The sequence below is a fragment of the Streptomyces sp. BK340 genome, from assembly GCF_007827595.1.
GTDB lineage: Bacteria > Actinomycetota > Actinomycetes > Streptomycetales > Streptomycetaceae > Streptomyces.
Genome location: NZ_VISR01000024.1, coordinates 1 through 115,343, shown reverse-complemented (window position 1 = coordinate 115,343; position 115,343 = coordinate 1). Strand labels below are relative to the sequence as shown.

Here is a 115,343-nt window from a genome sequence, read left to right as displayed (position 1 = left end):
GCTGGAGCGGGTGTACGCCCACCTGGACAACCGGCGCAGCCGGGTGGACCGGCTGGGCGGCGGGGCCGTCCTCAACTGAGTTCCGCCCCAGACCGGTTGAAGGGCCGGCCCCCACGAGGGGCCGGCCCTTCAGGCATGGTCACCGGTCACTGCCGGGAGCCGATGACGTCGGCGGGACGTCCGGTCAGCGCCAGCCGGCCCGGCACCACGGTGGCCAGCAGGGCCAGCAGTCCGCCGAAGCCGAGGACGGCGAGATAGGTCCCAGGTGCCACCGAGGGCGCCGCCGAGCCGGTCATGCCGATGCTGAACGCGGTGAGCACGGCGTAGGCGATGCCGGTGCCGAGCGCGGCCGCGACGAGGACGACGATGCCGGCCTCGATGCGCAGCATGCCCATCACCTGGCGGCGGGTGGTGCCGACCAGGCGCAGCAGCGCGAACTCGCGGAGCCGGTCGGAGACCGACATGGCGAGCGTGTTGACGACGGCGATCGCCGTGAACGCGATGATCAGGCCCATGGCGACGTAGTTGACCTCGGCGTTGTTCTGCTGCACCTCGGCCTGCAGGTCCTCGACCTGGGCGCGGTCGAGCACCCCGATGCCGGGGAACTGCCCGACGGCCTTCTGCAGCTGCTCGCGTCCCGCCTTGCCGTCACCGCTGGTGCGGACCAGGACGGAGGAGGCGAGCGGGTTGTCGACGTGCCGGGAGACCAGCGCGTGGCTCATGGTGAGGTCACCGAAGCCGAGGCCGCGGGAGTAGACGGCGGCGACCTTCAGGTTGACGACGGTGCCGTCGCCGAGGGTCGCCTTCAGGGTGTCGCCGGGCTTCTTGCCGAGGTGGTCCGCGGCGACCTCGCTCATCGCGACACTGCCGTCGCCGAAGCCGTTCAGCGTGCCCTTCCGCACGTCCGGGTCCCAGGTCTCACGCAGCCCCTGGGTGGACAGGCCCTGCGCCGGGTACTTGTCCAGGCCGATCCGCACGGAGCTGCGTACGACCTCGGTGACGGCCGTGACGCCGGGGGTCTGCCGCAGCGCCTCGGTCGCCTGCTCCGGTACGCCGGGGCCGGCGGAGGCCACCACCCAGTCCGCCTTGTTGCCCTCGCGGGCCTGGGCGGTGGCGGCGTCGCCCATCGTGGTCTGCACGAAGAACACCGTGCAGGCCATGCCGATCAGCAGCGCCAGCGGGGTGATCGCGGAGGCCATCCGCTTGGTGTTGGCGCGGACGTTGGCGGTGGCGAGGTGGCCGGCCACGCGCGAGGCGCGCAGCGGGATGCCGAGCAGGGCGACGGCGAGCCGGGCGATGAGCGGGCCGAGCAGCGACACCGCGACCGCGAGGACCACGACCGACAGGAACGTCACCGGCGTGGACGCGGGCTCGGTGTCCAGCACGCTGAGCACCACGAGCAGCACGATCCCGCCGGCCAGCGTGAGGACCCCGGCCAGCGTCCGGCCCCAGGCGAACCCGGGCCGCTCGACCGCGGACTCGGCGAGCGCCTCGGCGGGGCGGATCCGGGCGGTGCGGCGGGCGGAGATCCGGGCCGCGGCCCAGGCGCCCAGCAGGGCGGCGCCGACGGCGGCGAAGAACGGGAAGACGCTGAAGGTCACCTGCAGGGTGTCCGGGATCGCCTTGAAGTCGACGAACTTCCGGTGCAGCCAGTAGGCGATGGGCAGGCCCAGCAGCGAGCCGGTGAGACCCGCGAGCAGGCCGACGATCAGCGCCTCCCGGCCGATCAGCTGCCGCACCTGCTTGGGCGTGGCGGCGATGGCGCGCAGCAGCGCGAGTTCCCGGTAGCGCTGCTGGATCGACAGGGCGAAGGTGCCCACGACCACCAGGATCGCCACGAGCAGCGAGGTGCCGCCGATGGCGCCGCCCATGGAGACCAGCTTCACCCGGGCCTTGGCCGCGTCCAGGAACTCGACCGGGCCGCGGTCGCCGCCGGTGGCCACCTGGGCGGTGGTACCGGAGAGCGCCTTGCGGACCTGGTCGGCGAGTTCGCCGGTGGACACGCCCTGCTTGGGCAGCACGCCGATCGCGGCCACCTGTCCGTCCCGGCCGGACAGCCGCTGCGCCTCGTCGGCGGAGAAGAACAGCGAGGTCTGCTGCTTGAGGTCGCCGTCGGCCGGGGCCGCGATGCCGCTCACGGTGTAGCTGCGCGGGGCGTCGGTGGCCTGCACGGTGAGCTTCGCGCCGGGCTTGAGTCCGGTGCGGGAGGCGAGTTCGCGGTCCACGACGACATCACCGGCGGCGCTGGGGGCGCGGCCGGCGACGAGCTTGAACGGGGTGAGGGCGGCGGAGGTCCAGGCGTGCCCGTAGGAGGGCTTGCCGTCGACGCCGGGGACGACCTGTCCCTTGGGGCTCACCGCGTAGGCGGGGAAGGTGACTTCGGGCACCACGGACCGGGCTCCGGGCACGGACCGCAGCTTGTCGACCGTGCCGGCGGACAGCCACACGCGCTCGCCGAGCGGCTTGGCCTTGTGCTTGACCTTGGTCTTGCCCTTCTTGTGCTTGACGGTGGTCTGGTGGACGTTCTGGTCGCCGCCGACGATGACCGGCGCGGCGGCGTACCGCTCGGTGCCGATGGTGCCGCGCAGGCCGGTCTCCAGGAGGATGCCGCACGCGGTGACCAGGGCGGCGGCGCACATCAGCGCGAGGAACGCGCCGATGAAGCCGCCCTTGCGGGCCTTGAGGGTCTGGAAGGCGTAACGCAGCATCAGGCCCACGCTCCCAGGTGCGTCATACGGTCGGCGACGCGCTCGGCGGTCGGGGCGTGCATGCGGTCGGCGATGCGGCCGTCGGCCAGGAACAGGACGGTGTCCGCGTAGGAGGCGGCGACCGGGTCGTGGGTGACCATGACGACGGTCTGGCCGGTCTCGTCCACGCAGTTGCGCAGCAGCGAGAGGATCTCCTTGGCGGTGACGGTGTCGAGGGCGCCGGTGGGCTCGTCGCCGAAGATGACGTCGGGGCGGGTGATCAGGGCGCGGGCGATCGCCACGCGCTGCTGCTGGCCGCCGGAGAGTTCGGACGGGCGGTGGGCCGCGCGGCCGCCGAGGCCGACGCGCAGCAGGATGTCCTCCAGCCACTGGCCGTCCAGCCGGGAGCCGGCCAGGCGGAGCGGGAGCTCCACGTTCTGCCGGACGGACAGGGCGGGTACGAGGTTGAACGCCTGGAAGACGAAGCCGATGCGTTCGCGGCGGAGCTTGGTGAGCTGGGTCTCGTTCATGCCGCCCAGCTCGGTGTCGCCGATGAAGGCCCGGCCGGAGGTCGGCTTGTCCAGACCGGCCGCGCAGTGCAGGAAGGTCGACTTGCCGGAGCCGGAGGGCCCCATGACGGCGGTGAAGGAGCCACGGGCGATGTCCACGGAGACACCGTCGAGGGCCCGGACACCCCGGCCGCCGCGGCCGTAGACCTTGGTGACCTCCTCCAGACGCAGGGCGTGGCTCCGGGCTCCCGTGCCGCTGCGCGGCTGTGTGTTGGTCCTCTCGGTCCTCATGCGTGACCAGTCCTCTCCATCCATCGTCGTGGGGGTCGGGACGAACGTGGCCGGACGATCTATATCGGGGCTATGGCCGCGCAGGGGAAGGCGAGTCGAGGGGTGATTTTCGGCCGGACCCGTTCGGGGCTCGCTAGCGGCGGCGCAGGGCGCGATGGACGAGCACCGCCGCCGTGGCCGTCAGGCAGACGGCGTACGAGGTCACGACCCAGGCCGCGGGGGTGCGGCCCGCGGTGAGGCCGTGGATCACCGCGGTCAGCCAGCCGGCGTAGGACGCGCCGTGGAGGATGCGGAAGGGGCGGATCCAGCGGCGGGTGGCGAAGACGCCGCGCCAGACACCCGTGGCCACGGCGAGGAGGAACAGGTAACAGGCCAGGGTGCCGAGGCCGACCAGCGCGTCGCCGCTGCCCCAGCCCAGCGCCGCGGCCGTGGCGGCGACCCGGCCACCGGCCACCTTCACGCCGATGTGCAGCAGCAGGAACCCGACGCCGAGCACACCGAAGGCCCGGTGCAGGTGCTGGACCACGGTCCGTGGACGGGGCGGCAGCACACCGCGCAGCGCGGTCGCCAGCCCCAGCATCACCGCCAGCGACAGCGCGACCAGCGCCACGACCCCGGCCATCCGGTCGAGGAACCCCCGTAGCGCCCCGCCCGCAAGACCGCCGCCCACGAGCACACCCCCGGCCAGGGCGAGCCCGGCGATCACGACGACGGGCCGGGGCGGCGGGGTGTGCGGCGGCCCGGTCCGCACTGCCGGCGCGACGGGCGCGGTCCGACCGGTGACTGCCTCACCGGTGACGTGGGCGGGGGCTTCGGATTCGGGGGTCGCCACGGCTGCGTATGTGGGTCGGCTCATGTGTGCTCCCTGGCTGTGGAGGGCTGTGGAGGGCTGTGCGGGCCGGAAACGGGGCGGTTCCCGGCCTCCGCCGGGGAGGGCCGGGGGCCGGGAACCGCGTCTCTCGGTCGCCGAGGGGGGATCGGCTCCGAGGTCTGGAGAGGGCCGTCAGACGGCCGGGGCGTGGAGGTGGACCGGGCCCAGCGGGGTGGCCGACGCCGAGGGACGGGCCAGGGACGCCGACCACGGGCCGTTCAGGTCCAGGTCCTCCACGTGCCAGGTGGTCGTACGGCCGTCGTGGATGTGGGTCACCGTCAGCGGGCCGTCCTGCCCCGGAGCCACGTCCAGGGTGTTCAGGGGCATGCCCAGCAGACCGAGGCCCACCGCCTTCACCACCGCCTCCTTACGGGTCCAGGCGCGGTGGAACAGGGACGTACGGCCGGGGCCCTCGGGGAGCGAGAGGATCCGGTCGGTCTCGTCCGGGGTCAGGACGAGCTGGGCCAGGGCCTCCGACTCCATCGGGCGGTAGGCCTCCACGTCCACGCCCACCCAGTCGCCCGCCCGGACCGCCAGCACCCCGCACCCGTCGGTGCGGGAGAGGCTGACGGCCAGCGGGACCGGGGGCCGGACCACGGCGGGCGGGCCGTGGTCCGCGTCGCCGCAGCCCGGGCAGATGCGCCGGCCGAAGCGCACGGTGTGGGCCGGTACGCCCAGCAGCCCGGCCACCGCGCGCCGCGCCCCCGCGCGGGTCGTCGTGAACGCCGCCGCGTCCCGTGGCGCGTGGAAGCGCCGCATGCGGGCCCGTTCCTGCTCGTCCAGCAGCACGAAGTCCGCCGGATCGGTCGCCTCGCCCAGCGGCCACCACCACACGTGGGCCGCTCCGCTCTCCCTCAGCCGCGCCACCACGGCGCGTGCCGTCTCGGGTACGTACACCTCGCCGACGTCCGCCGCGTGGTCGATGTGCGCGGCGGCCGTGGCCGGTCGCGTGGTCATCCGTCCTCCTCTCTCTCGTCACGGCCGGTCTCAGGCCAGTCCGTTGAGGCGCAGGAGCAGCTCCTTGACCTCGGTGGCGTGGTAGCGGTCCCGTTCCTGGGCCGGGTCCGAGCACAGCAGCAGCGGCCCGTCCCGGTCCTCCGACGGCAGCCGTCCATGGCTGCCCCTGACCAGGCCGGGGTCGAGCGGCACCACGGTCAGCGGTGCGCGCATCCCGGCCTTCTTGCGCAGCACGGTCCACGCCGCCTTGGCCTTCACCGCCGGGATCGACGGGTCGAAGAACAGCTCGGCGGGGTCGTAGCCCGGCTTGCGGTGGATCTCGACGCCGCGCGCGAAGTCGGGTGCGCGGTCGTCGTCGAGCCAGTAGTAGTACGTGAACCAGGCGTCCGGTTCCGACACGAGGACCAGTTCGCCGGCGTCGGGATGGTCGATGCCGTACGCCGCCTGCTCGGTGCGGTCCCAGATCTCGTCGACGCCGTCCACCGCCTTCAGGACGTCGCGCACCCGCGGGATGTCGACGGGGTCGGCGACGTACACGTGCGCGGCCTGGTGGTCGGCGACGGCGAACGCCCGGGAGGTGTACGGGTCGAGGTACTCCATGCCGCGCTGGGTGTACACCTCCAGCAGTCCCGCGCGGCGCAGTGCGCGGTTGACGTCGACGGGCCGGCTCACCGGTGTGATGCCGTACTCGCTGAGCGCCACCACCGTCGTGCCCCGGTCGCGCAGGTCCGCGAGCAGCGGCGCAAGCGCGGCGTCGGTCTCCCGGGCCGCGCGGACCGCCTGCGGGCTGTCGGGGCCGTAGCGCTGCAGGTCGTAGTCGAGGTGCGGCACGTAGACGAAGGTCAGGTCGGGGCGGCGGCGGTCGACGACGTAGCGGGCGGCGCCGGCGATCCACCGGGTGGAGGCGATCGACGCCGTCGGACCCCAGTACTGGAACAGCGGGAACTCGCCCTGTGCGGCGGTGAGTTCGTCGCGGAGTCCGGCGGGCACGGTGTAGCAGTCGGGGGACTTGCGGCCGTCGTGGTGGTAGACCGGGCGCGGCGTGAGGATCGTGTCCACGTCGGCGCCCATCGCCCACCACCAGCACAGGTAGGCGGTCGAGTGGTCGGGGTCGCGGCGGCGGGCCGCCTGCCACACCTTCTCGCCCCGCACCAGGGCGTTGTGCTGGCGCCACATCATGACCTCGCCGTGGTCGCGGTGGTACCAGCCGTTGGCCACCGCCCCGTGCTCGCGCGGCAGCAGCCCGGTGGTCAGGGTGGCCTGCACGGTGGCCGTGACGGCCGGGAACACCGTGTCCAGGCGGGCGGTGAAGCCCTGCTCGCCGACCGCCTTCACGTGCGGCATGTGCTCCAGCAGCCGCGGGGTGAGGCCGACCGTGCACAGCACGACCGTCTGCGCCGTCGTACGACCGCCGCTCATGACGTCTCCTGCCGCAGCCCGATGGCCGCCAACTCGTCTCGCAGCCAGGTCAGTTCGGCGGCCAGACCGTGGGCGAGGCTCTCGTCGCCGCGGTCGGGGAGCACGGACCAGGTGTACGTCTCGATCTCGATGTGGTCGGTGACCGCCCGCTCCCCCGCCAGCAGCGCCCGCAGGGTCTCGCGCAGCACGGGCCGGGTGCTGGCCAGCGGCGGACGCGGGTCCTCGTGCAGGGGCACGTGGTAGTGGATGCGCCAGGGCCGGCTGCCGGGCAGCGCACCGGAGAGCGCGGGGCCGAGGTCGTCCGTGCCCAGCAGCCGGCCGCCGCCGGACGGCTCCCGGGTCTGGTGCAGGAAACGGGGTTCGGCGAAGTCGGTGAGCAGCTCCCGTACGGCCGGGTCGGCGGGGTCGGCGACCTCCAGCGCGGTGGCCGCCTGGAGCTTGACGACCGGGATGCCGGCCTCGCGCAGCAGGGCCAGCGACGCGGCCGGGTCCTCGTGGGCGACCGCCAGGTGGCAGGCGTCCAGGCACACGCCGATCCACTCGGAGTCGGTGCCGGCCAGCGCGTCGACGGCCTGTTCGGTGCGTTCCACGACGCAGCCGGGCTCCGGCTCGATACCGACCCGGACCGTGCGGCCGGTGTCTGCGGCGATCTGCTTCAGCCCCTCGGCGAGCGCGTCCAGCTGGCGGGCGGCCATGGCGCGCTGGGCGGACGTCCACACGGTGCGCCAGGCCAGCGGCAGGGTGGAGATGGACCCGCGGGCCCCCTCCGGCAGCAGCCCGGCCAGCACCCGCGCGAGGTCCAGCGTGTACTCCAGGCGGGCCGGTTCCGACCAGTCCGGGTAGTACACGGCCCGCTTCACGACCCGGGCGTGGAAGCCGCGGTAGGGGAAGCCGTTGAGGGTGACCGTCTCCAGGCCGCGCGCGGTCAGCTCGCGCCGCAGCCGGGCCACCGCCGCCGGGTCGGCGGCGAGCCGGCCCGCGGTCTCGGCGGGCAGCCACAGGCCGACGCCGATCCGCTCGGCTCCGGCCGCGACCCGCACCGGTTCGGCGTAGGCGGCGAGCTGGCCGATGATGCCGTCGAGGGTCTCGGCGGGGTGCACGTTGGTGCAGTACGCCAGATGGACGGTGCTGCCGTCGGGGTGTCGCACACGCATGACTGCTCCTCAGCTCCCGCCGCGGGCGATGGAGTTGCCCGCGAACAGGCCCGCGGCCTGGGTGTCGTTGTAGCCGTCGAGGTCGAGCCGGCCGGACTGGCCGTAGAACGCGACCGGGTTGCGCCACAGCACGCGGTCCACGTCGTCCTCGTCGAACCCGGCGGCGAGCATGGCCTCGGCGGTGGCCCGGGTCAGCAGCGGGTCGCTGTGGCCCCAGTCGGCCGCCGAGTTGACCAGCATGCGCTCGGTGCCGTGGCGCTGAAGGACGGCGACCATGCGCTCGGGGGTCATCTTGGTGTCGGGGTAGATGGAGAAGCCCATCCAGCAGCCGGTGCCGGCCACCTCGTCGACGGTGACCTCGTTGAGGTGGTCCAGGACCACGTACGCCGGGTCGATGCCGGACTCGCGGATCACGTCCAGGGAGCGGAGGGTGCCGCCTGCCTTGTCGCGGTGCGGGGTGTGGACCAGGGCGGGCAGCCCGAACTGCACGGCGAGGGCGAGCTGCGCGGCGAAGGCGTGGTCCTCGGCCTCGGTGACGGTGTCGTAGCCGATCTCGCCGACCGCCACGACACCGTCCTTGGCGAGGTAGCGGGGCAGCTCGTCGAGGACGGCGGTGCAGCGCGGGTCGTTCGCCTCCTTGGGGTTGAGGCCGATGGTGCAGTGGTGGCGGATGCCGAACTGGGCGGCGCGGTAGGGCTCCCAGCCGAGCAGGGAGTCGAAGTAGTCGGTGAAGCTGGCCGGGGAGGTGCGTGGCTGGCCGAGCCAGAACGCGGGCTCGACCAGGGCGCGGACGCCCGCGGCGTGCATCGCCTTGTAGTCGTCCGTCGTGCGGGACGTCATGTGGATGTGTGGATCGAAGATGCGCATGGCCGGGGCTTTCCGCTCGGGAGTGGATTCCGGGTTGGGGGCTGGGTCAGTTGTCGGGGGTGGCGATGAGCCAGAGGTCGGCGGGCACGGTGCGGGACGCCGCGCGGCGCTCGGCGGCGAAGCCCAGGGCCATGCGGGCGAGTTCGGCGTCCCGGCGGTCGCGCAGGCCGGCGACCGTGCGCAGGGGGATGCCGGTGAACAGGCACTTCAGGACGGCCTGGCGCCAGCGGTACTGGTCGAGGTGGGTACGGGCGTAGGGGCCGAGGGCGGCGGCGATGAGGCGGGTGTCGTTGGTGCGCAGGGCGTCGTCGGTGAGGGGCAGGCCCGCGGCGCCGATCGGGAGGAACGGGAGGGCACGGAGCACTCCGCGCCGTTCGGCCGCGTCGCCGCCCCGGTAGCGGGCCGCGGCTTCCTGTGCCAGCTCCTCCCCGCGGAGCGGGAGATTGATGAGGAAGAGGGCGCGGATGCCGTCCTCCACGTGCCAGTCGGCCCAGCCCGGGAGAGGGCCCCGGCCGTAGTGGCGGCCGGCCGCGGGGAAGCGGGGGTTCAGGGCTGTGGGGCCCTGTTCCCCGACCGCCGCGGTGTCCTCGGTGAGGCGTTGGCGCTGCGGCTCCGTCAGGACGGAGAGGAGGGACTCCTTCAGGGTGCGGGCGGTCAGGGCGTCGTGGACGGGCGCGGGGGCTTGGGCGAGGGTGGGGGCGGTCATGCGGCTACCTCCTTCGGGGTGCGTGCGGGTGCGGGTTTGCGGGTGGGCATCCGTCCTTCGTCCGGACTTGTGCCCCCACCCGCACCACCCGTGCGGCTTTCGTGGTCGGGTGCGGGTGGCCCCTGTGGGGCCGAAGCGCCGTCGGCGGGTGCGGCGATCGTTGTAGCCGTCTGGTGCAGGAACTCGATGCTCCGGCGGGCCGTCGCCGCCGCTGCGTGGCTGTGGCGGGGCAGTTCCACCGAGACCAGGCCCGTGTAGTGGGCGGCGCGCAGGGCCTGGAGGATCGGCGGGAAGTCCATCTCGCCCTCGCCGAAGGGCAGGTGCTCGTGCACCCCGCGGCGCATGTCCTCGATCTGCACGTGGGCCAGCCGGTCCGCGGCCAGCTCCACGCAGCGCGCCTCGGGCCAGGGCTCCAGGCAGCGGCAGTGCCCGATGTCCAGGGTGAGCCGGAACCGCTCGTGGCCACCGAGGGCGCGCAGCAGGCGGCGGTAGCCGGCGAGGTCCTCGACGAGCATGCCGGGCTCCGGCTCGAAGGCCAGGTCGACACCGGCCCGCTCGGCCTCGGCGAGGGCCTGCGCACAGCCCTCCTCCAGCCGCTGCCAGGCCTGCTCCCGGGTGGTGCCGGGGTCGGGCGTGCCGCTCCAGAAGTGCACGGCCTCCGACCCGAGTTCGGCCCCGACGCGGATGGCCCGGCGCAGCAGCTCCAGGCGCGCGGCACGTCCTTCGGGTTCGGCGCTGACCAGGGTGGGGCGGTGCTTGCGCAGCGGGTCGAGCAGGTAGCGCGCGCCCGTTTCCACGACGACGGCGAGTCCGGCGCGGCGCAGGTCCCGGCCGACGCGGCGGACCCGGGTTGCGAGACCGGGGGCGTAGGGGTCGAGGTGCTGGTGGTCGAGGGTCAGGGCCACACCGTCGTAGCCGAGCCCGGCCAGGACGGAGAGGGCGTCGGAGAGCCGGTGGTCGGCGAAGCCGTTGGTGCCGTAACCGAAGCGGAGGCCTCCGGCGGTCATGTCGGGGACACCTTCCTGGCGAGTCGGGCCGCCTGCGGGAGGCCGGCGGCGAGGACCACGGCGAGCCGGGGAGCCCCGGCGCGCGCGACCAGCGCCGCCTGCAGGGGCAGCAGCGCATGGATCCCGGCGCCGACCGCGGCCCTGACGCGTGCGGGGTCCTGCGGGGTGCGCAGAGCGGCCCACTGGGAGCGGGCGCAGGTCGTGGCGTAGGCGGCGGAGGCGAGGAGGGGCACGGAGGTCCTGGGGGCCGACAGGGCGCGCAGCGAGGGGAGCCGGGTGAGGAGGGTGGCCGCGGTGACGGCGTCCGCGACCGGCGGGGAACCCCGCCGGAGCGTCGCCGGGGCTGCCGGGCCGTCCGGCGGCACCCGAAGCGCCGCCGGCCGTCCGAGGACCGCACCGGCCGCACCGCGTGAGCCGAGCACCGCTGCGGCCGCACCGCTCGCGCCCAGCACCGTCGCCGTCGTGACCGCCAGTGACACCAGCGGCTCGTGGCCCGCCTCGCCGTCCACCTCGTGGCGGCTGAGACGTGTCACCGCCCAGGTGTGCAGGCCCACCGTGGCCGCGGCGCGCAGGGCCGGGGCGGCCGGGGCGGGGCCCGTGCCGTGCAGTACGTCGAGGAAGCGTGCCGCCGCCATGGCCAGGGGACCGAACGAGGTCCGCTTCAGGCCGAGGTCGTACGCCCAGACACTGGCCGCGAGCGGCAGGGTGCGGCGCAGCAGGACCCGCCGCCCGCCGGCCAGCGCGCCCAGGCCGAGGCCCGTCGCGGTGAGTCCCGCGGCGATGCCGAGCGCGGTCCCGGCGCCGATCCGGCCGGACGGCACGGGGCGGTCCGGGCGCTCCGTCGCGTCCTCCTCCCGGTCCGCCCAGTCGTTGAGTGCCATGCCGGCCCAGTACAGGCTGACGGAGGACGCGGCCAGCAGCAGCGTCCGCCCGCCCGCGGGACGCCCCACGGCCAGCGCTCCGGCGAGCACGTCACCGGGCACGGTCAGCGCGGCGGGCGCCCGCACCAACTCGGCCACGTCGCGGGCGTGTTGCCGCAGGGCGACCGAGCGGGGGCGGTATCCGGTGTCGTACGGCCGGCTCCGGCGCGGAGCGGCCGCTCCGGCGGAGGCATCGGCGCCGGCCCGGTCAGGGGCGGCGGCAGAGGCACCGGCGTCGATGACACCGGACTGCGCCGCCGCTTCCCCCCGGGCCGCGCGGAACGCGCTTCCCGCCGCCCGCGCCGCCTCCCTGGCCGCCCGGGCCAGGTCGGTGAGCGGACCGCGGGGCCCGGGCGCCCGGGGCGAGGAGGCCTCCCGGGCCGTGGGCCTGGACGGTGCGGCCCCGGAGCCGGACGGGCGCGCCGGGCGGGCCGCCGTCACCGTGCTCACCACGGCCCGGCCCAGGGCGGCCACGGTCACCGCGGTGACCGCAGCCCGCCCCAGTCCGGACAACCGGGTCGTGCTCACCGTGCCCCCTCGGGCAAGCGGGTCCGCTCGGCGGAACCGGCCCAGGTGACGAGGTCGCCGTACTGGAGGGTCAGGTTGTGCTCCGTCGAGGCCACCGGGTCCTTGAAGAAGAAGCCGAGGGCGGGCAGGGCGCCGCTCTCGCCGCGGCGGTGGGCCAGGGCCGCGAGGCGGACGAGGTCCAGGACCAGGGGCGCGGCGAGGGCCGAGTCACAGCCCTGCCAGGTGAACTGCAGCGACATCCGGACGCCGAGGAAGCCCTCGAAGGAGATGTGGTCCCAGGCGGTCTTCCACTCGCCCATCTCGGGCACGTTGTCGATGTGCACCTGGCCCTCGACCGCGTGCCCCACGGTCTCCTCCAGGGCCCGCTGCTTGGACTCGGTCTTGCTGCGCGCCGCCGCCGGGTCGGCGAGGGTCGCGCCGTCGCCGCCGCCGAGCAGGTTGGTGCCGGACCAGGAGCGCACGCGCAGCGCGCGCTGCGCGAACATCGGGGCGAGGGCGCTCTTGACCAGCGTCTCGCCGGTCTTGCCGTCCCGCCCCGCGTGCGGCACCCCGCGCAGCCGGGCCAGCTCCTCAAGGGCGGGCAGCACGGCACCGGCGGACGGGGTGAAGTTGACGTAGGCGCAGCCGGCGTGGAAGGCGGCGTACGCGTACAGGGAGCTGGGCGGCAGCAGGGTGGTGCTGGTGGCCAGCGCCTTGTCGAGGTCGGCCAGGTCGAGGAAGGCGGGGTCGGGGTCGGGCAGCGGCTCGGTGGACGAGACGTTCACGACCACCACCTGCGCAAGTCCGTGGCGGGTGCGGAAGTCAGCGATGTCCGCGGCGAGCCTGCGGGCGGTCGTGTACTGGGGTTCGCCCGGGCGCGGGGAGCCGTCCCGGATCTCCCGGTCGGCCGCTTCCAGGGCGGGCCGTACGGCGGCGACGACGCGGGCGGGCAGTACTCCCGCGTCGGCCAGGAGGCCGGCCCTCGCCGACAGCGGCACGTCGACGATGTCGTGGCCGCCGAACACGAGGTCGGCGAGGGCCGGCAGGGATGCGCCACGGAAGACGGGGGACTCGGTGACGCATCCGGTCGCGGAGGCCAGATCAGCGGCGATCGCGGCTGTGCCGGCGACCACGGTGGTCGCGACCGAGCCACGGGCGCCGACCAGCCAGACGCCGACGCGGGGGGAGGTTCCGGGGGAGCGGTCAGTGTCCTGCATGGTGAGCTTGCCTCCTGCTGGTGGTGCCGTACGGAACGAGGGCTACTTGCCGAGGTCGGCCGGGAACGGGGAGATGTCGAAGGCCGCGTCCAGCTCGTCGCGGTCCCGGCGCAGCCACTTGGCCGTGATGTGGCGCACGGTGTGCTTCGGCAGGTGCGGGTTGTCGGTGTGGTCGGTGATCGGCTGGGCCAGCGACTGCAGCTCCCAGGCGGCGCCCGCGAGCCGGTTGACGTGGGTCCACCAGCGGCGCTCGATGCCGAGCAGCGCGAAGCCGGCGAGGAAGGGGTGCCAGCGGTGGTAGGCGTGCGTGGGCTCCGGGGGCGTGTAGTTCATCATGTGGACCTTCTGGCCGACCGGGCGGCGCGGGTCGAACAGCGTGCCCTGGCCGAACTCCTGGAAGGCGAAGACGAGTCCGCGCGGGTCACGGCCGTAGAACTGGTCGTAGACAGCGAGCTGGTTGCGCGACAGGACCTCGAAGGCGTCCTTGTTGGGCTGGATCAGCTCGAGGAAGCTGCGCGGGTAGCGGCCGCTCTTGCGGGTGGCGAGCCAGGCGTCGTACGTCTTGGTGAAGCCGCCGAACGGGGTGGTGATGGCGGTGACGGCGTCCTTCATCTCCTGCGAGGGGGTGTAGTAGGACATTTCGTCGTACTGGTACCAGAACTCGTTGGCCCAGCGGTCGCCGACCATGCCCGGCACGTCCGGCAGGGACGGGTGGCAGCGCTTGGGAGCGGCCGAGGCCGGCGCCGCACCGATCAGCGTCGCGGCGGCGGCGCCCGCCACGCCGAGGGCGGCCCGCAGCGCGCCCCTCCGGTCCAGGGTGTTGAGCGACATGGGTTCTCCTTACGAGGGGCGAAGCGTTTCGTCGGCGAGGGCCGAAGGTTTCCTTGGTACGACTTTCCAGGTCCGCCCTATCGGCGGCCTATACCGGGAATCCGCAGGTCAGGAGGGACTGTCGGACTCGGGGTAGGGGGCCTTGCGCAGGCCCGGGGAGAGCAGGGCGCAGACGGCCGTGAGAGCCATGACCGCGCTGAGCGCCAGCACCGAGCGGACGGGGCCGGTGGCCTCCAGCAGGAAGCCGGCGGCAACCGGTCCTGCCGCCATGGCGCCCGAACCGACCAGGTTGGCCAGGGAGTTGGCGCGCCCGCGCATCCGGTCGGGGGCGGCCCGCACCAGCAGGACGCCGCCCGCCACGTTGAAGACCCCGCCGACGTAGCCGCTGGCCGCGAACAGCGCGCCGAGCAGCACGGGCGTGTGCAGTGCCGCGGCGACCGGGGCCATGAGCGCGGTCCAGGCGAGCAGTCCGCCGAGGACGAGGGTGCGCAGCCGCAGCCGGTGCTGCCACCAGCCGCCGGTGAGGGCGCCGACCAGTCCCCCGGCGCCGCTCAGCGAGAGCACCAGGCCCACCTCGAACTGGGTGCCGTGGTGGTCCTGGATGCCGGTCATCACGGCCAGGTTGAGGCCCTGGAACAGGACGTTGGTGACGGCGACCGCGGTCATCACAGCTCGCAGGAAGGGCTGCCGCCACATCCACACCAGGCCCTCGCGGATCTCGGTGCCGATCTTTGCCGGCGGTGCGGCCCGCTCCTGCTGAAGCCGCCCACGGATGCCGAACAGGCACAGCACCGAGGCGAGTTGGGCGACGGCGGCGGCCGCGTACGGCAGGGACGCACCCAGTCCGACCAGTCCGCTGCCCAGCGGCTGCCCGGCGATCGCGGCCCCGCGCGTGCGGGCCTCGTTGCCGGTCAGCGCGGCCGGCAGCTGTTCGGCGGGGACCACGCTCGGTACGGCGGCCCGCTCGGCGAGCTGGTGCAGCACCCCGAGCGTCCCCTCGGCGAACGCGGCGACGAGCAGCGCCCACAGCCAGGTGCGCCCGCTGAGCAGCAGCGCCATGACCAGCCCCGTGACCAGGGCCTGCCCGAGTCCGGCGGCCACCATGACCCGCCGCCGGTCCCAGCGGTCCACGAGCGCGCCGCCCGGCAGCTGCATCACCAGCTGCGGCAGCAGCAGGGCGGTGCCGACGAGCCCGGCGTCGCCCGGCGAGCCAGTCGCCCACAGCACGGTCAGCGGATAGGCCACGGCGGTGGCCCGCCCGGCCAGCAGCGAGAGCCCGGCGCCGCCCCACAGCAGCCGGAAGTCCCGGTTCTGCCGCAGGGGCCGGGGGGCGGGTCCGGCCGAGATCTGGTCGGCCACCGTCATGGTGCTCTCCGCTCTCCCCGCCTCCCCCTCCTCCCTCTCCTGCCTCTCCTCCTCCATCAGCCACGGCACCTCCGCCGGATCGACGGCTGTCCGTCGCGCCGTCCCGCTCATCGGACGGCCAGCGGGACCTGCGCCGGGGCGTGGACGTGTTCCAGGACCGCCATGGCGCTGTGCATCTTGTTGGTGGCCTGGGCGAAGGCGATGCTCATCGGGCCGTCCAGGACATCGGCGGTGACCTCCTCGCCGCGGTGCGCGGGCAGGTCGTGCATGAACACGGCGCGCGGGCTGGTCCGCCACAGGTCCTGGGTGACCTGGAACGGGGCGAAGATCTCCCGCCAGTTCGCGTCCGGCTTGCTGGTGCCGGTGGTCTGCCACCGGGTGGTGTAGACGACGTCGTACGCCCCCTCGAGCGCCGCCATGTCGTGCCGCTCGGTGATCCGCGCGCCGGTGCGGGCCGCGTTCGCCCGCGCCCGCTCCAGGATGGAGGGGGTGAGTCCGTAGCCGCGCGGGGTGCGCACCTCGAAGTCGACGGCCGGGTACCGGGTGAGCGCGAGGGCGAGGGCGGCCGCGGTGTTGTTGCCCTCGCCGACGTACAGGACGCGCAGGCCCTCGATGCGGCCGAAGTGCCGCAGCAGCGTGGTCAGGTCGGTGAGTGCCTGGGTGGGGTGCTCCTCGGCGCTCATGGCGTTGACCACCGCCATCCGGTGCTGGCTCGCCCAGCCGCGCAGCTCGGCCTCCGGTCCCGCGGTGCGGGCGACCAGTACGTCGAGCATGCCGGAGAGCACGCGGCCGGTGTCCTCGGTGGTCTCACCGGTGTTGAGCTGCAGGTCGCCGGGTCCGTAGGCGATGAGGGAGGCGCCGAGCCGCAGCGCGCCCGAGGAGAAGGCGGTCCGGGTGCGGGTGGAGGTCTTGGCGAAGTAGACGCCGGCCACCAGCCCGGCCAGCGGCCGGACCGGGCCCGCGAGCCCGGCGGAGAACTCGGCGCCGCGCTCCACGACGTGGTGCAGCTCCGGGTCGGTGAGGTCGTCTATCGAGACGAGATGGCGCACGCGGCGCCCGTCCGTGCGGACGTCCATGAGGATCAGCCTTCCCTGTTCGAGTCGTTGGCGCGCTCGTCCAGCGCGGCGGCCAACCGGGCGATGGTGTGGTGGCGCAGTGCCATGGGCAGATCCAGCGCGAGTCCCGCCCGCCGCGCCGCCACCAGCAGCGGCGGCACGAGCAGCGAGTCCCCGCCCAGGTCGCGGAAGTCGTCCTGGACGCCGACCTGTTCGAGACCGAGCACCTCGGCCCACACCGCGGCGAGCCGCTGCTCGGTCGGGGTGCGCGGCGGGGCGTAGGGGTGGACGGCGGCCGCGGTGGCCGCGCGTTCGGCCAGGGCGCCGCGGTCGCGCTTGCCGTGCGTGGTGAGCGGGAGGGTGTCGACGACCGTGACGGTGGCCGGGACCAGCGCCGCGGGCAGGACCGTGCGCAGCCGGTCGCGGAGCGCCGCCACCTCCACCGGGTGCCCGTCCGCCGGCACCACCCAGGCGGCGAGGCGCCGGCCGCCGTCGGCCGCCGGTACCGCGCTGACGAGTGCGTCCCGGACGGCGGGGTCGGCGGTCAGGGCTGCCTCGGCCTCACCGGGCTCGACCCGGTGGCCGCGGATCTTGACCTGCTGGTCGGCGCGTCCGGCGAACTCCAGGGTGCCGTCGGCGAGCCGGCGGGCCAGGTCGCCGGTGCGGTACAGGCGGGTGCCGGGCAGGCCGTAGGGGTCGGGCACGAAGGCCAGGGCGGTGAGGCCGGGGCGGCCGGTGTAGCCGCGGGCGAGCCCGTCGCCGCCGAGCCAGACCTCGCCGGTGACGCCGTCGGGCACGGGCCTGAGGCCGGCGTCGAGGACGCGGACCAGGACGCCGGGCAGCGCCGAGCCGAGCGGCACGAGCGTGCGCCCGGACCGGGCCCGTACCCGGCCGAAGGTCGCCGCGACGGTGGCCTCGGTGGGCCCGTACTCGACGGCCAGCTCCATGCCGTGTCCTTCGTCCGGCCCGGCGGCGGTGCGGATCCGCGCGGCCACCCGGTCGGCCTGGGCCGTCGGGTACGCGTCGCCCGCGCACACCGCGAGCGCGGCCAGGCCGGCCAGCTCGCGGTCGGCCAACTGGTGCTCCAGCAGGGCCAGATGGCCGGGGGTCAGGCCGACGAAGGAGTACGGTGCCCGGCTCAGCAGCAGCGGCCCGAAGTCGGCCGTCTCGTACAGCTGCGGCAGCACGTGCACCGGCTGCCCGGTCATCAGCGGCGCGTACAGCGCGGGCATCCCGAGGTCGAAGCCGACGGGGGTGAACCAGGGTGCTCCCCCGCTCCCGGCGGCCGCGTACTCGCGCACGGCCCAGTCGAGGTAGTGGGCGAGCGCCCGGTGGGACACCTCGACGCCCTTGGGGGTGCCGGTGGAGCCGGAGGTGTGCAGGACGTAGGCGAGCCGGTCCGGGTCGTGCCGCAGGCCGAGCGGCGAGCCGACGCCGTCGTACGCCGCCTCCTCGGCGAGCACCAGGTCGCAGGCGGGCAGCCGGTCCGCGTACGACGCCTGGGTGACGGCGAGTTCGATGCGGGCCGTGGCGATGCGCGCGTCGGGGGTGCACGGGTCGACCGGCACCTGGACGGCGCCCGCCTTCCACACCCCGAGCAGCGCGGCGACCAGGTCGGGGCCGCGGTCCAGGAGCACCGCGACGCGGGTCTCCGCGCGGGCGCCGAGGGCGCGCAGGCGGCGGGCGACACGGTTGGCGCGGGCGTCGAGGTCGCCGTAGGAGACCGTGAACCCGGTGCCGTGCAGGGCGGTCGCCCAGGGGGTGCGGGCGGCCTGCGCCTCGAAAGCGGCCAGGGTGTCCGCCGGGGTGTCGGGGTGGGGCAGGGCGGGCGCCTTGAGGCGGGCGCGCTCGTGGGCGTCCGGGAAGGCGCCGGTGCTGTCGCCGTCGGCGCCCGCCCGGGCCATCTCGGTGAGCACGGCCTGGTACAGCCGGAGCAGCCGGTCGGCGGCGGCGCGGGAGAGGGTGCGGGTGCGGGAGGCGAGGGAGAGGTGGCCGCGCACCGGGGTGCCGACGACGACGGGGAACTCGTTGGGGCTGTCGTCGCGGCTGGCCATGATGTCGATCAGCTCGGTGTCGACCTGGTGGAAGTCCAGGTAGTGGAAGAGCACGTCGATCAGGTGCCGTTCACCGCCGGGCACCCGCATCGCGGGCATCGGGAACCGCCGGTGCGGCCACAGTGCCACCTCGTGCGCGAACACCTGCCGGGCCAGTTCGCCCCAGCTGCGGGCGCCCCGCTCGTACGGGAAGGGCACCGAGTTGAGGTACATGCCGGAGACCGTCTCGGCGCCTGCCTGTTCGGGCCGGGCGTCGGCGACCATGCCGCCGCGGAACGCCCGGGCGGGCGTGAGCAGCGACAGCACCTTGCTGTGCGCGGCGTGCAGCACGCTCTTGTACGGCACCTCGGCCGCGGTCGCCAGCGCCCGCAGTCCCGGCTCCAGTTCGTCGAGCGGCAGGTCGAGGCGGTAGCGCTCGTCGGGGCCCCCGGGGTCGCCGGCCCAGCCCGCGGGCACGGTGAACTTCTCGTACCCCTCGACGATCCCGCGCCAGTACTCCTGGTCGGCGGGGTCGGAGAGGGAGTGCAGCTCGGCGGCGATGAAGTCGGCGTAGCGGACGGCCGGCCGCGGCGGCGCCGGGGCGGGTTCGCGGCCCTGGCGCAGTTCGTTGTAGGCGCGCAGGAGTTCCATCAGCTGGGAGTGGTAGCTCCAGCCCTCGATGACGGGGTGGCACTCGGTGATGGACAGCCACCAGCTCTCGTCGTCGAGCAGGTGCACCGCCATCCGCATCAGCGGCGCCCGGGTCAGGTCGAACAGCTCGGCCCGGTCGCGGTCGGCGAACTCCCAGAGCGCGGTCTGGCGTTGCTGTTCGGGCAGGTGCCGCAGGTCCTCGTGGACGACCGGCATGGTCGCGGCGGCGTGCACCAGCTGGAGGGGCTCGGAGTAGCCGGACAGGGCGAAGGAGGTGCGCATCACCTCGTGCCGCTCGGTGATCAGGTCGGTGGCGCGGCGGAAGGCGTCCGGGTCGAAGGGCAGGTCGTCGCGGATCCGGAAGGAGGTGATGTTGTGGTAGCGGTTCTCGCCGCTGCCACCGTGCATCTCGATCAGCATGCCGGCCTGGATGCGGGAGATCGGATAGGCGTCGGTGACGTCGGCGGGCAGCGCGGCCCGGTCGGCGGCGCCGGTCATCGCGAACGGCTCGACGGGCACGAAGCCGCCGTGGCCGGCGGAGCCGTCGCGGGGCACCGCGGCACGCAGCCGGGCGACGGTGCGGTGCTCGAAGACGTCCCGCACGCTGGTCTCCCAGCCGGCCGCCCGGAGCGCCCCGACCAGGGCGACCGCGCGCAGCGAGTCCCCGCCGAGGTCGAAGAAGTTGTCGTGCACCCCGACCGTGTCGAGGCCGAGCACCTCGGCCCAGACGGCGGCCATCGCCCGCTCGTCGGCGTCGCGGGCCTCGACGTGTTCGCCGACGGCGGTCGCGGCCCGGCCCGGGGCGGGCAGGGCGCGCCGGTCGAGCTTGCCGTTGCCGGTCAGCGGCAGGGCGTCCAGCCGCAGGTAGGCGGTGGGCACCATGTAGGGCGGCAGGGTCTCGCCGAGCCGGTCGCGCAGCGCTGCCGGGGCGAGCGCCTCCTCGTCGGCGTCCTCGGCGGGCACCAGGTAGGCGACGAGCTGCTGGTCGCCCGGGGTGTCCTCGCGGACCAGGGCGACGGCCTCGGCGACGGCGGGGTGCGCGGTGAGGGCGGTCTCGATCTCGCCGAGTTCGATGCGGTAGCCGCGCAGCTTGACCTGGTGGTCGACGCGGGCCAGGAAGTCGAGGTTGCCGTCGGGCAGCACCCGGGCGACGTCGCCGGTGCGGTAGAGGCGGGCGCCGGGCGGCCCGTAGGGGTCCGGCAGGAAGCGCTCGGCGGTGAGGCCGGGGCGGCCCGCGTAGCCGCGGGCGAGCCCGACGCCGCCGATCCACACCTCGCCGGGCACGCCGACGGGCAGCGGGCGCAGCCGCTCGTCGAGGACGTACATGGTGGTGTGCGGGATGGCGCGCCCGATGGAGACCAGTTCGGTGGCCACGGGTCCGTCGAGGAAGTACGCCGAGTTGCCGACGGTGATCTCGGTGGGCCCGTACTCGGCGGCGAGCCGGGTGCCGTGCGGTCCGGCGGCCTGCGCCCACCGCTCGGCGAGCCGTGCGGTGAAGGAGTCGCCAGCCGCGATGACGAGACCGGCCAGCGCCTCGATCTGCTCGTCGCTCAACTGCTGGGTGAGCAGGTGCAGATGGCCCGGGGTGAGCTTGATGAACGCGTACGGGCCGCCCGCCGCGAGCGCGGCACCGAGGTCGGCGGTGTCGAGGTCCTGCGGCAGCAGGTGGACGGACTGCCCGGTCATCAGCGGCGCGTACAGGTCGGGCACGCCGAGGTCGAAGGCGACCGAGGAGAACAGCGGTGCTCCCCCGGTGCCGGCGCTCGCGTAGGCCTGCACGGTCCAGCCCAGGTAGTTGGCGAGCCCGCGGTGGGTGATCTGCACGCCCTTGGGCCTGCCGGTGGAGCCGGAGGTGTAGATGACGTAGGCGAGCCGGTCGAGGTCGAGGGAGGCGGGGAGTTCGGCGTCGGCGGTCTCGATCGCGGCCCGCTCGGCGGGGTCGTCGACGACGATCCGGCGCACGCCCTGGAAGCGTTCGGAGTACCGGGACTCGGTGACCACGAGCGTGGTGGCGGTCTGGTCGAGCATGTAGGCGACACGGTGGTCCGGGTACGCCGGGTCGATCGGCACATAGGCCGCTCCGGCCCGCCAGATGCCGAGGAGCACGGCGACCAGGTCGGGGCCGCGGTCGAGCAGGACGCCGACGGTGGCCTCGGGACCGGCGCCGAGCTTGGCCAGCCGGCGGGCGAACCGGTCGGCGCGGGCGTCGAGTTCGGCGTAGCCGACGGAGGTGTCCGCGTACCGGATCGCCACCGCGTCCGGGGTGGCCGCCATCTGGTCGCCGATGGTCTCGATCACGGAGCGCAGGCCGGTGAGGTCGAGGGGCCGGCCGGTGCCGACGGGCTCGGCCGGCCCGTCGAGGAGCAGGGCGCGCTCGGCGGCGGAGAGGAAGTCCAGGTCGGCCACCGGGGTGTCGGGGGCCTCGGCGATCGCGGCGAGCAACGCGCGGTAGTGGGCGGTGATGCGCTCGGCGGTGGCGGTGTCGAAGAGGGCGGTGGCGTACTCCAGGCTGCCGTGCAGCGAGCCGTCGGCGCGCTCGGCCAGGTGCAGGGTGAGGTCGAAGCGGGCGATCCGGCCGGATGCCGGGACCGGGGCCGTGACCACGCCGGGCAGTTCGGGACCGTCGGCGCCCTCCCCGTCGACCAGGTCGAACATCACCTGGAAGACGGGGGTGGTGGACAGGTCCCGGTCGGGCTCCAGCGCGTCGGCGATCCGGTCGAACGGGGTGTCCTGGTGGTCGAAGGCGTCCAGGACGGCACCGCGGCCGGCGGTGAGGAAGTCCCGGAACGGCACCTCGGGACGCCAGCTCGCCCGCAGGGCCAGGGTGTTGTAGGCGTATCCGGCCATCCGCCGCAGCTCCGGCCGGGTGCGGGCGCTGGCCGCGCTGCCGACGCACACGTCGGTCTTCCCGGCGTACCGGCCGAGGAGCAGCTGCCAGGCGCCGAGCAGGGCCATGAAGGGGGTCGCGCCGGTCTCCCGGGCCAGGGCCCGCACCCGGTCGGCGACGGCGGCGTCGACGTCGAAGCCGACGGCGGCGCCGTCCCCGTCCCGTACGGCGGGCCGGGGCCGGTCGGTGGGCAGCCCGAGCGGGCCGGTGCCGGCCAGCCGCTCCCGCCACCAGTCCAGGCCGCGCTCGGCGGCGGCCCCGGAGTGCCGTCCGGCCAGCCAGGCCGCGTAGTCGGCGTACTGCACGGGCGGCGCGGGCAGCTCGGCGCCGGGGTCGCGCCCGGCCACGGCGGCCGTGTACAGGGCCGACAGGTCCGCCAGCAGCAGCGGACGGGTCATCGCGTCGCAGGCGATGTGGTGGACGACCGCGACCAGCACATGGTCGTCCGCGGCGAGCCGCAGCAGCCGTACCCGCAGGGGGTGTTCGGTGGCGAGGTCGATGGGCCGCGCCGCCTCGGCCTCGGTGAAGGCGACGGCCGCCGCGTCGGGGTCGGCGCCGCCCGCCCCGGTCACGGCGAAGTCCGCCGGACCCGCCGGGTCGATCACCTGGCGGGGCTCCGTGCCGTCGAGGGCGTAGCGGGTGCGGAGGATCTCGTGGCGGGCGGCGAGGGCGTCGACGGCGCGGCGCAGGGCGTCCACGTCGAGGGTGCCGCGCAGCCGGTACGCCATGGGGAGCAGGTACTCCGGGCTGTCCGGGTCGAGCTGGTGCAGGAACCACAGCTGGCGCTGGCCGGCGGACAGGGCGAGCGGGCGGGTGCGGTCGGCGCGCGGGATCGCGGCCTGCTGCGGCCGGGCGGTGCCCCTGCGGGCGGCGAGCCGGCGGCGCAGCAGTTCGGCCCGCAGCTCTTCCTGGGTGGGCGCGGTGGGTGCGGTCACGGCTGGAACTCCCGGTGGGCGTGGGCCAGTTCGGCCTCGGTGAGGGATTCGATCTCGGCGCGTACGGCCTCTTCGACGGCGGTGGCGAGGCCTTGTACGGTGGGCCGCTCGAACACGGCCCGCAGGGGCAGCTCCACGTCGAACTCCTCCTGGATGCGGGCGATGACCCGGGCCGCCCTCACGGAGTTGCCGCCGATCCGGAAGAAGCCCTGGCGGGCGCCGACCCGGCGGGTGGAGCCGGGCCCGTACAGCTCCTCGGCCCAGATCTCGGCGAGCGCCTCCTCCACCGGGCCCTCGGGCGGGCTGTAGGGCTCGTCGGCGAGGGCCGCGGCCAGGTCCGGCACGGGCAGCGCGGCGGTGTCGACCTTGTTGTGGCGGGTGAGCGGCAGCCGCTCCATGCGGACCAGCAGCGCGGGCAGCATGTAGTCGGGCAGCCGCAGCGCGCAGTGGTCGAGCAGCTCGCTCTCGGCGGGCGCCCCGGTGCCGGGCGCGGGCGTGAAGTAGCCGACCAGCGCCGCCTCGGAGCCACCGGTGTGGACGGTGACGAAGGCCTGGGCGACGGCCGGGTGCTCGGCGAGCACCGCCTGCACCTCTCCGGTCTCCACCCGTCGGCCGCGGATCTTGACCTGGCCGTCGGCGCGGCCGGCGAACTCCAGGGTGCCGTCGGGCCGCATCCGCGCCCGGTCGCCGGTGCGGTAGAGGCGCGCGCCGGGTGCGCCGTACGGGTCGGGCACGAACGCGGCCGCGGTCAGTGCGGGCCGGGCGTGGTAGCCGAGGGCCAGTCCGGTGCCGCCGACGCACAGTTCGCCGGTGGCGCCGTACGGCACGGGCCGCAGGTCCGCGTCCAGGACGTGGGCGGTGACATGCGGGTAGGGGTGACCGACGGGGACCGCGGTGGCGGTGTCGTCGGCGTCCCAGCGGGTCGCTGCGATGGTGGTCTCGGTGAGCCCGTACTCGTTGATGAACCGCATCAGGCGGCGGGACAGCTCGCGGGCGAGCACGGGCGGGCAGGGCTCGCCGCCGGTCTGGCCCACGACCGGGCGGTGGCCGAGGCCCGCGTCGATCAGCATCTGCCAGTGCGGCGGGGCCACCTGGAGGTGACTGACCTCGTGCCGGTCCATGAGCCGCAGCTGGGCCGCGTGGTCCTGCTGCTCCCGCTCCCGGGCCAGGACGACCCGGCCGCCGGCGACCAGCGGCATGAACAGCTCGGTGCAGGAGATGTCGAAGGTCACCTGGGCGAGCGCCAGCCAGGCGTCGTCCGGCCCCTGCCCGAAGTCGAGGTGCGCCTGGGAGGCGCGCAGCATGGCGAGCAGCGAGCGGTGGGCGACGGCGACGCCCTTGGGGCGGCCGGTGGAGCCCGAGGTGTACATGACGTAGGCGAGGCGGTCGGGGTCGTCGTACGTCTCGGGTACGGCGGCCACGGCGGCGTCGGCGAAGCCCGCGTCCACGGCGAGTACGGCCACCTCGTGGCGTCCCGCCAGCCGCTCCGCGCCCGCGGCGTCGGTGACGAGCACCTGTGCGCCGGAGTCGGCGAGGACGTGGAGGGTGCGCTCGTCGGGGGCGGCCGGGTCCAGCGGGACGTAGGCGGCGCCCGCCTTCCAGGTGCCCAGGAACGCGGCCACCAGGTCCGGGCTGCGGCCCAGCATGACGGCGACGACCGTGTCGGGTCCGCCGCCAAGACCCCGCAGCCGGGCGGCGAACTCCCCTGCGCGGCGCTCCAGTCGCGCGTACGTCCAGCTCTCGCCACCGCACACCAGCGCGGTGTCCTGGGGCGCCCGGCGGGCCGAGGCGGCGATCGCCGCGTGCACGGTGGTGCCGGCGACGGTGTCCGCGCCCGGTTCCGGCCTGCCGCGGCCGCTCGCGAGCAGTTCGGCGCGCAGCGGCGCCGGCAGGATGTCGGCCTCGCGCAGGCGGCGCGCCGGGTCGTCCGTGACGGACTCCAGCAGCCGGACCCAGCAGTCGGTGAAGCGCTCGACCGTGGCCGCGTCGAACAGCGCGGTGGCGTACTCGGCGAGGCCGAGCAGCGAACCGTCGGCCTGGCGCTGGAGCACCAGGGTGAGGTCGGTGCGCGCGGTGCTCCAGGCGCCGCGGAAGGCGTCGGCGTCGGCGGCGCCGACGGCGGTGCCGGTGCGGCCCTCCTCGTGCAGGTCGAACATCACCTGGTAGAGCGGGGTGCGGGCCGGGTCGCGGGTGTCGTCGAGTTCCTCCACGAGCCGGTCGAAGGGCAGCTCCGAGTGGGCGAAGGCCTCCCGGGCGGTGTCGCGCACCCCCACCAGCGCGTCCCGGAACGGTGTGTCGGCGCCCGCGTCGCAGCGCAGCACCAGCGTGTTGAGGAAGTAGCCGGCCACGTCGGCGACCTCGGGGCCGCTCCGGCCGGCGACGGGCACTCCGACCGGGATGTCCCAGCTGCCGGTGTACCGGGCGACCAGCGCGGCGAAGGCGGTGAGCAGCGTCTGCTGCAGGGTGGCCCCGCAGCTGCGGCCGAGGGCGGCGGCCCGCTCGGCGAGGGGGGCGGGCACGGTGAACACATGGGCTCGGCCGGCCGCGTCCCGGGTGGCCGGGCGGGGCCGGTCGGTGGGCAGCTCGACCGGCAGGATGCCGTCCAGCCGGTTCTTCCAGTACTCCAGTTCGGTGGCGACGAAGTCCTCGGTGAGGCGGCGGCGCCGGTGCACGGCGTGGTCGGCGTACTGCACGGGCAGCTCGGGCAGCCGGGCGTCGGTGCCGGTGTGGGCGGCCTCGGCGAGCGCTCTGAGGTCGCGTTCCAGGACGACGGAGGACCAGCCGTCGCAGGCGATGTGGTGGATGCTCAGGACGACGGCGAGGGTGCCGCGCCCGCGCACCGCTAGGGCCCGGCGCACCGGTCCGCGGGCGAGGTCGAAGGGGAGCGTGAACTCCTCGGCGACCAGGGCGTTCAGTTCCTCGGGGGTGTCGGCGCGGGCGGTGCGCAGCTCCCACTCGGCGGGCAGGTCGGCGATCTGCACCGGCTCGGCGCCGCGCAGGGCGTACCGCGTGCGCAGGATCTCGTGCCGCTCGGCGAGGGCGGTCAGCGCCCGGGCCAGGGTGATGTCGTCGTAGACGGCGGGCAGGGTGAGGAAGACGGGCGCGTTCCACTCGGCGCTGCCCGGGCGGAGCCGGTCCAGCAGCCACATGCCCTGCTGGCCCGGGGAGAGCGGCAGCCCCTGCGGGTCGCGCGGCACGGGTCCCACGGGCTCGTCGGCGGCCGGTGCCGCACCCTCGGAACGGGCCGTGAGCAGGACGGCCTGCTGCTCCACGGTGGTCGCGGTGAGCAGGGCCGTCGCCGGGATGGTGCGGCCCGCGGCCTGGGAGAGTCCGGCGGCGAGCTTGTTGAGCATCAGCGAGGAGCCGCCGAGCTGGAAGAAGTCGTGCAGCGCGCCGATCTCGTCGGCCGGGGTGCCGATCAGTCGCGCCCACTCCTCGGCCACCGCCCGCTCGGCGGGGTTGCGCACCGGCACGTGCGCGGTGTCGGCGGGTGTGTCGGCGGGGTCGGGCAGCGCGGACCGGTCGATCTTGCCGTTGGGGGTGAGCGGGAACTCGGTGACCGGGACGTAGGCGGTCGGCACCAACGGGTCGGGCAGCGAGCCGCGCAGGAAGGCGCGCAGCTCCTGCGGACGCAGTGCCTCGCCGCGGGACTGCACCCAGGCGACGAGCCGGTAGCCGCCGGTGCCGTCCGGCACGGCGGCGGCGACGGCGGCCCGCACCCAGGGGTGGGCGGCGAGCGCGGCCTCGACCTCGCCGGGCTCGATGCGCACGCCGTTGACCTTGACCTGGTGGTCGAGGCGCCCGAGGTACTCCAGCGTGCCGTCGGCCCGCCAGCGCACCCGGTCGCCGGTGCGGTAGAGGCGCTCGCCGGGGCGGTGCGGGTCGGGCACGAAGCGCTCGGCGCTCTGGCCGGGGCGGCCGAGGTAGCCGAGGGCGAGGCCGACGCCACCGGCGTGCAGTTCGCCGGGGACGCCGACCGGGACGGGACGGCCCGCCGGGTCGAGCACGACCACCCGCATGTTGCCGATGGGCCGCCCGATCGGCACCGCGCCGGTGTCCTGGGCCGGGTCCCAGCGGTGCTCGGTGATGTCCACGGACGCCTCGGTGGGTCCGTAGGTGTTCCAGATCTCGGCGCCGGGGGCCCGCTCGGCGATCGCCCGGCACAGCTCGGCGTGCAACGGCTCACCCGCGCTGAACAGCAGGCGCAGGCTGCCGGCCCGCTCCCAGCCCGGCTCCTCGACGAGCCGCCGGTAGAGGGACGGCACCCCCTGCAGGATCGTTACACCCCTGTCGGCCACCGTCCGCAGCAGCGCCGCCGGGTCGCGCTCGGCGCCCTCGGGGGCGAGCACGACCGCACCGCCGGAGACCAGCGGGGCGTACAGCTCGAGTCCGGCCGCGTCGAAGCCGATCGTGGTCTTCAGCAGCATCCGGTCGCCGGCACCCAGCTTGTGCCGGTGGGCCAGCCAGCGCACCCGGTTGGCGATGCCGCCGTGCGGCACCAGGACGCCCTTGGGGCGGCCGGTGGAACCGGAGGTGTGCAGCACATAGGCGGGCCGGTCACCGTCGGCGGCGAACTCCACACTTTCGTAGGGCGCTTCGCGGTCCACGGACTCCACGGCGATCCGGTGCCGGGCGGAGGCGGGCAGCCGGTCCGCGGTGGCGCGCTCGGTGAGCACGACCGGGTGGGCGGTGTCCTCCAGGACGGCCTCCAGCCGGGCCGCCGGGTGCTGCGGGTCCAGCGGCACGTACGCACCGCCCGCCTGCCACACCCCGAGCAGCGCGGCGAGCAGCTCCGGGCCGCGCCGCAGGCACACGCCGACGAAGTCGCCGGGCCGCACCCCGGCCGTCCGCAGCCGGGCGGCGACACGCCCGGCCAGCTCGGCCAGTTCGGCGTAACGGACGGCGCTTCCATCGGCGCGCAGAACGGCGGGCGCATCCGGCGTGCGCGCGGCCTGGGCCGCGAACAGTGCGGGGAGCAGCAGACGGCCGGGGACGCGTCCCGACTTCGCAGGCTCGTTCACGATCTCTCCTCCATCGGGATCTTCGGGGTCGGCATCGGAAGGGGCTCGGCGTGGAGTGCGGCGGCTCAGGCCGCCGTCGACCCGGCCTCGGCCATACGGCGGCGCAGGCCCAGGGGGCGCATGTCGGTCCACACGGTGTCGATGCGCGCCAGGCACTCCTCGCGGGTGCCCTCGGTGCCCTCGGCGTGCCAGCCGGCCGGCAGCGGACGGTCGGCCCACCAGATCGAGTACTGCTCCTCGTCGTTGAGCACCACGCGGTACACGGCGTCGTCGGTCGTCTGTTCGGCCATGGGACGTCCCTTCTGTGCGGTCAGATGGGGCCCATGGTTGAACTCGGCGCTATCAGGGGCGTATTGAGCGTCTATATGCGACCCGGCACGTCCCCTTCCGGGGGTGAGCAGCCACTGGTGCCTGTCCTCGAGAGCCGTAGGCTTCCCGCTGATTGAGACCATCGTGTTCGACACCGGCGAGACGCTCACCAGGGACGACCGCTACTGGGCGTCCTGGGCGGACCGGATCGGCGTCCCCCGCCGCACCCTCTCCGCGCTCGTCGGCGCTGTCGTCGCCGAGGCCTCGACAACGCGGAAGCCCTACGGTTCATTCGGCCGGGCGTCGACGTCGCAGCCGAATACCGCGCCCGTGAAGCGGTCGGCCGTGGAGCACACCTGACGGAACCGACCCGCACCCCGGTCCATGCCGCGCTGCCTGCGCCGTCGGCCGCGATCGCCACCTACGATCTCCCCGACGAGGGACCAGTCCGCCCCCTCGGCGAGCTGCGGGGAGACAGACCCGTGACCCGTGCGTTCGGCACACCCGTGGATCAAGCACCTGCTGGGGCTGAAGCGCCAGGCGGTGAGGAATCGGACATTCCCGAGCAGGAAAAGAGCCAGAAGGGAACGCTCCGCCCGGACTTGATCTCCTTCCATGCAGGCTGACGACGACCAGTCAGCTCATGATCAGGAGGTCTGATGCGCCCTGCGCAGCGCAGACTCGCCTTCGCCGCGGCCGGCACGGCGGCGATACTCGCACTCGTCGACATACCCGCGAGCGCCGTCCCGAATGACGCCCCTGCCTCTTCGGACGCCACGGCATCGTCACTGTCACAGCTTGCCGAGGGCTACCTTCAGCAGCGCGCCGACATGCTCACGACCAGCCCGCCCACTCTCCGGGGTGTTGCAGCCCGCATCAAGGCGACGCCCGCCATGTCGGCCCAGACGCAGGACGATCTGTCCGCGCTGGCCGCCAAGAGGGAGCGGTACGAGAAAATCGGCACCACCTACACCAAGGCCCAGGTCGACGTCAGTGTCGACGACTCCACGGTCGAAGGCCAGCAGGCCACGCTTCGACTCACCGAAGACACCCGCCTGTACTTCCCGTTCACGCAGAAGGAGATCGAGGACGGCGCTCCCGAATACGAGGAGTCGTCCCTCCCCCATACGGTCAAGTTCACGAAGGCCGACGACGGCACTTGGCTTCTGGCCTCAGACAAGGCGGACGCCGGGAGCGGACCTACGCCGACCACACAGGTCTCCGACGTCGATGTGGAGCCGGAGACAACGGACGAGGGTGGAACCGCAGACGAAGACGAGGGCACCAAGGGTGAGGGTTCCAGCACCACGCCGCCTGCCGAAACCGGCACGGACACCGACACCGGGCCCGGGGCAGTGAAACCCGCCGCGACAGCCGCGTACAGCTACAGCAAGATGATCGCCTACGCGGACAAGTACTGGAAACACCACAACTCCGCCTTCCGTACCTACGGCGGCAATGACTGCACGAATTTCCTGTCGCAGATCATGCTCGCCGGCGGCTGGAAGCCGGCGGGCGGCTCCATCATCCAGCGCACGAGCAACAAGTACTGGTTCTACGGACCCACCAGTCTCTGGACTTCGTACACCTGGGGCGGAGCCGAGAACTGGTACTGGTTCGCGATCAAGCACTCGAAGCGGACGAAGGCGCTTCGCAACGTGTATGACCTGCTGGCTTCGGATGTTCTCCAGGCCGACTGGAACCGCAACAACGTCATCGACCACTCGATGTTCGTCACCAAGAAGTACAGGGGCATCCCCTACCTCACATACCACACCCACGACACGCACAACAAGCCCGTGAACACGCTCGTCTCCGACCACCCGAACACCTGGTGGTACGCCCATCGCACGTGACAGGCTGCCGACCCCTCACAGGAGAAGAAGGAACCCTGCCATGAACCGTCGCCGCATCGCCGTCGCCGCGCTCGCGTTACTGGCCCTGGCCGGCTGCTCGTCAAACAAGGACGAAGCCAAACCCGCTGCCTCACCGACCGACGGCGCACGCCAGGCCGTCACCGACTACATCTCCGCTCTCAACGCACGCAGTACGACCGGTCTCATCCGGATCGGCGGCGTGAAGGACGAGCCCTGGTCGCGACGAGAAGCCTCAAAGATCCTCGCCGCCAAGGGCGGACGAGGGTGGAAGATCAGCAACCTCGAGATCGACCATGACATGGGCCCCAACACCGGTAGCGCCCATCTCACCGCCACCGACAAGGCGGGCAAACCCATGACCGACACCTTCACGGTGACCCGCGACAAGGGCACGTGGCACCTCGTCGTCTTCACTGGGCAGCCCACCGCGCCTGGCAAGACGCCGGCCTCGACCGCCACACCAACAGCCTCCTGAAGGGCGACCACGCGCGAATCGGCCACCACTGCGCTGTGCGGGCCGATGCCCTTACCCGCCTCTGGGGCATGTAGCGCATCAGACGAATTCCGCGGCGACCCCGGCGTCCTCCCCGGCCGACGACCTCCACGTCGATCAGCCGCACGGCAGCCCTGTTACCGGCCCCAGTCCGCCGGGCCCGCCGTGGACACTTCCAAGAGCTTCACAGTCTTGGCCTGGTCAAGCTCAACTCGCTTTCCGCCAAAGGCACTTTCCTGTCCCAGGACGGCACGACCAACGACGGCTTCCAGCTGTACTCACGCCTGCCCACAGCCGTAGCGGTGGTGGCGGCGCGCGTTCACCTTGTGCTTTCTCGTGCACAACCCTTCGTTCATCAAGCGAGTCGTACGTCGCTGAAGCCTCGGTTCACTGACGGGAGCATGACCTTGCGCATACGTACCTTCGCCGTTGTGGTGGCTGCCGCCCTGGCCTGTGGGGGGCTGGGCGCTCCCGGTGCCGTTGCGGCGCCCTCCGGGCTGTGGGACGACTTCAACGGTGACGGGTATCGCGATCTGGCCATCGGCACGCCCAAGGCGAGCGGTGGCACGGTCACCGTCCTCTTCGGCTCGTCTTCCGGCGTCAGCCCCGCCCGCTCGGTGAACATCACCCAGAACACCCCGGGCGTTCCCGGGACCTCGGAGTCCGACGACCAGTTCGGCAAGAGCGTCACCAGCGGTGACGTCAACGGCGACGGCTACGCCGACCTGATCGTCGGCGCACCCTACGAGCGGATCACGGGTAAGGCGAACGGCTCGGTGACCATCGTCTGGGGCGGAGCGAAACCGTTCACGTCCGGCGGCACCATGCTCACCGCCCCGAACGCCGAGGCCGGCGGGTTCGGGACGGGCGCCGCGTTCGCCGACCTCGACGGCGACGGCACCGGCAACCTGGTCGTCGTCGGTGGCAACACCTTCTGGTGGTATGCCGACGGGAAGCCCACCCAGGACGGCGCGCTGGCACCGGAGGTGGGGTTCCTGCCCGAGGGCGTACGCCTGGACGGGATCGTCGCCGGGCACTTCTCCGCCACTGACGGAAGCGACTTCGTCGTGCACGGCGGCCGCGCCGACAGCACCGGCGCCACCCACGGTTACGTGGGCCTCCTGCGCGGCGGTCCCGGCGACATCGGCTCCGGCTACATGGTGCTGGCCGACGGCACCGGAGCGGGCGGCACCGCCTGGGATCAGGCCGTCGCGGCGGGCGACATCAACGGCGACGGATACGACGACCTGGTCACCGGCGACTCGGAGATCGGTAAGGGCGGTTCGTTCACGGTGCGGTACGGCAAGGCCGCCGGACTGCCCGCCACGGGCACCCGATACACCCAGGACAGCGCCGGTGTGCCGGGCATCGGCGAGGACTACGACGGCTTCGGCGCCGCCGTCGCGGTGGGCGACGCGACCGGCGACGGCTACGCGGACATCGCGGTCGGCGCCTCGTACGAGGACGTGGACGGCCACCGAAACGTCGGCAACATCGATCTGCTCAAGGGAAGTTCGGCCGGACTGACCACGAGCGGGGCCCAGTCCTTCCACCAGGCGACACCGGGCGTACCGGGCGCCGCCGAGGCCGGCGACCACTTCGGCTCCTCGCTGCGGCTGGGCGACATCAACGGCAACGGCAGGGCGGACCTGGCGATCGGCGCGTTCGGCGAGGACGTGGTGCCCGGGGGATACGACGACGGGGCGGCGTGGGTGCTGCGCGGCACGACCTCGGGCCTGACGGCCTCGTACGCAACCGCCTTCAACGCGAGCGACTTCGGCTATCCGGTGGTCGAGGGCCGCAAGTTCGCGGATGTCTTCGCCCACTGACCACACCGGTTCACACCGATTGCCTTGAGTACCAACAGGAGAAACGACAACGATGCGTAACAAGATCCTCTCCGCGACGGTGATCTGCGCGACGACCCTGCTGGGCGTTACCGCGCCCACCGCCGCGCAGGCCACCGACGCCGCCGCGCCGCAGGGAGACTTCAACGGCGACGGCTACCCGGACCTGGCGGTGGGCGTGCCCTCCGGGCAGGTCGGCGACAAGGCCAAGGCCGGCTACGTGAACGTCGTGTGGGGTGGCCCGGACGGACCGGGCAAGTACGGCTCCGTACGGATCAGCCAGGCCACGAGCGGAGTGCCGGGCACCCCCGAGGCGGGTGATCTCTTCGGCTCCGCGGTCACCGCCGCGGACGTCGACGGCGACCGCTACGCCGACCTGGTCGTGGGCGCCTCCAGCGAGTCGCTCTCCGCCGACAAGTCCGCCGAACACGGCACCGTCACCGTGCTGCGCGGCTCTGCCTCCGGCTTCACCAGCGGTGGCTACACGGTCGCGCAAGGTGCGAGCGAGTTCTCCCGGATCGGCGCGGTGATCGCCGCCGGGGACGTGACCGGCGACGGCCGCACCGACCTGGTTCTCAGCCGCAGCGGCGAGGAGCACGGCGGCGCTGTGCTGCGTCCCGGCCCGCTCACCGCCGACTCCCCGGACACCCTGAGCGGGGAGATCGCCGGAGCGGACCTCGGCGGCGTGACGGCCCTGACCACCGGCGACTTCGACGGCGACGGCGACGACGACCTCGCGGTCTCGATCAAGGCGACGGAGAGCAGATTCGTCCGGATCTACCGCTGGCAGGACGGCGCCCCGGTACAGCTGTGGAGCACCACGGCCTCCGCCGTCTCCCTCGCAGCCGCCGACTTCGACGCGGACGGCACGGACGACTTGGCCCTCGGCTACTGCTACCCGAACTACGAGGAGGACGCTCCGGACTGCGCGGACTACTCCACGGGTCGTGCCGAGGTGTTCAAGGGCGGTCTGGTGAAGGTGGCGTACGGCTCGAAGTCCGACGGCTTCGGCGCCCGCACCCAGGAGATCCAGCAGGACACTCCGGGCATCGCCGGCGCCGCCGAGTCCGAGGACCGCCTCGGCGCAGCGGTCGCCGCGGGCGACATCGACGGCGACGGCTACGCCGACCTCGCCATCGGCGACGAGTACGAGGCGGTGGGCTCTCAGCAGAACGCGGGCACGGTGGTCCTCGTCCACGGCACCGCCACCGGCCTGCTGTCCTCCGGCGGTACGGCGACGAGCGTCGGCTTCACCCAGAACAGCAGCGGCGTCCCGGGCACCGCGGAGACGAGCGACCGGTTCGGCGCATCGGTCCGCCTTCAGGACTACGACGCCGACGGCTACGCGGACCTCGCGGCAGGCGCTCCCGGCGAGAACTCCGCCCAGGGCGGCGTCTGGCTCCTCCCGGGCACCGCGCAGGGCACGACGGCGACGGGTTCCAGGACCCTGACGCCGAAGAGCCTGGGGCTCCCGTCCTCGACAAGCGCCCTGGAGTACGGGCTGGTGATCGGGCGCGGCTAGCGAGTCCCCACGCTGCCGTCCGACAGATCTCCACCCGCCACGCCCCGGCGCCGGGCCGAACGGCGCGGCCTCCTCCTCTGGCCCGTTGGCCCCCGGCGCCGGTGACGGCATCGGGGGCCCTGGGGTGTCGGTCAGGCGGCGTTCTCCCCGGACACCTCCTCGCACAGGCTCCGCTCGACGTCGTGCGCGAGGATCCAGGACACGTCGGCGGCCTGGTCCCGCACGCCCTTGCCGGGGCCGCGTCCGCCGCCGTCCCGCGAGCCCAGTTGCACGCGGGTGGTGTGCGGACGGCGCACGGCCTCGTAGCGGGCCAGCGCGGCGGCGATCCCGTCGCCGCCGGGCTCCGCCCCGGCGAGGCAGACGGCGAGCGCGACGCCGTCCTCCACGGCCTGGTTGGCGCCCTGCCCGTGGTGCGGCAGCATCGGGTGGGCCGCGTCGCCGAGCAGCGTGGTGCGGGCGGTGCTCCAGCGCCGCAGCGGCTCCCGGTCGTACAGCGCCCAGCGCCGCACGTCCCGTGCCGCCCCCACGAGTCCGCGCACCTGCGGCGCCCATCCGGCGAGCGCGGCGTCGAGGTCGGCGCGCTCCGCCGCGCTGGTCCAGGACTCGGCGTGGCCCTCCGGTGCCGGCGCGACCACGACGTAGGTGAACTGCCGCCCGCCGCTGACCGGGTAGACCAGTACGCGTGCCGTCGGCCCCGCGAACATGTACATCTGCGTGGGGTCGAGTCCGGGCACGTCGGCCGCGTCCACCAGACCGCGCAGCGCGCTGTTGCCCGAGTAGAGGGGCTGTTCGTCCCCGGCGAGCGAGCGCCGCACCACCGAGTGCACCCCGTCCGCGCCCACCAGGGCGGAGGCCCGGGTCGCGGTGCCGTCGGCGAAGCGCAGGGTGACGCCCTTGCGGCCCTCCTCGTACGCCACCAGCTCGCGCCCGGTGTGCACCCGCGAGGCCGGCAGCAGGGAGGCCAGCATCCGGTGCAGGTCGCCGCGGTGCACGGTGAGATAGGGCGCGCCGAACGCCCGCTCCCAGGCCGCGCCCATCTCCTGCCGGGCCACGACGGAGCCGTCGTGGAAGGCCCGCACCTGAAGTGCCTCGGGCCGTACCGCGGCCCGCTCCAGTTCGCCGGCCAGTCCGAGCCGGTGCAGCAGCCGGGTGCCGTTGGGTCCCAGGTGCATGCCGACGCCCTGCTCGCGCAGGGTGTCGCCGCGCTCGTAGACGTGCACGTCGATGCCCCGCTGGTGCAGGGCCGCGGCGGCGGCGAGTCCGCCGATCCCGGCGCCGGTCACCGCGATCGTGGTGGTCGTCATCATCGGTGGTCCCAGGCGTTCTCGAAGGAGTCGAAGGAGTCGTACGACTCGTCGAAGGCGAAGTCGTCGTAGGCGCCGGAGTCGCCCAGCGCGAGGAGGGCGTCCAGGTCGGCGGCGGCGGCCAGTTCCACGTCCGCGATCCGTGCGTCCGGGTCCCGCACGGCGGCCGCGAGCAGCCGCTCGTAGCCGTCCGCGAGCCGCTCCACGCTCGTCCGGTCCAGCACGTCGGTGTCGTAGGAGAAGACGGCGGTGACGCCGTCGGGGGTCTGCTCGATGCGCAGCAGCAGGTCGAGCTGGCCCTCCTGCTGCGGTACGTCGATGAGGGCGATGTCGAGGCCGGCGCAGGAGATGGCCGGGCCGACGGCCTCGCCCGGCGGGACGTTGGGCACGGGCGGCTGCATGCGGTCCATCTGGACCAGGAACAGCGCGGCCCGGAACAGCACGGTGTCCGGGAAGGCGAGCCCGCAGGGGTAGCGCACCCCGAGCATGCCCCGCATGATCCGCTCCCCCGCCTGCCCGGCCGCGGACCGGAACGTGGTGTCGGGGCCGAACTCGGCACGCACCGGCATGGTGTTGAGGAAGCAGCCGATCAGGTCCCGCTGACCGCGTCCGGAGCGCGCCGAGGCGGGCACGCCGAGCAGGAAGTCGTCCTGGCCGCTCCAGCGGTGGGTGAGGGCCTGGAACACGGCGAGCAGATACGCGAACGGGGTCACGCCCGCCGCGCCCGCGGCCGGGCCGAGCCCGTCGGCCGACTCCGGCGCGAGGCGTCGTACGACCGTGTCGCCGCGCAGGGACCGCACCCGCGGCCGGGGCCGGTCCAGGGGCAGTTCGGCGGGGGCCGAACCGCTCACCGCGGCCCGCCACTCCTCGGCGGCCGCGAGGCCCGCGTCGGATGCGGTGAAGCGCAGTTCCTCGGCCGCGTACTCGCTGTAGGAGGAGGTCAGCGGACGCCAGGCGGGTGCGGTGCCGGTGGCGTGCGCCGCGTAGGCGTCCAGCACGTCACGGACCAGCAGCCAGCGCGAGGTGAAGTCGCTGACGATGTGGTGGGCGGAGGTGACCAGCGCCCAGTCGTCGTCGGTGCGGCGCAGCAGGACGACCCGGAAGGTGCCCGCCTCCAGCCGGAAGGGGCGGGCTCCGGCCTCCTCGGCGGCCTGGAACAGCCGGCTCTCGTCGGCGCCCTCCAGATCACGGAACTCCAGCCGGATCATGGGCTGTTCGGCGACGACCCGGACCGGGCGGCCGTCCTGCTCGGCGAAGACGGAGCGCAGCAGCTCCTGCCGCTCGCCGACCGAGGCGACGGCCGCGTCCATGGCGGCGGGGTCGACCCGGCCGCGCAGCCTGAGCGGCATCACGATGTTGTAGGCGGCGCTGTCCGGGGCGATGCGGTACGCCGTCCACATCGACTCCTGGACCGTGGTGAGCGGCAGCGCCCGTACGGCGGTGCTCATCCGCAGCCTCCCGCGTGGCTCAGGTCGGAGGCGCGGCCCGCGACGACGGACAGGTCGGCGGCGTCCGGGTCGGTCTCCTCGCCCGGCTGGCCGAAGGAGGCGACGAAGTCGGCCACCCGGTCCAGACCCCAGTAGGGCTCCGAGCCGTTGATGAAGTACGGCACCCCGAACACGCCGTCGCGTACGACGTCCAGCAGCGCCCTGGCGCCCTGGGCGCGCAGCTCGGTGTCGTCGGTGTCGGCGGCCTCGAAGCCGAGTTCGGCGGCGAGTTCGGCGACCGTGGCCGGGTCGCACAGGTCGCGGCCCTCCAGCCAGCGGGCCCGGCCGGCCCGCTCGACCCAGGCCTGGCCGAGGCCGTGCCGCTCGGCTGCGAACCAGGTCAGGTGCGCGGGCTCCCACCACGGCTCGGCGTCCACCGGCCAGGTCAGCTCCAGTCCGCGCGCGGTGGCCAGGCGGCGCACGTCACGCAGGATGTAGAACTGCTTGGCCCGGGACATGGGCGTGTACGGGAACTCGGCCCCGGCCTCGGCGAGCAGCTTCTGGCTGGTCTCGTCGGGCTCCCAGAAGGGCCGCCACTCCAGCCGGTCGAGCAGGTCGGGGCGGTGGGCGCGCAGCGCGCGCAGGGCGAAGAAGTTGTAGGGGCTGCGCAGGTTGAAGTAGAACCGCGGCGGCCGGGCGGCGCGTGGCATGGCTGATTCCTTCCGTGGTGCCGTGGTCAGACGACCAGGCCGCCGTCGATGGCGAAGACCTGTCCGGTGATGTACGAGGCGCGCTCGCCCGCCAGGAACGACACCAGTTCGGCGACCTCCTGCGGCTCGCCGAAGCGGCCCAGCGGGATGCGGCGGGTCATCTCCTTGACGTGCTTCTCGGAGAGCCCGCCGGTCATGTCGGTGCCGATGAAGCCGGGGGCGACCACGTTGGCGCGGATGCCGGACCGGCCGGCCTCCTTGGCGAAGGCCTTGGTGAGGCCGATGATCCCGGCCTTGGACGCGGAGTAGTTGGCCTGGGTGGCGTGGCCCTCCGCCGCGACCGAGGAGAGCGTGATCACCGTGCCGCGGCGGCGCTTCATCATGGGGAAGGCGAGCGCCTTGACGAAGTGGTACGTGCCGTCGAGGTTGGTGCGCAGGACGGCGTCCCAGTCCTCGTCGGCCATCATCGCCAGATGGCCGTCCCGGACGATGCCGGCCGCGGTGACCAGGACGTCGACCGGGCCGAGCCGGTCCTCGGTCTGCTGCACGAAGTCCGCCACGGCGGCCCGGTCGGTCACGTCGACCCGGCGCGCCAGGGTCCGCGCGCCGTGCGCTTCGGCCGCCTTCGCGGCCAGCTCGCCCGCCTGTTCGTTGGACTGGAAACACAGCGCCACGTCGTAGCCGTCCCGGGCCAGCGTCTCCACGACGGCCCGCCCGATACCGCGCGATCCACCGGTGACGAGCGCCACCGGCCTCGGTGTGTCGGACATGGACTTGCCTCTCTCCTAGGAAGTTCGGACCGTTGGTTTCGGAAGTGCCGGGGGTTACGGCCGTCAGGCCAGGCGCAGCAGCACCGCGCCCGCGGTGCCGTCGCGGTCGACGGCGGTGACCAGGGTCAGCCGGTCCACCAGACGCGGGTCGGCCTCCGCCTCGGCGAGGACGGCGGCGAGCTGGAAGGCGGCGGAGGCGGCGCCGGCGTCACCGACCAGGGAGCGGACGGGCAGCCGGTTGCCGGTGAGGCCGTCGAGCGCGGACTCCTCCTGCTTGCCGAGCAGTCCGGGCGGGGTGCCGGGCGCGATCAGCTCCACGTCGTCCGGGGCGGCGCCCGCGGCGGCCAGCACGTCGGCGACACAGCGCTCCAGTGCCGTACCGGCCCGCGCGGTGTCCTGGAAGGCGCGGAAGCGGGAGCCGAGGACGGCGGCCAGGACCGGACGGCCGGACTCCCGGGCGTCCGCCGCGTCCTCCAGCAGGAACAGCGCGGCGCCCTCGCCGAGCGGCTGCGGTGCGGCGCCCCCGTGGTCGGCGACCCGCTCCAGGCGGGCGCGCTGCACGGAGAACTCCTCGGCCGCGCCCGCCAGCAGCGCCCGGCCGTGCCCGCCGCGCAGCAGCCGGGAGGCGTACTGCAGCGAGAGCAGCGCGGTCGCCGCGCCGCCGGAGACGGTGACGTTGGGGCCCTTGAGGGTGTGCCGGATGGCGCTCTGCCCGGTGGGGCAGTTCATGACGGTGTTGGGGAAGCGTGCCGGGTCGACGAGGTAGGGCTTGTCACCGGTGAGCGCGTCCCGCGTGAAGTCCATGATCGACTGCACGCTGCCGGAGGTGCCGAGGACCAGCCCGGTCGACTCCGGGTCGGCGGCGAGCCCGGTCCCGTACTCCGCGAGGAGCATCCCGACCGTGGCGGCCGCGATGCCGGTGACCCGGTCCATGGAACGGGTGCCCTTGCGGCCCAGTACCGCCTTGATGTCGAAGCCGGGGATCAGCCCGGCCTCCTCGTACGGCACCGGCCAGTCGGCGCCGTCCAGCGGGGCGATCGCACGCCGTCCGGACGCGAGGCCCCCGGCGAAGGCGGTCCTGCCCAGTCCGTACGGCGAGGACACGGCCCAGCCCGATATCACCAGCTCCGCCGGCGGCGCGCCCGTTTCGGCTGCCATGGCGTCCCACTCCCCTCTGTCGTCGTGTGTCGGTGTGCTGTGTCGGTCTCAGGCGGTCTGTCTCAGGAGGTCTGTTTCAGGCCGTCCGTCTCAGGCCGCGGCCGGCGCGGGTGTGTCCCACCGGCCGAGCACCAGCACCGCGTTGTTGCCGCCGAAGGCGAGGCCGTTGTTCTGCACGACCCTCAGGTCCGCCTCGACTGCCTCGTTGGGCACGCAGTCGACCGCGCACTCGGGGTCGGTGGTGCGGTGGTTGACGGTGGGCGGGATGAAGCCGTCGCGCAGGGCGAGCGCACAGGCCGCCGAGGCGAGGGCGCTGGCGGCGCCCATGGTGTGCCCGATCATCGACTTGATGGAGACGGTGCGCGGCAGTTCCGCGCCGAACACCTGCCGGATCGCGCCGACCTCGGTGACGTCGTTGGCCTTGGTGCCGGTGCCGTGCGCCGAGATGAAGTCGACGTCGGCCGCCTCGATTCCGGCGTTGCGGTGCGCGGCCGTGATGCAGCGGGCGATCGAGTCGCGGTCCGGGGCGACGGGGTGGCTGGCGTCGCAGGACAGCCCGTAGCCGAGCACCTCGGCGTAGATGCGGGCGCCGCGGGCCAGCGCGGACTCCAGCGACTCCATGAGCAGGATGCCGGCGCCCTCGCCGGTCAGGATGCCCTGCCGGTCGGCGTCGAACGGACGGCACACGTCGGGTGCGATGGTGCCGAGCCGGTAGAAGCCGGTGAAGGTCTTGCGGCACAGCGCGTCCGCGCCCCCGCACAGCGCCATCTCGACGTCGCCCGAGCTGATCGCGTCGTAGCCGTATCCGACGGCGTAGTTTCCGGCGGCGCAGGCGGTGGGGACGGTGACCGTCTCCACGTCCTCCAGGCCGAGTTCGCGCACGATCCCGGCGGACAGCCGGCCCGGCCACACCCGGCGGGCCACCACGGCGTCGAGCACGTCGTCACCGCCGTTGACCTGCAGCCCGGTGAGGTGGTCCAGGTCGCGGGACTCACCGTCGGTGGTGCCGACGGAGACCAGCGACCGGACCTCGCGCACCTGCTCCTCGGTGAGGCCGGCGTCGGCCACCGCCATCCGGCTCGCGGCGACCGCGAACTGGGCGGCGCGGCCGAGGTCGTCCGGCGACTGCTCGGTGATCCAGGCCTCGGGGTCGAAGTCGGTGATCTCGCAGGCGTTGGAGTAGGCGAAGCCGGTGGTGTCGAAGGCGGTGATGGGCTTCGCGCCGCTGCGCCCGGCCCGCAGGCCCGCGGCGAACGCGTCCACTCCGGTGCCGATGCTGGTCACCACCCCGAGGCCGGTGACGACCACCCGGTGCCGGGCGCCGGTCACTGGGCCTTGGCCTCGGCGACCACGGCGTAGACGCCGGCGAGGTTGACCATGCGGCTCAGCTCGGACTGCTTCAGGGTGATGCCGAAGGTGCGCTCCAGGGAGGCCAGGATCTCGATGGTGCGCAGCGAGTCGGCGTCGTGCTCCTCCTTGAACAGGCTGGTGTCGGTGACCTCGTCGAGCTCCAGCTCGAGGATGTCGCAGACGATGTCCTTGATCTGGCTCTGCTCGGTCTCGCCCAGGGCGGGGATCTGCGTGGTCATGGGATGCCTCCGTAAAGGGGATGAAAGGGGGTTCCGTGGTCGATGCCGACCATGCTGGGCGGGCCGGCTATCGATGCCCTATATCGGCCAACTCGCTCGCGTTCCCGGCGGGTTGGGGGAACATGGTGCCGTCGTCCCAGAGGTGGGAGACCGCGCCGAAGTGACGCCGTACCCAGGCGTCGTCGTAGATCGTGTCCAGGTAGCGGTCGCCGCCGTCGGGCAGGATCAGCACGACGTTCGCGCCCGGTTCGACGTGGGGCAGGACGCTCTCCAGCGCGGACACGACCGCACCGGAGGAGCCGCCGGCGAGGATCGCCTCGCGCCGCACCAGCCGCCGGCAGCCCACCACACAGTCCAGGTCGGTGACGTGGATGACGTGGTCGGCGTCCGCGGTGCGCAGCAGCTTGGGCCGTACCGAGGCACCGTGCCCGGGCACCAGCCGCTTGCAGCTCGCGGTCGGCCCGAACAGCACACTGCCGACGGCGTCGACGGCGTGCACGGTGGTGGCGAGTCCCGCCTGCCGGATGTACTCGGCGCAGCCGCCCAGGGTGCCGCCGGTGCCGGCGGCCAGGACCAGGTGGTCCACCTGTCCGTCGAGCGCCTCGGCGATCTCCCGCATGGTGGTCAGGTGCGCCTGCCGGTTGAGGGGGTTGGCGTACTGGTCGGGCCAGTACGAGTCGTGGGTTTCGGCCAGCAGTTCGGCCACCCGGCGCAGCCGCGCGGGCAGCAGTTCACCGGTGACCGGGTCCGGATCGCGGACCACTTCGACCTCGGCGCCGTAGGCGCGCAGGATCGCGATGTTCTGCTGGGTGGTGCGGGCGTCGACCACGCAGACGAGGCGCAGTCCGAAGTACCCGCAGATCTGGGCGAGTCCGATCGCGAGGTTGCCGGAGCTGGACTCGATCACCGTGGAACGGCCGGGCACGAGCTCCCCGGAGCGGATCCGGCCCAGCACCATGCCGAGCGCGGAGCGGTCCTTGACACTGCCGCCGGGGTTGAACCGTTCGGCTTTGGCCAACAGCCTGCCGGGGAATCCCGGGACGAGCCGTTCCAGCTCGATCAGCGGGGTTCCCCCCACCGCGGAAAGGATTCCCTTGAGTCCGGCCGGCGGAGTACCGGGGAGTCCGCCCGGCCCCGGGGCAACGGCATTCCCGTCTTCGTACGGCATCTGATGCAGCCATCCTCTGCTGGGAGTTGCGGGGCGGTTTTCTATGCCACCCGACAATCGCCGGGCCGCCTATACCTCACCCATACAAGGCTGCTCAAGCAGAGATTCCAGCCATCTATAGAAGCGGCATAGCCGGCCCTCCGAATCTGGCGTGGAATCGCTCGACAGCGTCGGGACGAATGTGCTCCCGACCCACCCGACCAGGAGAGAGAGCCCCGCATATGACCGATACCGACTCGCGTATCCGTAAGGTCGTCATTCTCGGCGGCGGCACGGCCGGCTGGATGACCGCTGCCTATCTGGGCAAGGCGCTGCAGGGCACCGTGGACATCCAGGTGCTGGAGGCTCCCGCCATTCCCCGGATCGGCGTGGGCGAGGCCACCGTTCCCAATCTGCACCGCGTGCTCTTCGACTATCTCGGGATACCCGAGGAGGAGTGGATGCGGGAGTGCAACGCCAGTTTCAAGATGGCGGTGCGCTTCGTCAACTGGCGCACGCCGGGCCGCGGTGAGCCCGGGGCCCGCACGCTGGACGACGGCCGGCCGGACCACTTCTACCACCCGTTCGGCATCCTGCCGGACCACGACAACACGCCGTTGTCGCACTACTGGTTCAAGAACAGGCACGAGGGCCGCACGGACGAGCCGTTCGACTACTCGTGCTTCCGCGAGCCCCCGGTGATGGACGCCAATCTCTCCCCGAAGTGGCTCGACGGCACCCCCTCCACCCGCTACGCCTGGCACTTCGACGCGGCGCTGGTCGCCGACTTCCTGCGCCGGTTCGCCACCGACAAGCAGGGCGTCGAGCACGTCCAGGACGAGATGGTGCGGGTCGAGCAGGACCAGCGCGGGTACGTCACCGCGCTGCACTGCAAGTCCGGGCGGGTGCTGGACGCGGACCTGTTCGTGGACTGCTCGGGCTTCCGCGGGCTGCTGATCAACAAGGCCCTGGGCGAGCCGTTCCTGGACATGAGCGACCACCTCATGTGCGACAGCGCGGTCGCCACCGCCGTCCCGCACGACGACGAGGCGAACGGTGTGGAGCCGTACACCTCCGCCATCGCGATGTCCTCCGGCTGGGCCTGGAAGATCCCGATGCTGGGCCGCTTCGGCTCCGGCTACGTCTACTCCAGCAAGTTCACCTCGCAGGACGAGGCGACCCGGGAATTCTGCGAAATGTGGAATCTGGACCCGGCCGAGACCAAGTTCAACCACGTCCGTTTCCGGGTCGGCCGCAACCGTCGCGCCTGGGTCAACAACGTGGTGAGCATCGGCCTCGCCTCCTGCTTCCTCGAGCCGCTGGAGTCGACCGGCATCTACTTCATCACAGCCGCCATCTACCAGCTCGCGAAGCATTTCCCGGACCGCACCTTCAACCCGGCGCTGGTCGACAGTTTCAACAACGAGATCGAGGTGATGTTCGACGACACCCGCGACTTCATCCAGGCCCACTTCTACTACGCCCCGCGCAACGACAGCCCGTTCTGGCGGGCCCAGAAGGAGCTGACGCTGCCGGAGAACATCCAGAAGAAGATCGAGGCCTACAAAGCCGGCCTGCCGATCAATTCGCCGATCGCCGACGAGTCCACGTACTACGGCAATTTCGAGGCGGAGTTCCGGAACTTCTGGACCAACGGCAGCTACTACTGCATCTTCGCCGGCCTCGGCCTGGAACCCGACACCCCGCTGCCGGCCCTCGCCCACAAGCCGGAGTCCGTGGCGGGCGCCGAGCCGCTGTTCGAGCAGGTACGGCAGCAGCAGGAGCACCTGCTGCAGACCCTCCCCAGCACCTACGACTACCTGCGCCAGCTGCACGGCAAGTAGGCCCAGGTCCAGCACCGCACGGCGGTGCCCGTCGCTCCCGGCGGCGCGGCACCGCCGGCCTCTCACGGACAGGAGTCCTCCTGCATGAGCACATCCCTGAGCACGTCGTCCGGCAACACCGACATACGCCCGCTGATGTCCTGCTTCCCGTCCGGGGTCTCCGTCGTCACGGCGCTCGACGCCGACTCCGTTCCGCGCGGGATGACCTGCAGCTCACTGGCGAGCGTGGCCCTCGACCCGGCGACCCTGGTGGTCTGCCTGCGCACCGCGGGGCCGACCCTGCAGGCCGCCCTGGAGAGCGGCCGGTTCGCCGTCAACCTCCTGGACGAGCGGGCCCGCGACGTCTCCGACCTGTTCGCCTCCGGCAACGCCGACCGCTTCGAGCGCGCCGAGTGGCGGCTGCCCCTGGGCGCCGGCGGCCCCCATCTGACCGGTGCGGCGCTGGCTGTCGCGGACTGCGAGATCGCGCAGGCGGTCGAGGTCGGCGACCACACGGCCGTCTTCGGCCGGGTCACCGGAGTCACGCTGGCGGACGCCGGCGAGCCCCTGCTGTACGGCCGCCGCCGGTACGCCCGCTGGTCGGTGGCGGCGAGTCCGCTCGCCGAGATGCCGGTCCCTCTCGAAGGAGACGCCCGTGTCGGCACCCGCCTTTGACCCGTTGCCGGACCTGCTGATCGCGGTGCCGGTGGTCATCGCCGCCTGCCGGGCCGGCGCGGTCCTGTTCCGGCGGCTGGGCCAGCCCCCGGTGATCGGCGAGATCACGCTGGGCATCCTGCTCGGACCATCCCTGCTCGGCTGGCTCTCACCGTCGTTCCAGCACTGGCTCTTCCCGCCGGAAGTACTGCCGTACGTCGGCGCGCTGGGCAATCTGGGGCTGCTGGCCTTCATGTTCCTGGTCGGCCTGGAGCTGGACCTCTCGGCGCTGCGCGGTCACGGCCGCTCCGCGGTGGCCGTCTCTCAGGCCAGCATCTCGCTGCCACTGGCGCTGGGTTCGCTCCTCGCGCTCGGCATGTACGGCACGTTCGCTCCCGAGGGCGTGGGCCGGCTGCCGTTCGTCCTGTTCATCGCGGTGTCGATGAGCATCACCGCGTTCCCGGTGCTGGCCCGCATCCTCACCGACCGCGGCATGTACAACACCCGCCTGGGCTCGCTGGCCATGGCCTGCGCGGCCGTCGACGACGTGACCGCCTGGTGTCTGCTGGCCGTGGTGGCGGCGGTCGGCGCGAGCGGCTCCCTCCAGGACGCGGCGCTGACGGCACTGTGGTCGGTGGTGTTCCTCACGGTGATGCTGCTGGTCGTGCGACCGTTGCTGGCGAGGGCCGCCGAACGGGCGTCGCGGGCCGTGGAGTCCACCGTCCTGGTGGTGCTGTTCAGCGGCCTGTGCCTGTCGGCCTTCGTCACCGACCGGATCGGCATCCACGCCCTGTTCGGCGCGTTCTTGTTCGGCGTGGTCACCCCGCGTGGCTCGCGCACCGTCGAGATCTCCGCGGCCCGCTTGCGGGCGTTCACCGTACCGGTGCTGCTCCCGCTGTTCTTCGTCAGCACGGGCCTGAAGACCGACGTCGCCCTGCTCACCGGCAACTCCGCCCAGTGGCTGTGGGCGGCGGCGGTGCTGGCGGTGGCCGCCCTCGGCAAGTGGGGCGGCAGCACGGCCGCGGCCCGGCTGGCCGGCGAGACCTGGCGGGACGCGATGTCCATCGGCGCACTGATGAACTGCCGTGGCCTGACCGAGCTGGTGGCCCTCAACCTCGGCCTTCAGCTGGGCGTGATCGGCCCTGCCCTCTTCACGATCCTGGTCCTGATGGCGCTCCTCACCACGGCGATCACTTCTCCTGCGCTCACCTGGTTCCGTCGCCCGCCCGTGCCGGACGACCCGCAGGACGCGTCGGCAGCCTCGCAGAACCTTCCGGCGGCCTCCCAGCCCCGGCCGGCGGCATCCAGCCCGTCCGGCGTTTGAGGACGAGGCCCGTTCGGGGCTGACACGGAGATCCAGGGGCAAAGCCCCCGGGGGCGGTCACACCGGCCCCGGGGGCCCACTCATGCGGCCGGTGCCAGCGCCCTCTCCCTCGTCGCAGAAACCCACCGCTCCAGCGTCGCCCGAGCCGCCCCCGAGTCGACGGCCTCGGCCGCCGACCCCAGTGCAGCCCCGATCCGTTCGGTCACCGTACGACCGCCGCCCTCCGCGGAAGCGGCAAGCGCAGCCGCCGCCGACAGCAGCACCGCGTCCCGCACCGGACCGCGTTCACCGTCCAGCACCCGCAGTGCGACCTCCGCGTTGTGCACGGCGTCGCCACCCCGCAGCGCCTCGACCGGCGCCGGCGTGACACCGACGTCCCGCGGATCGAAGGTCTCCTGCCGCAGCTGGCCCCCGGCCACCGAGAACACGGTGGACGTGGTCGTCACCGTCAGCTCGTCCAGCCCGTCGTCGCCCCGGAACACCAGCGCGGTGGCCCCCCGCCGCGCCAGCACCCCGGCGACCAGCGGCAGCAGCCGCGGGTCGGAGACCCCCACCGCGTGTGCCGCGGGAGCCGCCGGATTGGTCAGCGGACCCAGGGCGTTGAACACGGTCGGAATGCCCAGCGCCCGCCGTGCCCCGGCCGCGTGCCGCATCGCCGGGTGGAAGTCGGGGGCGAAGCAGAAGGTGATCCCGGCCTCCTCCGCCACCGCGGCGACCTGCCCCGGCGGAATCCTGAGACTCACACCGAGCCGCTCCAGTACGTCCGCCGACCCCGAGGCCGAACTCGCGGCCCGGTTGCCGTGCTTGACGACCCGTACGCCGGCGCCCGCCGCCACGATCGCGGCCATGGTGGAGATGTTGACGGTGTTCGCCCCGTCTCCCCCGGTACCGACCACATCGACGGTCCTCCCCGGCACGTCGATGCGCACGGCGTGCGCCATCATCCCTCGTACGAGCCCCTCCAGTTCGCCGACCGTCTCCCCCTTGGCGCGCAGGGCGACCAGGAAGCCGGCGATCAGGGCGTCCGGGGCCTTGCCCCGCATCACCTGGTCCATGACCCACGCGGTGTCCGCGCCGGACAGGTCACGGCCGTTCAGAACGGACCCGAGCAGTGCGGGCCAGGAGCGTTCCGTCCGCTCCGTCTCGGTGCCTGTGCTCACAGGTACTCTCCTTCGGTCCGTGGTTCGGCCCGTCGCCCCGGCCTAGCTCCAGGGGTCCACGCCGTCGGTGCCCAGCGTCACGGTGACCCCGTCACCGGAGACCACGACGCCGGCCTGAACCCCGTCCGCGGTGGTGACCGCGGCCGGCCGCTCCTGCGCCTCGGCGTGGTCGGCGCCCGCCACCGCGGTGAAAACTGCGCCCGCGGTCAGCGCCGCGAGGACGAGAGCCTGGAGCTTGTTCTTCCGAGCGGACTTGACGAGCTGCATTTTCGTCTCCCGTTGGGTTTTCGTTGCTGCGGTTCGTTCCGACAGCAAGAAATCTATGGGGGTGCCGCTTCGCTTTATTATCGACCGAGCTTCGCCCCCGCACGCCCGGCGATAACGACGATATACATGCAGGCCAGAGGAGGTCCCCGAGAATACGGACCATTAAATTCCGATATCCCGGAAGCGGAATCGGCACCGGTACGGGTAATTCCGCACACGGTGCCGTTAATTCCGCTCGTCAAGCGACCCGCTCCACCGTCGACGCGCTCCTCAGAAAGTTCTCCAGCAGCCGCAGCCCGCCGAGGGTGGTCACCGACTCGGGATGGAACTGGACGCCCTCGACGGGCAGTTGCCGGTGTCTGAGCCCCATGACATATCCGTCGTCCACGGCGCGCGCGGTCACCGTCAGCTCCTCGGGCAGCGGCTCGGCGACGATCAGCGAGTGGTACCGGGTCGCGGTCACCTCGGTGCCGAGCCCGGTGAACACCCCGGCCCCGTCATGGGTGACCGGGCTGGTCTTGCCGTGCTTGAGCCGCTCGGCGACGGCCACCTCGGCCCCGTAGGCGAGCCCGATGGCCTGGTGGCCCAGGCAGATGCCGAGCAGCGGCACACGCCCGGCGAAGGCGTGCACGAGTTCCACGTGACCCGAGTCGGCCGGATGCCCGGGACCCGGTCCGAGGACCACCGCGTCCGGCGCCCCGGCCAGCAGCTGCTCCGGTGTGCGGGTGCCGGAGCGCACCACCTCGGTGCGTGCGCCGAGGGTGCGCAGATACTGGTCGATGATGTGGGTGAAACTGTCGTAGGCGTCCACGAGCAGCACGTTCACGGCAGCAGCTCCTCACCGGTCAGCGCCCAGTAGGCGGCGCCCATCTTGTGCAGCGTCTCGCGCCACTCCGCGTGCGGGTCGGAGTCGGCGACGATGCCCGCGCAGGCCTGCGTGGAGTACGTCGTCCCGTCGTGGGCGACGGTACGGATGCACAGCGCGAGCCGGGACCAGCCGCGCACGTCGACCAGGCCGACGGCACCGGCGTACATGCGCCGCGGCTCGCTCTCCAGCTCCTCGATGATCTCCATGGCGCGGATCTTCGGCGCGCCGGTGACCGTGCCGGCCGGGAAGGTGGCGCGCAGCGCGGACCAGGTGTCCTCGCCGGGCGCGAGCCGTCCCTCGACGCTGGAGACCAGGTGGAAGACGTGCGAGTACGTCTCGACCGTCATCAGCCGCTCGACGGCAAGCGTGCCCGGCCGGGACACCCGGCCGATGTCGTTGCGGCACAGGTCGACCAGCATCACGTGCTCGGCGCGCTCCTTCTCGCTGGCCCGCAGGGCGGCGACGCGGGGGCCGTCGACCGCCGGGTCGCCGCTGCGCGGGGTGGTGCCGGCGATGGGCCGCATCACGATCCGGTCGCCGCGGGTGGCGAACAGCACCTCGGGGCTGGCGCCGACGAGGGTGGTCCCGCCGCGCGGCACGAGGTACATGTGCGGGGACGGGTTGCGGTGCCTCAGCCGCCGGTAGACGTCGAGCGGGGCCAGGTCGGTGGTGACGTCGATGCGGTGGCCGATCTGGATCTGGTAGATGTCCCCGACCCGGATGTGCCCGAGGCAGCGTTCGACGTTCTCCAGAAACGTTTCCTCGTCGGTGCTGTCGTGCACCGCGTGCGGCGCGGGCGCCTCGGGCACACCGCCGGGCACCGGCCGCAGCCGGGCGACGGCCGCGGCGACCGTGCCGGGATCGGTGGGCGGGAAGTCCTCGCTGTGCGCGGTGCGCAGCGCGACGGTGCCGGCGGCGCCGTCGTAGTGCACGACCTCGCGGAACAGGGTGAGCACCAGGTCGGGTCCGCCGTCGGCGGTGCGCCGCGGCAGCCGCTCCATGTGCCAGGCGGCGCCGTAGCCGACGGTGGCGAGGAACCCGAAGGCGTAGGTGTCCGCGGGAACCGCGGTCTCGACGGCGAAGGCGCGCTCGGTGGCCCGCAGCAGCTCCCACACCTGGTCGTCGGAGGCGAGCGCCCGGGCCCCGCCCGGCAGCGGGGCGAGGTCCAGGGCGTCGGCGGCGGCGAGCAGCGCGTCCACGACCGGAGCGATGCCGTCGACGGTGACCCGGTCGGCGTGCACCTGGAGTTCGGCGAGCCGGCCGTGGCCGACGAGGGAGTCCCCGCCCTCCTGTTCGGGCGCTTCCAGGCTCTCCAGGAGGAACACCTCGCCGTCACCGAGGCGTTCGCGCAGGGTGTCGTACAGGGCGAGCGGGTCGTGCGGGGGCAGCGGGGTCTCGTCGACGCGGACGGCAACGGGCCGGCGCCGGGCGCCGGCCGCGTGGGGCGGTGGGTCGAGCAGGGTGGTCACGGGTGGGGCCCCTTCCTCGGGGTGGTCCGGTCAGGAGTGCGTTCAGCCGTAGCGGCGCAGCTCGTGGAAGAAGTCGGGCTGGACGGAGAGTTCGCCGGAGGCGTGCAGGGTGTCGTACACGTGCTTGCCGAGCGCGAGGTCCAGCACACCGAGGCCGAACGGGGAGAAGAACACCGGCCGGTCGGCGGGTACGGACCGCTCGCCGGTGAGGACGTCGTAGAGGGTGCCGTCGATGAAGTCCCGGCCGCCGGTGAGCTGTTCGGCCAGGTGCGGTGAGGTGGCGGCCTTCAGGCAGTGCTCGATGTCGTCGACGAAGTTGGCGCCGGTGAGGATCACCTCGGGCGCGAGGTCGCGCAGCGACACGTGCAGCACCAGCGGGTGGTGGCCGAACCAGCCGGGGTCGGTGATGTGGGGGGTGCCGGCGAGGGTGGCGAAGACGACCAGGTCGCTGCTCCGGACCAGGTCCTCGGCCTTCTCGTGCACGGTGACCCGGCCGCCGTCCGCAGCTCCCTCCAGGTAGCCGGCGAATCCGGCCGCGTGCTCGGCCGACAGGTCGTGCACGCCGATCTCGTCGAACCGCCAGCCGGTACCGGCCAGGTACTGGTGGACGTAGCGGGCGATGAGTCCGGTGCCGACGAACCCGACCCGCCGGGGCCGCTCGCCCCGTCCCCGGCTCAGCGCGTCCGCGGCCAGCGCCGCCGAGGCCGCCGTACGGGCCGCGCTGATGATGGAGCTCTCCAGACAGGCCAGCGGATAGCCGGTGCCGTGGTCGTTGAGGATCAGCACGGCGGAGGCGCGCGGCAGTCCGGCGGCCACGTTCTCGGGGAAGCTGGAGATCCACTTCAGTCCGTCGACACGGACCTCGCCGCCGATGGACGCGGGCAGGGCGATGATGCGGGAGGCCGGGCGGTCGGGAAAGCGCAGGAAGTAGGACGGCGGATTGACGGTGTCACCGGCGCCGTGGACGCGGTACGCCGTCTCGATCAGGCGCACCACCTCCCGGTACCGGCCGTCGAGTACCCGGTGGACCTGGGCCCCGGAAATCACCGCGAAGGAAGGCGCCTTGGCAACGGGCGGCATCTTGTACTCCACACTTCGGCTGACGTCTGTCCCAGCCGAAAGTAGGCACGTCGCTTATCGGCTGATTATTGGGCGTCTACATCACGTGCTGCGGTACGGGACGTGCTGTGGAGCAGGGCGTGCTGCGGAACAGGACGTGCTGCGGTGCGCGGTACGGGACGTGCGCGGTACGGGACGTGCGCGGTACGGCCGTCAGCCGGAGGCGTTCCGGCCCGGCTGCTCGTCCAGCCGGGACAGCAGCCGCTCGGCCTGCGCGCGCCACCGGGGCGAACCCGTGCGCAGGAACACGGCGTGGGCCGCGCTCGCCCGCTCCCGGGCGGAGTCGAGCCGGCCCTGGCGGCTGCGGGCCTCGCCGAGAACGAGATTGATCTGGCCGTCGACGAGCGGGCTGTCGATGCGTTCGACGACTTCCAGGGCCTCCGAGAGGGTCGCCTCGGCGGCGTCCACGTCACCCGCGCCGAGCCGGGCCTCGCCGAGACCGAGCAGGGCGTAGGCGAGACCGACCAGATCCGATTTGGCCTGGACCAGCTCGATCACCTGCAGAAACGCTTCTTCTGCTTTCGGGAAATCGGACCGGGCCAGATGTACACGACCGAGCCGGTGGATGGTCTGCGCGACGCCCCGCTTGCTGCCCCGGTCGATCGACTCCATGATCCGCACGGCCTCGACCCCCAGCTTCATCGCCAGCTCGGTGTTGCCCCGCTCCAGCTCGATCTGGGCCATGTTGTCCAGCGCGTGCGCCTCGGAGGAGACGTCGCCGACCGTGCGGAAGATGTCGCCCGCGCGCTCCAGCCGGGTCATGGCGAGGTCGAGATCGCCGCTGAACCGCTCCAGGATCGACAGGTTCCGCAGGTTCAGCGCCTGCCCGTGCGGCTCCCCGGCCTCCTCGAACAGCTCCATCGCCTCGGTGTACCGGGCGTGCGCCTCCGCCAGCCGCCGGTAGGACTGGGCGACCCCGCCGAGCTGGTGCAGCATCGCCGCCTGGCCGAGCAGGTTGCCGCCGCGCCGGGCCGCCTCCAGCGCGACCTCGGCGCACTCCCGCCAGTCCTCCAGATAGTGCCGGGTCTCGAACAGCACGGCGGCGGACACCGTCAGGTCCCAGGCGAGGTCGTCCATCTCCAGCTCCGCCGCCTGCGTCACCGCGGCCACCAGCGAAAGCCGCTCGGCCTCCAGCCACTCCAGCGGCGAGGAGAGCAGCTCGTCGGTGTGGATACGGTCGAGGGGGCGGCGGGACGCGGGGCTGTGCACCACGCTGAAGTGGCCGCCGTACTCCCGCCGGTGGGCCTCCTCGGCGAGGGCCAGCCAGGTGCGGAAGACCCGCTCCCGGGCGATCCGCTGCTCCGGCTCGGGTTCCTCGGCCTGGGCCCGTTCCCGGGCGTACAGCCGCATCAGGTTCTGCAGCCGGTAGCGCAGCCGGCCGGTCGCGTCGACGCCGACGACCTCCAGGAACTGCGCGTCGACCAGATCCTCCATGAGCCGCTCGGCGTCCAGCACGTCGACGTCGAGCAGCGCGCCGCCCACCCAGGCGGCGAAGTCCGGTACGTCCAGCAGGCCGAGGCGCCGGTAGAGCCGGGCCGTGTCGTCCGGGAGATAGCGGTACGACAGCTCGAAGCTGGCCCGCACCTGCGCCGCGCCCTGGCTCAGCTCGTCCAGCCGGCGCCGCTCGTCGCCCAGCCGGGTCACCAGGTGCCGTACGGTCCAGTGCGGTTTGGAGGCGAGCCGGGCCGCGGCGATGCGCAGCGCCAGCGGCAGCCGGTCGCACAGGTCGGCGAGGCGCCGGGTGTCGGCGCGCGCGGAGTCGATGCGCTCCTCGCCGACGATCCGCCCGAGCAGCTCCACGGCGTCGTCCCCGGGCAGCACCCCGAGGTGCACCCGGGCGTCCTGCGGCCAGGTGACCAGCTCCTCCAGCTGCTCCCTGCTGGTCACCAGCACGGCACAGCCGCCGCTGCCCGGCAGCAGGGGCTGGATCTGGGCGAAGGAGCGGACGTTGTCGAGCACCAGCAGCACCTGCCGCTCGGCGAGCACGCTGCGGTAGAGCGCGACGAGGTCCTCGGTCTCGGTGGGGATCTGGTCGCTGGGCACCCCGAGCGAGCGCAGGAACCTGCTCATCGCGTCACGGGCCGGGGTCGGCTCGTGGTGTTCGTCGTAGCCGCGCAGGTCGGCGAAGAGGCGGCCGTCCGGGAAGTGCTGGGCGGCGCGGTGCGACCAGCGCACGGCGAGACCGGTCTTGCCGACCCCGGCGATGCCGGTGATCAGCCCGATGGCCGGCCCGTGCTGCCGGTCGCGGCTCGCGACCAGCGTGTCCAATAACGCGAGTTCCACCTCGCGCCCGGTGAAGCCCGGGACGTCCGGCGGGAGTTCGGAGGGGACGACGAGGGTGTCGGCGCGCAGCGCGTCGCTCGCCGGTACGGCCGGTGCGGGTGCCAGCGACGGGTCGTCGCGCAGGATCGCGTCGTGCAGTCCCTGCAGGTCCGGGCCCGGCTCCATGCCCAGTTCCTCGATGAACTGGGTGCGCGCCTCCCGGAAGGTGGCCATCGCCTCGGCGCGCCGGCCGGACCGGTACTGGGCGAGCATCAGATGGTGCCGGGTCCGCTCCCGCAGCGGCTGTTCACGGACCACGGAGGTGAGTTCGGGCACCAGGTCGTGGTGGTTGCCCAGTTCCAGCTGGACGGCGGTGGCGTCGTCGTAGGCGTTGAGCCGGTGGCCCTCCAGCCGGGCGGCCTCGTCCTCGACCAGGGAGCTGGAGATACCGGCGAAGGCGGGCCCCCGCCACAGCGCGAGGGCCTGGGCGTAGGACCCGGCGGCCTCGGGGAGCCGGCCCTGCTGCACGGCGGTCTCGGCGGTCTTCACCAGCCGGGTGAACTCCAGCATGTCCACCGAGTGGCCGTCGGGTCTGAGCACATAGCCGGGGTGGGCGGTGACGATGGTGTCCTCGGCCGCGCCCTGGCTCTTGAACGTCTTGCGCAGTGCCGCGATCACGATCGCGATCTGAGTGCGGGCGGTGGCGGGCGGGTGGTCGTTCCACACGGCGTCCACAAGGGTGTCCACCGGGACGATCCGGCCCGAATTGAGCAGCAGCAGAGCGAGCACCGTTCGCTGACGCGCACCGCCGATCGGCAGACTTCGGCCTTGTGACGTCACCGTCACGGGCCCGAGTACCTCGAACCTGAGCCGCTCGCCCACGGATGTTCCCCCAGAACTTCCATCCCTACGTCCCGCCAGGTGGCCCAACCGACGAGAATACCCGAGAAAGTGAACTTGCCCCTCATCGATTTCACCGGGCGCACCTTTCACCGGTTACGTCACCGCGAAATCTGAGATTCCTCTTTTACTTGCGGAGAGCACGCATTTCAGGAATGCGAATTCGCATGTCAAGGCCTCCCCTGTTTCGACTCATTGCGCGAACGTGCCGACCCCCGGCGCAAGTTCCACGACACGCCGCGCGGGGGTTCACTCCCGGAAATGGGTGTCCAGGCGGGCCTGTTCCTCCTCGACGATCCTGCGGGCCATCTCGGTGTCCGACACGTCGACCGCGTCCGGGGTGGCTTCGGCCACGGCGCTGCGGCGGGCGTAGGCGTCGAACAGGCGGGTCTTGTTCCCCAGCATCTTCACCAGGCGTTCGTCCACCCCGCCGGTGGCCAGGAGGCGGTGCACCCGGACCGACCTGACCTGGCCCATGCGGTGGGCCCGGGCCACCGCCTGGTGCTCGATGGTCGGCTTGATCTGAGGCTCGCAGATGACCACGACGGAGGCTGCCTGCATATTGAGGCCGACGCCCGCGGCCTGGATCTGCGCCAGCAGTACCGCGGGGCCCGTGACCGCCGTGAAGTCGTCGACGACACGCTGCCGTTGCCCGGCCGGGACGCTGCCCGTGAGCGGACCGAACACGGGGGCGCCGCCGGGACCCGCTGCGAGCGCCCCCCGCACCGCGCCCAGCACGTCCTTGAAGGTGGAGAACACCACCGTCTTCTGGCCGTTCTCGCCGGCCTCCTGGACGATCTCCCGCAGGCGGTTCAGCTTGGCCGACTTCTCGGGGCGCAGGTACGCGGCCCTGCGCATCGCCATGAAGTTGCCCGAACGGACGGCTTCGCGGTAGGCCTCCTCGTCGGAGGCGCTCAGCTCCTCCCACTCGTCGATCCGCTGGAGGCTGGGCAGCTCCGTCAGCACGTCCTCCTGGTTGCGCCTCAGATACACCGGGGCGACGGCCTTGCGGAAGGCGACCGATCCGGCGAGCGCGTCCCGTTCGCCGAGGGACTGAGCGAGGTCGCCGTCGAGCATCCCGACCAGGTTGCGGAACTCGGCGACCCGGTTCTCCATCGGGGTACCGGTCATGAAGAGGGCGCGCTCGCAACGCTCCGCCCACAGGGCGACCGCCTGGGAACGCTTGGCCTTCGGGTTCTTCACGGAGTGCGCTTCGTCGACCACGAGCATGCCGACTTCGCCGCCGCCCGGCGCGGGGAAGCCACGCAGCGCGTCGAACGTGGTCACACCGACCCCGCCCCGCCCCTTCCAGTCGGCGAACGCGTCGTGCCGGTCGGGTCCGTGGAGCAGCATGCCGCGCAGGGTGCTGCGGGCCTCGATCTCCCGTGTCCAGTTCACCAGGACGCTGGCCGGGCACACCACCATGAAGTGGCTGTGGCCCTCGGCGGCCAGGTGCGTCAGCACGGCTATCGCCTGGACGGTCTTGCCCAGGCCCATCTCGTCGCCGAGGATCACCTTGCGCCGGGCGAGCGCGAACCGCGCGCCGAACTCCTGGTAGCCGCGCAGGGAGACCCGCCGGTGGGAGTCGTCCAGATGCTGGCTCCGGACGTGCTCGGCGATCTCGTCCGGCAGGAACCCCTCGGCTTTCGCCGCGTCGGGCACACCTCCGGAGATCTCGGCGAGCAGGCTGTAGTACTCGGCGGAGCGAAGCTCGAAGTCGACCCAGGCCGCGACATCGGTGGCCGGCCCGCGCAGCAGATCCACCGACGCCTGGGCGAACAGCCCGGGCAGGCCTGCCCGCTCCGCCTCCTGCACCAGCGTCCGGATCTCCGCGACCGCCGCCAGCGCACGGTCCTTCCTGTCCCGGCCGGCCAGCAGCATCCGGAGCCGTCCGGCGGCGGGCCGGGCGTCGGCGAGCAGCGGCTCGAGGCGTTTCGACAGTCCCGCGGCCGCGTCGACCGCGCGCCGGGCGTCCGGGCCGGCCTCCACCAGGACGTGCAGAGCCAGGACGAGGGCGGTGGTCCGCGGCTCCGGCCGGTCCACGTCGATGTGGACGGCGACGGTCTCGTGCGCGGCGTCGGAGAGCCGGCGGGCGGCGGCGAGCATCTGGTCGACGGTCCGCTGGCCGACCCCGGGGATCTGCCGCAACCGGTAGGGGCCTGCTTCCAGTACCTGTCCGACCGTGCGCAGTCCGCTCTTCTCGACGCTGCCCAGCCGCAGCCGTCCCTCGGTGACGTCCTGCAGCCGGGCGACGGGGATGGCGTCGAGCTCGCGTCCCACCGCCTCGTCGTGGATCGGCTTCAGCGCCGCGCGTACCGCCTCGACAACCCTGCCGTGGTCGCCGGCCACCGACTGCGCCGCCGCGTACAGCCGCGCCCCGCCCGCGACCACGTCCCGCTCTCCCCGCCCCACCCGCCCCGCCCTTCCCAGACCGTCCGGGCATCCTCCCACCGATGGGTGACCGCCCTGCTGACGATCTCGTGGCCCGGGCCTCAGGGACTCGCTACGGTTGGCTCATGACCGCACTGCCCGACTGGATGCGCCCGCCGCGCGCGGAAGGCTGGTTCGCGGAGGATCTGGACCGCCTCCCCGAGGCACCCCGCCACACCGAGCTGATCGACGGAGCTCTCGTCTTCATGATGTCGCCCCAGCGATGGTGGCACGGCCACCTCGTCACCATGCTCACCGTCGCCCTCATGGAGCAGGTGCCCGCCGATGTCAGAGTCGGCCGCGAGATGACCATAAAGCTCGACGAACGAAACCGACCGGAACCGGACCTGCTGTTGACGACAGCCGACTATGACGGCGACCGCACCTGGTTCACACCGGACGAGGTACGACTGGTCATCGAAGTCGTCTCCCCCGAGTCCGCGCACCGGGACCGCACGGTCAAGCTCCGTAAGTACGCGGAGGCCGGCATCCCGCACTACTGGTGCATCGAGGACGAGGGCGGCGCTCCCGTCGTCCACGCCTACGAGCTCGACGAACCGACCGGCGCATACGCCCCCGCCGGGATCTTCCGGGGAACCTTGCGGCGCCCGGTGCCCTTCGAGATCAGCCTGGACCTCGACAAGCTCACGCCACCCCGGTCCAGCTAGACGCCGGCGCAGAAACATGGAAGGGGCCGGACTCGACAGAGCCCGGCCCCTTCCGATCCGCAGTGATCAGACGTTGAAGCGGAACTCCACCACGTCGCCGTCCTGCATCACGTACTCCTTGCCCTCCATGCGGGCCTTGCCCTTGGCGCGGGCCTCGGTGACCGAGCCCGTTTCCACCAGGTCGTCGAAGGAGATGACCTCGGCCTTGATGAAGCCCTTCTGGAAGTCGGTGTGGATCACACCGGCCGCCTCGGGGGCCGTGGCGCCCTTCTTGATCGTCCAGGCGCGGGACTCCTTGGGGCCGGCCGTCAGGTAGGTCTGCAGGCCGAGGGTGTTGAAGCCGACGCGGGCGAGGGTGGCCAGGCCGGGCTCCTCGGCACCGACCGACTCCAGGAGCTCCAGGGCGTCCGCCTCGTCGAGCTCGGCGAGGTCCGCCTCCAGCTTGGCGTTGAGGAAGATGGCCTCGGCGGGGGCGACCAGGGCACGCTGCTCGTTTTTGAAGTCCTCGTCGACCAGCTCGTCCTCGTCGACGTTGAAGACGTAGAGGAAGGGCTTCGTCGTGAGCAGGTGCAGGTCGTGCAGCAGCTCGTTGCGCTCGGTGCCCTGGACGATGCCGTGCGCGAAGAGCGTGTCGCCCTTCTCCAGGATCTCCTTGGCCTCCTCGACCGCCTTGACCTTGGGCGCGGTGTCCTTCTTGATCCGCGACTCCTTCTGCAGCCGCGGCAGGACCTTCTCGATGGTCTGGAGGTCGGCGAGGATCAGCTCGGTGTTGATCGTCTCGATGTCGTCCTTCGGCGAGACCTTGCCGTCGACGTGCACGACGTTCTCGTCCTTGAAGGCGCGGATGACCTGGCAGATCGCGTCGGACTCGCGGATGTTCGCGAGGAACTTGTTGCCCAGGCCCTCGCCCTCGGAGGCGCCGCGCACGATGCCGGCGATGTCGACGAAGTCGACGGTGGCCGGGAGGACCCGCTGCGAGGAGAAGATCTCGGCCAGTTTGGTGAGGCGCGCGTCGGGGACGCCGACCACACCCACGTTGGGCTCGATCGTGGCGAACGGGTAGTTGGCCGCCAGCACGTCGTTCTTGGTCAGGGCGTTGAACAGGGTCGACTTGCCGACATTCGGCAGGCCGACGATTCCGATCGTGAGCGACACGTTGCGACTTCCCGTAGTAAGAGGGGCCAGGGGCTGCCAGGGGCCAGAGACACTGGCCGATCCACCAGTCTACGGCGTCGGCGGCGGCGGGCTCACTGGAGCGTCGAACGCCTGGCCAAGCTCTTCTCATCGGCGTGTCTGAGCAGCGATTCGGCACATTAACCGACCTAGGTTGGTCCAGTGGAGTATCACAGGACGCGACCCCAGAACGACGGACCACGCCGTGGCACACCCCGCACGCCGCTGCCGCCGCAGGCACGGCGGCCGGCCGGTGAGCGCAGGGCCGCGCCGGGTGCGCAGCGGGGGGCGCGGCCGGCCCGGACCGCCCGGCAGGTGCCCCCCGGTCAGGTGCCGGGACCGCGGCTCACCGGGCTCGGCGGGGGGCTGTTCTGCACGGTCGTGATGTTCCTGCTCGGGTTACTGGACCAGCTGCTGTTCGGTGCGTCGCTGACGCTGTACGGGGTGCTGTTCCTGCCGGTGTGCGCGCTGACCGCCCTGTGGGTGCGCGGCAGTGATCTGCTCACCGCGCCCGTCGTCGTACCGATCTCCTTCGCCGTCGGGCTCTTCCCCGCCGTCGACGGCAGCGGGGGTCTGCTCGGCCGGCTGATGGGGCTGGTCACCGGGCTCGCCACACAGGCGGGCTGGCTGTACGGGGGGACGCTGGTCGCGGGAGTGATCGTGCTCGCACGCCGGGTGCTGTGGGTGCGGGCCCGCAGGCACCGCACCTGAGCACCGCTCCGCTATCCGGCGTGGTCGTGCGCGGCGCGCATCGCCGCTCCGACGATCCCCGCGTTGTTCTGCAGCTGGGCGGGCACGATCTCGGCCTTGATGCCGTCGATGAAGTGCAGGAACTTGTCCGCCTTGCGGCTCACCCCGCCGCCGATGATGAACAGCTCGGGCGAGAAGAGCATCTCGACGTGCGCGAGGTACTTCTGCACCCGGCGGGCCCAGCGCTCCCAGGTCAGCTCGCCGTCCTCCTTGGCCTTGCTGGAGGCCCGCTTCTCGGCGTCGTGGCCGTTCAGCTCCAGGTGGCCCAGTTCGGTGTTGGGCACGAGGGCGCCGTCGATGAAGACGGCGCTGCCGATGCCGGTGCCGAAGGTGAGCAGGATGACCGTGCCCTCGCGGCCCCGGCCGGCGCCGAACTGCATCTCGGCGACGCCCGCCGCGTCCGCGTCGTTGACCACGGTCACCGGCAGGTTGCCCAGCCGGTCGCTGAACAGGGCGCGCGCGTCCGTGTCGATCCAGCTGCTGTCGACGTTGGCCGCCGTACGGACCGTGGCACCGCCGGAGACCACTCCGGGGAAGGTCAGGCCCACCGGGCCCGTCCAGCCGAAGTGGTCGACGACCTGCTTCACCCCGTCGGCCACGCCCTCGGGCGTCGCCGGGTGCGGGGTGAGCACCTTGCACCGCTCCTGGGCCAGGTCGCCCTTGTCCAGGTCCACGGGAGCGCCCTTGATCCCGGATCCGCCGATGTCCACGCCGAAGATCTGCATGGCCCCACGTTACGACGGACGACTGACGGTCACGCCCGGGACGTACGGGGGCTCACGCGTCGGACGCACCCGATCCGCCGCGCTCGGCGACCAGGGCGGTCGCCTCGTCGCGCAGGTCGCGGCGGAGTTCCTTGGGCAGCGAGAAGGTGATCGACTCCTCGGCCGCCTTGACGATCTCGACGTCGCCGTAGCCCCGCTCGCCGAGCCACTGGAGGACCTCCTCGACCAGGACCTCCGGGACGGAGGCGCCGGAGGTGACGCCGACCGTGGTGACGCCCTCCAGCCAGGCCTCGTCGATCTCGTCGGCGAAGTCCACCAGGTAGGCCTCGCGGGAGCCGGCGAGCTTGGCGACCTCGACGAGCCGCTTGGAGTTGGAGGAGTTGCGCGAGCCGACCACGATGACCAGTTCGGCCTCGGCGCCCATCTGCTTCACGGCGAGCTGGCGGTTCTGCGTGGCGTAGCAGATGTCGTCGCTCGGCGGGGAGACGAGCCCCGGGAACTTCGTCTTCAGGGCGTCGACGGTCTCCATGGTCTCGTCCACGGAGAGGGTGGTCTGGGACAGCCAGACGACCTTCGACTCGTCGCGGACGGTGACCTTGGCGACGTCCTCGGGGCCGTCGACCAGCTGGATGTGCTCGGGGGCCTCGCCGGAGGTGCCGATGACCTCCTCGTGGCCCTCGTGGCCGATCAGGAGGATGTCGTAGTCCTCCTTGGCGTAGCGCACGGCTTCCTTGTGGACCTTGGTGACCAGCGGGCAGGTGGCGTCGATGGTGGCGAGGCGGCCCTGCCTGGCTTCCTCGTGCACGACCGGGGCGACGCCGTGCGCCGAGAACATCACGATGTTGCCCGGCGGCACCTCCTCCGTCCGCTCGACGAAGACGGCGCCCTTCTTCTCCAGGGTCTGCACGACGTACTTGTTGTGGACGATCTCGTGCCGGACGTAGATCGGGGCCCCGTACTGTTCCAGGGCCTTCTCGACGGCGATCACGGCACGGTCCACACCGGCGCAGTAGCCCCGGGGGGCGGCGAGCAGGACACGGCGGCCAGGCGAAGCGGTCATGGGACCCATCGTAAGGGTGCGTCCGACGGACCGGAGATCGCGTGCCCGTCCCCTTCAGGGGAAAACCGGTACCCATGTCCGACACCGGCACGGCTGTATGTCGGTACCGGCCACTACGCTCGCCGCATGGCTGTGAACACGTCGCCCGAAGCGGCGCTCCCCGTCGGTGAGGTCTCGCGGCTGATCGGGGGCTGGATCGACCGGCTCGGGGCCGTGTGGGTCGAGGGGCAGATCACCCAGTTGTCGCGGCGGCCGGGAGCCGGGGTCGTGTTCCTGACCCTGCGGGATCCGTCGCACGACATCTCCGTGAGCGTGACCTGCTACCGGCAGGTGTTCGACGCGGTCGCCGACGTCGTCGGCGAGGGCGCCCGTGTGGTCGTCCTGGCGAAACCGGAGTGGTACGCGCCGCGCGGTCAGCTCTCGCTGCGGGCCGCCGAGATCAGGCCCGTCGGCGTCGGTGAGCTGCTGGCCCGCCTCGAGCAGCTGAAGAAGACGCTCGCGGCCGAGGGGCTGTTCGCACCGGAGCGGAAGAAGCCGCTGCCCTTCCTGCCCCAGCTGATCGGGCTGGTCTGCGGCCGCGCCTCCGCCGCGGAGCGGGACGTGCTGGAGAACGCCCGCCACCGCTGGCCCGCCGTCCGCTTCGAGGTGCGCAACGTCCCCGTGCAGGGCGTGCACGCCGTCCCGCAGGTCGTGCAGGCCGTGAAGGAGCTGGACGCGATCGACGACGTGGACGTGATCATCGTCGCGCGGGGCGGCGGCAGCGTGGAGGATCTGCTGCCGTTCTCCGACGAGCAGCTCGTACGGGCGGTGGCTCAGTGCCGTACGCCCGTCGTGTCCGCCATCGGGCACGAGCCGGACAACCCGCTGCTCGACCATGTCGCCGACCTGCGCGCGTCCACGCCGACCGACGCGGCCAAGAAGGTCGTACCGGACGTCGGTGAGGAGTTCGAGCGGGTGCGGATGCTGCGGGACCGGGCCCGGCGGTGTGTGGAGGCTTTCGTGGAGCGGGAGCGGCGGGGCCTTGCGCATGCGCTGGCGCGGCCCTCGATCGAGGATCCGCACCGGATGATCGACGAGCGCGCGGACCACGTGGCCTCCCTGCAGGACCGGGGCCGGCGCACCCTCGGCCACCTTCTGGACCGCGCCGACTCGGAGCTGACGCACACGCACGCGCGCGTGGTGGCCCTCTCGCCCGCCGCGACCCTCAAGCGCGGGTACGCAGTGCTGCAGAAGGCCGACGGTCACGTGGTGCGCGACCCGGAGGAGGTCGCACAGGGCGAGACGCTGCGGGCGCGGGTCGCCGAGGGTGAGTTCACGGTTCGTGTCGATGTCTGATGTCTAGGGTGGATGGATGACCAGCAAGGTGGATGAGGCGCTCTCGTACGAGCAGGCGCGGGACGAGTTGATCGAGGTCGTGCGGCGGCTGGAGGCGGGCGGCACGACGCTGGAGGAGTCCCTGGCGCTGTGGGAGCGCGGCGAGGAGCTGGCCAGGGTGTGCCGGCGCTGGCTGGAGGGCGCACGGGCCCGGCTGGACGCGGCGCTCGCCGAGGAAGAAGCCCAGGAAGAGAGCGAGTAGGCAAGAGCGGGGTGCTGTGAAGCGGATCACCACACCCCGCTTTTTGTTGAACGTTGAACTTCGTTTGCGTAAGGTCGGGTGTGTCAGCCGGTCACACCCCCGACCGGACGCGCACCCGAGGAAGTCACGTCGTATGTCTCTCGTTCTTGACCCCGCCGCCCAGGACCTGCTGTTCCGCGAGGCCCGCACCGCGAACAACTTCACCGACGAGCCGGTGACCGAGGAGCAGGTCCAGGCGATCTACGACCTGGTCAAGTACGGCCCCACCGCCTTCAACCAGAGCCCGCTGCGCATCACCCTGGTCCGCTCCGCCGAAGCCCGCGAGCGCCTGGTGCAGCACATGGCCGAGGGCAACCAGGCCAAGACCGCCACCGCCCCGCTGGTCGCGATCCTCTCCGCGGACAACGAGTTCCACGAGGAGCTGCCGGCCCTCTTCCCGCACTTCCCGCAGGCCAAGGACGTGTTCTTCAGCGAGCGCCCCGCCCGTGAGGGCGCCGCCGGCCTGAACGCCGCCCTGCAGGCCGCGTACTTCATCATCGGCGTCCGCGCCGCCGGCCTCGCCGCCGGCCCGATGACCGGCCTCGACTTCGAGGGCGTCCGCAAGGAGTTCCTCGACGACGACCACACCCCGCTGATGGTCGTCAACATCGGCCGCCCGGGCCCGGACGCGTGGTTCCCGCGCTCGCCGCGCCTGGCGTACGAGGACGTCGTCACGACCGTCTGAGTTCCCCCCGGTACGGCAGGAGGCCCCCAGCAGCGCCGCTGGGGGCCTCCTGCGTGTGCGCTCACGCGCGCTCACCGCGTCCTGCGTGCGGACGCGCTCACTGCATCTTCAGCGCCGCCGCCATCGTCGTCAGCTGGTCGAAGGAGGCCGTGCCGGCGACCACCGTCGTGGAACCGGGGGTGTCCTCCAGGACCAGCGCGTCGTAGCGGCCGCCGGTGTAGCGGGTCCAGGTGCGGTCGCCGATCTTCTCGGTCCGCTTGGTCGCCGAGGCGCCCTGGCCGGCCTGGTCGATGAAGTCGGCACGCTTCTTCTGCGTGGACTGCTCGATCTGCACGTACTGCCCGTCGGGGGTCTGGAAGCCGAGGTGCCAGCGGTCGGAGTCCTCACCCTGGTAGCGCACCGAGGTCGCCTTCCAGGTCCCGGGCAGCCCTTCCGGCGCGGCCACCGGGTAGCTCGCCGCACGGCGCGCCGTGAGCAGCTCGACCCGGTAGTCGACGCGCTTGATGTCGGGCGCGTGATCGTCGTGCGGGACGAAGACGTAGATGACCGCCGCCGCGATCCCGATGAGGCCCAGGGAGAGAATCATGTCCCGGACCGTCTTCTGCTTTCCGTTCGAACCTGCCACGCCCCCTATCGTCGCAGGTGCCCGGAGCGCTCATCCGTGGGGTCCCCTGCTCATTTTGTCTGCCTAACGATAGAGTCGGAGACACACCCTCATCCGGCCGTCGTCGTATCAGAAAGGTGCGCTCCGATGACCGAGCATCATCACTTGCCGTCCGAGCTGGACGTTCCCTCCGAGGCCCCCGACCGCAACCTCGCCCTCGAACTCGTCCGGGTGACCGAAGCCGCGGCGATGGCCGCGGGCCGCTGGGTCGGGCGCGGCGACAAGAACGGCGCCGACGGCGCCGCGGTGCGCGCCATGCGAACCCTCGTCTCCACCGTGTCGATGAACGGCATCGTCGTCATCGGCGAGGGCGAGAAGGACGAGGCGCCGATGCTCTTCAACGGCGAGCGCGTCGGTGACGGCACCGGACCCGAGGTCGACATCGCCGTCGACCCGATCGACGGCACCACGCTGACGGCCAAGGGCATGCCGAACGCGATCGCCGTCCTCGCGGCGACCGAGCGCGGCGCGATGTTCGACCCGTCCGCCGTCTTCTACATGGACAAACTGGTCACGGGCCCCGAGGCCGCCGACTTCGTCGACATCGACGCGCCCGTGGCCGTGAACATCCGCCGGATCGCCAAGGCGAAGCGGTCCGCGCCCGAGGACGTCACCGTCGTCATCCTGGACCGGCCCCGGCACGAGGGCATCATCAAGGAGGTCCGCGAGGCCGGCGCGCGCATCAAGCTGATCTCCGACGGCGACGTGGCCGGCTCCATCCTGGCGCTGCGCGAGGGCACGGGCATCGACCTGCTGCTCGGCATCGGCGGCACGCCGGAGGGCATCATCTCGGCCTGTGCCGTGAAGTGCCTGGGCGGCACGATCCAGGGCAAGCTGTGGCCCAAGGACGACGAGGAGCGCGCGCGGGCCATCGACGCCGGGCACGATCTCGACCGGGTGCTGACCACCGAGGACCTGGTGCAGGGGGAGAACGTCTTCTTCGTCGCCACCGGCATCACCGACGGTGAGCTGCTGCGCGGGGTTCGGTACCGGTCCGAGACCGCCACCACCGACTCGATCGTGATGCGCTCGAAGTCCGGGACCGTGCGGCGCATCGACTCCGAGCACCGGCTGAGCAAGCTGCGTGCTTACAGCGCGATCGACTTCGACCGGGCGAAGTAGCACTGGCGTCGGAGGGCTGCGCGTGCGCCGGCGGGTACGAGTCCGTCGTGGCCGACCGCGCAGTTCCCTGCGCCGACAAGCGAGGAAGCGCCCCCGGTGCGGAGGGGGCGCCCCTTGCCGAAGATCAACCCGCTATGCGGTTCGTCGTCGCGCGTGCCGCCTTCTTCAGTTCCACCTCGCGCCTGCGCCGCCTGGCCAGGACCACTCGGCGTTCCGCTGCCGTCAGGCCGCCCCAGACGCCGTACGGCTCGGGCTGCAGGAGGGCGTGTTCGCGGCACTCGACCATGACCGGACAGCGCGCGCAGACGCGCTTGGCCGCCTCCTCGCGGGACAGCCGGGCGGCCGTCGGCTCCTTGGACGGGGCGAAGAACAGACCGGCCTCGTCCCGCCGGCACACCGCCTCGGTGTGCCAGGGTGCGTCTTGGTCCCGGTCGCGCGCGGGCACCCGCTGGGCCGGAACGGCAGCGACCTGCAAGGACGAATGCGGCGGTTGCAGCACGGTCTACTCCTGACGACGGCTTCGCGAGTGAGCGACGATGCAGCAAGGCCTACCCGCTGTGCGCGCGCCTATGCACAGCGTTTCCAACCGCAGGCGCGCGGCGGCTTGTTCACGCCCCCGGGCACCCTCGGCGGCGGGTCCGCGGCCCTCCGGCCACCGGCGGATTCGCGACCGTCAACGGTCCAGGTGTTTGCGCAGCTTCCTGTCGACCCTGTCCTGGACCCGGTCGAGGATGTCCGACACGCGCCGGCCGCGCTTGGGCCGCGCCTCGACGTTGCCCAGTACGGCCCACCCGTCGACGTAGACCACGGGCGCGTCCGACTCGACCGAATCCAGCGTGTCCACCTCGAAGTTGCCCAGCACACCACCGCCCGTGCCGCGCAGCGAGACGTTCTCCGGGACGCGGATCTGGACGTCGCCGAAGACCGAGACGGCCTTGATCACGACCTGCTGGTACTCGAAGATCGCCTCGCTCAGGTCGATCTCGACCGAGCCGAAGACCGAGTACGCGTGCAGCCGGCGGCCGGCGCGCCAGCGGCCCCGGCGCACCGCGCTGCTGAAGACGGCCACGACGTTGGCGTCGGCCTCGGCGGGGATCGCGCCGGGTGCGGGGCGCGGCGGGACGGGCGTGTAGGCCGGGGGCGCGGGCTGCTGGTGGGCGGCCGGGAGGTCGCGGATGAAGACCTCCAGCTCGCCGACCGTCTTGGCGTGCAGCACCCCGTCCACGCGCTCGGCGTGCTCGTCCGCGGTCAGCCGGCCCTCGGCCAGGGCCTCGCGGAGGATGTCGGCGACACGGTCACGGTCGGCGTCCGAGGCGCGCAGTTCGGACACGCGCGGCGCGCTGTCCTGGGTCTGGGCGTGCTTCTGAAGGTCCACGGCAGCAGCGTACCGAAACGCGATAGATCGCGACTAGGGGGCCGGAGCGGCCCGCGTGTCCCGGAACTGAGCCTTACCTCACAGGTTCCGTGTCGGTGGCAGGTTCTACGCTGGTGAGGCCCGCCAGCGTCGGCGGGCGGTCGTCCGTCAGAGTGAGGAATGGGCTGAGATGCCTGAGTTCGCGTACACCGATCTGCTCCCCCAGGGCGAGGACACCACCCCGTACCGGCTGGTGACCTCGGAGGGCGTGTCCACCGTCGAGGGACCGGACGGGCGGACGTTCCTCAAGGTGGAGCCGGAGGCGCTGCGCAAGCTGGCCGCGGAGGCCATCCACGACATCCAGCACTACCTGCGCCCGGCGCACCTGGCGCAGCTGCGCCGCATCATCGACGACCCGGAGGCGTCGGGCAACGACAAGTTCGTCGCGCTCGACCTGCTGAAGAACGCGAACATCGCGGCGGCGGGCGTGCTCCCGATGTGCCAGGACACCGGCACGGCGATCGTCATGGGCAAGCGCGGCCAGAACGTCCTCACCGAGGGCACGGACGAGAAGCACCTGTCGCACGGCATCTACGACGCCTACACCAAGCTGAACCTGCGCTACTCGCAGATGGCTCCGCTCACCATGTGGGAGGAGAAGAACACCGGCTCCAACCTGCCGGCCCAGATCGAGCTGTACGCGACCGACGGCGGCGCCTACAAGTTCCTGTTCATGGCGAAGGGCGGCGGCTCGGCCAACAAGTCCTTCCTGTACCAGGAGACGAAGGCCGTCCTGAACGAGGCCTCCATGATGAAGTTCCTGGAGGAGAAGATCCGTTCGCTCGGTACGGCCGCCTGCCCGCCGTACCACCTGGCCATCGTCGTCGGCGGTACGAGCGCCGAGTACGCGCTGAAGACCGCGAAGTACGCCTCCGCGCACTACCTGGACGAGATCCCCGCCGAGGGCTCGGCACTGGGCCACGGCTTCCGGGACAAGGAGCTGGAGGAGAAGGTCTTCGAGCTGACGCAGAAGATCGGCATCGGCGCGCAGTTCGGCGGCAAGTACTTCTGCCACGACGTCCGCGTGGTCCGCCTGCCCCGCCACGGCGCGTCCTGCCCCGTCGCCATCGCCGTCTCCTGCTCGGCCGACCGCCAGGCCGTCGCCAAGATCACGGCCGAGGGCGTCTTCCTGGAGCAGCTGGAGACGGACCCGGCGCGCTTCCTGCCGGAGACCACGGACGAGCACCTCGACGAGTCCTCCGACGTGGTGAAGATCGACCTCAACCAGCCGATGGACACGATCCTCGCCGAGCTGACCAAGTACCCGGTCAAGACCCGGCTGTCCCTGACCGGCCCGCTGGTCGTGGCCCGCGACATCGCGCACGCCAAGATCAAGGAGCGCCTGGACGCGGGCGAGGAGATGCCGCAGTACCTGAAGGACCACCCGGTCTACTACGCGGGCCCGGCCAAGACCCCCGAGGGTTACGCGTCCGGTTCCTTCGGCCCGACCACGGCCGGCCGCATGGACTCCTACGTCGAGCAGTTCCAGGCGGCGGGCGGTTCCAAGGTGATGCTGGCCAAGGGCAACCGCAGCAAGCAGGTCACCGACGCCTGCGGCACGCACGGCGGCTTCTACCTCGGCTCGATCGGCGGTCCGGCCGCCCGCCTCGCCCAGGACTGCATCAAGAAGGTCGAGGTCCTCGAGTACGAGGAGCTGGGCATGGAGGCCGTCTGGAAGATCGAGGTCGAGGACTTCCCGGCGTTCGTCGTCGTGGACGACAAGGGCAACGACTTCTTCCAGGATCCCGCTCCGGCTCCGACGTTCACTTCCATTCCGGTGCGGGGGCCTGGGCTCGCGTAGTGCCTTTCGGGGCGGCCGGGGACGGAATTCGCCCCCGCCGTCCCCGTCCCCGGGGGCTCCGCCCCTTCTCCCCCGCTGGGGCTGCGCCCCGGACCCGCTTCGGCCTGGACGGCCTCGTCCTCGAACGCCGGACGGGCCGAGTGGTGCCGCCCGGCGAACACGTCGAACGTCTCCTTCCAGGACCCGGCGCCCCAGCCGACGTTCACCTCGATTCCGGTACGGGGGCCGGGACTGGCCTGACCGACGGGCGGGGCCGGTCCGGACCGGCCCCGGTCCATGTGTCAGTGGGGTACGCAGCCGAACCAGTTCACCGTGTCGCCGCTGGTGGTGTAACCCATGCACCTGATCGTTCTGTCGTGCAGCGTCACGGTCCGGTCGACCGGACCCTTCCGGTAGTCCGTCTTGTGATGGGGCAGCACGAGGGTGTCGATCTCGACGGTGTACCAGCGGCGCCCGTTGGACGGCATGCTGCAGCCGTGGCCGGTCACGTTGCGGCTGGGGTCGCCGCTCCAGACGGGCCGCTCGGCACGGTCGCAGTAGGCCCTGCCGGCGGCGCCGGCGGTACCGGCGCCCGCGCCCAGCAGAGCCGCCGCGCCTATGGACACCGCCGCGGTGGCGCCGAGCAGGCGCTTCGGAGTGAGGTTCATCGATCGGTCCTCCTGCCAGCCGTGGTGACGGCGGGGAGTCGCCCTGTCACCTTTAGGCGATAGTCACATTTATCCGTGATGTCCGGCCCGGCAGCCGGTGGGGCAGTCCCCCGACCCGGTGACGTCGGTGGTGCCAATGCAGCAGGCCGCGCTCCCCCCACCCCGCGCGGCCCACGCTCCGGAACAACCGCCGCGCCCCGATCGCTGACACCGGCATGAGCGAATACCGCATCGAGCACGACTCCATGGGTGAGGTCCGGGTCCCCGCCCACGCCAAGTGGCGGGCCCAGACCCAGCGTGCCGTCGAGAACTTCCCCGTCTCCGGGCAGCGGATCGAGCGGGCGCACATCGAGGCGCTGGCCCGGATCAAGGCGGCCGCGGCGAAGGTGAACGCCGAGCTGGAGGTACTGGACAAGGACGTCGCGGAGGCGATCCAGGAGGCGGCCGCCGAGGTCGCCGACGGGAAGTGGGACGAGCACTTCCCCGTCGACGTGTTCCAGACCGGGTCCGGGACCTCGTCCAACATGAACACCAACGAGGTCGTCGCCACCCTCGCCACCGAGCGGCTCGGCCGGGACGTGCACCCGAACGACCACGTCAACGCCTCGCAGTCGTCCAACGACGTGTTCCCGTCGTCCATCCACATCGCCGCCACCGGCGCTGTCACCCACGATCTGATCCCGGCGCTGGAACACCTCGCCGACTCCCTGACCCGCAAGTCCGAGGAGTTCGCGGACGTCGTGAAGTCCGGGCGGACGCATCTCATGGACGCGACACCGGTGACGCTGGGGCAGGAGTTCGGCGGGTACGCGGCCCAGGTGCGGTACGGCGTCGAGCGGCTGCGCGCCTCGCTGCCCCGGCTGGCCGAACTGCCGCTGGGCGGCACGGCCGTCGGGACCGGGATCAACACGCCGCCCGGGTTCTCCGCCGCGGTGATCAGGGAGGTCGCGCGGGCCACCGGGCTGCCGTTCACCGAGGCCCGGGACCACTTCGAGGCGCAGGGCGCCCGGGACGGGATCGTGGAGACCAGCGGGCAGCTGCGCACGATCGCGGTCGGACTGACGAAAATCGCCAACGATCTGCGCTGGATGGCGTCCGGGCCGCGCACCGGGCTGGCCGAGATCCGGCTGCCCGACCTGCAGCCGGGCTCCTCGATCATGCCGGGCAAGGTCAACCCGGTGATCCCGGAGGCCGTGCTCATGGTCGCGGCCCAGGTGATCGGCAACGACGCGACCATCGCCACCGCCGGCGCCGCCGGGAACTTCGAGCTGAACGTCATGCTCCCGGTGATCGCGAAGAACGTCCTGGAATCCGTGCGGCTGCTCGCCAACGTCTCACGGCTGCTGGCCGACCGCACCGTCGACGGCATCGTCGCCGACCGCGAACGGACTCGCGAGTACGCCGAGTCGTCACCCTCCGTGGTGACCCCGCTGAACAAGTACATCGGCTACGAGGAGGCCGCGAAGGTCGCCAAGAAGTCCCTGGCCGAGCGGAAGACCATCCGCGAGGTCGTGCTGGAGAGCGGGTACGTGGAGCGCGGCGCCCTCACCCTGGAGCAACTGGACGAGGCACTGGATGTCCTGCGGATGACGCACCCGTAACAAGTGGTGCAGCCCCGCTGAACCGTGACGTCCGCCGCAGCGTCGTATGCCTGCGGCACCTAATATCTGTGCATGACGGACGACGGAGCGGTGAGACGAGTGGCGGCGGAGCCTGCGACGTACTGGACCCCCGGTACCGGGATCCTGTGGCGGTACCGGCAGAACGCCGGTGAGCACCTCCACATCGCGCGGCCCGTCACCGTCGTCCGGGACGACGAGGAGCTGCTCGCGGTGTGGCTGGCGCCCGGCACCGAGTGCGTCAAGCCGGTGCTGGCCGACGGCACGCCCGTCCATCTGGAGCCGCTGGAGACCCGCTACACCAAGCCGCGTTCGGTGCAGCGGGGCCGGTGGTTCGGCACGGGCGTGCTGAAACTGGCCCGGCCCGGCGAGCCCTGGTCGGTGTGGCTGTTCTGGGAGCCGGGCTGGCGCTTCAAGAACTGGTACGTCAACCTGGAGCAGCCGCTGGCCCGTTGGGCGGGCGGCGTGGACTCCGTGGACTACTACCTGGACATCTCGGTGAACCCGGACCGCGGTTGGCACTGGCGCGACGAGGACGAGTTCGCGCAGGCCCAGCGGGACGGGCTGATGGACGCGGCGACCGCCGGGCAGGTACGGGCGGCAGGCCGGGCCGCGGTGGAGGCGATCGGCGCCTGGGGCCCGCCGTTCTCGGACGGCTGGCAGCACTGGCGCCCGGACCCCTCCTGGGCGGTACCGTCACTCCCCGAGGACTGGGACCGTACGCCCGCGCACGTGTCCTCATGAGACCCTTGATGCGCCCCCGGTCCACAACCGTAGGATCGTCCTCCGCAAGGGGGCGCGACAGCAACTACCGGAGCGTGCGCCGGGCTTGACCAGACGTCACCGAGGGGCGGCAGGACGTGAGCAAGGGGTACGAGGGCAACACCACCGGGGCCTGCCCTGGCCCGGGCGGGTTCTTCGGCGGCACAGGAACAACCTCTGACCACGCGGGAATTCCGTTCCTGGGGCACGTATTCCGGGTATCGGGATTTCGGCGGGACCATCTGCGCGCCCGGCGCGCAGCCCCGGACGGATGGATTCGACACGCGTGACGGAGCACCCCATCTCCTCCTACGAGCGCCCGCAGCCCGGCGCCGACCCCGCGGAGGCCCGCGGGGCGCTCTTGCGTACCCAGAAGCCGCCCGGCACCTCGGCCTTACCGGCACAGGCCCGGGCGGACGGACCGCCCTCCGGCCCCGGGACGACCGCGCCCTGCGGCAAGGGGAACAAGGGGAAGGAGCCCCCAGTCAACGGCCCGGAGCACTCCCAGCCCGCCACCGCGGAGCCGATGGGGGCACCTCCCGCGCGAGGGAATTCGAGCGTGGGGGACCACCGCCCGCGCCCCGCGCCGGAAGCCATTCCGCCGCAGCCGGGCGCCGAGGAGGAGCGGGCGCCGGGCGGCCAGGAGCGCCGTACCGGGCGGGGGCTGCCGCCGGGGCGGCCGATGCCGATGCGGCGCGACGGGGACCGGCTCAGGTTCGTGGGCGCGGCGACCCGGCGGATCGCCCGTGGCATCGATCTGGACGAGATCGTGATGGGGCTGTGCCGCGCCACCGTGCCGACGTTCTCCGACGCGATCCTCGTCTATCTGCGCGACCCGCTGCCGGTCGGTGACGAGCGGCCCACCGGGCCGGTGGTGCTGCGGCTGCGCCGTACCGACCGGATACCGGACGAACGGGACACCGAGGGCCTGCTGCTCCCGCCGTTCCCGGAGCCGGAGCCCGAGCCGTCGGCGCTCTCCGACCTGTCGTCGCTGACGACCGAGCTGTGCGAGGTGCGCCCTGGCGGCGCCCTGAACGAGGTGCTGCGCGGGGTGCGGCCGGTGTTCGCCGACGCGCCCGCCGCCCGGGCCGCGCTGCCCGAGCTGCTCGGCGAGGGCGGCGAGGCGGTCGTACCGAGCGGGCAGCACGCGATCCTCGCGCCGCTGCGCGGCCGGCGCCGGGTGATCGGCGCGGCGCTGTTCCTGCGCCGTCCGGAGCGGATGGCGTTCGAGGCGGACGACCTGCTGGTGGCCGCCCAGCTCGCCACGCACAGCGCGCTCGGCATCGACAAGGCGGTGCTGTACGGCCGGGAGGCCTACATCGCCGACGAGCTGCAGCGCACCATGCTGCCCGAGACCCTGCCCCGCCCGACCGGGGTGCGGCTGGCCTCTCGCTATCTGCCGGCCGCGGAGACCGCGCGGGTGGGCGGCGACTGGTACGACGCGATCCCGCTGCCCGGCAGCCGGGTCGCGCTGGTGGTCGGTGACGTCATGGGGCACTCCATGACGTCGGCGGCGATCATGGGCCAGCTGCGCACCACGGCTCAGACCCTGGCCGGGCTCGACCTGCCTCCGCAGGAGGTGCTGCACCACCTGGACGAGCAGGCGCAGCGGCTGGGCACCGACCGCATGGCGACCTGCCTGTACGCCGTCTACGACCCGGTCACGCACCGCATCACCATCGCCAACGCCGGTCATCCGCCGCCCGTTCTGCTGCACCTGGGCGGCCGCGCGGAGGTGCTCAGGGTGCCGCCGGGCGCGCCGATCGGCGTCGGCGGGGTGGACTTCGAGGCGGTCGAGCTGGACGCACCGGCCGGGGCCACGCTGCTGCTGTACACCGACGGCCTGGTGGAGTCCCGGCTGCGGGACGTGTGGACCGGCATAGAGCAGCTGCGCGAGCGGCTCGCCGCGACCGCCCAGTTGACCGGCCCGGACCATCCGCCGCCCCTCGAGGCCCTGTGCGACGAGGTGCTGGACATGCTGGGCCCGGGCGACCGGGACGACGACATCGCGCTGCTCGCGGCCCGCTTCGACGGGATCGCGCCGAGCGATGTGGCGTACTGGTCCCTGGATCCGGAGGAGACGGCCCCCGGCCAGGCCCGTCGGCTGGCCCGCCGTGCGCTGGCCCGCTGGGACCTGGAGGAGCTGACGGACTCGGTGGAGCTGCTGGTCAGCGAGGTGGTCACGAACGCCGTGCGCTACGCCTCCCGGCCGGTGACGCTCCGTCTGCTGCGTACCGACGTACTGCGCTGCGAGGTCGGCGACGACGTCCCGCAGCTGCCGCGGCTGCGCCAGGCACGGGCCACGGACGAGGGCGGCCGCGGGCTGTACCTGGTCAACCGGCTGGCCCGGCGGTGGGGTGCGACCCGGCTGAGCACCGGCAAGGTGGTCTGGTTCGAGCTGAACCGGGCCTGAGGACGGGGAAAGGGCGCCCGGGGAGTCCCCGGGCGCCCTTTGCGTGCGCGGACCTACTGGCCGAGTCCGCCGTTGCCTTCGTCGAGCGGAGTGTCCGTGGCGTCGCCCGTCGGCGTCCCGGTGGTCGGGGCCCCGGTGGTCGGGGTCCCCGTGGTCGGGGCGCCGGTGGTCGGCGTCTGGGTCGGTGTCCGCGTCGGCGTCGTGGACGGGGTCGTGGACGTCGGCGGAGCGCTGCTCGGGGTGTTCGACGGGGTCTGGGACGGGGTCTGGCTGAACGTCGGCGTGTCCGTCGGCTGGACGGCGGCGCCCTGGGTGGTGTTCAGGTCGAACTTGGCTTCGTCCGTGACGCCGAACGTGTAGGCCGCCCAGATCTGCGCGGGATAGGTGCCGCCGTTGACCCGGCCGGGGGGCAGGAGCAGGCCGGTGGCGCCCATCATGGACACGTGGGCCTTGGTCTTGTTGTCCTCGCCGAACAGGCCGACGGAGGTGACCAGGTCGGGCGTGTAGCCGGTGAACCAGGCGGACTTGTTCTCGTCGGAGGTACCGGTCTTGCCCGCCACCTGCTGGCCGTTGCGCAGCGGGTTGTCCGCCACGTTCTTCTTGGCCGTACCGTCGTCGACCACACCGGTGAGCACGGAGGTCACCGTGTCGGCGGCTGTGCGGCTGATGACCTGACTGCCGATCGGGTCGGGGATGTCGACCGAACGGTCCTTCTGCTCCGCCGACTTGAGGATGCCCGGCGTCACCTTGTAGCCGTGGTTGTCGAACGTGGCGTAGATGCCGGCCATCTCCAGCGGGCTGGCCCCCATCGAGCCCAGCGTCTGGGCGGGCACCGCCTGCATGCCGTCGGTGTCCATGCCGAGCTGCTTGGCCGTGTCCATCACCTTGGTCATACCCACGTCGACACCCATCTGGGCGAAGACGGAGTTGACGGACTGGTTCATCGCCTTCTGGACGGTGATGGGTCCGTAGTCGACCTTGTCCTCGTTCGGCGGGCCGAAGCCGACCTTGCTGCCGTGGTCGACGACCTGGCGGCCGCTGGTGCCGTCGTAGATCGTGTTCGCGGCGATCGGCTTGCCGGTCTGCGTGGTCGCGTTGTTCTCCAGCGCGGCGGCGAGGATGACCGGCTTGAACGTCGAGGCGGGCTGGTAGTCGCGGCGCGTGGCGTTGTTGAAGTAGTGCTTGAAGTAGTCCTGACCGCCGTACAGGGCGACGATCTTGCCGTTCTTGGGGTTCACCGAGACGGCGCCGGCCTGGATGTCGGCGTCGACCTTGCGCTTCTTCGCGTTCAGCTTGCTGGTCAGCTGGGACTTGACCGCCTTCTCCAGCGCGACCTGCTTCTTCTTGTCGATGTTCAGGGTGATGGTCCAGCCGCGGTCCACGACCGCGTTCTCCGCCTGGGCCTGCGTCAGCCCCTGCTGCTTCATGAGCTGCTGTTCGAGCTGCTGGTTGGCGAGCCGGACCAGGTAGCCCTTCTGGCCCTCTTCACCGGGCGTCCCCTTGGGGTCCTTGGGGATCGCGTCCTTCTTGAAGTTCATGGTCTGCCGCTGGGCGGGGTCGAGCCAGTGCTGCTTGACCATGTTGTCCAGGACGTAGTTCCAGCGTGCCTCGACCAGCTTCTTGCCCACGGGACCCGCGGCCGCCCAGTCGTACTGGCTCGGCGCCTGGAGCAGTGCGGCGAGGTAGGCGCCCTGCTGGACGCTCAGTCTGGACGCGTCCTTGCGGTAGTAGGCCTGTGAGGCGGCCTGGATGCCGTAGGCGTTGCGGCCGTAGTAGCTGGTGTTGATGTAGCCCGCGAGGATCTGGTCCTTGGTCAGCCGGCGGTCCACCTTCAGGGAGATGACCATCTCCCTGAGCTTGCGGGTGACCGTCTGGTCCTGGTTGAGGTAGTAGTTCTTGACGTACTGCTGGGTGATCGTCGAGCCGCCCTGGGTGCCCCGGCCGGTCACCGTGTTGAACAGGCCTCGGGCCAGACCCCTCACGTCGATTCCGGAGTCGTGGTAGAAGGACTTGTTCTCCGCCGCGACGAAGGTGTGCTGGACCTCCTTGGGCACCTTCGCCAGGTCCACGCTCTCGCGGTTCACGTCGCCCACGCGGGCCAGGACGCTGCCGTCGCTGTACTTGTAGACGTTGCTCTCCTGCCTGGCGGCGGCGTTGCCCTCCGGCACGTCCACGACCAGGTACAGCACGATGAAGCCGCCGATGCCCAGCAGGCACAGGCCCAGGAAGGTGCCGAGCATCTTCTTCCAGGTGAAGAGCCGGCGTATTCGGCCCTTGGCGGGCCTGGCACCGGCCGCGGGGGCGGAGCGGCGGCGTTGGGGCGCCGCGCGGTGGCCGCGCTGCCGCGCTCGTCTCTCTTCCGCTCGTCCCATGGCTCTGTACGCTCCGCTTCCTCTCGGGGTCAGCTCCGAAAGCTAACACCCGTCTATATGACAAAGGGCGTCTGATCCGCACTTTTACGGACGTGACAATCAGCACCCGCCCCAAAAGGAACCGACGGATTCGGGGTGCAAAAGGTTGCTCCGCACTCGTAGGTGTGAACCGTCTCGCACCCGGCGACAGGGGTTCGACCGCCCTACGATGATGCTCTCGGCACCAGCCCATGGGAGGCGCGAGATGTCCGCAGCACCTGTCGAGCACCCGCAGGCCCACGAGGGGTCCGACCCGTACGGCAAGCAGCCGCGGACCCTGCTCGACCAGGCCGACCGGCTCATGCAGCAGCTCCCCGGCTACCGCGTCGAGATCCTCGGAGGAGCGCTCACCGTGACCCCGCCCCCGGACGCCGCACATGCGCGAGCGCTGTCCCGGCTCAAGCGCCCCTTCGCCACCGCGGGCCTCGACGGCGGCGAGACGGAGATCCTGGAAGGCGTGGGCCTCTGGCTGCCCGACGGCCCCGAGAACTATGCCGTCCCCGACCTCTCCGTGGTGGACGCGGACATCGAGGAGCACCTCGTCGAGTACAACTGCTACGACCCCGCCGCCTTCCGGCTGGTCCTCGAAGTCACGTCGAGCAACTACAGCACCGACCTGCGCACCAAGGTCAAGGCCTACGGCAACGCCAAGATCCCGGTCTACGTGATCGTCGACCGCGAGCACGACCGCCTCCACGTGCTGACCGACCTCGTCGGGAGCGGCTACGACAAGCACCGCGTCCACACCCGAGGCGAGCAGGTCACCCTCCCCGAGTCGATCGGAGCCGAGGTCGTCCTGGACGTCTCGGCCATCCTCACCGCCGCCGAGTCGGCACCCGATCCGCGCATCCGCCGCTGAGGCGAGTACGCCCCAAGGCGGGGCACCTCCCACGCCACTCTGCGTCGGCCGCAGCAGCGCAGGCAGGTGCCGCTGAGGCCGGACCCGTCGGTGTACGAGGCGCCGGCCGAGGCCGGGCGGCTGCCGAAGGACACCGGGCCGCTGCCGCATCGCGGGCGGCCGCCTGTTTCCGAACAGTGACAATCGGCCCCCACCTGCACCTCCGCACCCCTCGCCCACCCTCGGCCATGATCTACACACTGGGCGTATACACAGCGCGTATACACCGTGTGTAGAGTGCTGCCATGTCCATCGGTCACACCCTTTTGGGGCTCCTGGAGTCCGGCCCCCGGCACGGCTACGACCTGAAGCGTGCCTTCGACGAGAAGTTCGGTCACGACCGGCCGCTGCACTACGGCCAGGTCTACTCGACGATGTCCCGGCTGCTGAAGAACGGCCTCGTGGAGGTCGACGGGATCGAGGCGGGCGGCGGGCCCGAGCGCAAGCGGTACGCCATCACCGACGCCGGCGTCACGGACGTGGAGCGGTGGCTCGCGACCCCGGAGAAGCCGGAGGAGTACCTCCAGTCGACCCTCTACACCAAGGTCGTCCTGGCGCTGCTGACCCACCGCAACGCGGCCGACGTCCTCGACACCCAGCGCTCCGAGCACCTGCGCAGCATGCGGATCCTGACCGACCGCAAGCGCAAGGGCGACCTCGCGGACCAGCTGATCTGCGACCACGCGCTGTTCCACCTGGAGGCGGACCTGCGCTGGCTGGAGCTGACCGCAGCGCGCCTCGACAAGCTCCGTGCGGAGGTGGCCAAGTGACTCCTCCCCCCGGTTCCCTGCTCATAGCCCAGGACCTGCGCAAGGCGTACGGGCCGACCGTCGCGCTCGACGGCGCCGGGTTCTCCATCCACCCCGGCGAGGTCGTCGCCATCATGGGACCCTCCGGGTCCGGCAAGTCGACGCTGCTGCACTGCCTCGCGGGGATCGTGCCGCCGGACTCGGGCTCGATCATGTACAACGGGCAGGAGCTCGCGACGATGAGCGACGCCCAGCGCAGTGCGCTGCGGCGGTCCGAGTTCGGCTTCGTCTTCCAGTTCGGGCAGCTCGTACCGGAGCTGACCTGCGTGGAGAACGTGGCGCTTCCGCTGCGGCTGAACGGAACCTCCCGCAAGGCGGCCGAGAAGGCGGCGCTGGGCTGGATGGAGCGCCTCGAGGTCGACAACCTCAAGGGCAAGCGGCCCGGTGAGGTCTCCGGCGGCCAGGGACAGCGCGTCGCGGTGGCGCGGGCGCTGGTCACCGGACCCCGGGTGCTGTTCGCCGACGAGCCGACCGGCGCGCTGGACTCCCTCAACGGAGAGCGCGTGATGGAGCTGCTGACCGAGGCGGCCCGTTCGACCAACGCGGCCGTGGTACTGGTCACGCACGAGGCGCGGGTGGCCGCCTACTCCGACCGCGAGATCGTCGTACGCGACGGGAAGTCCCGGGACATGGAGCGGGCTGTATGAACGTTCGCCAGTGGTCCAGGGATCTGGCCATGGGGGGCCGGTTCGCCTTCGCCGGCGGACGCGAGGGCTGGGTCCGGGTGCTGCTGACGGCGGTCGGTGTCGGGCTCGGCGTCGCGCTGCTGCTGCTGACGACCGCCGTACCGAACGCCCTGGCGGTACGGCACGAGCGCGACGAGGCCCGCCTGGACTACACCTACGACCAGAAGCACAGGCCGAAGGCCGCCGACACCTTGGTGATCTCGGACGCCAACTCGAACTACCGCGGCTCCGACATCCGCGGCCGTCTGGTGGAGCCCGAGGGGCCGCGGGCGCCGCTCGCACCGGGCCTGGCCAAGTACCCGGCGCCGGGCGACATGGTCGTCTCCCCGGCGCTGAAGCGGCTGCTCGACTCCGCCGACGGGAAGCTGCTGCGCGACCGGTTGCCGTACCGGGTGGTCGGGACCATCGGCGAGCCGGGACTGATCGGCTCGCACGAACTCGCCTACTACGCCGGCGCGAAGAACCTGGCACCGCGCATCGACGGCTGGCAGACGGCCCGGATCAGCGCGTTCGGGAATCCGCATCCGAGCCCGCCCGACAAGACGGACCCGGTGCTGATCCTGCTGGTGCTGGTCGTGTTCGTGGTGCTGCTGATGCCGGTCGCCGTGTTCATCGCCGCGGCCGTACGGTTCGGCGGCGAGCGGCGCGACCGCAGGCTGGCCGCGCTGCGGCTGGTCGGCTCCGACAGCCGGATGACCCGGCGGATCGCCGCGGGCGAGGCGCTCGCGGGGTCCATGGTCGGGCTGGTCTTCGGCACCGTCTTCTTCCTGCTGGGCCGCCATCTCGCGGGGTCGGTCGAGATCCTGGACATCAGCGTGTTCCCCAGCTATCTCAACCCGTCGCCCGCGCTGGCCCTGCTGATCGCCGTGATCGTCCCGGCGGCGGCGGTGCTGGTCACCCTGTTCGCGATGCGCGGGGTGGTCATCGAGCCGCTGGGCGTGGTCCGCACGGCCAAGCCCTCGCGGCGCCGGCTGTGGTGGCGGCTGCTGCTGCCACTGGGCGGCCTCGCGATGCTCGCCCCGATGATCGGCCAGGGCCGGTCGAACGGCGAGTTCAACCAGTACCTGGTCATCGGCGGCGTCCTGCTGCTGCTCGTCGGCGTGACCGCACTGCTGCCGTGGGTCGTCGAGGCCGTGGTCGCCCGGCTCGGCGCGGGCAACGTCTCCTGGCAACTGGCGGTACGACGGCTGCAGTTGAACAGCGGTTCGGCGGCCCGCATGGTGAACGGCATCGCGGTCGCGGTGGCCGGGGCGGTCGCCCTGCAGATGCTGTTCGCGGGCGTCGAGGGCGACTACACCAAGGTCACCGGCCAGAACGTCGAGCGGACGCAGATGCAGGTCCAGAATTTGCGGGGCGACGCGTTCGTCTCGGCCGCAGAGAAGTTCTCCGCCACCAAGGGCGTACGCAAGGCCACCGCGCTCGCCACCCTCCAGGTCGGCGACCGGAGCTGGAACAGCAAGAACGTTCCCGGCACCTCCGCGAGCGTGACCGTCGGCGACTGCGCCGCGCTGCGCGAGGTGGCGCGGCTGACGTCCTGCCACGACGGGGACGTCTTCGTGGCGCGGGGCGGCGCCGACAAGGGCATGGACGCCGACGCGGCGAAGCTCGCCAGGCCGGGCCGCAAGCTCTACTTCGACACCGGCGACGGCTCCCACAAGGGCCCGGACTTCGTCTGGCCCGTGCCGAACGGCCTGCAGCAGGTCCGTGCGATCAAGGGCCCGAACGAGGACGTGTACAGCGGTTTCCTGATGACGCCCTCCGCGGTACCCGACCGGATAACCCGTCTGGTCAGCGGTCAGGTGTACCTGTCGCTCGACGAGTCGGTGCCGGACGTGCACGAGTACGTCCGCAACACGGCGGCCCGGATCGACCCGCTGGCGGACACGATCGTGTGGGCGTCCACCGAGAAGTCCACGAAGTTCACCTCCATCAGGACCGGCCTGCTCGTCGGCGCCACCTGCGTGCTGGCGCTGATCGGCGCGAGCCTGCTGGTGTCCCAGCTCGAGCAGCTGCGCGAGCGCAGGACGCTGCTGTCGGCGCTGATCGCCTTCGGTACCCGGCGGCGCACCCTGGGCCTGTCGGTGCTGTGGCAGACGACGATCCCGATCGCGCTCGGCCTGCTGCTCGCCTCGACCGTGGGGCTGACGCTGGGCGCGGTGCTGCTGAAGATGGTGGGCGCGACGGTGGGCGTCGACTGGGCGAGCGTCCTGACGATGACCGGCATCGGCGCGACGGTCGTCCTCGTGGTCACCCTGCTCAGCCTGCCGCCGCTGTGGCGGCTGATGCGCCCGGACGGCCTGCGCACCGAGTAGCAGGCCCACCGCATGGGCCCTTCCCCGCCGGGAGGGGCCCATGTCCGGTTCCTCACAGGCTGTGCTCGCGCACCACCCTGCGCGCCTGGGCCAGCAGCATGCCGACGTTCACCGACTTACGGCAGACGACGACCGCGACGACGTCCTGCTGCTCGTTCATCCTGACGAACAGGTGGGTGAGGTTGTCGCTGTTGACGAGGATCTCCTGGAAGAAGTGGGTGTCGTCGGTGGTCCCGCGGCGCTCCTTGAAGATGTCCTCGATCATCACGACCGTGCGCCCCTGGAACAGGTCGAGGGTGGCCCCGGCCAGCAGGTCCAGGACCTCGGGCGGGTGGTTGTCCACGGTCTCGTACGACAACAGCATGCCGGTGGACATGTCGACCACGCCGGCCGCCACGCAGTCCGGCGCGTTCGAGCGGAGCGTCTTGACCAGGCTCATCACCTGGTCGGAGAATCCCGGGGTCATACGCTTCGTCGCCATCCCTTCACACTCCTTCGGTGGTCTTCTCGGTCAGGATCGAGCCGATGCGGTCGAGGGCCGGCCGGGTCGCCCGGTGCAGGCTCTCCAGGTCGAGTCCCTCGTCACCGAGCACGACCATCAACGCCGTGTCGCCGACGGCGTAGAACGCGGCACATCCGTGGCTGCCGTAGGCCACCGTCTGCCGCAGCACCCCGCGCGAGGTGGCCTGGGTGGTACGGCGGGCGAGGCCGAGGCCGGCCGCGGCGAGGGCCGCGAGGCCCTCCGGGTCTATCGACTCGGCGGTGTCGGCCGCAATGAGCAGTCCGTCGGCGGCCGCGACGGCGGTGTCGGTGATGCCTGTCACCTGTTCCCGAAGCCCGCGCATCTCCAGCGCCAGCGCTTCACGATTCATCTGGTGGAACTCCCTTGTTCTTCGGTCGGGTCCGGCCGTCGCGGCGGGCCGTCCGCCCCTCTCACTCGGCGGTTGTGTGCCGCAGCCGGAAGAACCCTTTCCAGCTCGTCCCGTTCCTGGGCGGGGCGAGGGCTTCGGTGATGCCGCTGGCGCCGGGCTCACGGCGCGGCAGGACGGTGGGCACGGGGGGTGGGTCGGGCGGCGGGTCGCGGTGCCGCACGGCCCGTACCTGCGGGGACAGCCGGACGGGGATCTCCGCGGGCGCGCCGACGCACTCCAGAAACCCCTCGGCGAGCATCCGCGCGACCTCCACCGTGACGGTGTAGACACCCCGGCCGACGCAGAAGGCGAGGTCCCGTGCGGTGCGGCGGCCGTCGGCGTGGGCGAGCAGATCCTGTTGGAGCCCGGTGAGCGGGCGGCCCGTCGGCTCGGCGGGCAGCGGGCGCTCCCGGTCGGGGCCCACCGGGTACGGCAGGGTGGCGAGGGCGGCGAGTTTGCGCGCCGCGTCCTGCACCAGCCCGGCCGGTGTCTCGCCGACGGTGACGGGGGCGTGCGGTTCGGTGCCGACGACGCGTTCACAGCCGTCCACCCGGCCCGCGACGACGGCGAAGGCGGCGTCGTGGAGCGCCATCACGCACACCACCCTGAGCTGGGCGGCTCCGGCGTAGCCACGGGCGACCAGCGCCGCGGCCGGCCAGCGCGCTCCGTCGGACTCCCGTACCAGCTCGGCCCACCGCTCGGCGTCGATGCGGTCGGTGCGCAGCAGCAGCACTTCCGGGCCGGGGGCACCGGGACTCTCGGCCGCCACCACGAGTCCGTCCCGCAGATGGAAGGTGCCGCCGGGCCGGCCGGACACCCGCAGCTCTCCGGTGAACCGCGCGTGCCCGCAGGCCGTGAGGGCGTGCGCCAGCCGGTCGTAGCCGACACGGCCCAGGGCGTCCCGAACGTCCGACATCACTCCCCTTGGCTCTTCGCACACACGCGTGACGCGTCGCACTGAGGGGGTATGTGTATCAGTTCGTAGGCATATTTCAGTCAGGCCTTTCCGACCTGTCCCGAGCTGGCCGAAGTTGACGGTTGGTGCCGCTCAACTCGCTTTACCGGAAGCTCATTTGATCGATTCCGTGGCGCGGGCGCCCGCCCCTCAGACGCCGCCGTCCCACACCCGGACGGGCAGCGGCCCCAGGGCCTCGCGCAGGGCGGTCGCCAGCTCCTCGTACTCCGCACCGCGGGCCGCGCCGGTGCGCATGGCGAGGGCGATACGACGGCTCGGGGCGGGCTCCGCGAAGGAGCCGGTGAGCAGCCGGCTGCTGCGGGTGGCCTCCACCTTGAGGGCGGTGCGCGGAAGCAGCGTGCAGCCGAGGCCGCCCGCGACGAGCTGGACCAGGGTGGAGAGCCCGGCGGCCGTGGTGGTGACCGGCGCGTCCTCCCGCCCCGCCTCCCGGCAGATGTCCAGCGCCTGGTCGCGCAGACAGTGCCCCTCGTCCAGGAGCAGCAGGTTGAGCTCCTTCAGGGCCTCGCGCGGAATTCCCTCGCGGCCGCCCAGCCAGTGGTCCAGCGGAGTGACGAGTACGAAGTCCTCGTCGAACAGCGGGAGTTCCACGACACCGGGCACACCGAGCGGAACAGCAAGCAACAGCAGGTCGAGCCGGCCGGTGTGGAGGCCGTCGATGAGGTTCGCGGTCTGCTCCTCGTGCACCTGGAGGTCGAGCTGCGGGTACCGCTCGTGCACCAGCCGCAGCACGGTGGGCAGCAGGTACGGCGCGACGGTCGGGATCACCCCGAGCCGCAGCACCCCGGTGAACGGGGCCCGGACCGCCTCGGCCTCCTCCAGCAGTGCCCCGACCTCGTCCAGCACCGCCTTCGCCCGTACGGCCAGCCGCTCACCGGCGGGCGAGAGCAGCACCTTGCGGGTCGTACGCTCGAGGAGGGTCACCCCCAGGGTCTCCTCGAGCGCCGAGACCGCCCCGGACAGGGCGGGCTGGCTCATCCCGATGGCGGCCGCCGCGTCCCGGAAGTGCAGATGCTCGGCCACGGCGGCGAAGGCACGCAACTGTGCGAGGCTCGGCTGCCTCCGTTTGCCGTTACTGATGGTCACTGATAGCTACCTCCGATCAACAAGACCGAGTGTAGCTATTTCACTAATCAATGCACCCTGTGCCACCATCGACGGCGTCCAACCCATACGAGAAAACGCCCTCAAAAGGGGCTTTTCTTCGCTGCAAGGAGAGCTAGTGCTCACTGTCGGTGACAAGTTCCCCGAGTTCGAACTGACCGCCTGCGTCTCGCTGGAGAAGGGCAAGGAGTTCGACACGATCAACCACAAGACCTACGAGGGCAAGTGGAAGATCGTTTTCGCCTGGCCCAAGGACTTCACCTTCGTGTGCCCGACCGAGATCGCCGCGTTCGGCAAGCTGAACGACGAGTTCGCCGACCGTGACGCCCAGGTCCTCGGCTTCTCCGGTGACTCCGAGTTCGTCCACCACGCCTGGCGCAAGGACCACGACGACCTGCGCGACCTGCCGTTCCCGATGATGGCCGACTCCAAGCACGAGCTGATGCGCGACCTCGGCATCGAGGGCGAGGACGGCTTCGCCAAGCGTGCCGTCTTCATCGTCGACCAGAACAACGAGATCCAGTTCTCCATGGTGACCGCCGGCTCCGTCGGCCGTAACCCCAAGGAGGTCCTGCGGGTCCTGGACGCCCTGCAGACCGACGAGCTGTGCCCGTGCAACTGGAGCAAGGGCGACGAGACCCTGGACCCGGTCGCGCTGCTGGCCGGTGAGTGACCCATGTCGCTCGACTCACTGAAGTCCCGCGTCCCGGACTACGCCAAGGACCTGAAGCTCAACCTGGGCTCGGTCATCGGCAACTCCGACCTGCCCGCGCAGCAGCTGTGGGGCACGGTGCTGGCGACCGCCATCGCCTCCCGTTCCCCCATCGTCCTGCGTGAGCTGGAGCCCGAGGCGAAGGCGAACCTCACGCCTGAGGCGTATACCGCGGCCAAGTCCGCGGCCGCGATCATGGCGATGAACAACGTCTTCTACCGGACGCGTCACCTGCTGTCCGACCACGAGTACGGGACGCTGCGCGCGGGCCTGCGGATGAACGTCATCGGCAACCCGGGCGTGGAGAAGGTCGACTTCGAGCTGTGGTCGTTCGCGGTCTCCGCGATCAACGGCTGCGGGCTGTGCCTGGACTCGCACGAGCAGGTGCTGCGCAAGGCCGGCGTCGACCGTGAGGTCGTCCAGGAGGCGTTCAAGATCGCCTCCGTGATCCAGGCGGTCGGCGTCACGCTGGACGCCGAGGCGCTGCTCGCTGAGTAGGCCGTCTTGCCGGGGCCTCGCTCACTCCTTGTGGGCGAGGCCCTCGGTGTTTCCCCAGGCGTCCCCGGGGGCTGCGCCCCCAGACCCCCCGTCGGCCTGAACGGCCTCGTCCTCAAACGCCGGACGGGCTGACTGAAGCTGAGCCTCCTGCGAGTACTGCCGCAGATAACCCACCACCGTGTTCGTCACCGCCACCAGCGGTACGGCCACCACCGCACCGCCGATACCCGCCACCATGCCGCCGGTCGCCACCGTGAGGACCACCGCGAGCGGGTGGACACGGACCGCGCGGCCCAGGATGAACGGCTGCAGGACGTGGCCCTCGATCTGCTGGACGGCGAGGACCACGGCGAGGGTCATGACGGCCGCGAAGACGCCCTGCGTCACCAGCGCCACGATCACCGCCAGCGCCCCGGAGGCGACCGCGCCCACGAGCGGGATGAACGAGAACAGGAAGATGAAGACGGCCAGCGGGACCGCCATCGGCACGTTCAGGAAGTAGATGCCGATGCCGATGAAGATGGCGTCGATGAGGGCGACCAGGACCGTGCCACGGACGTAGGCCGTGAGGGTGCGCCAGGCACGCGGGCCGGCACCGGCCACGCCCGGGCGGGCGGCGGCGGGCACCAGCTTGAGGAACCACTGCCAGATGCGCTCGCCGTCGTAGAGCAGGAACAGCGTCGAGAAGAACACCAGCAGGATGCCGGTCAGAGCCTCGACGATGACCTGGACGCCCTCCAGGCCGGCCGACGTGATCTGGTCGGCGTTGGCGCCGATCGCCTCGCGGAGGTTCTTGGCGATCTGGTTGATCTGCTTGTCGGTGACGTGGAACGGGCTCTTCAGCAGCCAGTTGCGCAGGTCGTCGATTCCGCTCTGGATCTGGGTGGAGAGCGTGTCGATGTTCTCCATGACCTGCCAGGTCACGAACCAGCCCATCAGGCCCATGATGACGAAGCCGAGGATGGCGGTCATCGCGGTGGCCGGACCCCGCGGCACCCCGCGGCGCCTGAGCCGGGCGACCGTCGGCTGGAGCAGGGCGGTGATCAGCAGGGCGATGACGAAGGCGAAGACCACCAGTTGTACGGCGCTGATGACCCGCATGAGGACCCACACGGTGCCGGCGAGGACCAGCAGCCGCCAGCCGGCCTCGGCCGCGACGCGCACACCCCAGGGCACCGCCTCGGCGGGGTCGGGGCGGGGGCCGGACGGGACGGCGGGCCGGGGCGCGGGCACCACCGGGTCGGCGGGCCGCTCGGCGCGTGCGGGTTCGGGGACGGTGTCCTTCTCCACCTCGGCGCGGCGCTCGTCCAGCCGCTCGCTCATCTCGGTCAGCCCGGCACCGAGCCGGCCGAGCCACCCTGGCACTCGCGACATGATCCGTCCTCTTCCCCCGCGTCCCCGGGTGTCCGCCACCACTCCCCCCTGGAGTCGATCGAGTACGACCGTACAGGGCGAAAGCCCCTCCCCCTAGGACGGGGAGGGGCTGCGCAGGGTTGAGCGAGAACCGGGTGGCCTAGTACCAGTGGTTGGCCTGCCAGAACGACCAGGCCTCACAGGGGCTGCCGTACCGGCTGTTCATGTAGTTGAGGCCCCACTTGATCTGGGTGGCCGGGTTCGTCTGCCAGTCGGCACCGGCGGACGCGTACTTGCCGGCGGGCAGGGCCTGGAAGAGACCGTAGGCACCGGAGGAGGCGTTGGTCGCGTGGTAGTTCCAGCTGGACTCGTGGTCCACGATGTTGCTGAAGCACTGGAACTGGCCGCTCGCGACCATCTGACGCGCCATCGCCTGGATCTGCGCGACGGTGTAGTTGCTCTGCACGGGGAAGCTGGAGGAGTCGCGGGTCGACCGGGTGGTCGCCTTCTTCGCCTCCGCGCGGGCCTTGGCTTCCTTCTCCGCCTTCTCGGCGGCAGCCTTCTTGGCGACCGCGGTCTCGGCGGCGGCCTTGCGGGCGGCTGCCTCGGCGTCCTTCTTGGCGCTCGCGTCCGCGGCGATGGCCTGCGAGTCGGCCTGCTGCGTCAGGGACGCGGTCTGCACCTGGGCCTGCTGACCCGCGGGTATGTCCGCGAGAAGCGTGGTGTCGGCTGCCGTCGCCTCTGCGTCGTTGGGCTGCGCGGTGCTGCCCGAGGCAACGCCGACTACGCTTCCGACGGCGGTGACCGCGGTGGCCGATGCCACTGCGAATCCCCGGACCGAAATCCGGCTCACACGGTTTCCTTCCAGCATCGCCCGCTTCGGTGACCCTGGCGGACGCAATCGTGCCCCTTGGCACTGGCCTCCCAACTGCGGGGTCACGGGAGGCGCGGGCCCGGTGGGCAACTCCCGCGAAGGGAGCGCCACGTGATGCTCGGGCGGCATACGACGACTCTATGGAGTTGAAGTGGTGCTTCTGTGGTGCCGTACCGCTGGGGGTACAGGTGTGTCGTATGCGGGGCCTGACAGGAGTGAGACTCTGCCGTAACCCGACACCGGGTGGCAATTCCGAGTTGCGTGTGAAAGCTCACACCTCGTTTGCCCCTAGGGATTTCAGGAAACCCCCACACACCAAGGCGCCGCCCGGCTAGGCTCTTCGCCTTTGCCGGACGGCGCCAACGGGCGTCGGGCGCAAGTCAGATGTACGTCAGATGTACATCAGATATGACCGTCCTCCAGCATTTCGGTCACAAGCGCCGCAATCTGGGACCTCTCGGAACGCGTCAGCGTGACGTGCGCGAAGAGGGGATGCCCCTTCAGCTTCTCCACGACGGCGACGACACCGTCGTAGCGGCCTACGCGCAGATTGTCCCGCTGTGCCACGTCGTGAGTGAGAACGACCCGCGAATTCGCGCCGATTCGGGACAGAACGGTCAGCAGGACGTTCCGTTCCAGCGACTGCGCCTCGTCGACGATCACGAACGCGTCGTGCAGGGAGCGGCCCCGGATGTGGGTCAGGGGCAGGACCTCCAGCATCCCGCGCGCGGTGACCTCCTCGATGACGTCCCGGCTGGTGACCGCGGAGAGCGTGTCGAAGACGGCCTGCGCCCACGGGCTCATCTTCTCCGCCTCGCTGCCCGGCAGATAGCCCAGCTCCTGCCCGCCCACCGCGTACAGCGGCCGGAAGACCATCACCTTCTGGTGCTGACGGCGCTCCAGGACCGCCTCCAGACCCGCGCACAGCGCGAGCGCCGACTTGCCGGTGCCGGCCCGGCCGCCCATCGAGACGATGCCGACGTCCGGGTCGAGCAGCAGGTCGAGCGCGATGCGCTGCTCGGCGCTGCGGCCCTTGATGCCGAACGCCTCCCGGTCTCCGCGCACGAGACGGACGTTGCCCTCGGCGGAGATCCGGCCGAGCGCCTTGCCTCGCTCGGACTGGATGGTCAGGCCGGTGTGCACGGGGAGGTCGGAGACCTCCGGGACGTACACGTGCCCCTCCTCGAAGAGGATGTCCACCTGCTCGCCGGAGAGCGTCAGTTCGGACATTCCGGTCCAGCCGGAGTTCTCCGTGATGGCGAGCTCGGCCCGGTACTCCTCGGCCAGCAGACCGACGGAGGAGGCCTTGATCCGGAGCGGCAGGTCCTTCGACACGACGGTGACGTCGTACCCCTCGGCCTGCAGGTTCCGGGCCACCGCGAGGATGCGGGAGTCGTTGTCCCCCAGGCGGTAGCCGGTGGGCAGCACGCTGGGGTCCGAGTGGTTGAGCTCGACACGGATCGTTCCGCCCAGCTCCCCGATCGGGATGGGGGCGTCGAGGCGACCATGCTTGACCCGGTAGTCGTCCAGCAGGCGCAGGGCCTGACGGGCGAAGTACCCGAGCTCGGGATGGTGCCTCTTGGCCTCCAGCTCCGTGACCACCACGATGGGGAGCACGACCTCGTGCTCGTCGAAGCGGGTCAGGGCGTTCGGGTCGGCCAGCAGGACGCTGGTGTCGAGAACATACGTGCGCCGGTCAGACTTGTGGCGCTTTGTGCTGGTCACCACGGAAGGACGTACCCCCTCGGATGAGGTCGGGGAGCGACGAAGTGGAAGCCGGGCCGGGAGGGAGGGAGCATTGCGACCGGTCCCTGGCCCCCGCGAACGGCGGGCCGGACACCGGACCTCCGCGGCTGCTTCCGTGCTGTGACCGCACGGTCGGGCTGGTGCAAAGGGCCTCCCGGGCGGACGGCCCCGTGCCGCCCGCTGAGATCCGACGCCCGTGGTTCGGGCGTCGACCTGCTTGGCTTATGCCCTCGAACATGCACCGCCATGCAAAAGCCGCCAACAGCGCGCCGGTGAACTCCTCGTTACTTGCGCCCCAACCGGGGTGAACCGAACACTCCGCCCCAGTGCTGACGGGCGGGGTGTTCGAGTCGGCTCAGCCGCCGTAACGGCGGTGACGTGCCGCGTAGTCGCGCAGTGCGCGCAGGAAGTCGACCTTGCGGAAGGCGGGCCAGAAGACCTCGCAGAAGTAGTACTCGGAATGCGCGGTCTGCCACAGCATGAATCCGGACAGCCGCTGCTCGCCGCTGGTGCGGATCACCAGGTCCGGGTCGGGCTGGGCTCCGGTGTAGAGATGACGGCCGATCATGTCGATGTCGACGGACTCGGCGAGGTCGTCCATCGACACGCCCTTGTCCCGGGCGTCGAGGAGCATGGAGCGCACGGCGTCGGCGATCTCCTGGCGGCCGCCGTAGCCGATGGCGACGTTGACCACTATCCCGTCGACGTGGGCGGTGGTCTCCTCGGCCTCCTTGAGGGTGCGCTGCATCCCGGACGGCAGCAGGTCGCGGGTGCCGACGTGGTGCACCCGCCAGCGGCCGTCGGCGGCGAGGGTGCGGACGACGTCCTCGATGATGCCGAGCAGGGGACCCAGCTCGTCCTGCGGGCGGTCGAAGTTGTCCGTGGACAGCAGCCACAGGGTGACGACCTCGACGTCGGTCTCGGTGCACCAGCCGAGGAACTCCTCGATCTTCTCGGCGCCGACGCGGTGGCCGTGCACCGTGGTGGAGCCGGCGGCCTTCGCCCAGCGGCGATTGCCGTCCATGATCACGCCGATGTGCTTGGGCACCTGGGCGTGGTCCAGGTGGCCTTCCACCCGGCGTGCGTAAAGCCTGACGAGCAGGCTGCGCAGCGTGTCGCGCACGTTCACGGGACCCTCCGGGGGTTGGGCGGGTTCTGAGCGTACCCCTTGCTTTCGGCTTGGTTCGGGCTCGGGGTTTGAGGGTTCGAGGGTGTGATTCGCGGGGTTCGTGCGGGCCGGTGGGGGCTCGTCGCACGCACGCGGCGGAGCCGTACTCCCGCAGGCCCCTCGCCCCTGGGCGGGGACGCCCGTCCCTCGTTCCGAAGTTCCGGGAGCGCCCCATGAAAAAACGGGCCGGTCCGTGGGGGGGAGACGGACCGGCCCGAGGGGGGGTTTCCACCATAACCCTTCGTAAGGGATGGTGGGTGCATCGGCGCGCTACAACTACTCTCCGGAATCGTCCGACGACGCCCCGGTGCACGCGGAACGATGGATTCCGGGGCATTTCATGGCCGATTCACAGCGGAATCCCAGGCGATCGGGGCTCATATGGAGAGATCGAGAGGTTTTAGGGTGCCTTGAGGATGGTTCGGCGAGTTGTCCGAGGGTCCCCCCGACGGGCTACCCGGGCAGCGAACGGCGACTTGACGGTTCCGGTACACGTCCGACTCGGCATCGCGGCACCGCGCAGCCCCCTCCACTGCGCGGTGCCGCCCGCGCAGCTTTGCTCACGCGAATTACCTTGGTCTGAACTTACGTGACAGGTGGGACGGATGTGAACCGTCGCCGATAACGATGTGGAAACCGTGGGAGAACTGCGAGTGAACTGAGCGGATAAATGCCCTGTTTCATCCGTTTCATCAGGGGGTCGGCTTCCGGACATCGAAGAGATGGCGGGAGCTGTGCGCCACGAACGGCCCCTCCTTCTCGATCCGCTCGTGCAGGGAGCGCAGTTGGGGCTCGTACGCCTCGACGGTGAAGCCGGGGACCATCCAGACGACCTTGCGCAGGAAGTGCACCACGGCTGCGATGTCATGGAACTCCATCCGCAGCCGCTCCGCCCGCAGGTCCACGACCTCCAGCCCCGCCGCCCGGGCGTCCTTGCGCTCCCGCTCGGGATCACGGCCGCCGCGCACCTCGTCCGGCTGACGCCCGAGGAAGTACTCGACCAGCTCGAACACACTGCTGGGCCCGACATGCTGGGCGAAGTACGTACCACCGGGCCGCAGCACCCGGGCGATCTCCGCCCAGTCCGGCCGCACCGGGTGCCGGCTGAGCACCAGGTCGAAGGCCGCGTCGGCGAACGGCAGCGGCGCGTCGTCCGGTGCGGCGACGACCACCACACCCCGCGGGCGCAGCAGAGCGGTGGCCTTGGCGACGTTCGGCGGCCAGCCCTCCGTGGCCGCGATCAGCACCGGTCCGGCCTCCCCCGCCCCGCCCAGGGCGAAGCCGAGCACCTCACCGCCCCCGGTCTGGATGTCCAGCGCCGCCTCGGCCCGGGCCAGCCGCTCCCCCGCCGACCGTGCGTACCCCCAGGACGGCCGCGCCTCGGTGGCCCGCCCCTCGAACCACGAGAAGTCCCATCCCTCGGTCGGCACGGCGGCACCCTCGGCAACCAGCTGTTCATAGGAGCGGTTCTCTGTCATGAACGCCATGGTCGCAGGGCGTTGTCGGTCGGGCCTGCTAATTTCCGCGCACATGACGACCTCTGCGGCCGGCCACACCGCCGGTGAGAAGGACATCCTGCACGCGAGCCTGGACCGGCACCGGGACGCCGTGCTCTGGAAACTGGCCGGGCTGGACGACGAGCAGCTGCGCCGGCCGATGACGCCGACCGGGACGACCCTGCTCGGCCTGGTCAAGCATCTGGCCTCGGTGGAGTACGGCTGGCTCGTGGAGACGTTCGGGCGCGAGGGAGAACCCCTGTGGTTCGACCCGTACAAGGACGAGGACATGAGTGTGGCCCCCGGCGAGACGACGGAGCAGATCGTCGCCTTCTACGGCCGCGCCCGCGCCGCCGCCGACCGCACGATCACCGAGCTGCCCCTGGACGCTCCGGGCCGCCCCGCCTGGCGCGACGTCTCCGTCTCGCTGCGCTGGACCCTCGTCCACATGATCGAGGAGACGGCCCGGCACGCCGGACACATGGACATCCTGCGTGAGCTGATCGACGGGGCGACCGGCGACCACCGCCCGGTCACCGAGGACTAGGAACCGGGGGTGCCCCGACGCCCGCGATCGGCGTCGGGGCCGTCACCCGCGATCCTCGGGAGCCGGGCCGCCGAGCACCAGCAGAACGTGCTCGTCCTCCCCGTGCCGGACCGTGCCGGCGCGTTCGAAGCCGTGCTTCTCCAGCAGACGGACGGAGGCGGTGTTGCCGGAGAACGGGTCGGCGTACAGGGGCCGTACCGGCTCCAGCTCCAGGAAGAGGCCGAGGGCACGGGTGCCGACACCGCGGGCCCAGTACGGCCGCCCCAGCCAGTAGCCGATGTACCGCTGCCCGTCCTGCGTCCAGGAGACGACACTGCCGGCCGCCTCGCCGTCGACGGTGACCGTCCGCACGAGGCAGTCGGGATCGCCGAGCACGCGCTCCCGCCAGTGTCTGAGGAAGGCGTCCCGCGGCCGGGGGGCGAACCTCGACCGCCGGACGGCTTCCGGGTCCTGCTCGTAGTCGTGGAAGACGTGGAGGTCGTCGTCCGTCACGTCCCGCAGACGCACATCGCCGTGTTCGTCGGTCATGCGCTGCAGTGTGGCAGCAGCCACTGACAACACCCCGCGTCCCACCCGGCCTCCCCTACGGCACCAGGGGCCGGACCTCCTCCGCGACGAAGCGCACGAAGCCCTCCGGGTCGGGCTCGTCCCCCGTCGGCTGCAGGACGACGGTGTCGGCACCGGCCTCGGCCAGCCGCTGCACCGCCTTGGCCACGGCACCCGCGTCCCCCGCGACCCCGAGGCCGGGGACCGACTCCAGCCCCTCGGCGGTGAGTTCGAAGCGCAGCCGGGCCGCGGCGTCGGCCCCGGTCGCGGCCAGCAGATAGACGACGACCCGGTGCGGCTCGGTGCGCCCCGCGTCCCGACGCCCCTCGTCGATGATCCGCCGGGCCTCCCGTACGCCCTCCGACGAGGTGGAGGCGGTGAGCAGGGTGCCGTCGGCCTTGGCGCCGGAGAGGCGGAGCGTACGGACTCCGGTGGCGCCCGCCAGCACGTCGACCGGCTGCTCCGGCGGCCAGTCGAGGCCGACGTCGTCCAGCCGGACGTACCGGCCGCTCACGCTGAGCCGCTCCCCGCGCAACAGGGCGCGCAGGGCGTCGAGATGCTCCCCCAGCAGGGTGAGGGGCGAGGCGGCCCGCGCCCCGACCTGCCCCATCCAGTCCTGCACACCGTGGCCCACGGTCAGGACGGCCCGGCCCGGGAACATGCGCTCCAGTGACGCCGCCTCCATGGCGGTGACGGCCACGTTCCTGAGCGGCACGGGCATCAGCCCGACACCCACCCGCACCCGCTCGGTCCACGCGAGAGCGGCGGCGGCCGTGGAGATCCCGCCCTCCCGGAAGCAGTCCTCCCACAACCAGAGTTCTTCGAGCCCTGTGGTGTCCGCGAGCCGGGCCACCGCGCGGAGCCGCTCGGGGGGAAGCTGGGGTCGGAATACGGCACCAATTCCAGTCATGGGGCCTTCCTAGCCATCGACCGGGGTCACGCAAACTCGATCACACGCGCGGCGGGTCACCGATGGGCGGTGACGGGTACGGTCGCCTCGACCGGGAGAGGGCGGAGGTGGCCGGGCATGGGTCGGCGCTGGCGGGACGGGCGGGGCAAGCTGGTCGTGCGACGGACGGACGGAACCCCGGTCCCGCTCCCCCTGGAGATCGCGGCCTCGTACCGCGCCCGGACGAAGGGGCTGCTGGGCCGGGACTCGGTCGACGGGGTGATGCTGCTGTCGCCGGCCGGCGGGGTGCACACCTTCCGGATGCGGATGGCGATCGACGTCGCCTATCTCGATCGCCGGCTGCGGGTCATCGCCGTACGCACCATGAAGCCGGGCCGGCTGGGCAGGCCGAGGCTGCGGGCGCGGCATGTGCTGGAGGCGGAGGCCGGGGCGATGAACGGGTGGGGGCTGACGGTGGGGGCGGTGGTCGACGTCGAGCCGGAGGGCGGTGCGTCCTGATGGCCGGCCGTCGGCCCGGGGCCGTTGTCAGTGGGGCGGCATAGCATCCGGGCATGCGAGCATCTGGGACGTTCAAGGTTGCGGAGTTCACCCCGGCCGAGGTCGCCGGGCCGGTGGTCGAGACGGCGGTGCCCGTCGGGGTGGCCACGATGCGCAAACAGTACGAGGGTGAGGTCAGCGGGGTGTCGGCCACGCTGTTCACCGCCGCGTACGACCAGGCCACTGCCACCGGCACCTATGTCGCCATGGAGTCCTTCGAGGGATCCCTCCACGGCTCGGCCGGCTCCTTCAACTTCGCCCACTCGGCGACGACCCTGGGGGAAGGCCGCGAGTCCGAGTTCTTCGTGATCGTGCCGGGGAGCGGGACGGGGGCGCTGGCCGGGATCCGAGGGGCCGGCGGCATGGCGATCGAGGCGGACGGCACCCATCGGATCTGGTTCGACTACGAGGTGGGTGAGTAGGCGGCTCACTGCTGCGTGCGCGGGAACGAGACCTCCACCCGCCGGTTCTTCTTCCGGCCCTCCTCCGTCGAGTTGTCGGCGATCGGGTACTGCTCGCCGTAGCCGCGTACGTCGAAGGTGATGTCGGCGCTGTTCAGGTCCTGGTCCAGGACCGCCTGCACGGCGTTGGCGCGCTGCTTGGACAGGATGTCGCCGTGGGCCGAGGAGCCGAGGTTGTCGGTGAAGCCGAAGACGCGGACCTGGCTCGCGTTCTGCTTCCTGATCTCCTCGGCGATCGTCGCGATGCGGGCCTTGGCCTCCCCGCCGAGCTTGGCGCTGTCCTTGCCGAACAGCACCTCGGCCTGGAGGGCGAACGTCACGTCCGCGTTGGTGTCCTCACGCCGCTCGTCCCCGCTCTGGTCTTCCACGACCGACTTGATGTCCAGCACCTTGGGCTGAGCGAGGGTGGCGCCCTCGGGGAGCTTGAGGTCGGGGTCGGTGGGGTCGATCTTCACGGGGGCGGTGGCGGAGGGTTCGGTGACCGGGGGGTTGCTCGGGTCGGTGTCGTCGGCCTGGGCGGCGGTGAGGTTGGTGGCGGCGAGGAGGGCTGCGGTGGTGATGGTGAGGGTGAGGCGGGGTGTGGTGGTCACTTTGGCCTCACCCTGAGATTTTGACGGTGGCGGCCGAGAAGGTCGGCAGCTGGAACTCCACCTCGGAGACGTCCGTCGGAGGTGCCGGGAACTGCATGAACACCGCCAGGTTCTGACCGGCCTTGAGCGTCGAGAAGCCGGTGGTGGTCAGTGGACGCCCCTCCGTGTCACGCAGGACGTAGTACCGCTTCTTGCCCTGGGGGTCGACCAGCGTGGCACCGCCGAGAGATCTGCCGTTCCTGATGATCTCGGTCTCGTTGCCGCTCAGCGCAGAGGGGATGACAGCGCTGTTCGCGCCGTCGTTCTTCAAATTACCGTTCACCGTGACGAATCCACCGGCATCCCGCTGAGCGGAGGTGATCTGAAGGAGCAGGCCGTCCGAGCCCTTCAGTTCGGCCAACGGAGTCTCCGACTGCCCCTCTTGGGTACTCGGGTTCGCTCCACCGGACGCGGAGGCGGACGCCGTGTGGTCCGGCTTCTTGGCGTCATCGCCGCCACCACCGCAGCCGGCCACGCCGAGGGCCAGACCAGCCGCGACAGCCAGCGCGACCATCCCCCTGGTGGCCTTCTCTGTGACCCGAATGCTCATGACTCTGCTTCCTTCTTTACGTCAGTCAGCCAGATGGACGTCGAAAAGATCCTCGGGCCCCGGGAGGTCGGTGAGGTCGTCCGGATTCAGATCCCAGTCCCGGTCCTTGCAGGTGAGTTGCGGCAGCGTCTTGCCCCCCGCGCCCTCCCCGGGGAGTTCGAACGTGCAGAGGGGTTCGATCACGGCTCTGGCTGACGCGGTCGAGTGGAAGTTCTCGGACCCGGGAACGACGGATTCTCCGACGGACTCGTCGGCCCTGGCCGTGACCGTGACGGTGAGCGGATCCGGCGAGTCGCACTGTGCCTGGGCCTTGTTCTGCGCCGCGAGTTGATCCGCGCGCCAGCACGATGGTTCGAGCGGCACCTTGCCCTGGAAGTCGTCCTTCCATTTGGTCGGGTCGAGGACGTCCTCCACCCATTTCGCCGCGAGTTGGTTTCGCCTGTTCTGTGCGGCGGCGAGCGCAGCAGCATCAGCAGCGGTCTGGGCACCACTCCGGTTGACCGCGGCCTGGCCGACGGCAAGGTAGGCCAACGCAAGAAAGAGCAGACCTGCCACCACCGTGATGTAGATGGGGAAGGCCTGCCCTGAATCGCGATACCGGCGGGGGCGGATCAGCCGCCGGTGACTTCGGCGATCTTCGTCGTGATCGCGTCGTAGATCGACTGACCGATGCTCGTACCCGTGATCGCCAACACGATCGCCACGACCACCGCGATGATGCCGAGGTACTCCACCGCGGTCTGCCCCTTGTCGCTGCGGGCAACTCGGGCCTGCAGATACGCGACGGTGGTGTTGAACCAGTTGCTCATGGTGGTCCCCTTCGGGCTCGCCTCCGATCCGGAAAACGTATGCGGGGACACGGCACCCGCGAGAGGGCCCTCGGACCCAACCCCGGACCCAATCCACCTCACGCCACCCCCAGCCACTTCGCAGCCGCCTGCGACCTGCTCGTGCTCTGGAGCTTGGCGAAGATGCGGTTGATGTGGTTCTTGACCGTCTTCTCGCTGATGAAGCAGGCCGCGGCGATCTGCTGGTTGGTCATGCCGGACGCGATGAGGTCCATGATCTCCGCCTCCCTGGCACTCAGTTGGAACCGCGACCGAAACGACTGTCCCACATCGGATTGCATGTGCGAAAGCTTTTGAGGCGGAATCCCGCCGAGAAGAGTTGAGAGTTGGGGTTCCGCGTGTGCAGGTGCACTTGCCTGAAAATGAGTCAGTAACGCCTTCGCCGCCCCCGGAGTCACATGCGGCCGTCCCTCCCGCACATCCCGTACCGCCCTCACCAGCTGCTCCGCCGTGAACTCCCCGTGCACCAGATATCCCCCCGCCCCCAGCCGCAGAGCCTCCTGCACGGTGTCCGTCTCGTGGCTGTAGGTGAGCATCATGACGGGAGCCAGCCGGACCAGGTGGGGCAACGCCGAGATTCCGTCGACGCCGGGCATGCGGACGTCGAGGAGGATCACGTCGGGGCGGTGCCGCAGTGCCGCCTCGTACGCCTCGCGGCCGTCCGCCGCCTCGGCCACCACGGTGGTGTCCTCGCGGTCGGAGAGAAGGGCCGTGAGGCCGGCACGGATCACGGGGTTGTCGTCGGCCACCACGAGGCGCAGCGGGACCGTGGCGGTGGGCGCCGGGAAGGAGTCCGGGCCCGGCGGGTTCAGGTACTGCATCGGGTGCCTCCTCTCAGGTTTCGCGGGACGAAGGATCGACGGTGAGGGCGCGCAGCGGCAGTTCCACCCGGACCTCGGTACCCCGCTCGTGCTCCCCTCGCCCGACACGGATCCGGGCCCCCGCCGAGGCCGCGCGCTCGACCATGCCCAGCAGGCCGAAGTGGCCGGAGCGGCGGAGCTGTTCGAGGGTGGTGCCGGGGGGCAGGCCGCTCCCGTCGTCGTGGATCGCCAGGCGGAGCAGGTCACCGTCGATCCCCACGGTGAGGTCCACCCGGGTCGCCGAGGCGTGGCGGTGGGTGTTCTCCAGCGCCTCCGTGGCGATGGCGAGGAGATGGCGGGCGAAGGGCGGGGGCACGGGCGGAACGGGGATGCCGTTCAGCGGCCGGCAGGACGCCGGTATGCCCGTACGGGACGTGAAGTCGGCTGTGCGTGCGCTCAGTTCCGTCCACAGATCCGCCGGCCTCGCCGCAGCCGTCTCGTCCCGGCGCAGGTCCTCCAGCAGTTCCCGCGACTCCGCGGCCGCCCGGCGTGCCGAGCGGGCCACCAGTTCGGCCTGCTGCCGGATGCGGGCCGGGTCGGGAGCGTCGGCGGACGCCGTCGTCGCCAGGCCGTCGGCCGCCAGGGCCACGCCGAACAGGGTCTTGGCCACCGAGTCGTGCATCTCGCGGGCCAGCCGGGCCCGTTCCGCGTGCACCGCCTCCGTCGCCGCCAGGCGGGCCTGGACCGCCGTGAGGGCCTGGGTGGCCGCGCCGAAGCGGAGCATCAGGTTGCGCAGGGTCGACCCCATCGCACCGGCGACGACGCACAGGCCGGGCAGGAGGAGCGACTCGGCCACGGCTGTCCGGCCGTCGGACTTCAGGGTCGCGTGGACCAGGAGCAGGATCAGCGACTGCAGGGAGGCGAAGCAGGCCGCGCCCCGCCAGCCGTAGACCAGGCCCGCCAGCAGCGGGGTGCACACGCTGACGTAGGCGAGGGTGGTGTCCGGGCCCGCCGAGATCAGGAGGAGGGACCCGAAGAGGGTGTCGGCCGCGAGCAGGCTGGGGTGGCGCAGGAGCAGGGGGCCGAAGCGCTCCCAGTCGCGGAAGAGGACGTACGACACCATGAAGGTGACGACCACCGCCGCTCCGACCAGGCGGACGCCCAGGCCCGGGGCCGCGTTGAGGAGGGCCGCGGGGGCGGCCACGACGATCATCGCCAGCCGGAAGCCGAAGACCTGGCGGCACATCGCCTGCAGGGCCCGGATCTGGATCTTCTCGGAGGGTTCGGGGACCGGAGCCTCCGCCCGGGACGCGCCGGACATCCGCACCGTCCGCACCATCCTGAACAGCCGGGACAGCCGGAGCGGCACCGACGGCCGTTGCGGGCGGCGGCGCTCGAACCACGCCCGCCATCCCCTCCCCGGCCCCCTGAGGGCCGGGCGCCTGCCCGGCCGCTCCGTCGCTCCCATCGTCGTCACCCGCCGCTCACCTCCCGGTGAGCGAGCCGAAGTCCACGCCGGAGCCCAGCAGCAGGCCCGCACCCAGCAGGAGCATCGTCGCCGGGACCATGAACGTGGTGATCATCAGCGTGGCCTTGGGGACCGCGCGGGCGGCCTTGCGGCGGGCGTTCTGGGCGTCCGTCCGGCGCATGTCCTTGGCGAGGGAGACGAGCGTGTCGACGATCGGGGCGCCGAGTTCCTCGCCCTGCTGGAGCGCGGTGACGAACATGGCCACCTGCTCCGAGTCGTTGCGGCGGCGCAGTTCCGCGAAGGCCTGGCGGCGGCTCATGCCGAGGTCCATCTGGCGCAGCGTGATGCGCAGTTCGTCCGCCCACGGGCCCTCGTAGCGCGAAGCCACCCGGTCCAGGGCCTGGCGGAAGCCCAGTCCGGCGCTGACCACCACCGCCAGCACGTCCAGGAAGTCCGGCAGCGTCCGTTCGATCACGTCCTTGCGGACGCGGATCGCCGACCAGATGCCGACCTCCGTCCAGAACGCGCCGAAGAGCAGCAGCAGGAGGGCCACGAACCACTGCCCCCGCAGCAGGAACACCAGGAAGCCGACTCCGCCGAGGGCGCCGTACACCGCGCGGCGGGCGGCGTAGCGGTCGATGGTCAGGCCGCCGGGGTTGCCCGCGAGGTCGATCCTGCGGCGGTACTTGGCGACCAGGCGGGGGCCCATCAGGCGCAGTACCGCGGGGGCGTAGCGCATGCCCATGCGGTCGATGACGGAGCCCACCGCGCCGGTGCGGGTGGCGCCGACCTCCAGGGCGAGCGCCAGGTCACCGGGGAGTTCGGCGTCAGCGCGGTACATCCGGATGCCGGCGAAGACGCCCCAGACGCCGAGTCCCATGAGGAGTGCGTACAGGAATCCCATCAGGTCAGGCCCCTCACACGTCGATCCGGCTCATGCGGCGGATGAGGACGAAGCCGACGGCGTACATCGCGAAGGCGATGATGACGCAGGCCTGGCCGACCGGCGAGCCGGTCATCCGCTCCAGGGCGCCGTCCTTGACCCCGTTCATCAGGAACAGGGCGCCGACGCCGAGGACGGGGACGGCGTACGACGTCATGGTCACCTGGGAGAGCTGGGTGCGGATCTCGCGCCGGGTCTCCTTGCGCTCCTCCAGCGTCTCGGTCAGGTTCCGCAGTGCCGAGACCACCTGGCCGCCCGCGCGGTTGGAGAGGACCAGCGTCGTCACGAGGACGACCAGCTCGCGGGAGGGAAGGCGTTCGGCCAGTTCACCGAGGGCGTCGTCCAGGGAGTGGCCGATCGCCAACTGGCTGGAGACCTTGCCCAGTTCCTCGCCCGCCGGTGCCTCCAGCTCCTCGGCGGCCATGCCGATCGCGGTGCGCAGGGCGAGGCCGGCCTGGGTGGCGTTGGCCAGGATGCGGGCCAGTTCGGGGAGTTGGTTGATGAAGCGCTCGATGCGTTTCTGCCGTTGCCAGTTGAGGAACTGAACCGCCGCCCAGAGGCCGAGCAGACCGGCGAGCGGGCCGAAGAAGGGGGCCAGGGAGGCCTGGCCGATCAGCCAGAGCGCGGCGATCGCGGCGAGCATGTAGGCGAAGAACTCGCCCGGGGTGACGTCCAGACCGGTGGCCGCCAGCCGCAGCTCCAGCTTCCGGCCCAGTGCCGTACGGCGCAGCCGGCGGTCGAGGTTGCGGAAGCGGCGCCTGCGGCCGGTCGCCGGTGCCTGGCCGGTGGACGACAACCGCTGCACCAGCTCGGCGCGCTGGGCCCGGCCGGCCGCGTAGGTGTGCACTCCGACGACGGCCAGGACGCAGGTCAGCAGGGCGACACCGGTGGTGAGCTGGACGAGGGTGTGGAGTTCCATGGTCCTACCTGGCTTCTCGGGTGGCGAGCTGGTCCGCGGAGTGGGCGACACCGAAGGCCTGCGGGATGGGCTGGCCCGCCATGAAGAGCCGGTCGGCGGTACGGCGTGGCAGCGGGAAGTACTCGAAGGCGCCGTACACCCGGCCGTCCGGCGTCATGGGCCGGGCGTGGAAGCGGGCCACGGACGCCAGCCGGTACGGCTCGCCGCCGTGGCTGTCGAGCAGGGCGATCTCGGTGATGCGGCGGACGCCGTCGGCGAACCGGGTGAGCTGGACGAGGACGTCGACAGCGCTGTTGATCTGGTCGTGCAGGGCCACGAAGGGCACCTCGACGTCGGACATGGAGGCGAGGGTCTGCAGCCGGGTGAGCGCGTCCTCGGCGCTGTTGGCGTGGACCGTGGCGAGGGAGCCGTCGTGGCCCGTGGACATCGCCTGGAGCATGTCGAGGGACTCGCCGCCGCGGACCTCGCCGACGACGATCCGGTCGGGTCGCATGCGCAGCGAGTTGCGGACCAGGTCGCGGATGGTGACCTGGCCCTTGCCCTCGACGTTCGGCGGCCGTGACTCCAGCCGGACCACATGGGTCTGCTGGAGCTGGAGTTCGGCCGAGTCCTCGATGGTGATGATGCGCTCGTGCGCCGGGATCAGCCCGGAGAGGGCGTTGAGCAGGGTCGTCTTGCCGGTGCCGGTCGCCCCGGAGACGATGATGTTGAACTTCGCCTGCACCAGCCCCGCCAGCAGGTACACCATGTGCTCGTCGAGCGAGCCGAAGCCGATCAGTTCCTGCAGGGTGAAGGAGCGCGGGAAGCGGCGGATGGTGAGGGTGGGGCCGGTCAGCGACAGCGGCGGGATGATGACGTTGACGCGCTCGCCGGAGGGGAGCCGGGCGTCCACCATCGGGTTCGACTCGTCGACCCGGCGGTTGACCGTGGACACGATCCGCTCGATGGTCTGCATCAGCTGGTCCGCCGAGGCGAAGCGGATCGGCAGCTGTTCGACCCGGCCGCTGCGCTCCACGAAGACCGCGTCCGGTCCGTTCACCATGATCTCGGTGACCGACGCGTCCTCCAGCAGCGGCTCCAGGATGCCGAGGCCGAGCGCCTCGTCCACCACCCGGCGGATCAGCTGGGAGCGTTCGGCCGTCGACAGCACCGGGCCCTCGCGGCTGATGATGTGCCCGAGCACCCGCTCCAGCCGCGCCCTGCGCTCGGCGGCGGCCAGCGAACTCATCTCGGCGAGGTCGATCTCCTCCAGCAGCTTGGCCCGGTAGGAGGCGACCAGATGCCCGTCCTCGCCCCGGCTGCCGTGCTCCTCGGGGGAGTTGATGCGTGCCCGCAGACTCATGGGTCGGCAACTCCTCGTTCAGTGGTCGAGCGGCATGGTGGCGGTCCGGTGGGCGTCGCCGAAGTCCCAGACGACCCGGGGGATGTGGACGGTGGCGGTGACCGTGACCGAGTCGCCCCCTTCGGCGGCCGAGCAGCGCACCGTGATCCCGGCGCTGACCGCCTCCGCGCACGCCTGCTGCGCGTCCTGCCGCAGCGACGCGGCCCGTGCCCCCGCCCGGGCCGCCGTGCCGGCCTGCTCGGCGGCGTAGGCGACGGCCCCGATCTGGATGCCGGCCAGGCCGACGATCAGCAGGACCGGGACGAACCCGAGGTACTCGACGGCGACCTGTCCCGCATCGCGGCGGCGACGGCGCGGCTTCCCGGATACCGCAGGCATCTCAGCGCTTCACCTCCTCCACGGCACCGGCGTGTCCGTGCACCGTGACGGGGAAGTCGATCGAGCCGGGGAAGAGGACGGGAACCTTCAGCGCCACGTCGGCGGTCACGTATCCGGTCCCCCCGCACTGCTCCACCCTGGCTCCCCCTCGCCACGCCCCCGACAGGTCCTTCAGCGCGGCCTGCTCGCACGCGCCGAACCGCTCGCCCCGAGGAGCCGCCGTCCCCGCCCGTACGCCCTCGTCCGCAGCATTCCCCGCGAGCGTGTACGCGTACCCCACGAGCACGCACTGCCACATGAGCACCAGCGTCAGGATGATCAGCGGCGTCATCCCGAGGAACTCGATGCTGACCTGTCCCCGGTCGCCTCCCGGCCGTCTGCGCAACGCTCACTCCTTCCGCCGCCGGAAGCCGACCGCCCCCCGGCCGCTCCCGCGATGGGACGCCTCGGGTGCCTTCGCCAGGCCCAGCTCGTCGGCGAGGGCCCACAGGGCCTGTTTCACCGTGCTCCTGCCGTCGAGCTCGTGCAGGCGTCCCGCGTCCACGACCCCCTGCAGCTCCTTGAAGTTGGCGGGTACGGCGGTGCGCGCCACCGCCGTACCGGTGATCCGCTGCACCAGCGCGGGCTGGATCTCCGTGCTCCGGGTGTGCCGGTTGACGACGACCGTCGTCTCCTCGGCCTTGCGGATCTGCAGCCGGTCCCACATGCGCACGGTCCGCTTGGCGGCGCGTACGGCGACCACGTCCGGGGTGGTCACCAGCAGGGCGGTGTCGGCCGACTCCACCGCGGCCGCGTTCGCCGCGCCGAGCTGGGCCCCGCAGTCCACCACGACGACCTCGTAGCGGGAGCGCAGGGCGCTCACGATCTGGCGGGCGGCCCGGTCGGTGACCTCCTCGCCGCGTTCGCCCTCGCCGGGGGCGAGGAGCAGGGCGATGCCGGTGTCGTGGCGGAAGACGGCGTCGGCGAGGACGCGTGGGGAGATGTCGCTGATGGCGGCGAGGTCGACGACCGAGCGGCGGAACTGGACGTCCAGGTAGGAGGCGATGTCGCCGGTCTGCAGGTCGAGGTCGACCAGGGCGGTGGACCGGCCGGAGGCCTGGGCGGCGAGCGCGAGCTGGATCGCGGCCAGGGTCGCGCCGACGCCTCCCTTGGCGCCGCTGACCGTGACGACCGTACCGCCGGCCCCGCCGAACACGTCGGAGCCGCGGCCGAGATGACGGCGTACGCCGGTGGACCACTGGGCGACGGCCTGGACGCGGCTGGCGAGTTCCTCGTACGCCAGCGGGAGCGCGACCAGGCCGCGGGCGCCGGAGTCCATGGCGGCGGCGAACAGGCCGGGGCTCGCGTCGGTGCTGACGAGGATGACGCCGACGGCCGGGAAGCGCAGGGCGACCTCGCGGATCAGCTCCAGCGCCGGGACGGGGCCGATGTGTTCGTGTACGACGACGACCTCGGGCAGTTCGTCCACCGACTCGGCGGCGAGGCGGGCGAGGGTGTCGACCAGCTGGGTGGAGTCACCGACGGGCGGCTGCGGTTCGGCGTCGGGGAGCTGGCTGAGCAGCGTGGTGAGGGAGCGGACGGCGTCCGGGTCCGCACCGGCCGGGAGGATCCTGGTGGGCATGCGGGCCGCCTCTCACTTGTCCGTCGCGAGTTCGTAGGTGCGGTCCTTGTCCGGGACGCTGGTCTCGCTGCCGGGCGCCACCAGCGCGAGCCGGACCCGCTGGGCGAAGGACTCGGCGTAGGTGATCCGCTGGGCGTCGAGGGTGGACAGCGCGAAGGTGATGGGGACGGCCTCGGTGGGCTGCTGGTTCTTGTCGCGGTCGGGGTCGAGCGCGGTGATCTGGCCGACGTCGAGGACCCGGGCGTTGGTGACGATGATCTTCGACTGGTCCGGGTCGCCCTCCTTCTTCCCCTCGAAGGTGGCGTACACGTTGACCCGAGACCCCGGGGTGATCTTGCCGGCGACTCCGGTCGCCGCGTCGATCATGATGGCGACCTCCTGCTGGCCGGGCTGGAGGGCCGGCTGGTCGACGACCATGTCGGTCTGCAGCAGGGAGCCGGCGCGCAGGGTGGTCACGGCGATCTTGCCCTGGATCTGCCGGAGGTCGGTGACGGCATTGCCGGACAGCCACCGCTTCGGCATCTTGATCTTCTCGAACTGGCCCGTGTTCAGCGCGGTGTACGGCTTCACGTCGGACCTGACCCGATAGGCGCTGACCTCGGGCCCGACCTTGGACTGGACGTCGTCGACGACGGAGAGCACGCCGGCGAACGCGCCGAGAGCGCACAGGACAGACAGGATCAGGAGTATCACGCCGCGGCGCTGACGGGAGTTCATGAACCGTGCAACCTCATTGGGGGAATCGGTCGAGCGGGATGTGAGTGACGTCCGTGCGGGTCAGGCGGGCGTTCGTTGTTCCAGAGCACGGGGCGCGGGAGGCTCGTACACGGGCGGGGTGGCCGAGCAGAACACGCACAGGTCGCCGATGACGTCGAGGCCGCACCAGTGGCATCTGGACTGCCGTACCGAGGTCACCAGTTGGTACAGGACCGACAGGTCGGCGAGATGGCCGCAGAACTCGACCAGCCGCCCGGTCCCCCACCATCGCGAGGACTCGGCGGGCAACGGCGCCTCCCGCAGCCCGTACGGACCCCACTCCTCGGCGAGCCCGGCGATCCAGTCCGTCTGGAGCTGTCCCTTGGCGACGAGCATCCATGTGCTGAACTCTGGTCCCTTGAGTGTGGCACCGGGTGCGACCTTGACGAGCTGCGGATCGGGATGGGCGACGACGGCGAACTGGCTGCCCGGCACCCATGACTTGGCGTGCGCCTTGAGCCCGACGGGCACCCGGTCGAGCCGGGCGACCGACCCGAGGACGGCACCGGCGTGGACGTAGTGGGTGAGCAGCCGCCCGGCGGAGGCCAGCACACCCGGGCTGAGGTCGCAGGAGGCGAGCTGCCGCAGCTGCCGGGCCAGGACGGCCGTGCCGAGCGGGGGCAGTTCGGGCCGGAAGAAGGCGATGCGATCGCTCTCCAGCAACGACCGCAGGGTGTACAGCCGCCGCACCACCGGCTCCGGAGCGGCCTGGGAGCACACGACCACGACATATCCGTACTGCTCGATCAGGGCGTGGAGTTCGGTGAGGGCGTGATCCAGCGGGCGCTGGTCGAGGTCGCGCAGCACGGCGGCGGGCATGGTCCGTTCGTCCTGCGCCGGCAGTGCCATGTCGGCACTGGTCACGGCAATGACAGTTGGCACGCGCAGCTCCCCGCTCTTCACACCCTTCGGCCCACCGGCGTAACTCCAATGCGCCAGGACGACTTCATTGCGTGACTACCTGAGCACTGTATCCACGCCCCGATGACCGGAGAACAGCGTTTGTGTAGCTCGTGCGGAACTCTCTGGGCACAAGTCCCGCCAAAACCGGACAGGTTGAGCGGATGAACTTCTCGGCGACGGAGATGGTTTTGGTCTGGACCTCTTGACAGTGAGATTGGTCTGGACCAACTTGTAGGCCAACGGTGGCCACCGTCCCTCACCCCTCTCCCCGCAGACTCCCCACCGGAGGCCCCAGTGGACCGCGCACCAGGCATGCCCAGACGCAGAGGACGGATCGCGATGTGGTCCGCCGCCACCGCCCTCGCCCTCTCACTGGCGGGCCTCACCGCAACCCCCGCGTCCGCAACGGACGTCAACAACGTCAAGAACGCCGGCTACGAGTCGGGCCTGACCAACTGGACCTGCACGGCGGGCAGCGGCACGACGGTCTCGTCCCCGGTCCACGGCGGCTCGTCGGCCCTGAAGGCGACCCCGGCCGGCCAGGACAACGCCCAGTGCACCCAGTCCGTGGCGGTGAAGCCCAACTCCACCTACACGCTGAGCGCGTGGGTGCAGGGCGGCTACTCCTACCTGGGCGTGACCGGCACCGGCACGACGGACGTCTCGACGTGGACGCCGGATTCGTCCTCGTGGAAGCAGCTGTCGACGACGTTCACGACCGGCTCGTCGACGACGTCGGTCACGGTGTACACGCACGGCTGGTACGGCCAGGCCGCGTACTACGCGGACGACGTCTCGGTCTACGGCCCGGACGGGGGCGGTGGCGGCGACCCGGCCCCCACCGTGCCGTCCACGCCTTCCGGCCTCTCGGTCTCCGGTACGACCTCCTCCTCGGTGGCGCTGTCATGGTCCGCGGTGTCGGGCGCGACCGGCTACAACGTCTACCGGGGCGGCACGAAGGTGACGGCGGTGACCGGCACATCGGCCACGATCACCGGCCTGTCGGCGTCGACGTCGTACTCCTTCCAGGTCACGGCGACGAACTCGGCGGGGGAGTCGGCGAAGTCGGCGGCGGTGACGGGAACGACGACATCCGGCAGCACCGGCGGAGGCGGCGGGAATCTCCCCAAGCACGCCGTGACGGGCTACTGGCAGAACTTCAACAACGGCGCGACGGTCCAGAAGATCTCGGACGTCCCCTCGGCCTACGACATCATCGCGGTGGCCTTCGCGGACGCGACCTCGACGCCGGGTGCGGTGTCGTTCAACCTGGACTCGGCGGGCCTCGGCGGCTACACGGTCGACCAGTTCAAGGCGGACATCAAGGCCAAGCAGGCGGCCGGCAAGAAGGTCGTCGTCTCCATTGGCGGCCAGAACGGCACGGTGTCGATCAACGACTCCACGTCGGCGGCGAACTTCGCGAACTCCGTCTACTCCCTGATGCAGACGTACGGCTTCGACGGCGTCGACATCGACCTGGAGAACGGCCTGAACGCGACCTACATGACGCAGGCGCTGCGCTCCCTGTCGTCGAAGGCGGGCTCGTCGCTGATCATCACGATGGCCCCGCAGACGATCGACATGCAGTCGACGTCGAACTCCTACTTCCAGACGGCGTTGAATGTGAAGGACATCCTGACCGTCGTCAACATGCAGTACTACAACAGCGGTTCCATGCTGGGCTGCGACGGCAAGGTGTACTCGCAGGGTTCGGTGGACTTCCTCACCGCCCTCGCCTGCATCCAGCTGGAGGGCGGCCTCTCCCCGTCCCAGGTGGGCCTCGGCCTGCCGGCGTCGACGAGCGGGGCGGGCAGCGGGTACGTGTCGCCGACCGTCGTGAACAACGCGCTGGACTGCCTGGCGAAGGGCACGGGGTGTGGTTCGTTCAAGCCGTCGAAGACGTACCCGGACCTGCGGGGCGCGATGACCTGGTCGACGAACTGGGACGCGGCTTCGGGGAACGCGTGGTCGAACTCGGTGGGGGCGCATGTGCACGGGATGCCGTAGCGGGGGGTTCTTGAGCCTCTCCGACTTCTCGGCGTGAGGACGCCCGGGCCCGATGGGGTCCGGGCGTCCTCGTATGCGGGTCTCTGCCGACGGACACATTCGGCCAAAGGGCCTCCACTGTGCCAAGTACCGCGTTGCTTCCGGCAACGTACCGATGTGATGATCCCGGGCATGGCTGATCACGGGGGTGGCGCCGACTCGTCGGGGCCGATACGCAGGTCGCGGCTGGCGGAGTATGCGGAGCCGGCCGACGCGGACGCATCTCCTGTGACTCCTGCTTCCTCCGAGGCAGAGGACATCGCACGCAGGCGCCGTGAGTTCGCTGCTGTGCTGGGCGAGTTCCGCCGTACGGCAGTGCTGCTACCCGTCGATGCGGAGGAGACCCCACTGACCGCCGACTACGGCGGCATCCGCTGGATCCTGGCCTTCTCGAACGAGTCGGCGCTTGCCCGGTTCGCGATCGCGAGGGGTGAGGGCGAGCGGGAGTGGGCGTATCAGCGGGTGCTGGGCGCCAGGCTGCTGGACGCGGCCGTGCCCGCTGTCGGGGTGCCGTGCGGCGTGGCCCTGGATGCAGCCAGTGGGGCTGAAGGGGTGCTGTTCCCGCCGGTGTCGGGGATCGTGCCGGACTCGGTGGCCGTGGACGTGAGGATTGGGGAGGCACCGCAGTGAGCGGGGGCGAAGGCGGCAAGGACATCCGGGCCGCAGGACTGGACGAGATCGCGAAGGGCATCACCCAGACGCTCGCCGAGCTGAAGGAGCTGGGCGTCGACAGTCTGGCCGGCGTGGGCCGTGGCTTCTCGAATCTGGAACTGTCCGGGCTCCAACTCGGACATGAGGGCCTGACATCCAAGTTCAAGTCCTACTGCGAGCGTTGGGAGTGGGGTGTGCGCGCCCTGGTGGTGGAGGGCAACACCTTCGCGGAGGACGTGGGTCTGTCGGCGGGCACCTTGTACGAGACGGACCAGTACGTCGGCGGCGCGCTGAAGGTCGGCTTCAACTCGGTGGTGGGCAACCCGTACGCGTCCGAGGAGGACGTCGAGAAGATGAGCTGGGGCCAACTCTCACAGGGCAGTGCCGACGCCCTCACCCACCCCGACTACAGCGGGGCGTCCTTCGACGAGGCCTGGCAGCACAGCAAGCAGAGCTTCAAGGACGCCGGGCGCGACGTCCTGACCGGATCGGTGGGGCTGCCGCCGGGCGTGACCATGGACGACATCAACCGGGCCACCGGGAACAGCGACGACTACAACCGCATGCTCGACGACACGTGGGGCCCGTCCCCCGAGGAGCGCGCCCGGGCGGCCGAGCAGCGGGGTGAGGGCTGATGGGGCTCGGTGACCTGACCAACGACCTCATCGGTGGTGCCGGGCACGTCATCGACTCCGGCAAGAAGTTCGTCGGAGAGGGCATCGACAAAGGCACCGACCTCATCGGTGCGGGCCTGGACAAGGCCGGTGCCCACGGCTGGGCGGACAAGGTCGAGAACTGGGGTGACGGGGCTGCATCCGCTCTGGGCGCCACCCCGGGCGAGCAGCAGCTCGGCGAGAGCGACGACCCGACCGACCTGGTGCACGGCAACGCGAAGGACATCCTGGCCACCGCCCAACACCTGAAGGACTTCCACAAGGCGTTCAACAACGTCGGCCAGGGCATGCGGAAGCTGGACTCCTCGCAGTGGCAGGGCGAGGCGGCGGAGACGTTCCGCGAGAAGTTCGCGATGCACCCGGTGAAGTGGCTGCATGCGGCGGACGCCTGCTCCAAGGCGGCAGCCGCCCTGGAGACGTACGCGGAGACGGTCACCTGGGCGCAGAAGCAGGCCAAGGACGCGATCGACCTGTACAAGGCGGGCACGGAGGCCTCCAAGAATGCGGCGACCGCGTACAAGAAGAAGGCCGACGCGTACAAAGCCGCGGTCGCATCTGGTGACAAGGACCCCGGCCCGAGCCCCGGTGACTTCCACGACCCCGGCACCGCCGACCGCAAACGGGCCGACGAGATCCTGGACGAGGCCCGCAAGCAGCGCAACACCGCTGCCGACACCGCCGCCAAGGCCGTCGACACGGCCCTCGCGCACGCCCCCGCCGAACCACCCCCGCTGACCCGGCTCAAGGTGGACGCGGCCGACGGCTTCGACGCGTTCAACACCGAGGCCGTCCACTTCGGCGGTGGCGCCGTAAAGGGCCTCTCGGGCCTGATGAACATGGCCCGCAGCGCCAACCCACTGGAGCCGTACAACCTCGCCCACCCCGCCGAGGCCCTCCAGCACCAGGCGATGACCCTGGCCGGCCTCGTCTCCGGCGTCACGCATCCGGAACGCACGCTGAAGCAGAACCTGGGCGACTTCATCAAGGATCCGGCCGAGTTCGGGGGACGGTTCGCTCCCCAGGTGCTGCTGACAGATGGGTTGGGGGTGGAGGCGAACGGGGTTCGGGCTGCGGCTGGGGAAAGGGCGGCGGCCGGGGACGCGGCAAGGGCAGCCATGAAGCGCGAGGGCGAGGCAGGTGCCGGGGAAGAGGCCGGGAACGCCGCCCGGCAGGCCGTGACCGATGACCCGTCGGCGCCCTCCCACGAGCAGAACAGCACGGTGAGCAAGGGCACCGACCCGATCAACCTCGCCACCGGCAAGATGTACCTGCCGCAGACGGACGTCACCCTCCCCGGGGTACTCCCCCTGGTCCTGAAGCGGCGAGTGGAGTCCGGCTACCACCTGGGCCGCTGGTTCGGCCCGTCCTGGTCCTCCACGTTGGACCAGCGCCTGGAGATCGACGCCGAGGGAGTCGTCTTCGTCACGGAGGACGGCCTGCTCCTGGCGTACCCGCACCCGGCTCCCGGCTTGCCGACCCTCCCGAGCCATGGCCCCCGCTGGCCCCTGGACCGTGTGGACGACGGCTACACGATCACGGACACGGGTACACACCGCACCTGGCACTTCGCCGACCGGGGCGAAAGCCTGGCGGTGCTGGAGCAGATGGACGACCGCAACGGCAATTGGATCACCTTCGAGTACGACGCGGAGGGCACTCCGCTGGCGGTGGTCTCCAGCAGTGGCCAGACTGTCCGCGTCACCACGGATTCCGGCCGCGTCACGGCTTTCCACCTGGCCACGACCGGTGAGGAGCTGAAGCGATACGGCTACACGGACGGCAACCTCACGGAGGTCTACAACTCCTCAGGCCTGCCTCTCCGTTTCACGTACGACGAGGCCGGCCGGATCACTTCCTGGACGGACACGAACGACCGCGGCTACAGGTACGAGTACGACGACCGGGACCGCTGCACAGCCGAGGGCGGCTCGGCGGGCCACATGACCCTGCGTCTGTCGTACGGGGAGCCGGACCCGGAAACCGGCCTGCGGACGACGACGGTGACGACGGGTGAGGGCCATACCCGCCGCTACCTGGTCAACGACATCTGGCAGGTGGTCGCGGAGATCGACGCCCTGGGTGCCACCACCCGCTACCACCGCGACCGCTACCACCGTCTGCTCTCCCAGACGGACCCGCTGGGCCACACGACGACGTTGCGCTACGACGACGAGGGCAACCTGACGTCGGTGGTCCGCCCGGACGGCCGCGAGGCGAGGGCGGAGTACAACGCACTCGGCCTGCCGGTGAAGGTGGTCAACCCGGACGGCACGACCGTACGCCAGACGTACGACGACCACGGCAACCGCACGTCGGTGACGGACGCGGCGGACCAGACGACCCACTTCACGTACACGGAGGCGGGCCACCTCACCTCCGTGACCGACCCACTCGGCAACACGACAAGGGTCGTCTGCGACCGCGCAGGCCTCCCCCTGGAGATCACGGACCCACTGGGCGCGACCACCCGCTACGAGCGGGACGCCCTGGGCCGCCCGACGGCGATCACGGACCCCGTCGGCGCTACGACGTCGCTGGAGTGGTCGACCGAGGGCCACTTGACCCGCCGCACGGCCCCGGACGGCACGACGGAGACGTGGACGTACGACGGCGAGGGCAACTGCACCAGCCACACCGACCCGATCGGCGGCGTCTCCCGCTTCGAGTACACCCACTTCGACCTGCTGACGGCACGCACGGGCCCGGACGGGGTCCGCTACGAGTTCGACCACGACAGCGAACTGCGCCTGACGAAGGTCACCAACCCGCAGGGCCTGACGTGGACGTACGAGTACGACGCTGCGGGCCGCCTGATGACGGAGACGGACTTCGACGACCGCACCCTGACGTACGCGTACGACCCCGCAGGTCGTCTCACCTCCCGGAGAAATGTTCTCGGGGAGGTGGTGTCTTTCGAGCGGAACGAACTGGGCCAGGTGATCCGCAAGGACACGGCCGACCAGATCACGACGTACGCCTACGACTTCACGGACCAGCTGGCGCAGGCAACAGGCTCCGACGGCACCACCCTCACCCTCCTCCGTGACCGCTACGGCCGCCTGCACTCGGAGACGGTCAACGGCCGCCCCCTGACGTGCACCTACGACGCCCTGGGCCGCCGCACCAGCCGCACGACCCCCACAGGCGCCACCACCACCTGGTCGTACGACGCCGTGGGCCGTCGCACTGGCATGGTGGCCTCGGGCCGCGCCATCGACTGCACGTACGACGAGGCAGGCCGCGAACTGACCCGTCGCTTTGACGGAACGATCGCGTGGGAGCACACCTTCGACGCACTGGGCCGCCTGACGACCCAGTCGGTGACAGGTGTCGAGGGCCGGACCGTCCAACACCGGGCGTACACCTACCGCGCCGACGGCAACCTGATCGGCATCGACGACCAGCTCACCGGCTCCCGCCGCTTCGACCTGGACGCGGCAGGCCGGGTGACGGCGGTACATGCGGCGGGCTGGACGGAGCGGTACGCGTACGACGAGGCGGGCAACCAGACGCAGGCAACCTGGCCGGCCAACCACCCCGGCCAGGAGGCAGTCGGCCCCCGCACCTACACAGGCACCCGCATCACACGCGCCGGCAACGTCCGCTACGAACACGACGCCCTGGGCCGCATCACCCTCCGTCAGAAAACCCGCCTGTCCCGCAAGCCGGACACCTGGCGCTACGAATGGGACGCCGAGGACCGCCTCACCGCGGTGACAACCCCGGACGGCACCCGCTGGCACTACACCTACGACCCTCTGGGCCGCCGCACCGCGAAACTCCGCCTCGCTGCAGACGGCGAAACGATCGTCGAACGGGTCGACTTCACCTGGGACGGCACCACCCTCTGCGAACAGACCACGACATCCCCCGACCTCCCCAACCCGGTCACCCTCACCTGGGACCACCAGGGCCTACGCCCCATCGCCCAAACAGAACGCATCACAGCGGCCGACACACCCCAGGACGAGATCGACTCCCGCTTCTTCGCCATCGTCACCGACCTGGTCGGCACCCCCAGCGAACTCATCGACGAACACGGCGACATCGCCTGGCACACCCGCAGCACTCTTTGGGGCACCACAGCCTGGAACACAGGCGCCACCGGCTACACCCCGCTCCGCTTCCCTGGTCAGTACTACGACCCCGAAACCGGCCTCCACTACAACTACTTCCGCCACTACGACTCTGAGTCCGCTCGGTACCTCACCCCTGACCCACTCGGGCTCACCCCCGCCCCCAACCCATCCTCATACGTGGCAAATCCACTTGTATGGACGGACCGCTTGGGGTTGGCACCGGACTATCCCAAGGGCGAGAAGGACAATCCGTTCGATCGCCGGGAGGAAGCAGAGCGGGCAGCCTTCGAAGCAGCAGGCGTACCCTATGGGGCCGTCCCTGACGCGGAATGGGTTGTTACGGACGTCAAATACCTGGCCCACATGCCCGGATATTTCTACTCCGATAACGTTACCCACCTGGGAAAGTTCCGGCAATTCGAGACACCAAGCGGATCTCGAGTCATTGTGGAGCACACATTCGACAAAGCCGGCCCTCATTTCCATGCAGGACAGCCAAAAATCGACCCGACGAGAACAGGAGTAAATTTCGGCTGGGACAACTCACCTGGAGACTTCTTCCGGTACAAAGACTCCTGGCAGCGGTATGATGCCATCGACAAGCCTGGCGGCGATCATCACTTCTTCTACAAGTACGGCTGGGGCTCATGATGGGAACACACGAAACGACCGAAGACGGCGAGATCGACTGGGAGTCAACGATCCGAAAATGCGGCCTCGAAATATCGCAAATTCCCCCAATCTCAGGCTCCTTGGATCCCGAGGTCGCGACCCTTGCAGTATCGAGCGGGAATGTCCGACCTGCCGTCACGGTGACAAAGAAGGAAAACTCCCTCAGCATCCTTGACACGCGGTGGCAGGAAGTGGCAGCACCGCTTTTCACCTCGCACGGCGGAGAATTCTTGATCATACTGTGGGGGCCGGGGTCGCTCAGAAAGGGATGGTTCCGCGTGCACGAGCCCAAGAATCTCGGAGCAGGATTGCCCTCCCGCGTCTGTGCCGTCATCGGCAGGCCAGAATTCTGCTGCCTCTCCCTCGACGGCAAAGCGCTGTACGCAGTCACAGCCGAACAGGGCGAATACTGGATCGTCACCCACGAGTTCAAATCTCAATGATCAGGAGTTCACCGAAACAAGCCGCTGACAGGATTCATCAAGGCCGCGAGGGAGTAGCACCCCACCCGAAAAGCGGCGACATTGCGAAATTCCTATAGAATCCACTGCAATAGATTCACTGCCCCTTCAGCGGCGACCGCCGTGACTGAATTCCGGTGACACAAGACGAAGGAGAATACGAGACGCCATCGCGATTCCGCCCGCTGCATGGCACCACATAAGTCGTGTTCTAGCCTGACAGCTCCTTCTGGACATTCCGCTCCTGTGTCGGCGGACAGTGACCCTACTGCCTCGTGGGCCACCGTCCCCACCCCGGCTCACTCCTCGGCGAACAGGTCCGCCGCATCCGTGGCATGCACAGCTCGCTGGGCCCAGACCTCGAGTTGGTCCAGGTCGGCGCAGGCGCTCACTCGTTCGCGGACGGCTTCGGGTACCGGGATGCCGCGCCACTCCAGGATGCGGAGCGTCATCTCCTGTCGATCCTGGATACGCCCCTCCTCGCGTACTTGCTCGGCCAGTGGGTGTCGCCAGAAGTACTGGATCGCCGTCATCAGGTCCCTCCACATCTGCTTCGCCTGGGGGTCGGCCAGGCATGAGTCGACGAACTGCACGAAGACCGCGGCACTGTCGGGGTCGATGGTCCGCAGGGCGGAGGCCAGGGACTCCAGTATGGCCGGAGCCTGCGGGCCGCGCCCGTGTGTCATGGCCGAGAGCACCGCAAGGGGGACGTCCCGCTCCGCCTGCCGTTCACTCGTGATCACCGGCACGTTGTCCGGGCCCAGCACCAGCGGACGCACCGTCAGTGAATGCCAGTCTCGGAAGCCGAGCTGGATCGGGCGCGACGCCCACTTGGCCGTGGCGCTGCTCTGGGTGATGACGATGAGTACGGGCTCGCAGCGGTACTTCTCGTAGAGGTAGGAGAGGTAGTAGGGCCAGCTGCCCCGCTTGCGGTCGTCCACCTTCCCCTGCGACTCCACCACAAGGAGATACGTGCCCTCGTCCGTCTCCGCCCGCAACAACGTGTCCACCCGCCGCTCGACCGGTTCGATCTCGGTGAGGTCCACGTTCAGCGCCGCGATCTCGTGAGGTTCGGGGAAGGGCACGTGCAGCACCCGCTGTAACGCCCTCGTCAGCAGCGCCGGGTCCTTCTGGAAGATCCGGTGCAGCGCCTCATGCGACGAGCCGACCATCAGCTCTCCTTACGTTCTAGGTGGGTTGGTTTCGGTCACTCG

98 protein-coding genes and 1 pseudogene (1 of these 99 running past the window's edge) are annotated in these 115,343 nt (G+C 71.5%); 33 read left to right on the top strand and 66 right to left on the bottom strand.

What is annotated here, in order from left to right; all coding sequences use genetic code 11:
• A protein-coding gene (locus FB157_RS33465) for a TauD/TfdA family dioxygenase (protein WP_385164642.1) crosses the window boundary here: on the top strand, positions 1-79 show its 3' end. Its footprint begins 878 nt before the window's first position; the window shows 79 of its 957 coding nt (coding positions 879-957); the start codon falls outside the window, past its left edge; the stop codon is at positions 77-79.
• Positions 80-146: 67 nt separating this feature from the next.
• Here the strand turns inward: FB157_RS33465 and FB157_RS33460 are convergent, their stop codons facing one another.
• The 17 genes from FB157_RS33460 to FB157_RS33380 form a co-directional block, all read right to left on the bottom strand.
• Positions 147-2,708 carry an FtsX-like permease family protein gene (locus FB157_RS33460; protein WP_261386703.1) on the bottom strand — a complete coding sequence of 854 codons (2,562 nt, stop codon included), beginning with the start codon at positions 2,706-2,708 and terminating at the stop codon, positions 147-149.
• Positions 2,708-3,487 (bottom strand): ABC transporter ATP-binding protein, encoded by a 780-nt coding sequence (locus tag FB157_RS33455; protein WP_145884418.1) that lies wholly within the window; start codon positions 3,485-3,487, stop codon positions 2,708-2,710. Before FB157_RS33455 ends, FB157_RS33460 begins: the two co-directional genes overlap by 1 nt.
• Positions 3,488-3,620: 133 nt before the next feature.
• Entirely contained in the window at positions 3,621-4,343 is a 723-nt protein-coding gene (locus tag FB157_RS33450; protein ID WP_145884417.1) for a ferric reductase-like transmembrane domain-containing protein, read from the bottom strand.
• Between the two features lie 147 nt (positions 4,344-4,490).
• Positions 4,491-5,315 (bottom strand): 4'-phosphopantetheinyl transferase superfamily protein, encoded by an 825-nt coding sequence (locus FB157_RS33445; protein ID WP_145884416.1) that lies wholly within the window; start codon positions 5,313-5,315, stop codon positions 4,491-4,493.
• Positions 5,316-5,345: 30 nt separating this feature from the next.
• Entirely contained in the window at positions 5,346-6,734 is a 1,389-nt protein-coding gene (locus tag FB157_RS33440) for an alkaline phosphatase family protein (protein ID WP_186581803.1), read from the bottom strand.
• Positions 6,731-7,888, bottom strand: a complete 1,158-nt coding sequence (gene eboE, locus FB157_RS33435; RefSeq protein ID WP_145884415.1) for a metabolite traffic protein EboE — start codon at positions 7,886-7,888, stop codon at positions 6,731-6,733. The genes FB157_RS33440 and eboE overlap by 4 nt, the downstream gene beginning before the upstream one ends.
• A 9-nt stretch (positions 7,889-7,897) precedes the next feature.
• On the bottom strand, positions 7,898-8,755 hold the full coding sequence (locus FB157_RS33430; protein ID WP_145884414.1) for a TatD family hydrolase: 858 nt from the start codon (positions 8,753-8,755) through the stop codon (positions 7,898-7,900).
• A gap of 46 nt (positions 8,756-8,801) precedes the next feature.
• The gene (locus tag FB157_RS33425) at positions 8,802-9,461 is read right to left on the bottom strand and encodes an EboA domain-containing protein (RefSeq protein WP_145884413.1); all 660 of its coding nucleotides are present in this window, start codon (positions 9,459-9,461) and stop codon (positions 8,802-8,804) included.
• A complete protein-coding gene (locus FB157_RS33420; protein ID WP_145884412.1) occupies positions 9,458-10,468 on the bottom strand; it encodes a sugar phosphate isomerase/epimerase in 1,011 nt (336 codons plus the stop codon). The genes FB157_RS33425 and FB157_RS33420 overlap by 4 nt, the downstream gene beginning before the upstream one ends.
• Complete coding sequence (locus FB157_RS33415) at positions 10,465-11,916, bottom strand: SCO3242 family prenyltransferase (protein ID WP_261386702.1); 1,452 nt, start codon at positions 11,914-11,916, stop codon at positions 10,465-10,467. Before FB157_RS33415 ends, FB157_RS33420 begins: the two co-directional genes overlap by 4 nt.
• Positions 11,913-13,112 (bottom strand): inositol-3-phosphate synthase, encoded by a 1,200-nt coding sequence (locus FB157_RS33410; RefSeq protein WP_145884411.1) that lies wholly within the window; start codon positions 13,110-13,112, stop codon positions 11,913-11,915. Before FB157_RS33410 ends, FB157_RS33415 begins: the two co-directional genes overlap by 4 nt.
• Positions 13,113-13,154: 42 nt before the next feature.
• A complete protein-coding gene (locus FB157_RS33405; protein WP_145884410.1) occupies positions 13,155-13,943 on the bottom strand; it encodes a Tat pathway signal sequence domain protein in 789 nt (262 codons plus the stop codon).
• 108 nt (positions 13,944-14,051) lie between these two features.
• Positions 14,052-15,365 (bottom strand): MFS transporter, encoded by a 1,314-nt coding sequence (locus FB157_RS33400; protein ID WP_261386701.1) that lies wholly within the window; start codon positions 15,363-15,365, stop codon positions 14,052-14,054.
• Positions 15,366-15,415: 50 nt separating this feature from the next.
• Positions 15,416-16,384 (bottom strand): ornithine carbamoyltransferase, encoded by a 969-nt coding sequence (locus FB157_RS33395; RefSeq protein ID WP_145884408.1) that lies wholly within the window; start codon positions 16,382-16,384, stop codon positions 15,416-15,418.
• A gap of 5 nt (positions 16,385-16,389) precedes the next feature.
• Positions 16,390-22,869 (bottom strand): non-ribosomal peptide synthetase, encoded by a 6,480-nt coding sequence (locus tag FB157_RS33390; RefSeq protein WP_145884407.1) that lies wholly within the window; start codon positions 22,867-22,869, stop codon positions 16,390-16,392.
• On the bottom strand, positions 22,866-27,890 hold the full coding sequence (locus tag FB157_RS33385) for a non-ribosomal peptide synthetase (protein WP_145884406.1): 5,025 nt from the start codon (positions 27,888-27,890) through the stop codon (positions 22,866-22,868). Before FB157_RS33385 ends, FB157_RS33390 begins: the two co-directional genes overlap by 4 nt.
• Positions 27,891-27,955: 65 nt before the next feature.
• Positions 27,956-28,180, bottom strand: coding sequence for an MbtH family NRPS accessory protein (locus FB157_RS33380; protein ID WP_145884405.1), 225 nt, complete (start codon positions 28,178-28,180; stop codon positions 27,956-27,958).
• A gap of 151 nt (positions 28,181-28,331) precedes the next feature.
• Here FB157_RS33380 and FB157_RS33375 point away from each other — a divergent pair.
• The 5 genes and pseudogenes from FB157_RS33375 to FB157_RS33355 form a co-directional block, all read left to right on the top strand.
• Positions 28,332-28,564: pseudogene (locus FB157_RS33375) on the top strand (HAD family hydrolase); the annotation flags it as partial.
• A 294-nt stretch (positions 28,565-28,858) separates the two neighbouring features.
• On the top strand, positions 28,859-30,055 hold the full coding sequence (locus FB157_RS33370; RefSeq protein WP_145884404.1) for an amidase domain-containing protein: 1,197 nt from the start codon (positions 28,859-28,861) through the stop codon (positions 30,053-30,055).
• Between the two features lie 40 nt (positions 30,056-30,095).
• On the top strand, positions 30,096-30,551 hold the full coding sequence (locus tag FB157_RS33365; protein ID WP_145884403.1) for a hypothetical protein: 456 nt from the start codon (positions 30,096-30,098) through the stop codon (positions 30,549-30,551).
• Between the two features lie 419 nt (positions 30,552-30,970).
• Complete coding sequence (locus FB157_RS33360; protein WP_145884402.1) at positions 30,971-32,398, top strand: FG-GAP-like repeat-containing protein; 1,428 nt, start codon at positions 30,971-30,973, stop codon at positions 32,396-32,398.
• A gap of 52 nt (positions 32,399-32,450) precedes the next feature.
• The gene (locus FB157_RS33355) at positions 32,451-33,938 is read left to right on the top strand and encodes an FG-GAP-like repeat-containing protein (RefSeq protein ID WP_145884401.1); all 1,488 of its coding nucleotides are present in this window, start codon (positions 32,451-32,453) and stop codon (positions 33,936-33,938) included.
• 131 nt (positions 33,939-34,069) lie between these two features.
• Here the strand turns inward: FB157_RS33355 and FB157_RS33350 are convergent, their stop codons facing one another.
• The 8 genes from FB157_RS33350 to sbnA all read right to left on the bottom strand — a co-directional run bounded on the left by FB157_RS33350 (position 34,070) and on the right by sbnA (position 41,974).
• A complete protein-coding gene (locus FB157_RS33350) occupies positions 34,070-35,245 on the bottom strand; it encodes an FAD-dependent monooxygenase (protein ID WP_145884400.1) in 1,176 nt (391 codons plus the stop codon).
• Positions 35,242-36,690, bottom strand: a complete 1,449-nt coding sequence (locus tag FB157_RS33345) for a condensation domain-containing protein (RefSeq protein WP_145884399.1) — start codon at positions 36,688-36,690, stop codon at positions 35,242-35,244. The genes FB157_RS33350 and FB157_RS33345 overlap by 4 nt, the downstream gene beginning before the upstream one ends.
• Positions 36,687-37,379 carry a 2-hydroxychromene-2-carboxylate isomerase gene (locus tag FB157_RS33340; RefSeq protein ID WP_145884398.1) on the bottom strand — a complete coding sequence of 231 codons (693 nt, stop codon included), beginning with the start codon at positions 37,377-37,379 and terminating at the stop codon, positions 36,687-36,689. The genes FB157_RS33345 and FB157_RS33340 overlap by 4 nt, the downstream gene beginning before the upstream one ends.
• 26 nt (positions 37,380-37,405) lie before the next feature.
• Positions 37,406-38,149, bottom strand: a complete 744-nt coding sequence (gene fabG / locus FB157_RS33335) for a 3-oxoacyl-ACP reductase FabG (protein ID WP_145884397.1) — start codon at positions 38,147-38,149, stop codon at positions 37,406-37,408.
• A gap of 63 nt (positions 38,150-38,212) precedes the next feature.
• Complete coding sequence (locus FB157_RS33330) at positions 38,213-39,307, bottom strand: beta-ketoacyl synthase N-terminal-like domain-containing protein (protein ID WP_186581802.1); 1,095 nt, start codon at positions 39,305-39,307, stop codon at positions 38,213-38,215.
• A gap of 90 nt (positions 39,308-39,397) precedes the next feature.
• Positions 39,398-40,636: a beta-ketoacyl synthase gene (locus FB157_RS33325; protein WP_145884396.1), complete on the bottom strand. Its 1,239-nt coding sequence runs from the start codon at positions 40,634-40,636 to the stop codon at positions 39,398-39,400.
• A complete protein-coding gene (locus FB157_RS33320) occupies positions 40,633-40,896 on the bottom strand; it encodes an acyl carrier protein (RefSeq protein WP_145884395.1) in 264 nt (87 codons plus the stop codon). The genes FB157_RS33325 and FB157_RS33320 overlap by 4 nt, the downstream gene beginning before the upstream one ends.
• A gap of 67 nt (positions 40,897-40,963) precedes the next feature.
• Positions 40,964-41,974, bottom strand: coding sequence for a 2,3-diaminopropionate biosynthesis protein SbnA (gene sbnA / locus FB157_RS33315; RefSeq protein ID WP_261386700.1), 1,011 nt, complete (start codon positions 41,972-41,974; stop codon positions 40,964-40,966).
• A gap of 311 nt (positions 41,975-42,285) precedes the next feature.
• Here sbnA and FB157_RS33310 point away from each other — a divergent pair, with 311 nt between their 5' ends.
• The 3 genes from FB157_RS33310 to FB157_RS33300 all read left to right on the top strand — a co-directional run bounded on the left by FB157_RS33310 (position 42,286) and on the right by FB157_RS33300 (position 45,844).
• The gene (locus tag FB157_RS33310; protein WP_145884393.1) at positions 42,286-43,887 is read left to right on the top strand and encodes a tryptophan halogenase family protein; all 1,602 of its coding nucleotides are present in this window, start codon (positions 42,286-42,288) and stop codon (positions 43,885-43,887) included.
• Between the two features lie 84 nt (positions 43,888-43,971).
• Complete coding sequence (locus tag FB157_RS33305; RefSeq protein ID WP_145884392.1) at positions 43,972-44,541, top strand: flavin reductase family protein; 570 nt, start codon at positions 43,972-43,974, stop codon at positions 44,539-44,541.
• Complete coding sequence (locus FB157_RS33300; RefSeq protein ID WP_261386699.1) at positions 44,522-45,844, top strand: cation:proton antiporter; 1,323 nt, start codon at positions 44,522-44,524, stop codon at positions 45,842-45,844. Before FB157_RS33305 ends, FB157_RS33300 begins: the two co-directional genes overlap by 20 nt.
• A gap of 80 nt (positions 45,845-45,924) precedes the next feature.
• Here FB157_RS33300 and trpD read toward each other — a convergent pair whose 3' ends face one another.
• The 7 genes from trpD to FB157_RS33265 all read right to left on the bottom strand — a co-directional run bounded on the left by trpD (position 45,925) and on the right by FB157_RS33265 (position 56,301).
• Entirely contained in the window at positions 45,925-47,004 is a 1,080-nt protein-coding gene (trpD, locus tag FB157_RS33295; RefSeq protein ID WP_145884391.1) for an anthranilate phosphoribosyltransferase, read from the bottom strand.
• 42 nt (positions 47,005-47,046) lie between these two features.
• The gene (locus FB157_RS33290; protein WP_145884390.1) at positions 47,047-47,271 is read right to left on the bottom strand and encodes a hypothetical protein; all 225 of its coding nucleotides are present in this window, start codon (positions 47,269-47,271) and stop codon (positions 47,047-47,049) included.
• A gap of 238 nt (positions 47,272-47,509) precedes the next feature.
• Positions 47,510-48,097, bottom strand: coding sequence for an aminodeoxychorismate/anthranilate synthase component II (locus tag FB157_RS33285; protein ID WP_145884389.1), 588 nt, complete (start codon positions 48,095-48,097; stop codon positions 47,510-47,512).
• The gene (locus FB157_RS33280; RefSeq protein WP_145884388.1) at positions 48,094-49,608 is read right to left on the bottom strand and encodes an anthranilate synthase component I family protein; all 1,515 of its coding nucleotides are present in this window, start codon (positions 49,606-49,608) and stop codon (positions 48,094-48,096) included. Before FB157_RS33280 ends, FB157_RS33285 begins: the two co-directional genes overlap by 4 nt.
• A 42-nt stretch (positions 49,609-49,650) precedes the next feature.
• Complete coding sequence (gene sbnB / locus FB157_RS33275) at positions 49,651-50,688, bottom strand: 2,3-diaminopropionate biosynthesis protein SbnB (RefSeq protein ID WP_145884387.1); 1,038 nt, start codon at positions 50,686-50,688, stop codon at positions 49,651-49,653.
• A gap of 192 nt (positions 50,689-50,880) precedes the next feature.
• Positions 50,881-53,871, bottom strand: a complete 2,991-nt coding sequence (locus FB157_RS33270) for a BTAD domain-containing putative transcriptional regulator (RefSeq protein WP_145884386.1) — start codon at positions 53,869-53,871, stop codon at positions 50,881-50,883.
• A 267-nt stretch (positions 53,872-54,138) separates the two neighbouring features.
• On the bottom strand, positions 54,139-56,301 hold the full coding sequence (locus tag FB157_RS33265; protein ID WP_186581801.1) for a DEAD/DEAH box helicase: 2,163 nt from the start codon (positions 56,299-56,301) through the stop codon (positions 54,139-54,141).
• 104 nt (positions 56,302-56,405) lie between these two features.
• Between FB157_RS33265 and FB157_RS33260 the strand changes: the two genes are divergently transcribed.
• Entirely contained in the window at positions 56,406-56,987 is a 582-nt protein-coding gene (locus FB157_RS33260; RefSeq protein ID WP_145884384.1) for a Uma2 family endonuclease, read from the top strand.
• Between the two features lie 66 nt (positions 56,988-57,053).
• Here FB157_RS33260 and ychF read toward each other — a convergent pair whose 3' ends face one another.
• A complete protein-coding gene (ychF, locus tag FB157_RS33255; protein WP_145884383.1) occupies positions 57,054-58,142 on the bottom strand; it encodes a redox-regulated ATPase YchF in 1,089 nt (362 codons plus the stop codon).
• Between the two features lie 180 nt (positions 58,143-58,322).
• Between ychF and FB157_RS33250 the strand changes: the two genes are divergently transcribed.
• The gene (locus FB157_RS33250; protein ID WP_186581800.1) at positions 58,323-58,871 is read left to right on the top strand and encodes a DUF6542 domain-containing protein; all 549 of its coding nucleotides are present in this window, start codon (positions 58,323-58,325) and stop codon (positions 58,869-58,871) included.
• A gap of 11 nt (positions 58,872-58,882) precedes the next feature.
• Here FB157_RS33250 and ppgK read toward each other — a convergent pair whose 3' ends face one another.
• Both ppgK and FB157_RS33240 read right to left on the bottom strand, forming a co-directional pair.
• The gene (gene ppgK / locus FB157_RS33245) at positions 58,883-59,635 is read right to left on the bottom strand and encodes a polyphosphate--glucose phosphotransferase (RefSeq protein ID WP_145884381.1); all 753 of its coding nucleotides are present in this window, start codon (positions 59,633-59,635) and stop codon (positions 58,883-58,885) included.
• 52 nt (positions 59,636-59,687) lie between these two features.
• Positions 59,688-60,695 carry a 4-hydroxy-3-methylbut-2-enyl diphosphate reductase gene (locus FB157_RS33240; RefSeq protein WP_145884380.1) on the bottom strand — a complete coding sequence of 336 codons (1,008 nt, stop codon included), beginning with the start codon at positions 60,693-60,695 and terminating at the stop codon, positions 59,688-59,690.
• Between the two features lie 126 nt (positions 60,696-60,821).
• Between FB157_RS33240 and xseA the strand changes: the two genes are divergently transcribed.
• The 3 genes from xseA (at position 60,822) to FB157_RS33225 (ending at position 62,995) form a co-directional block, all read left to right on the top strand.
• A complete protein-coding gene (gene xseA, locus FB157_RS33235) occupies positions 60,822-62,030 on the top strand; it encodes an exodeoxyribonuclease VII large subunit (RefSeq protein ID WP_145884379.1) in 1,209 nt (402 codons plus the stop codon).
• Between the two features lie 16 nt (positions 62,031-62,046).
• On the top strand, positions 62,047-62,271 hold the full coding sequence (locus FB157_RS33230; protein ID WP_145884378.1) for an exodeoxyribonuclease VII small subunit: 225 nt from the start codon (positions 62,047-62,049) through the stop codon (positions 62,269-62,271).
• Positions 62,272-62,404: 133 nt separating this feature from the next.
• Complete coding sequence (locus tag FB157_RS33225; protein ID WP_145884377.1) at positions 62,405-62,995, top strand: malonic semialdehyde reductase; 591 nt, start codon at positions 62,405-62,407, stop codon at positions 62,993-62,995.
• 97 nt (positions 62,996-63,092) lie between these two features.
• Here the strand turns inward: FB157_RS33225 and FB157_RS33220 are convergent, their stop codons facing one another.
• The gene (locus FB157_RS33220) at positions 63,093-63,620 is read right to left on the bottom strand and encodes a DUF4245 domain-containing protein (RefSeq protein ID WP_145884376.1); all 528 of its coding nucleotides are present in this window, start codon (positions 63,618-63,620) and stop codon (positions 63,093-63,095) included.
• A gap of 126 nt (positions 63,621-63,746) precedes the next feature.
• Between FB157_RS33220 and glpX the strand changes: the two genes are divergently transcribed.
• Positions 63,747-64,781, top strand: a complete 1,035-nt coding sequence (gene glpX / locus FB157_RS33215) for a class II fructose-bisphosphatase (protein ID WP_145884375.1) — start codon at positions 63,747-63,749, stop codon at positions 64,779-64,781.
• A 124-nt stretch (positions 64,782-64,905) separates the two neighbouring features.
• Here glpX and FB157_RS33210 read toward each other — a convergent pair whose 3' ends face one another.
• Together FB157_RS33210 and FB157_RS33205 are read right to left on the bottom strand one after the other, a co-directional pair.
• Positions 64,906-65,280, bottom strand: a complete 375-nt coding sequence (locus FB157_RS33210; protein ID WP_094215194.1) for a WhiB family transcriptional regulator — start codon at positions 65,278-65,280, stop codon at positions 64,906-64,908.
• Between the two features lie 174 nt (positions 65,281-65,454).
• Positions 65,455-66,156: a DUF1707 domain-containing protein gene (locus tag FB157_RS33205; protein ID WP_145884374.1), complete on the bottom strand. Its 702-nt coding sequence runs from the start codon at positions 66,154-66,156 to the stop codon at positions 65,455-65,457.
• 169 nt (positions 66,157-66,325) lie between these two features.
• Here FB157_RS33205 and FB157_RS33200 point away from each other — a divergent pair, with 169 nt between their 5' ends.
• Entirely contained in the window at positions 66,326-67,996 is a 1,671-nt protein-coding gene (locus FB157_RS33200) for a fumarate hydratase (RefSeq protein WP_145884373.1), read from the top strand.
• Positions 67,997-68,277: 281 nt separating this feature from the next.
• Here the strand turns inward: FB157_RS33200 and FB157_RS33195 are convergent, their stop codons facing one another.
• Entirely contained in the window at positions 68,278-68,643 is a 366-nt protein-coding gene (locus FB157_RS33195; protein ID WP_145884372.1) for a hypothetical protein, read from the bottom strand.
• A 215-nt stretch (positions 68,644-68,858) separates the two neighbouring features.
• Here FB157_RS33195 and FB157_RS33190 point away from each other — a divergent pair, with 215 nt between their 5' ends.
• The 3 genes from FB157_RS33190 to FB157_RS33180 all read left to right on the top strand — a co-directional run bounded on the left by FB157_RS33190 (position 68,859) and on the right by FB157_RS33180 (position 73,437).
• Positions 68,859-70,244, top strand: a complete 1,386-nt coding sequence (locus tag FB157_RS33190) for an aspartate ammonia-lyase (RefSeq protein ID WP_145884371.1) — start codon at positions 68,859-68,861, stop codon at positions 70,242-70,244.
• 72 nt (positions 70,245-70,316) lie between these two features.
• A complete protein-coding gene (locus FB157_RS33185) occupies positions 70,317-71,006 on the top strand; it encodes a DUF402 domain-containing protein (protein ID WP_186581799.1) in 690 nt (229 codons plus the stop codon).
• A gap of 304 nt (positions 71,007-71,310) precedes the next feature.
• Complete coding sequence (locus FB157_RS33180; protein ID WP_145884370.1) at positions 71,311-73,437, top strand: SpoIIE family protein phosphatase; 2,127 nt, start codon at positions 71,311-71,313, stop codon at positions 73,435-73,437.
• A gap of 53 nt (positions 73,438-73,490) precedes the next feature.
• On the opposite strand, the gene FB157_RS33175 is transcribed toward FB157_RS33180, so the two are convergent.
• The gene (locus FB157_RS33175) at positions 73,491-75,809 is read right to left on the bottom strand and encodes a transglycosylase domain-containing protein (RefSeq protein WP_145884369.1); all 2,319 of its coding nucleotides are present in this window, start codon (positions 75,807-75,809) and stop codon (positions 73,491-73,493) included.
• A gap of 244 nt (positions 75,810-76,053) precedes the next feature.
• Between FB157_RS33175 and FB157_RS33170 the strand changes: the two genes are divergently transcribed.
• The 4 genes from FB157_RS33170 to FB157_RS33155 all read left to right on the top strand — a co-directional run bounded on the left by FB157_RS33170 (position 76,054) and on the right by FB157_RS33155 (position 80,553).
• The gene (locus FB157_RS33170; RefSeq protein ID WP_145884368.1) at positions 76,054-76,707 is read left to right on the top strand and encodes a Uma2 family endonuclease; all 654 of its coding nucleotides are present in this window, start codon (positions 76,054-76,056) and stop codon (positions 76,705-76,707) included.
• Between the two features lie 284 nt (positions 76,708-76,991).
• Complete coding sequence (locus FB157_RS33165; protein ID WP_145884367.1) at positions 76,992-77,516, top strand: PadR family transcriptional regulator; 525 nt, start codon at positions 76,992-76,994, stop codon at positions 77,514-77,516.
• Positions 77,513-78,202, top strand: a complete 690-nt coding sequence (locus tag FB157_RS33160; protein ID WP_145884366.1) for an ABC transporter ATP-binding protein — start codon at positions 77,513-77,515, stop codon at positions 78,200-78,202. Before FB157_RS33165 ends, FB157_RS33160 begins: the two co-directional genes overlap by 4 nt.
• Entirely contained in the window at positions 78,199-80,553 is a 2,355-nt protein-coding gene (locus tag FB157_RS33155; protein WP_145884365.1) for an ABC transporter permease, read from the top strand. The genes FB157_RS33160 and FB157_RS33155 overlap by 4 nt, the downstream gene beginning before the upstream one ends.
• Before the next feature lie 52 nt (positions 80,554-80,605).
• Here FB157_RS33155 and FB157_RS33150 read toward each other — a convergent pair whose 3' ends face one another.
• From FB157_RS33150 to FB157_RS33135, 4 genes are all read right to left on the bottom strand, one after another.
• Positions 80,606-81,034, bottom strand: a complete 429-nt coding sequence (locus FB157_RS33150) for a hypothetical protein (RefSeq protein ID WP_145884364.1) — start codon at positions 81,032-81,034, stop codon at positions 80,606-80,608.
• 4 nt (positions 81,035-81,038) lie between these two features.
• Entirely contained in the window at positions 81,039-81,425 is a 387-nt protein-coding gene (locus tag FB157_RS33145; RefSeq protein WP_186581798.1) for a roadblock/LC7 domain-containing protein, read from the bottom strand.
• 61 nt (positions 81,426-81,486) lie between these two features.
• Complete coding sequence (locus FB157_RS33140; RefSeq protein ID WP_145884363.1) at positions 81,487-82,380, bottom strand: MarR family transcriptional regulator; 894 nt, start codon at positions 82,378-82,380, stop codon at positions 81,487-81,489.
• Positions 82,381-82,569: 189 nt separating this feature from the next.
• Positions 82,570-83,523, bottom strand: coding sequence for a LysR substrate-binding domain-containing protein (locus FB157_RS33135; RefSeq protein ID WP_145884362.1), 954 nt, complete (start codon positions 83,521-83,523; stop codon positions 82,570-82,572).
• Between the two features lie 136 nt (positions 83,524-83,659).
• Between FB157_RS33135 and FB157_RS33130 the strand changes: the two genes are divergently transcribed.
• The gene (locus FB157_RS33130) at positions 83,660-84,214 is read left to right on the top strand and encodes a peroxiredoxin (RefSeq protein ID WP_097252652.1); all 555 of its coding nucleotides are present in this window, start codon (positions 83,660-83,662) and stop codon (positions 84,212-84,214) included.
• A gap of 3 nt (positions 84,215-84,217) precedes the next feature.
• The gene (locus FB157_RS33125) at positions 84,218-84,751 is read left to right on the top strand and encodes an alkyl hydroperoxide reductase (RefSeq protein ID WP_145884361.1); all 534 of its coding nucleotides are present in this window, start codon (positions 84,218-84,220) and stop codon (positions 84,749-84,751) included.
• Between the two features lie 21 nt (positions 84,752-84,772).
• On the opposite strand, the gene FB157_RS33120 is transcribed toward FB157_RS33125, so the two are convergent.
• From FB157_RS33120 to FB157_RS33095, 5 genes are all read right to left on the bottom strand, one after another.
• Positions 84,773-86,125 (bottom strand): AI-2E family transporter, encoded by a 1,353-nt coding sequence (locus FB157_RS33120; RefSeq protein WP_261386697.1) that lies wholly within the window; start codon positions 86,123-86,125, stop codon positions 84,773-84,775.
• A gap of 139 nt (positions 86,126-86,264) precedes the next feature.
• Positions 86,265-86,957 (bottom strand): transglycosylase SLT domain-containing protein, encoded by a 693-nt coding sequence (locus FB157_RS33115; protein WP_186581797.1) that lies wholly within the window; start codon positions 86,955-86,957, stop codon positions 86,265-86,267.
• 423 nt (positions 86,958-87,380) lie between these two features.
• Positions 87,381-88,706, bottom strand: a complete 1,326-nt coding sequence (locus FB157_RS33110) for a PhoH family protein (protein ID WP_145884360.1) — start codon at positions 88,704-88,706, stop codon at positions 87,381-87,383.
• A gap of 373 nt (positions 88,707-89,079) precedes the next feature.
• Positions 89,080-89,853, bottom strand: coding sequence for an isoprenyl transferase (locus FB157_RS33100; protein WP_145884358.1), 774 nt, complete (start codon positions 89,851-89,853; stop codon positions 89,080-89,082).
• A 731-nt stretch (positions 89,854-90,584) separates the two neighbouring features.
• Positions 90,585-91,370 carry a methyltransferase domain-containing protein gene (locus FB157_RS33095; protein WP_145884357.1) on the bottom strand — a complete coding sequence of 262 codons (786 nt, stop codon included), beginning with the start codon at positions 91,368-91,370 and terminating at the stop codon, positions 90,585-90,587.
• Positions 91,371-91,422: 52 nt separating this feature from the next.
• Here FB157_RS33095 and FB157_RS33090 point away from each other — a divergent pair, with 52 nt between their 5' ends.
• Positions 91,423-91,935: a DinB family protein gene (locus FB157_RS33090; protein WP_145884356.1), complete on the top strand. Its 513-nt coding sequence runs from the start codon at positions 91,423-91,425 to the stop codon at positions 91,933-91,935.
• 42 nt (positions 91,936-91,977) lie between these two features.
• On the opposite strand, the gene FB157_RS33085 is transcribed toward FB157_RS33090, so the two are convergent.
• Together FB157_RS33085 and FB157_RS33080 are read right to left on the bottom strand one after the other, a co-directional pair.
• The gene (locus FB157_RS33085) at positions 91,978-92,463 is read right to left on the bottom strand and encodes a GNAT family N-acetyltransferase (RefSeq protein ID WP_145884355.1); all 486 of its coding nucleotides are present in this window, start codon (positions 92,461-92,463) and stop codon (positions 91,978-91,980) included.
• A 55-nt stretch (positions 92,464-92,518) separates the two neighbouring features.
• Positions 92,519-93,391 (bottom strand): LLM class flavin-dependent oxidoreductase, encoded by an 873-nt coding sequence (locus tag FB157_RS33080; RefSeq protein WP_145884354.1) that lies wholly within the window; start codon positions 93,389-93,391, stop codon positions 92,519-92,521.
• 117 nt (positions 93,392-93,508) lie between these two features.
• Between FB157_RS33080 and FB157_RS33075 the strand changes: the two genes are divergently transcribed.
• Positions 93,509-93,889 (top strand): DUF192 domain-containing protein, encoded by a 381-nt coding sequence (locus tag FB157_RS33075; RefSeq protein WP_145884353.1) that lies wholly within the window; start codon positions 93,509-93,511, stop codon positions 93,887-93,889.
• A gap of 53 nt (positions 93,890-93,942) precedes the next feature.
• A complete protein-coding gene (locus tag FB157_RS33070; protein ID WP_145884352.1) occupies positions 93,943-94,350 on the top strand; it encodes a DUF3224 domain-containing protein in 408 nt (135 codons plus the stop codon).
• Between the two features lie 5 nt (positions 94,351-94,355).
• Here FB157_RS33070 and FB157_RS33065 read toward each other — a convergent pair whose 3' ends face one another.
• The 14 genes from FB157_RS33065 to FB157_RS33000 form a co-directional block, all read right to left on the bottom strand.
• On the bottom strand, positions 94,356-94,979 hold the full coding sequence (locus FB157_RS33065) for an OmpA family protein (RefSeq protein WP_145884351.1): 624 nt from the start codon (positions 94,977-94,979) through the stop codon (positions 94,356-94,358).
• A 7-nt stretch (positions 94,980-94,986) separates the two neighbouring features.
• Complete coding sequence (locus tag FB157_RS33060; protein WP_145884350.1) at positions 94,987-95,568, bottom strand: hypothetical protein; 582 nt, start codon at positions 95,566-95,568, stop codon at positions 94,987-94,989.
• 21 nt (positions 95,569-95,589) lie between these two features.
• Complete coding sequence (locus FB157_RS33055) at positions 95,590-96,180, bottom strand: pilus assembly protein TadG-related protein (RefSeq protein WP_145884473.1); 591 nt, start codon at positions 96,178-96,180, stop codon at positions 95,590-95,592.
• A complete protein-coding gene (locus FB157_RS33050; protein ID WP_097252666.1) occupies positions 96,180-96,377 on the bottom strand; it encodes a Flp family type IVb pilin in 198 nt (65 codons plus the stop codon). The genes FB157_RS33055 and FB157_RS33050 overlap by 1 nt, the downstream gene beginning before the upstream one ends.
• 98 nt (positions 96,378-96,475) lie before the next feature.
• Positions 96,476-97,237: a response regulator transcription factor gene (locus tag FB157_RS33045; RefSeq protein WP_145884349.1), complete on the bottom strand. Its 762-nt coding sequence runs from the start codon at positions 97,235-97,237 to the stop codon at positions 96,476-96,478.
• Positions 97,238-97,250: 13 nt separating this feature from the next.
• A complete protein-coding gene (locus tag FB157_RS33040) occupies positions 97,251-98,537 on the bottom strand; it encodes a sensor histidine kinase (protein ID WP_261386709.1) in 1,287 nt (428 codons plus the stop codon).
• A 163-nt stretch (positions 98,538-98,700) separates the two neighbouring features.
• Entirely contained in the window at positions 98,701-99,588 is an 888-nt protein-coding gene (locus FB157_RS33035) for a DUF5936 domain-containing protein (protein WP_145884348.1), read from the bottom strand.
• Between the two features lie 13 nt (positions 99,589-99,601).
• Positions 99,602-100,546 carry a type II secretion system F family protein gene (locus tag FB157_RS33030; RefSeq protein WP_145884347.1) on the bottom strand — a complete coding sequence of 315 codons (945 nt, stop codon included), beginning with the start codon at positions 100,544-100,546 and terminating at the stop codon, positions 99,602-99,604.
• 4 nt (positions 100,547-100,550) lie between these two features.
• Positions 100,551-101,888, bottom strand: a complete 1,338-nt coding sequence (locus FB157_RS33025; RefSeq protein ID WP_145884346.1) for a CpaF family protein — start codon at positions 101,886-101,888, stop codon at positions 100,551-100,553.
• Between the two features lie 18 nt (positions 101,889-101,906).
• Positions 101,907-102,266: a TadE/TadG family type IV pilus assembly protein gene (locus tag FB157_RS33020; RefSeq protein ID WP_145884345.1), complete on the bottom strand. Its 360-nt coding sequence runs from the start codon at positions 102,264-102,266 to the stop codon at positions 101,907-101,909.
• Between the two features lies 1 nt (position 102,267).
• Positions 102,268-102,651 (bottom strand): TadE family protein, encoded by a 384-nt coding sequence (locus FB157_RS33015; protein WP_145884344.1) that lies wholly within the window; start codon positions 102,649-102,651, stop codon positions 102,268-102,270.
• A gap of 3 nt (positions 102,652-102,654) precedes the next feature.
• Entirely contained in the window at positions 102,655-103,887 is a 1,233-nt protein-coding gene (locus tag FB157_RS33010) for an AAA family ATPase (RefSeq protein WP_145884343.1), read from the bottom strand.
• A 12-nt stretch (positions 103,888-103,899) separates the two neighbouring features.
• A complete protein-coding gene (gene cpaB / locus FB157_RS33005; RefSeq protein WP_145884342.1) occupies positions 103,900-104,604 on the bottom strand; it encodes a Flp pilus assembly protein CpaB in 705 nt (234 codons plus the stop codon).
• A 60-nt stretch (positions 104,605-104,664) separates the two neighbouring features.
• On the bottom strand, positions 104,665-105,507 hold the full coding sequence (locus FB157_RS33000; protein WP_186581796.1) for a hypothetical protein: 843 nt from the start codon (positions 105,505-105,507) through the stop codon (positions 104,665-104,667).
• Between the two features lie 351 nt (positions 105,508-105,858).
• Between FB157_RS33000 and FB157_RS32990 the strand changes: the two genes are divergently transcribed.
• The 5 genes from FB157_RS32990 (at position 105,859) to FB157_RS32970 (ending at position 114,111) form a co-directional block, all read left to right on the top strand.
• Entirely contained in the window at positions 105,859-107,553 is a 1,695-nt protein-coding gene (locus FB157_RS32990; protein WP_145884340.1) for a chitinase, read from the top strand.
• 171 nt (positions 107,554-107,724) lie between these two features.
• Entirely contained in the window at positions 107,725-108,222 is a 498-nt protein-coding gene (locus FB157_RS32985) for a hypothetical protein (RefSeq protein ID WP_145884339.1), read from the top strand.
• Positions 108,219-108,878, top strand: a complete 660-nt coding sequence (locus tag FB157_RS32980) for a hypothetical protein (protein ID WP_145884338.1) — start codon at positions 108,219-108,221, stop codon at positions 108,876-108,878. The genes FB157_RS32985 and FB157_RS32980 overlap by 4 nt, the downstream gene beginning before the upstream one ends.
• Positions 108,878-113,647 carry a putative T7SS-secreted protein gene (locus tag FB157_RS32975; RefSeq protein ID WP_145884337.1) on the top strand — a complete coding sequence of 1,590 codons (4,770 nt, stop codon included), beginning with the start codon at positions 108,878-108,880 and terminating at the stop codon, positions 113,645-113,647. The genes FB157_RS32980 and FB157_RS32975 overlap by 1 nt, the downstream gene beginning before the upstream one ends.
• Positions 113,644-114,111, top strand: coding sequence for a hypothetical protein (locus tag FB157_RS32970; RefSeq protein ID WP_145884336.1), 468 nt, complete (start codon positions 113,644-113,646; stop codon positions 114,109-114,111). Before FB157_RS32975 ends, FB157_RS32970 begins: the two co-directional genes overlap by 4 nt.
• A 317-nt stretch (positions 114,112-114,428) precedes the next feature.
• Here FB157_RS32970 and FB157_RS32965 read toward each other — a convergent pair whose 3' ends face one another.
• Entirely contained in the window at positions 114,429-115,301 is an 873-nt protein-coding gene (locus FB157_RS32965) for a hypothetical protein (protein ID WP_145884335.1), read from the bottom strand.
• Positions 115,302-115,343 lie beyond the last annotated feature (42 nt).

What these genes read in the sequence shown, in the direction of transcription:
- FB157_RS33460 (WP_261386703.1), bottom strand. Translation starts at nt 2,708, where the DNA reads ATGCTGCGTTACGCCTTCCAGACCCTCAAGGCCCGCAAGGGCGGCTTC.
- FB157_RS33455 (WP_145884418.1), bottom strand. Translation starts at nt 3,487, where the DNA reads ATGAGGACCGAGAGGACCAACACACAGCCGCGCAGCGGCACGGGAGCC.
- FB157_RS33450 (WP_145884417.1), bottom strand. Translation starts at nt 4,343, where the DNA reads ATGAGCCGACCCACATACGCAGCCGTGGCGACCCCCGAATCCGAAGCC.
- FB157_RS33445 (WP_145884416.1), bottom strand. Translation starts at nt 5,315, where the DNA reads ATGACCACGCGACCGGCCACGGCCGCCGCGCACATCGACCACGCGGCG.
- FB157_RS33440 (WP_186581803.1), bottom strand. Translation starts at nt 6,734, where the DNA reads ATGAGCGGCGGTCGTACGACGGCGCAGACGGTCGTGCTGTGCACGGTC.
- eboE (WP_145884415.1), bottom strand. Translation starts at nt 7,888, where the DNA reads ATGCGTGTGCGACACCCCGACGGCAGCACCGTCCATCTGGCGTACTGC.
- FB157_RS33430 (WP_145884414.1), bottom strand. Translation starts at nt 8,755, where the DNA reads ATGCGCATCTTCGATCCACACATCCACATGACGTCCCGCACGACGGAC.
- FB157_RS33425 (WP_145884413.1), bottom strand. Translation starts at nt 9,461, where the DNA reads ATGACCGCCCCCACCCTCGCCCAAGCCCCCGCGCCCGTCCACGACGCC.
- FB157_RS33420 (WP_145884412.1), bottom strand. Translation starts at nt 10,468, where the DNA reads ATGACCGCCGGAGGCCTCCGCTTCGGTTACGGCACCAACGGCTTCGCC.
- FB157_RS33410 (WP_145884411.1), bottom strand. Translation starts at nt 13,112, where the DNA reads ATGCAGGACACTGACCGCTCCCCCGGAACCTCCCCCCGCGTCGGCGTC.
- FB157_RS33405 (WP_145884410.1), bottom strand. Translation starts at nt 13,943, where the DNA reads ATGTCGCTCAACACCCTGGACCGGAGGGGCGCGCTGCGGGCCGCCCTC.
- FB157_RS33400 (WP_261386701.1), bottom strand. Translation starts at nt 15,365, where the DNA reads ATGGAGGAGGAGAGGCAGGAGAGGGAGGAGGGGGAGGCGGGGAGAGCG.
- FB157_RS33395 (WP_145884408.1), bottom strand. Translation starts at nt 16,384, where the DNA reads ATGGACGTCCGCACGGACGGGCGCCGCGTGCGCCATCTCGTCTCGATA.
- FB157_RS33380 (WP_145884405.1), bottom strand. Translation starts at nt 28,180, where the DNA reads ATGGCCGAACAGACGACCGACGACGCCGTGTACCGCGTGGTGCTCAAC.
- FB157_RS33370 (WP_145884404.1), top strand. Translation starts at nt 28,859, where the DNA reads ATGCGCCCTGCGCAGCGCAGACTCGCCTTCGCCGCGGCCGGCACGGCG.
- FB157_RS33365 (WP_145884403.1), top strand. Translation starts at nt 30,096, where the DNA reads ATGAACCGTCGCCGCATCGCCGTCGCCGCGCTCGCGTTACTGGCCCTG.
- FB157_RS33360 (WP_145884402.1), top strand. Translation starts at nt 30,971, where the DNA reads ATGACCTTGCGCATACGTACCTTCGCCGTTGTGGTGGCTGCCGCCCTG.
- FB157_RS33355 (WP_145884401.1), top strand. Translation starts at nt 32,451, where the DNA reads ATGCGTAACAAGATCCTCTCCGCGACGGTGATCTGCGCGACGACCCTG.
- FB157_RS33350 (WP_145884400.1), bottom strand. Translation starts at nt 35,245, where the DNA reads ATGATGACGACCACCACGATCGCGGTGACCGGCGCCGGGATCGGCGGA.
- FB157_RS33345 (WP_145884399.1), bottom strand. Translation starts at nt 36,690, where the DNA reads ATGAGCACCGCCGTACGGGCGCTGCCGCTCACCACGGTCCAGGAGTCG.
- FB157_RS33340 (WP_145884398.1), bottom strand. Translation starts at nt 37,379, where the DNA reads ATGCCACGCGCCGCCCGGCCGCCGCGGTTCTACTTCAACCTGCGCAGC.
- fabG (WP_145884397.1), bottom strand. Translation starts at nt 38,149, where the DNA reads ATGTCCGACACACCGAGGCCGGTGGCGCTCGTCACCGGTGGATCGCGC.
- FB157_RS33330 (WP_186581802.1), bottom strand. Translation starts at nt 39,307, where the DNA reads ATGGCAGCCGAAACGGGCGCGCCGCCGGCGGAGCTGGTGATATCGGGC.
- FB157_RS33320 (WP_145884395.1), bottom strand. Translation starts at nt 40,896, where the DNA reads ATGACCACGCAGATCCCCGCCCTGGGCGAGACCGAGCAGAGCCAGATC.
- FB157_RS33310 (WP_145884393.1), top strand. Translation starts at nt 42,286, where the DNA reads ATGACCGATACCGACTCGCGTATCCGTAAGGTCGTCATTCTCGGCGGC.
- FB157_RS33305 (WP_145884392.1), top strand. Translation starts at nt 43,972, where the DNA reads ATGAGCACATCCCTGAGCACGTCGTCCGGCAACACCGACATACGCCCG.
- FB157_RS33290 (WP_145884390.1), bottom strand. Translation starts at nt 47,271, where the DNA reads ATGCAGCTCGTCAAGTCCGCTCGGAAGAACAAGCTCCAGGCTCTCGTC.
- sbnB (WP_145884387.1), bottom strand. Translation starts at nt 50,688, where the DNA reads ATGCCGCCCGTTGCCAAGGCGCCTTCCTTCGCGGTGATTTCCGGGGCC.
- FB157_RS33260 (WP_145884384.1), top strand. Translation starts at nt 56,406, where the DNA reads ATGACCGCACTGCCCGACTGGATGCGCCCGCCGCGCGCGGAAGGCTGG.
- ppgK (WP_145884381.1), bottom strand. Translation starts at nt 59,635, where the DNA reads ATGCAGATCTTCGGCGTGGACATCGGCGGATCCGGGATCAAGGGCGCT.
- FB157_RS33240 (WP_145884380.1), bottom strand. Translation starts at nt 60,695, where the DNA reads ATGACCGCTTCGCCTGGCCGCCGTGTCCTGCTCGCCGCCCCCCGGGGC.
- xseA (WP_145884379.1), top strand. Translation starts at nt 60,822, where the DNA reads ATGGCTGTGAACACGTCGCCCGAAGCGGCGCTCCCCGTCGGTGAGGTC.
- FB157_RS33230 (WP_145884378.1), top strand. Translation starts at nt 62,047, where the DNA reads ATGACCAGCAAGGTGGATGAGGCGCTCTCGTACGAGCAGGCGCGGGAC.
- FB157_RS33225 (WP_145884377.1), top strand. Translation starts at nt 62,405, where the DNA reads ATGTCTCTCGTTCTTGACCCCGCCGCCCAGGACCTGCTGTTCCGCGAG.
- glpX (WP_145884375.1), top strand. Translation starts at nt 63,747, where the DNA reads ATGACCGAGCATCATCACTTGCCGTCCGAGCTGGACGTTCCCTCCGAG.
- FB157_RS33200 (WP_145884373.1), top strand. Translation starts at nt 66,326, where the DNA reads ATGCCTGAGTTCGCGTACACCGATCTGCTCCCCCAGGGCGAGGACACC.
- FB157_RS33195 (WP_145884372.1), bottom strand. Translation starts at nt 68,643, where the DNA reads ATGAACCTCACTCCGAAGCGCCTGCTCGGCGCCACCGCGGCGGTGTCC.
- FB157_RS33190 (WP_145884371.1), top strand. Translation starts at nt 68,859, where the DNA reads ATGAGCGAATACCGCATCGAGCACGACTCCATGGGTGAGGTCCGGGTC.
- FB157_RS33185 (WP_186581799.1), top strand. Translation starts at nt 70,317, where the DNA reads ATGACGGACGACGGAGCGGTGAGACGAGTGGCGGCGGAGCCTGCGACG.
- FB157_RS33175 (WP_145884369.1), bottom strand. Translation starts at nt 75,809, where the DNA reads ATGGGACGAGCGGAAGAGAGACGAGCGCGGCAGCGCGGCCACCGCGCG.
- FB157_RS33170 (WP_145884368.1), top strand. Translation starts at nt 76,054, where the DNA reads ATGTCCGCAGCACCTGTCGAGCACCCGCAGGCCCACGAGGGGTCCGAC.
- FB157_RS33165 (WP_145884367.1), top strand. Translation starts at nt 76,992, where the DNA reads ATGTCCATCGGTCACACCCTTTTGGGGCTCCTGGAGTCCGGCCCCCGG.
- FB157_RS33155 (WP_145884365.1), top strand. Translation starts at nt 78,199, where the DNA reads ATGAACGTTCGCCAGTGGTCCAGGGATCTGGCCATGGGGGGCCGGTTC.
- FB157_RS33150 (WP_145884364.1), bottom strand. Translation starts at nt 81,034, where the DNA reads ATGGCGACGAAGCGTATGACCCCGGGATTCTCCGACCAGGTGATGAGC.
- FB157_RS33145 (WP_186581798.1), bottom strand. Translation starts at nt 81,425, where the DNA reads ATGAATCGTGAAGCGCTGGCGCTGGAGATGCGCGGGCTTCGGGAACAG.
- FB157_RS33140 (WP_145884363.1), bottom strand. Translation starts at nt 82,380, where the DNA reads ATGTCGGACGTTCGGGACGCCCTGGGCCGTGTCGGCTACGACCGGCTG.
- FB157_RS33125 (WP_145884361.1), top strand. Translation starts at nt 84,218, where the DNA reads ATGTCGCTCGACTCACTGAAGTCCCGCGTCCCGGACTACGCCAAGGAC.
- FB157_RS33120 (WP_261386697.1), bottom strand. Translation starts at nt 86,125, where the DNA reads ATGTCGCGAGTGCCAGGGTGGCTCGGCCGGCTCGGTGCCGGGCTGACC.
- FB157_RS33095 (WP_145884357.1), bottom strand. Translation starts at nt 91,370, where the DNA reads ATGACAGAGAACCGCTCCTATGAACAGCTGGTTGCCGAGGGTGCCGCC.
- FB157_RS33090 (WP_145884356.1), top strand. Translation starts at nt 91,423, where the DNA reads ATGACGACCTCTGCGGCCGGCCACACCGCCGGTGAGAAGGACATCCTG.
- FB157_RS33085 (WP_145884355.1), bottom strand. Translation starts at nt 92,463, where the DNA reads ATGACCGACGAACACGGCGATGTGCGTCTGCGGGACGTGACGGACGAC.
- FB157_RS33080 (WP_145884354.1), bottom strand. Translation starts at nt 93,391, where the DNA reads ATGACTGGAATTGGTGCCGTATTCCGACCCCAGCTTCCCCCCGAGCGG.
- FB157_RS33075 (WP_145884353.1), top strand. Translation starts at nt 93,509, where the DNA reads ATGGGTCGGCGCTGGCGGGACGGGCGGGGCAAGCTGGTCGTGCGACGG.
- FB157_RS33070 (WP_145884352.1), top strand. Translation starts at nt 93,943, where the DNA reads ATGCGAGCATCTGGGACGTTCAAGGTTGCGGAGTTCACCCCGGCCGAG.
- FB157_RS33060 (WP_145884350.1), bottom strand. Translation starts at nt 95,568, where the DNA reads ATGAGCATTCGGGTCACAGAGAAGGCCACCAGGGGGATGGTCGCGCTG.
- FB157_RS33050 (WP_097252666.1), bottom strand. Translation starts at nt 96,377, where the DNA reads ATGAGCAACTGGTTCAACACCACCGTCGCGTATCTGCAGGCCCGAGTT.
- FB157_RS33045 (WP_145884349.1), bottom strand. Translation starts at nt 97,237, where the DNA reads ATGCAGTACCTGAACCCGCCGGGCCCGGACTCCTTCCCGGCGCCCACC.
- FB157_RS33040 (WP_261386709.1), bottom strand. Translation starts at nt 98,537, where the DNA reads ATGTCCGGCGCGTCCCGGGCGGAGGCTCCGGTCCCCGAACCCTCCGAG.
- FB157_RS33035 (WP_145884348.1), bottom strand. Translation starts at nt 99,588, where the DNA reads ATGGGATTCCTGTACGCACTCCTCATGGGACTCGGCGTCTGGGGCGTC.
- FB157_RS33030 (WP_145884347.1), bottom strand. Translation starts at nt 100,546, where the DNA reads ATGGAACTCCACACCCTCGTCCAGCTCACCACCGGTGTCGCCCTGCTG.
- FB157_RS33025 (WP_145884346.1), bottom strand. Translation starts at nt 101,888, where the DNA reads ATGAGTCTGCGGGCACGCATCAACTCCCCCGAGGAGCACGGCAGCCGG.
- FB157_RS33020 (WP_145884345.1), bottom strand. Translation starts at nt 102,266, where the DNA reads ATGCCTGCGGTATCCGGGAAGCCGCGCCGTCGCCGCCGCGATGCGGGA.
- FB157_RS33010 (WP_145884343.1), bottom strand. Translation starts at nt 103,887, where the DNA reads ATGCCCACCAGGATCCTCCCGGCCGGTGCGGACCCGGACGCCGTCCGC.
- cpaB (WP_145884342.1), bottom strand. Translation starts at nt 104,604, where the DNA reads ATGAACTCCCGTCAGCGCCGCGGCGTGATACTCCTGATCCTGTCTGTC.
- FB157_RS32990 (WP_145884340.1), top strand. Translation starts at nt 105,859, where the DNA reads ATGCCCAGACGCAGAGGACGGATCGCGATGTGGTCCGCCGCCACCGCC.
- FB157_RS32985 (WP_145884339.1), top strand. Translation starts at nt 107,725, where the DNA reads ATGGCTGATCACGGGGGTGGCGCCGACTCGTCGGGGCCGATACGCAGG.
- FB157_RS32975 (WP_145884337.1), top strand. Translation starts at nt 108,878, where the DNA reads ATGGGGCTCGGTGACCTGACCAACGACCTCATCGGTGGTGCCGGGCAC.
- FB157_RS32970 (WP_145884336.1), top strand. Translation starts at nt 113,644, where the DNA reads ATGATGGGAACACACGAAACGACCGAAGACGGCGAGATCGACTGGGAG.
- FB157_RS32965 (WP_145884335.1), bottom strand. Translation starts at nt 115,301, where the DNA reads ATGGTCGGCTCGTCGCATGAGGCGCTGCACCGGATCTTCCAGAAGGAC.